121 protein-coding genes (2 of these 121 only partly in view) are annotated in these 115,343 nt (G+C 41.0%); 22 read left to right on the forward strand and 99 right to left on the reverse strand.

Going from position 1 to position 115,343, the window contains the following annotated elements:
- A protein-coding gene (locus tag NST57_RS12285; protein WP_008342368.1) for a metal ABC transporter ATP-binding protein crosses the window boundary here: on the reverse strand, positions 1-641 show its 5' portion. Its footprint begins 136 nt before the window's first position; only the first 641 of its 777 coding nucleotides appear in the window; its start codon is at positions 639-641; the stop codon falls past the left edge of the window.
- A gap of 136 nt (positions 642-777) precedes the next feature.
- Complete coding sequence (locus NST57_RS12290; protein WP_007501276.1) at positions 778-1,659, reverse strand: YitT family protein; 882 nt, start codon at positions 1,657-1,659, stop codon at positions 778-780.
- 140 nt (positions 1,660-1,799) lie between these two features.
- Here NST57_RS12290 and NST57_RS12295 point away from each other — a divergent pair, with 140 nt between their 5' ends.
- Complete coding sequence (locus tag NST57_RS12295; protein WP_008342377.1) at positions 1,800-2,054, forward strand: DUF2624 domain-containing protein; 255 nt, start codon at positions 1,800-1,802, stop codon at positions 2,052-2,054.
- Between the two features lie 49 nt (positions 2,055-2,103).
- Here the strand turns inward: NST57_RS12295 and NST57_RS12300 are convergent, their stop codons facing one another.
- Both NST57_RS12300 and NST57_RS12305 read right to left on the reverse strand, forming a co-directional pair.
- Positions 2,104-2,997, reverse strand: coding sequence for a deoxyribonuclease IV (locus NST57_RS12300; RefSeq protein ID WP_142155512.1), 894 nt, complete (start codon positions 2,995-2,997; stop codon positions 2,104-2,106).
- 9 nt (positions 2,998-3,006) lie between these two features.
- Complete coding sequence (locus tag NST57_RS12305) at positions 3,007-4,326, reverse strand: DEAD/DEAH box helicase (protein ID WP_048001533.1); 1,320 nt, start codon at positions 4,324-4,326, stop codon at positions 3,007-3,009.
- Between the two features lie 155 nt (positions 4,327-4,481).
- Between NST57_RS12305 and vrrA the strand changes: the two genes are divergently transcribed.
- The 3 genes from vrrA to NST57_RS12320 all read left to right on the forward strand — a co-directional run bounded on the left by vrrA (position 4,482) and on the right by NST57_RS12320 (position 7,557).
- Positions 4,482-5,192 carry a VrrA/YqfQ family protein gene (gene vrrA / locus NST57_RS12310; protein ID WP_341298619.1) on the forward strand — a complete coding sequence of 237 codons (711 nt, stop codon included), beginning with the start codon at positions 4,482-4,484 and terminating at the stop codon, positions 5,190-5,192.
- A gap of 154 nt (positions 5,193-5,346) precedes the next feature.
- Positions 5,347-6,291 (forward strand): 4-hydroxy-3-methylbut-2-enyl diphosphate reductase, encoded by a 945-nt coding sequence (locus NST57_RS12315; RefSeq protein WP_142155514.1) that lies wholly within the window; start codon positions 5,347-5,349, stop codon positions 6,289-6,291.
- A 115-nt stretch (positions 6,292-6,406) separates the two neighbouring features.
- Positions 6,407-7,557, forward strand: a protein-coding gene (locus tag NST57_RS12320; RefSeq protein WP_142152928.1) for an IS3 family transposase whose coding sequence is annotated in 2 segments (ribosomal slippage) — positions 6,407-6,680 and positions 6,680-7,557 — 1,152 coding nt in all. Because the reading frame shifts where the segments join, the coding sequence is not laid out codon by codon here.
- 59 nt (positions 7,558-7,616) lie between these two features.
- Here the strand turns inward: NST57_RS12320 and NST57_RS12325 are convergent.
- From NST57_RS12325 to rpsU, 25 genes are all read right to left on the reverse strand, one after another.
- A complete protein-coding gene (locus NST57_RS12325) occupies positions 7,617-8,738 on the reverse strand; it encodes a Nif3-like dinuclear metal center hexameric protein (protein WP_142155515.1) in 1,122 nt (373 codons plus the stop codon).
- A complete protein-coding gene (locus tag NST57_RS12330; RefSeq protein ID WP_341298620.1) occupies positions 8,731-9,447 on the reverse strand; it encodes a tRNA (adenine(22)-N(1))-methyltransferase in 717 nt (238 codons plus the stop codon). Before NST57_RS12330 ends, NST57_RS12325 begins: the two co-directional genes overlap by 8 nt.
- A 120-nt stretch (positions 9,448-9,567) precedes the next feature.
- Positions 9,568-9,927: a cytochrome c550 gene (gene cccA / locus NST57_RS12335; RefSeq protein WP_008342390.1), complete on the reverse strand. Its 360-nt coding sequence runs from the start codon at positions 9,925-9,927 to the stop codon at positions 9,568-9,570.
- Positions 9,928-10,228: 301 nt separating this feature from the next.
- Positions 10,229-11,350, reverse strand: coding sequence for an RNA polymerase sigma factor RpoD (rpoD, locus tag NST57_RS12340; RefSeq protein WP_008342392.1), 1,122 nt, complete (start codon positions 11,348-11,350; stop codon positions 10,229-10,231).
- 203 nt (positions 11,351-11,553) lie between these two features.
- Positions 11,554-13,383 (reverse strand): DNA primase, encoded by a 1,830-nt coding sequence (dnaG, locus tag NST57_RS12345; RefSeq protein WP_341298621.1) that lies wholly within the window; start codon positions 13,381-13,383, stop codon positions 11,554-11,556.
- A gap of 33 nt (positions 13,384-13,416) precedes the next feature.
- A complete protein-coding gene (locus tag NST57_RS12350) occupies positions 13,417-13,917 on the reverse strand; it encodes a YaiI/YqxD family protein (RefSeq protein WP_008342395.1) in 501 nt (166 codons plus the stop codon).
- A 261-nt stretch (positions 13,918-14,178) separates the two neighbouring features.
- Complete coding sequence (locus NST57_RS12355; RefSeq protein ID WP_008342399.1) at positions 14,179-15,000, reverse strand: pyruvate, water dikinase regulatory protein; 822 nt, start codon at positions 14,998-15,000, stop codon at positions 14,179-14,181.
- A 25-nt stretch (positions 15,001-15,025) separates the two neighbouring features.
- Positions 15,026-15,664 carry a helix-turn-helix transcriptional regulator gene (locus tag NST57_RS12360; RefSeq protein WP_024423017.1) on the reverse strand — a complete coding sequence of 213 codons (639 nt, stop codon included), beginning with the start codon at positions 15,662-15,664 and terminating at the stop codon, positions 15,026-15,028.
- Between the two features lie 166 nt (positions 15,665-15,830).
- Positions 15,831-17,876 (reverse strand): glycine--tRNA ligase subunit beta, encoded by a 2,046-nt coding sequence (gene glyS / locus NST57_RS12365; protein ID WP_341298622.1) that lies wholly within the window; start codon positions 17,874-17,876, stop codon positions 15,831-15,833.
- Complete coding sequence (gene glyQ, locus NST57_RS12370; RefSeq protein ID WP_003217487.1) at positions 17,869-18,756, reverse strand: glycine--tRNA ligase subunit alpha; 888 nt, start codon at positions 18,754-18,756, stop codon at positions 17,869-17,871. The genes glyS and glyQ overlap by 8 nt, the downstream gene beginning before the upstream one ends.
- Before the next feature lie 329 nt (positions 18,757-19,085).
- Complete coding sequence (recO, locus tag NST57_RS12375; protein WP_142155519.1) at positions 19,086-19,856, reverse strand: DNA repair protein RecO; 771 nt, start codon at positions 19,854-19,856, stop codon at positions 19,086-19,088.
- A gap of 35 nt (positions 19,857-19,891) precedes the next feature.
- Positions 19,892-20,035 (reverse strand): YqzL family protein, encoded by a 144-nt coding sequence (locus NST57_RS12380; RefSeq protein ID WP_008342408.1) that lies wholly within the window; start codon positions 20,033-20,035, stop codon positions 19,892-19,894.
- A gap of 147 nt (positions 20,036-20,182) precedes the next feature.
- Positions 20,183-21,088, reverse strand: coding sequence for a GTPase Era (gene era / locus NST57_RS12385; protein WP_007501305.1), 906 nt, complete (start codon positions 21,086-21,088; stop codon positions 20,183-20,185).
- Positions 21,081-21,479 (reverse strand): cytidine deaminase, encoded by a 399-nt coding sequence (locus NST57_RS12390; RefSeq protein ID WP_034661347.1) that lies wholly within the window; start codon positions 21,477-21,479, stop codon positions 21,081-21,083. The genes era and NST57_RS12390 overlap by 8 nt, the downstream gene beginning before the upstream one ends.
- Before the next feature lie 112 nt (positions 21,480-21,591).
- Positions 21,592-21,978 carry a diacylglycerol kinase gene (locus NST57_RS12395; protein ID WP_142156174.1) on the reverse strand — a complete coding sequence of 129 codons (387 nt, stop codon included), beginning with the start codon at positions 21,976-21,978 and terminating at the stop codon, positions 21,592-21,594.
- Positions 21,956-22,435 (reverse strand): rRNA maturation RNase YbeY, encoded by a 480-nt coding sequence (gene ybeY / locus NST57_RS12400; protein WP_341298623.1) that lies wholly within the window; start codon positions 22,433-22,435, stop codon positions 21,956-21,958. Before ybeY ends, NST57_RS12395 begins: the two co-directional genes overlap by 23 nt.
- Positions 22,436-24,550 carry an HD family phosphohydrolase gene (locus NST57_RS12405; RefSeq protein ID WP_370529233.1) on the reverse strand — a complete coding sequence of 705 codons (2,115 nt, stop codon included), beginning with the start codon at positions 24,548-24,550 and terminating at the stop codon, positions 22,436-22,438. It abuts the gene before it with no gap.
- Between the two features lie 114 nt (positions 24,551-24,664).
- Positions 24,665-25,624: a PhoH family protein gene (locus NST57_RS12410; protein ID WP_341298624.1), complete on the reverse strand. Its 960-nt coding sequence runs from the start codon at positions 25,622-25,624 to the stop codon at positions 24,665-24,667.
- A gap of 3 nt (positions 25,625-25,627) precedes the next feature.
- Entirely contained in the window at positions 25,628-26,818 is a 1,191-nt protein-coding gene (gene yqfD / locus NST57_RS12415) for a sporulation protein YqfD (protein ID WP_142155521.1), read from the reverse strand.
- Between the two features lie 18 nt (positions 26,819-26,836).
- Positions 26,837-27,118, reverse strand: coding sequence for a sporulation protein YqfC (gene yqfC / locus NST57_RS12420; protein ID WP_012010618.1), 282 nt, complete (start codon positions 27,116-27,118; stop codon positions 26,837-26,839).
- Positions 27,119-27,325: 207 nt separating this feature from the next.
- Positions 27,326-27,805, reverse strand: coding sequence for a hypothetical protein (locus NST57_RS12425; protein ID WP_142155522.1), 480 nt, complete (start codon positions 27,803-27,805; stop codon positions 27,326-27,328).
- A 31-nt stretch (positions 27,806-27,836) separates the two neighbouring features.
- Positions 27,837-28,829 (reverse strand): flotillin-like protein FloA, encoded by a 993-nt coding sequence (gene floA / locus NST57_RS12430; protein WP_007501317.1) that lies wholly within the window; start codon positions 28,827-28,829, stop codon positions 27,837-27,839.
- Positions 28,830-28,856: 27 nt separating this feature from the next.
- Positions 28,857-30,170, reverse strand: a complete 1,314-nt coding sequence (locus tag NST57_RS12435) for an NfeD family protein (protein ID WP_341298625.1) — start codon at positions 30,168-30,170, stop codon at positions 28,857-28,859.
- A 141-nt stretch (positions 30,171-30,311) separates the two neighbouring features.
- Entirely contained in the window at positions 30,312-30,761 is a 450-nt protein-coding gene (locus NST57_RS12440) for a GatB/YqeY domain-containing protein (RefSeq protein ID WP_007501319.1), read from the reverse strand.
- Positions 30,762-30,775: 14 nt separating this feature from the next.
- Entirely contained in the window at positions 30,776-30,949 is a 174-nt protein-coding gene (gene rpsU, locus NST57_RS12445) for a 30S ribosomal protein S21 (protein ID WP_003152957.1), read from the reverse strand.
- A gap of 182 nt (positions 30,950-31,131) precedes the next feature.
- Between rpsU and NST57_RS12450 the strand changes: the two genes are divergently transcribed.
- On the forward strand, positions 31,132-32,061 hold the full coding sequence (locus NST57_RS12450; protein WP_341298626.1) for a Na/Pi symporter: 930 nt from the start codon (positions 31,132-31,134) through the stop codon (positions 32,059-32,061).
- 39 nt (positions 32,062-32,100) lie between these two features.
- Here the strand turns inward: NST57_RS12450 and mtaB are convergent, their stop codons facing one another.
- From mtaB to gpr, 12 genes are all read right to left on the reverse strand, one after another.
- Positions 32,101-33,459 carry a tRNA (N(6)-L-threonylcarbamoyladenosine(37)-C(2))-methylthiotransferase MtaB gene (mtaB, locus tag NST57_RS12455; protein WP_017367626.1) on the reverse strand — a complete coding sequence of 453 codons (1,359 nt, stop codon included), beginning with the start codon at positions 33,457-33,459 and terminating at the stop codon, positions 32,101-32,103.
- Positions 33,459-34,229: a 16S rRNA (uracil(1498)-N(3))-methyltransferase gene (locus tag NST57_RS12460; RefSeq protein ID WP_142155525.1), complete on the reverse strand. Its 771-nt coding sequence runs from the start codon at positions 34,227-34,229 to the stop codon at positions 33,459-33,461. Before NST57_RS12460 ends, mtaB begins: the two co-directional genes overlap by 1 nt.
- Positions 34,230-34,252: 23 nt before the next feature.
- Complete coding sequence (gene prmA / locus NST57_RS12465) at positions 34,253-35,188, reverse strand: 50S ribosomal protein L11 methyltransferase (RefSeq protein ID WP_017358022.1); 936 nt, start codon at positions 35,186-35,188, stop codon at positions 34,253-34,255.
- A gap of 22 nt (positions 35,189-35,210) precedes the next feature.
- On the reverse strand, positions 35,211-36,344 hold the full coding sequence (dnaJ, locus tag NST57_RS12470; protein WP_017367628.1) for a molecular chaperone DnaJ: 1,134 nt from the start codon (positions 36,342-36,344) through the stop codon (positions 35,211-35,213).
- 165 nt (positions 36,345-36,509) lie between these two features.
- The gene (dnaK, locus tag NST57_RS12475; RefSeq protein ID WP_076822238.1) at positions 36,510-38,348 is read right to left on the reverse strand and encodes a molecular chaperone DnaK; all 1,839 of its coding nucleotides are present in this window, start codon (positions 38,346-38,348) and stop codon (positions 36,510-36,512) included.
- A gap of 24 nt (positions 38,349-38,372) precedes the next feature.
- Positions 38,373-38,930, reverse strand: a complete 558-nt coding sequence (gene grpE / locus NST57_RS12480) for a nucleotide exchange factor GrpE (protein WP_008342471.1) — start codon at positions 38,928-38,930, stop codon at positions 38,373-38,375.
- Between the two features lie 63 nt (positions 38,931-38,993).
- Positions 38,994-40,025, reverse strand: coding sequence for a heat-inducible transcriptional repressor HrcA (gene hrcA / locus NST57_RS12485; protein ID WP_142155527.1), 1,032 nt, complete (start codon positions 40,023-40,025; stop codon positions 38,994-38,996).
- An 81-nt stretch (positions 40,026-40,106) separates the two neighbouring features.
- Entirely contained in the window at positions 40,107-41,246 is a 1,140-nt protein-coding gene (hemW, locus tag NST57_RS12490) for a radical SAM family heme chaperone HemW (RefSeq protein WP_142155528.1), read from the reverse strand.
- A gap of 114 nt (positions 41,247-41,360) precedes the next feature.
- Positions 41,361-43,199 (reverse strand): translation elongation factor 4, encoded by a 1,839-nt coding sequence (gene lepA / locus NST57_RS12495; protein WP_008342476.1) that lies wholly within the window; start codon positions 43,197-43,199, stop codon positions 41,361-41,363.
- Between the two features lie 165 nt (positions 43,200-43,364).
- Complete coding sequence (locus tag NST57_RS12500) at positions 43,365-43,697, reverse strand: DUF3679 domain-containing protein (RefSeq protein WP_142155529.1); 333 nt, start codon at positions 43,695-43,697, stop codon at positions 43,365-43,367.
- 13 nt (positions 43,698-43,710) lie between these two features.
- Positions 43,711-44,919 carry a stage II sporulation protein P gene (locus NST57_RS12505; RefSeq protein WP_142155530.1) on the reverse strand — a complete coding sequence of 403 codons (1,209 nt, stop codon included), beginning with the start codon at positions 44,917-44,919 and terminating at the stop codon, positions 43,711-43,713.
- A 66-nt stretch (positions 44,920-44,985) separates the two neighbouring features.
- Entirely contained in the window at positions 44,986-46,101 is a 1,116-nt protein-coding gene (gene gpr, locus NST57_RS12510) for a GPR endopeptidase (protein ID WP_341298627.1), read from the reverse strand.
- Between the two features lie 197 nt (positions 46,102-46,298).
- Between gpr and rpsT the strand changes: the two genes are divergently transcribed.
- Complete coding sequence (gene rpsT / locus NST57_RS12515) at positions 46,299-46,565, forward strand: 30S ribosomal protein S20 (RefSeq protein WP_003217506.1); 267 nt, start codon at positions 46,299-46,301, stop codon at positions 46,563-46,565.
- Positions 46,566-46,700: 135 nt separating this feature from the next.
- Here rpsT and holA read toward each other — a convergent pair whose 3' ends face one another.
- The gene (holA, locus tag NST57_RS12520; RefSeq protein ID WP_142155532.1) at positions 46,701-47,720 is read right to left on the reverse strand and encodes a DNA polymerase III subunit delta; all 1,020 of its coding nucleotides are present in this window, start codon (positions 47,718-47,720) and stop codon (positions 46,701-46,703) included.
- Between the two features lie 238 nt (positions 47,721-47,958).
- Here holA and NST57_RS12525 point away from each other — a divergent pair, with 238 nt between their 5' ends.
- Positions 47,959-48,093, forward strand: a complete 135-nt coding sequence (locus tag NST57_RS12525) for a YqzM family protein (protein WP_008342491.1) — start codon at positions 47,959-47,961, stop codon at positions 48,091-48,093.
- Between the two features lie 39 nt (positions 48,094-48,132).
- Here the strand turns inward: NST57_RS12525 and NST57_RS12530 are convergent, their stop codons facing one another.
- From NST57_RS12530 to NST57_RS12540, 3 genes are all read right to left on the reverse strand, one after another.
- Entirely contained in the window at positions 48,133-50,460 is a 2,328-nt protein-coding gene (locus NST57_RS12530; RefSeq protein ID WP_341299224.1) for a DNA internalization-related competence protein ComEC/Rec2, read from the reverse strand.
- Positions 50,453-51,022, reverse strand: coding sequence for a ComE operon protein 2 (locus NST57_RS12535; protein ID WP_008342495.1), 570 nt, complete (start codon positions 51,020-51,022; stop codon positions 50,453-50,455). The genes NST57_RS12530 and NST57_RS12535 overlap by 8 nt, the downstream gene beginning before the upstream one ends.
- A gap of 65 nt (positions 51,023-51,087) precedes the next feature.
- A complete protein-coding gene (locus NST57_RS12540; RefSeq protein WP_142155533.1) occupies positions 51,088-51,717 on the reverse strand; it encodes a helix-hairpin-helix domain-containing protein in 630 nt (209 codons plus the stop codon).
- A gap of 90 nt (positions 51,718-51,807) precedes the next feature.
- Between NST57_RS12540 and comER the strand changes: the two genes are divergently transcribed.
- Positions 51,808-52,656 (forward strand): late competence protein ComER, encoded by an 849-nt coding sequence (gene comER / locus NST57_RS12545; RefSeq protein ID WP_142155534.1) that lies wholly within the window; start codon positions 51,808-51,810, stop codon positions 52,654-52,656.
- Between the two features lie 48 nt (positions 52,657-52,704).
- On the opposite strand, the gene NST57_RS12550 is transcribed toward comER, so the two are convergent.
- The 8 genes from NST57_RS12550 to NST57_RS12585 are packed head-to-tail and all read right to left on the reverse strand — an operon-like array spanning position 52,705 to position 57,722.
- On the reverse strand, positions 52,705-53,448 hold the full coding sequence (locus NST57_RS12550; protein WP_142155535.1) for a methyltransferase domain-containing protein: 744 nt from the start codon (positions 53,446-53,448) through the stop codon (positions 52,705-52,707).
- Positions 53,445-53,801, reverse strand: coding sequence for a ribosome silencing factor (gene rsfS, locus NST57_RS12555; protein ID WP_008342502.1), 357 nt, complete (start codon positions 53,799-53,801; stop codon positions 53,445-53,447). Before rsfS ends, NST57_RS12550 begins: the two co-directional genes overlap by 4 nt.
- A 12-nt stretch (positions 53,802-53,813) precedes the next feature.
- Positions 53,814-54,377, reverse strand: coding sequence for a bis(5'-nucleosyl)-tetraphosphatase (symmetrical) YqeK (gene yqeK / locus NST57_RS12560; protein ID WP_142155536.1), 564 nt, complete (start codon positions 54,375-54,377; stop codon positions 53,814-53,816).
- A complete protein-coding gene (locus tag NST57_RS12565; protein ID WP_142155537.1) occupies positions 54,367-54,936 on the reverse strand; it encodes a nicotinate-nucleotide adenylyltransferase in 570 nt (189 codons plus the stop codon). Before NST57_RS12565 ends, yqeK begins: the two co-directional genes overlap by 11 nt.
- Positions 54,937-54,949: 13 nt before the next feature.
- Positions 54,950-55,240: a ribosome assembly RNA-binding protein YhbY gene (gene yhbY, locus NST57_RS12570; protein WP_008342507.1), complete on the reverse strand. Its 291-nt coding sequence runs from the start codon at positions 55,238-55,240 to the stop codon at positions 54,950-54,952.
- Entirely contained in the window at positions 55,234-56,076 is an 843-nt protein-coding gene (gene aroE, locus NST57_RS12575) for a shikimate dehydrogenase (protein WP_341298628.1), read from the reverse strand. Before aroE ends, yhbY begins: the two co-directional genes overlap by 7 nt.
- A gap of 21 nt (positions 56,077-56,097) precedes the next feature.
- On the reverse strand, positions 56,098-57,198 hold the full coding sequence (yqeH, locus tag NST57_RS12580) for a ribosome biogenesis GTPase YqeH (RefSeq protein WP_007501357.1): 1,101 nt from the start codon (positions 57,196-57,198) through the stop codon (positions 56,098-56,100).
- 2 nt (positions 57,199-57,200) lie between these two features.
- Positions 57,201-57,722: a YqeG family HAD IIIA-type phosphatase gene (locus NST57_RS12585; protein WP_008356191.1), complete on the reverse strand. Its 522-nt coding sequence runs from the start codon at positions 57,720-57,722 to the stop codon at positions 57,201-57,203.
- 362 nt (positions 57,723-58,084) lie between these two features.
- On the opposite strand from NST57_RS12585, the gene NST57_RS12590 reads away from it, so the two are divergent.
- Entirely contained in the window at positions 58,085-58,225 is a 141-nt protein-coding gene (locus NST57_RS12590; RefSeq protein ID WP_003217327.1) for a sporulation histidine kinase inhibitor Sda, read from the forward strand.
- Positions 58,226-58,360: 135 nt separating this feature from the next.
- On the opposite strand, the gene NST57_RS12595 is transcribed toward NST57_RS12590, so the two are convergent.
- From NST57_RS12595 to NST57_RS12610, 4 genes are all read right to left on the reverse strand, one after another.
- Positions 58,361-58,510 carry a hypothetical protein gene (locus tag NST57_RS12595; RefSeq protein ID WP_003217499.1) on the reverse strand — a complete coding sequence of 50 codons (150 nt, stop codon included), beginning with the start codon at positions 58,508-58,510 and terminating at the stop codon, positions 58,361-58,363.
- A gap of 78 nt (positions 58,511-58,588) precedes the next feature.
- Positions 58,589-59,317 carry an SGNH/GDSL hydrolase family protein gene (locus tag NST57_RS12600; protein WP_235675467.1) on the reverse strand — a complete coding sequence of 243 codons (729 nt, stop codon included), beginning with the start codon at positions 59,315-59,317 and terminating at the stop codon, positions 58,589-58,591.
- A gap of 71 nt (positions 59,318-59,388) precedes the next feature.
- On the reverse strand, positions 59,389-60,129 hold the full coding sequence (locus tag NST57_RS12605; protein WP_142155541.1) for a polysaccharide deacetylase family protein: 741 nt from the start codon (positions 60,127-60,129) through the stop codon (positions 59,389-59,391).
- 166 nt (positions 60,130-60,295) lie between these two features.
- Positions 60,296-61,417: a Rap family tetratricopeptide repeat protein gene (locus NST57_RS12610; RefSeq protein ID WP_341298629.1), complete on the reverse strand. Its 1,122-nt coding sequence runs from the start codon at positions 61,415-61,417 to the stop codon at positions 60,296-60,298.
- Positions 61,418-61,648: 231 nt separating this feature from the next.
- Between NST57_RS12610 and sigK the strand changes: the two genes are divergently transcribed.
- On the forward strand, positions 61,649-62,377 hold the full coding sequence (sigK, locus tag NST57_RS12615) for an RNA polymerase sporulation sigma factor SigK (RefSeq protein ID WP_058014952.1): 729 nt from the start codon (positions 61,649-61,651) through the stop codon (positions 62,375-62,377).
- Between the two features lie 125 nt (positions 62,378-62,502).
- Here the strand turns inward: sigK and NST57_RS12620 are convergent, their stop codons facing one another.
- From NST57_RS12620 to NST57_RS12635, 4 genes are read right to left on the reverse strand one after another with little or no spacing between them, the layout of a single operon-like run.
- Entirely contained in the window at positions 62,503-63,021 is a 519-nt protein-coding gene (locus NST57_RS12620; protein ID WP_341298630.1) for an Imm6 family immunity protein, read from the reverse strand.
- Between the two features lie 15 nt (positions 63,022-63,036).
- Positions 63,037-63,348: a hypothetical protein gene (locus NST57_RS12625; RefSeq protein ID WP_341298631.1), complete on the reverse strand. Its 312-nt coding sequence runs from the start codon at positions 63,346-63,348 to the stop codon at positions 63,037-63,039.
- Positions 63,349-63,358: 10 nt separating this feature from the next.
- Positions 63,359-63,775 carry a hypothetical protein gene (locus NST57_RS12630; protein WP_341298632.1) on the reverse strand — a complete coding sequence of 139 codons (417 nt, stop codon included), beginning with the start codon at positions 63,773-63,775 and terminating at the stop codon, positions 63,359-63,361.
- Positions 63,776-63,807: 32 nt separating this feature from the next.
- Entirely contained in the window at positions 63,808-64,233 is a 426-nt protein-coding gene (locus NST57_RS12635; RefSeq protein WP_341298633.1) for an NUDIX hydrolase, read from the reverse strand.
- A gap of 134 nt (positions 64,234-64,367) precedes the next feature.
- Between NST57_RS12635 and NST57_RS12640 the strand changes: the two genes are divergently transcribed.
- Positions 64,368-64,499: a hypothetical protein gene (locus NST57_RS12640; protein ID WP_272953192.1), complete on the forward strand. Its 132-nt coding sequence runs from the start codon at positions 64,368-64,370 to the stop codon at positions 64,497-64,499.
- Between the two features lie 335 nt (positions 64,500-64,834).
- Here the strand turns inward: NST57_RS12640 and NST57_RS12645 are convergent, their stop codons facing one another.
- The 4 genes from NST57_RS12645 to NST57_RS12660 form a co-directional block, all read right to left on the reverse strand.
- Positions 64,835-66,247, reverse strand: a complete 1,413-nt coding sequence (locus NST57_RS12645) for a polysaccharide deacetylase family protein (protein WP_341298634.1) — start codon at positions 66,245-66,247, stop codon at positions 64,835-64,837.
- A 154-nt stretch (positions 66,248-66,401) separates the two neighbouring features.
- Positions 66,402-66,956, reverse strand: a complete 555-nt coding sequence (locus NST57_RS12650; protein ID WP_142155546.1) for a delta-aminolevulinic acid dehydratase — start codon at positions 66,954-66,956, stop codon at positions 66,402-66,404.
- Positions 66,910-67,512 (reverse strand): GNAT family N-acetyltransferase, encoded by a 603-nt coding sequence (locus NST57_RS12655; protein ID WP_445818793.1) that lies wholly within the window; start codon positions 67,510-67,512, stop codon positions 66,910-66,912. The genes NST57_RS12650 and NST57_RS12655 overlap by 47 nt, the downstream gene beginning before the upstream one ends.
- Before the next feature lie 92 nt (positions 67,513-67,604).
- Positions 67,605-67,898 carry a CotD family spore coat protein gene (locus tag NST57_RS12660; RefSeq protein ID WP_008342559.1) on the reverse strand — a complete coding sequence of 98 codons (294 nt, stop codon included), beginning with the start codon at positions 67,896-67,898 and terminating at the stop codon, positions 67,605-67,607.
- Between the two features lie 183 nt (positions 67,899-68,081).
- Between NST57_RS12660 and NST57_RS12665 the strand changes: the two genes are divergently transcribed.
- Both NST57_RS12665 and NST57_RS12670 read left to right on the forward strand, forming a co-directional pair.
- On the forward strand, positions 68,082-68,399 hold the full coding sequence (locus NST57_RS12665; RefSeq protein WP_048003119.1) for a hypothetical protein: 318 nt from the start codon (positions 68,082-68,084) through the stop codon (positions 68,397-68,399).
- Between the two features lie 35 nt (positions 68,400-68,434).
- A complete protein-coding gene (locus NST57_RS12670; RefSeq protein WP_146271072.1) occupies positions 68,435-68,647 on the forward strand; it encodes a hypothetical protein in 213 nt (70 codons plus the stop codon).
- 217 nt (positions 68,648-68,864) lie between these two features.
- Here NST57_RS12670 and NST57_RS12675 read toward each other — a convergent pair whose 3' ends face one another.
- The 4 genes from NST57_RS12675 to NST57_RS12690 form a co-directional block, all read right to left on the reverse strand.
- A complete protein-coding gene (locus NST57_RS12675) occupies positions 68,865-70,205 on the reverse strand; it encodes a sugar porter family MFS transporter (RefSeq protein WP_007501378.1) in 1,341 nt (446 codons plus the stop codon).
- A gap of 83 nt (positions 70,206-70,288) precedes the next feature.
- A complete protein-coding gene (gene araA / locus NST57_RS12680; protein WP_341298635.1) occupies positions 70,289-71,710 on the reverse strand; it encodes an L-arabinose isomerase in 1,422 nt (473 codons plus the stop codon).
- 17 nt (positions 71,711-71,727) lie between these two features.
- Complete coding sequence (locus tag NST57_RS12685; protein ID WP_007501382.1) at positions 71,728-72,432, reverse strand: L-ribulose-5-phosphate 4-epimerase; 705 nt, start codon at positions 72,430-72,432, stop codon at positions 71,728-71,730.
- Positions 72,426-74,051, reverse strand: coding sequence for an FGGY-family carbohydrate kinase (locus NST57_RS12690; protein ID WP_142155548.1), 1,626 nt, complete (start codon positions 74,049-74,051; stop codon positions 72,426-72,428). Before NST57_RS12690 ends, NST57_RS12685 begins: the two co-directional genes overlap by 7 nt.
- A 272-nt stretch (positions 74,052-74,323) precedes the next feature.
- Between NST57_RS12690 and NST57_RS12695 the strand changes: the two genes are divergently transcribed.
- On the forward strand, positions 74,324-75,424 hold the full coding sequence (locus NST57_RS12695; protein WP_341298636.1) for a GntR family transcriptional regulator: 1,101 nt from the start codon (positions 74,324-74,326) through the stop codon (positions 75,422-75,424).
- Between the two features lie 33 nt (positions 75,425-75,457).
- Here the strand turns inward: NST57_RS12695 and NST57_RS12700 are convergent, their stop codons facing one another.
- The 8 genes from NST57_RS12700 to NST57_RS12735 all read right to left on the reverse strand — a co-directional run bounded on the left by NST57_RS12700 (position 75,458) and on the right by NST57_RS12735 (position 81,147).
- Complete coding sequence (locus NST57_RS12700; RefSeq protein WP_341299225.1) at positions 75,458-76,459, reverse strand: serine hydrolase domain-containing protein; 1,002 nt, start codon at positions 76,457-76,459, stop codon at positions 75,458-75,460.
- Between the two features lie 10 nt (positions 76,460-76,469).
- Positions 76,470-76,925, reverse strand: coding sequence for a MarR family winged helix-turn-helix transcriptional regulator (locus NST57_RS12705; protein ID WP_341298637.1), 456 nt, complete (start codon positions 76,923-76,925; stop codon positions 76,470-76,472).
- Positions 76,926-77,019: 94 nt separating this feature from the next.
- Positions 77,020-77,745, reverse strand: a complete 726-nt coding sequence (locus NST57_RS12710) for a DsbA family protein (protein WP_142155552.1) — start codon at positions 77,743-77,745, stop codon at positions 77,020-77,022.
- Positions 77,746-77,893: 148 nt separating this feature from the next.
- Positions 77,894-78,451: a 6-phospho-3-hexuloisomerase gene (gene hxlB / locus NST57_RS12715; RefSeq protein ID WP_341298638.1), complete on the reverse strand. Its 558-nt coding sequence runs from the start codon at positions 78,449-78,451 to the stop codon at positions 77,894-77,896.
- Entirely contained in the window at positions 78,448-79,080 is a 633-nt protein-coding gene (gene hxlA / locus NST57_RS12720) for a 3-hexulose-6-phosphate synthase (RefSeq protein WP_341298639.1), read from the reverse strand. The genes hxlB and hxlA overlap by 4 nt, the downstream gene beginning before the upstream one ends.
- A 338-nt stretch (positions 79,081-79,418) precedes the next feature.
- Entirely contained in the window at positions 79,419-79,757 is a 339-nt protein-coding gene (locus NST57_RS12725) for a winged helix-turn-helix transcriptional regulator (protein WP_034646559.1), read from the reverse strand.
- A gap of 89 nt (positions 79,758-79,846) precedes the next feature.
- Positions 79,847-80,716 carry an alpha/beta hydrolase gene (locus NST57_RS12730; RefSeq protein ID WP_341298640.1) on the reverse strand — a complete coding sequence of 290 codons (870 nt, stop codon included), beginning with the start codon at positions 80,714-80,716 and terminating at the stop codon, positions 79,847-79,849.
- A gap of 53 nt (positions 80,717-80,769) precedes the next feature.
- On the reverse strand, positions 80,770-81,147 hold the full coding sequence (locus NST57_RS12735) for a hypothetical protein (RefSeq protein WP_142155555.1): 378 nt from the start codon (positions 81,145-81,147) through the stop codon (positions 80,770-80,772).
- A 201-nt stretch (positions 81,148-81,348) separates the two neighbouring features.
- Between NST57_RS12735 and NST57_RS12740 the strand changes: the two genes are divergently transcribed.
- Positions 81,349-82,701 carry an IS1182 family transposase gene (locus NST57_RS12740; protein WP_142154584.1) on the forward strand — a complete coding sequence of 451 codons (1,353 nt, stop codon included), beginning with the start codon at positions 81,349-81,351 and terminating at the stop codon, positions 82,699-82,701.
- A 367-nt stretch (positions 82,702-83,068) separates the two neighbouring features.
- Here NST57_RS12740 and NST57_RS12745 read toward each other — a convergent pair whose 3' ends face one another.
- The 5 genes from NST57_RS12745 to NST57_RS12765 all read right to left on the reverse strand — a co-directional run bounded on the left by NST57_RS12745 (position 83,069) and on the right by NST57_RS12765 (position 94,297).
- Positions 83,069-83,536 carry a hypothetical protein gene (locus NST57_RS12745; RefSeq protein WP_377837312.1) on the reverse strand — a complete coding sequence of 156 codons (468 nt, stop codon included), beginning with the start codon at positions 83,534-83,536 and terminating at the stop codon, positions 83,069-83,071.
- Entirely contained in the window at positions 83,533-90,525 is a 6,993-nt protein-coding gene (locus NST57_RS12750) for a DNRLRE domain-containing protein (RefSeq protein ID WP_341298641.1), read from the reverse strand. The genes NST57_RS12745 and NST57_RS12750 overlap by 4 nt, the downstream gene beginning before the upstream one ends.
- 169 nt (positions 90,526-90,694) lie before the next feature.
- Positions 90,695-91,480 (reverse strand): BPU family class D beta-lactamase, encoded by a 786-nt coding sequence (gene blaBPU, locus NST57_RS12755; protein WP_445818794.1) that lies wholly within the window; start codon positions 91,478-91,480, stop codon positions 90,695-90,697.
- Between the two features lie 194 nt (positions 91,481-91,674).
- The gene (locus NST57_RS12760; protein WP_142154945.1) at positions 91,675-93,030 is read right to left on the reverse strand and encodes an IS1182 family transposase; all 1,356 of its coding nucleotides are present in this window, start codon (positions 93,028-93,030) and stop codon (positions 91,675-91,677) included.
- Positions 93,031-93,127: 97 nt separating this feature from the next.
- A complete protein-coding gene (locus tag NST57_RS12765; RefSeq protein WP_142155559.1) occupies positions 93,128-94,297 on the reverse strand; it encodes an acyl-CoA dehydrogenase family protein in 1,170 nt (389 codons plus the stop codon).
- 144 nt (positions 94,298-94,441) lie between these two features.
- Between NST57_RS12765 and NST57_RS12770 the strand changes: the two genes are divergently transcribed.
- Genes NST57_RS12770 through NST57_RS12785 form a run of 4 tightly spaced genes read left to right on the forward strand, consistent with a single transcriptional unit; the run spans position 94,442 to position 97,484 of the window.
- The gene (locus NST57_RS12770) at positions 94,442-95,206 is read left to right on the forward strand and encodes an amino acid ABC transporter ATP-binding protein (protein ID WP_058214220.1); all 765 of its coding nucleotides are present in this window, start codon (positions 94,442-94,444) and stop codon (positions 95,204-95,206) included.
- Complete coding sequence (locus NST57_RS12775) at positions 95,203-96,063, forward strand: amino acid ABC transporter substrate-binding protein (RefSeq protein ID WP_341298642.1); 861 nt, start codon at positions 95,203-95,205, stop codon at positions 96,061-96,063. Before NST57_RS12770 ends, NST57_RS12775 begins: the two co-directional genes overlap by 4 nt.
- Positions 96,060-96,758 carry an amino acid ABC transporter permease gene (locus NST57_RS12780; protein WP_341298643.1) on the forward strand — a complete coding sequence of 233 codons (699 nt, stop codon included), beginning with the start codon at positions 96,060-96,062 and terminating at the stop codon, positions 96,756-96,758. Before NST57_RS12775 ends, NST57_RS12780 begins: the two co-directional genes overlap by 4 nt.
- A 12-nt stretch (positions 96,759-96,770) precedes the next feature.
- A complete protein-coding gene (locus NST57_RS12785; RefSeq protein WP_341298644.1) occupies positions 96,771-97,484 on the forward strand; it encodes an amino acid ABC transporter permease in 714 nt (237 codons plus the stop codon).
- 35 nt (positions 97,485-97,519) lie between these two features.
- Here NST57_RS12785 and NST57_RS12790 read toward each other — a convergent pair whose 3' ends face one another.
- The 6 genes from NST57_RS12790 to NST57_RS12815 form a co-directional block, all read right to left on the reverse strand.
- Positions 97,520-98,350, reverse strand: coding sequence for a manganese catalase family protein (locus NST57_RS12790; RefSeq protein ID WP_142155562.1), 831 nt, complete (start codon positions 98,348-98,350; stop codon positions 97,520-97,522).
- A gap of 126 nt (positions 98,351-98,476) precedes the next feature.
- Positions 98,477-99,517: a 2,3-butanediol dehydrogenase gene (locus tag NST57_RS12795; protein ID WP_025092841.1), complete on the reverse strand. Its 1,041-nt coding sequence runs from the start codon at positions 99,515-99,517 to the stop codon at positions 98,477-98,479.
- Positions 99,518-99,587: 70 nt separating this feature from the next.
- Positions 99,588-100,808: an MFS transporter gene (locus tag NST57_RS12800; RefSeq protein ID WP_341298645.1), complete on the reverse strand. Its 1,221-nt coding sequence runs from the start codon at positions 100,806-100,808 to the stop codon at positions 99,588-99,590.
- 374 nt (positions 100,809-101,182) lie between these two features.
- Entirely contained in the window at positions 101,183-101,932 is a 750-nt protein-coding gene (locus NST57_RS12805; RefSeq protein ID WP_017367675.1) for a glucose 1-dehydrogenase, read from the reverse strand.
- Positions 101,933-102,168: 236 nt separating this feature from the next.
- Entirely contained in the window at positions 102,169-103,326 is a 1,158-nt protein-coding gene (locus tag NST57_RS12810) for an iron-containing alcohol dehydrogenase (RefSeq protein WP_341298646.1), read from the reverse strand.
- Positions 103,323-104,765, reverse strand: coding sequence for an alanine/glycine:cation symporter family protein (locus NST57_RS12815; protein WP_341298647.1), 1,443 nt, complete (start codon positions 104,763-104,765; stop codon positions 103,323-103,325). Before NST57_RS12815 ends, NST57_RS12810 begins: the two co-directional genes overlap by 4 nt.
- 130 nt (positions 104,766-104,895) lie before the next feature.
- Between NST57_RS12815 and NST57_RS12820 the strand changes: the two genes are divergently transcribed.
- A complete protein-coding gene (locus tag NST57_RS12820) occupies positions 104,896-105,789 on the forward strand; it encodes a LysR family transcriptional regulator (protein WP_341298648.1) in 894 nt (297 codons plus the stop codon).
- A gap of 96 nt (positions 105,790-105,885) precedes the next feature.
- Here NST57_RS12820 and fdhA read toward each other — a convergent pair whose 3' ends face one another.
- Both fdhA and NST57_RS12830 read right to left on the reverse strand, forming a co-directional pair.
- On the reverse strand, positions 105,886-107,100 hold the full coding sequence (gene fdhA / locus NST57_RS12825; protein WP_017358089.1) for a formaldehyde dehydrogenase, glutathione-independent: 1,215 nt from the start codon (positions 107,098-107,100) through the stop codon (positions 105,886-105,888).
- Positions 107,101-107,525: 425 nt separating this feature from the next.
- Positions 107,526-108,128, reverse strand: coding sequence for a class I SAM-dependent methyltransferase (locus NST57_RS12830; protein WP_341298649.1), 603 nt, complete (start codon positions 108,126-108,128; stop codon positions 107,526-107,528).
- Positions 108,129-108,395: 267 nt separating this feature from the next.
- Between NST57_RS12830 and NST57_RS20365 the strand changes: the two genes are divergently transcribed.
- Entirely contained in the window at positions 108,396-108,521 is a 126-nt protein-coding gene (locus NST57_RS20365) for a YjcZ family sporulation protein (protein WP_008342643.1), read from the forward strand.
- A 43-nt stretch (positions 108,522-108,564) separates the two neighbouring features.
- Here the strand turns inward: NST57_RS20365 and NST57_RS12840 are convergent, their stop codons facing one another.
- From NST57_RS12840 to NST57_RS12870, 7 genes are all read right to left on the reverse strand, one after another.
- Positions 108,565-108,726, reverse strand: a complete 162-nt coding sequence (locus NST57_RS12840) for a hypothetical protein (protein WP_154666048.1) — start codon at positions 108,724-108,726, stop codon at positions 108,565-108,567.
- Positions 108,727-108,885: 159 nt separating this feature from the next.
- Positions 108,886-109,020, reverse strand: a complete 135-nt coding sequence (locus NST57_RS12845) for a YrzI family small protein (RefSeq protein WP_008342648.1) — start codon at positions 109,018-109,020, stop codon at positions 108,886-108,888.
- 444 nt (positions 109,021-109,464) lie between these two features.
- On the reverse strand, positions 109,465-109,695 hold the full coding sequence (locus NST57_RS12850; protein WP_035391005.1) for a YrhC family protein: 231 nt from the start codon (positions 109,693-109,695) through the stop codon (positions 109,465-109,467).
- Between the two features lie 73 nt (positions 109,696-109,768).
- Positions 109,769-110,917 (reverse strand): bifunctional cystathionine gamma-lyase/homocysteine desulfhydrase, encoded by a 1,149-nt coding sequence (locus NST57_RS12855; protein ID WP_341298650.1) that lies wholly within the window; start codon positions 110,915-110,917, stop codon positions 109,769-109,771.
- A gap of 1 nt (position 110,918) precedes the next feature.
- A complete protein-coding gene (locus NST57_RS12860; protein ID WP_024718360.1) occupies positions 110,919-111,842 on the reverse strand; it encodes a PLP-dependent cysteine synthase family protein in 924 nt (307 codons plus the stop codon).
- A 46-nt stretch (positions 111,843-111,888) separates the two neighbouring features.
- Positions 111,889-112,584 (reverse strand): 5'-methylthioadenosine/S-adenosylhomocysteine nucleosidase, encoded by a 696-nt coding sequence (gene mtnN / locus NST57_RS12865; protein WP_035701682.1) that lies wholly within the window; start codon positions 112,582-112,584, stop codon positions 111,889-111,891.
- Positions 112,585-112,599: 15 nt separating this feature from the next.
- Positions 112,600-113,241 carry a class I SAM-dependent DNA methyltransferase gene (locus NST57_RS12870; protein ID WP_341298651.1) on the reverse strand — a complete coding sequence of 214 codons (642 nt, stop codon included), beginning with the start codon at positions 113,239-113,241 and terminating at the stop codon, positions 112,600-112,602.
- A 187-nt stretch (positions 113,242-113,428) separates the two neighbouring features.
- Here NST57_RS12870 and NST57_RS12875 point away from each other — a divergent pair, with 187 nt between their 5' ends.
- Positions 113,429-113,635, forward strand: a complete 207-nt coding sequence (locus tag NST57_RS12875) for a YrzA family protein (RefSeq protein WP_024718362.1) — start codon at positions 113,429-113,431, stop codon at positions 113,633-113,635.
- Positions 113,636-113,768: 133 nt separating this feature from the next.
- On the opposite strand, the gene NST57_RS12880 is transcribed toward NST57_RS12875, so the two are convergent.
- Together NST57_RS12880 and NST57_RS12885 are read right to left on the reverse strand one after the other, a co-directional pair.
- Positions 113,769-114,431 carry a YrrS family protein gene (locus NST57_RS12880; protein ID WP_007501430.1) on the reverse strand — a complete coding sequence of 221 codons (663 nt, stop codon included), beginning with the start codon at positions 114,429-114,431 and terminating at the stop codon, positions 113,769-113,771.
- A gap of 67 nt (positions 114,432-114,498) precedes the next feature.
- Positions 114,499-115,343: the 3' portion of a peptidoglycan D,D-transpeptidase FtsI family protein gene (locus NST57_RS12885; RefSeq protein WP_341298652.1), read on the reverse strand. Its footprint extends 898 nt past the window's final position; 845 of the gene's 1,743 nt are visible here — the last part of the coding sequence; its start codon lies beyond the right edge, outside the window; it ends in the stop codon at positions 114,499-114,501.

Genomic DNA, 115,343 nt, shown 5'->3' on the forward strand with positions numbered 1-115,343 from the left:
CAAGCCACATGCGTGACTTTGTCAGAAACGGTTCCTACATCATGTGTAACGAGAATTAAAGACATTCCTTTTTCTTTGTTCAATGTTTCTAACAGCTGATAAAAGCCCTCTACTGTTCTTTGGTCTACACCCACAGTCGGCTCATCTAAAATAAGCAGCTTCGGCTGACTGACGAGTGCACGGGCAATAAATGTACGCTGCTGCTGACCGCCTGAAAGCTCACCAATGTTTTGGTGTTTTAAGTCTTGTATACCAACTGAGCGGATCGCCTCATCTACTTGAAGCTTATCCTGCTTACTCATGCGTTTGAATAAACCAATCTTCGCCGTTAAACCACTTGCCACGACCTCGTATACAGAAGCCGGAAACCCTGTATTAAAGCTATTCGCCTTTTGAGAAACAAATCCAATTTGATCCCAGTCTTTAAATTTTTGAGCAGGTGTGCCAAACAGCTTCAATTCTCCCTGCTGTGGTTTAATCAAGCCAAGCAGGCATTTTAATAAGGTTGTTTTACCAGATCCATTCGGTCCAACAAGTGCTAGAAAGTTTCCTTCCTCTACCGTTAAATGAATGTGATCGATGACATTTCGCTGTCCATATGAATACGAAATGTCCTTCATTTCAATAATTGGCTTTGCCATAAATCTTTCCACCTTTAATCCAATATAAAAAGAATGATTACGATTTATACAACAAAAAGAAAATGGCAAATGCCATTTTCTTTGTCCATACATACATTTCATTATATAAAAGAAAGATAAAAAAGTAAAATAAAAGCTAATGAATGGCTGTTTTGAATTTACCGCCTTTTGTTTCATGCGTATCCATAATCGTAATAAAGGCTTGACCATCAATTTCAAACACGATAGATTTTAGCTTCGTAATTTCAAGTCTTGTCACCACGGCATAAATGACATCTTTTTCTTCATCGGTATAACCGCCTTTTCCTCTAAGCTTGGTGGTTCCCCTGCCGAGACGATGAAGGATGGCATCTGAAATTTCATCATAATAATCCGAAACGATAATGACAGCTTTTGTTTCATCTAGTCCTTGAATGACAGCATCAATTGTTTTCATTGCCAAATAATATGTCATGACAGAATACATAGCTTGCTCCGGTCCGAAGACAAAGCCCGCCCAAATAAAAATGAACACATTGACGATCATGACAAACTCACCGACGGAGAAAGGAATTTTTTTCGTCAGAAGAATCCCTAAGATTTCCGTTCCGTCCATTGAGCCTCCATTCCGTATCACAAGCCCAACGCCAAACCCGAGTAACAGCCCCCCAAATACAGTAGCTAAAATCGGCTGCGTCGTAAATGCCTCTACATGATGGAGTGAAGATTCAATCACGGCCAGGCTGACAATCCCAATCACAGTGGAAATCAAAAAGGTTTTCCCAATATGTTTGTATCCTGATATCATAAATGGAATATTTAAAATGACAACAATCGTCGCGAAATTAATGAATGGGTTATCCGTAAAAAGATAATCCAAAATAAGCGAAATGCCGATGATGCCTCCATCAATAATATTGTTTGGCACTAAAAATAATTCAATGCTGACTGCTGCACATGCAGCTCCTACTAGAATCAGAAAAATTCTCAAAATAAAATGAGGCACTGATTCCTTTTTATGCTGTTTACTATTTGCCATACGTTCTCCCTTCTACACATGTTTAGTTTTCAATGAACATTTTATTCACTTTACTATTTTATCATTTCACAGAATAAAATAAAATTTTTTGCACATTTTCCGTTTTTGCCCATACATTGTTACAGAGGGGAGGAATGGAATTGATTTTAATTCAAAAAATTGTGTTGCAGCGTCTGAATCAGATCACAGCAAATGATTTGTTAAGGTATGCGAAACAGTACGGGGTCAGCTTAACATCCAATCAGGCTGCTGAGGTCGCCAAACTCATGAATGGGAAAAACGTCAATATTTTTAACGATGCAGAGCGCAACCGGCTGCTTAAGCAAGTGGAAGCGATTACGTCTAAACAAACTGCACAGACCGTCAACGATCTGTTTAATCAGTTCACAAATTAGGCAAAAAAGGGCCGCATTTAGCGGCACCTCATCACATTGCATGCACTTTTTATTGACCCGTAATCTTATCTAGTAAACCTTCATCAAATTGCTTAGCTTTCAGCATCGCAATTTCGAATTTATAAGGTGGTTTCTTGTTCTTTTTATCTTCACCTACATAAGGCGTTTCTAGAATCTTCGGCACATCTTGAAGCTGTGGATGATGAACGATATAGCTCAGGGCATCAAAACCAATTTCTCCAAAACCGATATTTTCATGTCGGTCTTTTCTTGCGCCTTGTACATTTTTACTATCATTAATATGAAGAACTTTGATTCGGTCGATTCCGACAATTCGATCAAATTCTTCTAATACTCCATCAAAATCACTCACAATGGGATAACCTGCATCGTGCGTGTGACACGTATCAAAGCAAACAGAAAGTGCTTCGTTATGTGTCACACCGTCAATAATTTGGGCAAGCTCTTCAAAGCTTCTTCCGCACTCTGATCCTTTTCCCGCCATTGTTTCCAGCGCAATTTGAACCTCCTGCCCCTTCACAATGACTTCATTGAGACCTTCAATGATTTTTTGAATTCCAGCATCTGCACCTGCTCCAACATGCGCACCTGGATGAAGAACAATTTGTCTTGCACCTAGCGCTTCTGTACGCTCTATCTCAGAGCGAAGGAAGTCCACTCCAAGCTCAAATGTCGCTGGATTCACTGTGTTCCCAATATTGATAATATACGGTGCATGAACGACGATATCTGTCATACCATGCTCTTTCATATGCGCTTGTCCAGCTTCAATATTGAGATCTCCAATTTTTTTACGGCGCGTATTTTGCGGTGCACCTGTATAAATCATAAAAGTATTTGAACCATAAGAGGCAGCTTCCTCACTCGCTGCAAGAAGCATATGTTTTCCGCTCATGGATACATGTGATCCAATCTTCAACAATGTGTCCCCCTACTTTCCGTTACGCTTTGACTTTCTACGTTCTTGTCTTTTGATCTTATCCATCTCACGTGTCATTTTCTTTTTATATCCAGGTTTGACGGCTTTCGGTTTTCTGACAAGACGTTTTGCTTTTTCTTCAATTTCATTTGGTGCTTTTTTACGTCTTTGACGCTTCAAACGATCATCTGCATCTCGCCATTCGCCATGAACAATCGTTTTGTTTTCAAACACAACACCCATTTTTTCAATTTGAACGAGTGCATCCTCATCAGCGAGATCATAAATGGTCATTGCGATGCCAGATGAACCAGCGCGAGCCGTTCTTCCCACACGGTGAACATAAAAATCAAGATCAGATGGAAGCTCATAGTTAATCACGTGGCTGACACCCTTAATATCAATCCCGCGGGCAGCAAGATCAGATGCCACAATATACGTGAACTCCAAATCTTCAATTTGTTTCATCACTTTTTTACGTTCACGAGGCGTTAAACCGCCATGAAGTACCCCAATTTTCATTCCTTTTTCCTGTAGGAATGAGGCAATTTCATCAACAGTTGATTTCGTATTGGCAAAGATGATCCCTAAATAAGGCTGTACATTCGTCACCATTTCATGAAGTAATTTTAATTTATCACGTTGTTTAGATGGAACTAAAATATGCTGAATGTTTTCAGCCGTAATTCGTTTCGGTTCAACATGTGCATATTTCGGATTATCCATATATTTTTTGAGGAAAGGTTTTAATTTTTCTGGAATAGTTGCTGAGAACACGAGCATTTGCAACTGTTCTGGCATTTGTGAACCAATACGATCCACATCTTCTAAAAAGCCCATATCCAGCATAAGGTCTGCTTCATCAATGACAAGAGATGTTGCTTTGTACACATTCAGCGCTTGCTCATGAATAAGATCAGCAATACGTCCAGGAGTGCCGACCACTAAGTGCGGCTGATTTTTTAGCTTTTGAATGGATTTCTGCTTGTCCGTTCCGCCAATGTAAAGCTTTGCCTTGATTTCTTCTTCAGGAGACGTATTTTTTAAGATCGTTTGTGCTTCTTTAAAAATTTGATTCGCTAATTCTCGTGTCGGTGCAGTAATGACCACTTGTACTTGCTCTTTGCTTGGATCAATTGAATGAATAAGCGGCAATAAATACGCATGGGTTTTCCCTGTCCCTGTTTGTGACTGCCCAATCACGCTTTCACCTTTTAAAACAGCAGGGATGATTCTTTTTTGAATATCAGTCGGCTCATAAAAACCCAGTTCATGAATAGCATCTATAATAAAAGACTTTAATTCATATGTCGTAAATTTCGTTTCTTTCATGTTTTCACTCCTTAAGGCAATGCCTTTTTGCTCATCTCCTCATTATAGCTGATTTTCAGCAAAAAAACCATGTCCGCTTTTCTCACAGGAAACCAAATGATACTTCCTTGCATAACCTATGAAGAGAAAGAGATTGCAGTAAGGGAGGTACAAGTATGTTAGGGCAAAGGCCTATGGGCGATTTTCAGCCGCATCGTCCCTCACGCCGGCACCTTGGAAATGGCGGACAGCCCGGGATTTTTCAGCGGAGACAGCAGGCTCCGATCGAACAGCCTTTTCAAGGGCAAGGCAACCAATTTCAACAAATGATGCCTCGCTCTCCGTCTGTACAAGGCGGCGGCCTACGCGGGATGGGCGGCATTCCTGGAGGCGAAAGCCGTGCACTAGGCGGTGGAGCCGGAATTAAGGGCATGCTGGCAAAATTTCTTCCTGGAGCTGGAGGAGCAGGGATCTCTGGAGCTGGAGGTGGTGCGGGTTTACAGGGAATCCAGAGCTTCGCAAACCCTGCGAACCTTTCAAGCATGTTAGGAAATGTTCAAAAAGTACTCGGAATGGCGCAGCAATTCACGCCTATGATCCAGCAATACGGTCCTTTAGTCAGAAATTTGCCTGCCATGATTAAACTCTATAGCCAGCTTGGCAGTGCGGATGATGATGAAACAAATACGAATGATGCAGACGAAGAATCAACAGAAATCACTGCAGAAACAGACGGACCGCACGAACAAGCAGCACCAGTTGATGATGAAGTAGAAGAAGAACCAGAGGACATCCTTGTCAAAAAAGCGACTGTAAACACATCAGCTGCCCCTGAAGCAAAACCGAAAAAAAGATCGGGCAGTTCCATTCCGAAACTATATGTCTAGTGATCTTTTAAAGGCGAAGCGTTTCCATGTATAACAATCTTTGATATATGCGCTTACTTTGGCTATAATGAAGGAAGAGAATGATCAAAAGCCGTTTTTCACGGCTTTTTATATTGTTCTTCTCTAGAGCACTTCCCTACAGGAGGACGAATAAATGAATGTAATTAAAATTTCGCCGCGTGGCTATTGCTATGGCGTTGTAGATGCAATGGTCATTGCTAAAAATGCCGCACTTGATAAAAACTTGCCACGCCCAATTTATATATTAGGTATGATTGTGCACAACAAACATGTCACAGATGCCTTCGAAGAAGATGGAATTTACACACTGGACGGACCAAACCGCCTGGATATTTTAAAGCAGGTTGAAAGTGGTACAGTCATTTTCACCGCTCACGGCGTATCTCCTGAAGTCCGTCAAATTGCAGAAGAAAAAGGCCTTGTCGCCATTGATGCGACCTGTCCAGATGTCACGAAAACACATGAACTCATTTCAGAAAAAACAGCTGATGGATATGACATTATTTATATCGGGAAAAAGGGTCACCCTGAGCCAGAAGGAGCCGTCGGTGTTGCACCTGACAAAGTACACCTTGTCGAAACAGAAGCTGATATTGAAGCGCTCGATTTAACGTCAGATAAACTGCTCATCACCAATCAGACGACAATGTCTCAATGGGATGTTCATGATCTGATGGAGCTCATTAAAGAAAAATATCCTCACGTCGAGTACCATCAAGAAATCTGCCTTGCGACACAGGTACGTCAGGAAGCTGTGTCACAGCAAGCAGGCCAGGCCGATCTTACCATTGTGGTCGGCGATCCAAAAAGTAATAACTCAAACCGTCTGGCGCAAGTGTCAATGGAGATTGCAGGAACGCAAGCTTACCGAATTGGTGATCTAAGCGAGCTAAAGCTTGAATGGCTCCAAGGGGTAAAAACAGTTGCCGTTACTGCAGGTGCTTCCACACCAACACCTATTACAAAAGAAGTCATTCGTTTCTTAGAAAACTATGAACCTGACGATGAATCGACCTGGAAAATTGAACGGACGGTTCCTCTTTCTAAGATATTACCTCGCGTGAAAACAAAGAAATAAAAAAACGTCAGAGCTGCTATGGGACTGACCCCATAAGATGAGACAAATAAAAAACACCTTCAAGTTTGAAAACGGATCGTTGTGATCCGAAATAAAACATGGAGGTGTTTTTTCTATGGGGACAAGAGTGAGTTATCCGGTTGAAGTCAAACAGAAGGCTGTAGAAATGAGATTGGCAGGCGTACCTATGAAAGAGATCATGCAGAAATTGAATATCAAGAATAAGACGCAGGTTCAGACATGGGTGAGGTGGCATAAGGCTGGGGATACACACCGGTTCGAACAGCCTGTTGGAAAACAATATACCTATGGAAAGGGTCCCGAGTACTCTTCCGAATTAGAGAGACTGCAGGCAGAAAATCGCTATTTGAGTCAACAGAATGAAGTTTTAAAAAAGTACAACGAATTGGAAAGGAAGTTGATAAGGAAACGTCAATCAAACTGGTAGAAGAATTGTGCAAAACGATGACAGTACAGGACATCTGTGTCCATTTAGGCATCTCACGCACTTCGTACTATAGATGGAAAAAGGATCTGACTCAGAATCATTCTAAAAGACAACTAGAGAAACAAATCGGCACGTTGTGCCGAAAGCACAAATATCGATATGGTTATCGAAAAATCACAGCCATACTAAAAAGGAGAATGCGTATTAACCATAAAACTGTTCAACGTATCATGCAGAAAAACCAGTGGCAATGCCGGGTTAAAATGAAAAAGCGTAAGAAGAATGGGCAGCCCTATGCCGTGGCCGGTAATATACTGGATCGGAACTTTCAGTCTGATCGCCCTCTTGAAAAACTAGTAACGGACATCACGTATTTGCCTTATGGACAGAAACAATTGTACCTTTCCAGTATATTGGATTTATATAATGGAGAAGTGATTGCTTTTACGATTGGTGATAAGCAGGACACAGACTTTATCTTAAACACACTTAATCAGCTCCCAGCACTGCCTGAGAATTGCGTGTTACATAGCGATCAAGGTTCTGTGTATACATCTTACGAGTATCAGAAAGCTGTTCATATAAAAGGCATTACCATGAGCATGTCCCGTAAAGGGACGCCCGCTGATAATGCCTCCATCGAATCGTTTCATTCCTCACTAAAGTCTGAAACGTTCTATCTTAACAGGATTGACCGCACTACGACCAACATCGTAGAACGCACTGTCAAAGAATACATTTATTATTATAACAACATTCGTATTCAAACGAAACTAAACAACCAATCACCGATAAACTATCGGCAATTGGCTGTATAAAGGTGTTTTGATCCCTGTCTCAAAAACGGGGGTCAGTCCCTATGCTCTGACGTTTTTGTTTACACAAATTGAAACGGGTTTGTGTTTGATTCTGATACAAAGAATTGCACATCATATTTTTTATCTGTACATAGCGATTCCAGCTTTGCCTTCACGCCCTCTTTCATGATCTCTTCTGCGTAATGACCTGGGTCCACTACATTCAGTCCGAGCATCATGGCATCGTGAGCGACATGGAAATAAAGGTCGCCAGTCACGTACACATCTGCACCCATTCTTTTCGCTTGATGGATATATTTATTTCCGTCTCCTCCAAGCACAGCTACTTTTTTCACGACCGCTTCCTGATCTCCTACAAAACGGGCTCCATTCACATCTAACTTCGCTTTCACAAATTGAGTGAAGTCTTTAAGTGTCATAGGTTCTTTTAATTCTCCAATACGACCGAGGCCTTTTTGAATAGGAGGAAGATCTGTCGTATGTACACTGTAAGCCACTTCTTCATAAGGATGTGCTTTGATCATTTCACGAATTACTTGTTTTTCAATACTTGCTGGGAAAATGGTTTCGATTCGTACTTCTTTCACAAATTCCAATTTACCCGTCTCACCAATGAATGGCACAGCTTCTTCTGATGGAAGAAAACTGCCTGTCCCTTCATTTGAAAAAGCGCAATGACTGTAGTTGCCAATATGACCAGCGCCCGCATTTCCTAAAGCCGTCCTAATGGCCTCTTCAAATTCCACTGGGACATACAAGGCTAGCTGCTTAATTGGATCTTCGTATGTTGGAACTAGCACTCTTGTTTCCCCGAGCTCTAAAGCCTCTGCAAGCAAGTCATTGACTCCTCCATCAGCCACATCCAGGTTTGTATGTGCCACATACACCGCAATATCATGTTTGATGCATTTCTCAATGATCCGTCCTGCCGGCTGATCTGTCGCCACATGTTTTAATGGACGGAAAATTGGCGGATGGTGGGCAATAATGAGATCCACCTTCCGCTCAATTGCCTCATCTACCACATTTTCTAATACATCTAAGGTGATCATGACATTGGTCACTTTTTTATTCAGCGTTCCAATCTGGAGCCCGATTTTATCACCTTCCATCGCATATACCTTTGGTGAAAACTGCTCAAATAATTGGATGATTTCATGCCCGTTCACTGTTTTAGCCAACAGTCAAAACCTCCTTTAGAATTTTTATTTTCGCATTCAGCTCTTTCAGACGTTCTTTGTTCTCTTTTGTCGGTGCTGCTTTTTGAATCTGGCCTTCTATATGCTCCATGTGCTGAAGCTCATTTATCCATTTGCGCCGGAAGACATCATTTTGCTCTTTGGCAAGAAACGGACCAACGAGCATGCCTGCTTCAATCGACATGCCTTCATAGGCTTTATCTTTGTCGCCTGTTTCGGCAATGATGATTTCGTATATCTTGCCATCCTCTTCTAAAATCACTTCATCCATCAGTTCATACCCCTCTTGATAGAGCCATAAACGAATATGGTGAGCATGAATATTAGGCTGAAGAATAAGCCGCTCCTGCCCTGTGAGCTTGTGTTTACCTTCATTTAGAATGCTTGCAATGAGTGCCCCGCCCATTCCTGCAATCGTGACAGCATTCACCTCGCCTTTTTCAATCACTTCAAGGCCATTTCCTTTTCTGACTGAAATCTGCTCATCTAATTCAAGCCTATGTACTTGCTGCTTCGCAGATTGAAGCGGTCCATCAGTAATTTCACCAGCAATGGCTTTCAATGCTTTATGATGTAATATCGCATAACATGGCAAATAGGCATGATCTGAGCCAATATCAGCAAAGACCGCCTCTTTTGGTAAAAAGTCTGCGACTCTTTTTAATCGTTTTGACAAATTCATTTCATTCATCCATATCACTACTTTTCTTTAATGTTCATACTTGTCTATCTTATATAAATTATGGACTTTTTAAAAGTCGTTTTCAAATGAAAAAAGCTCTTCTGATGAAAAAGAGCTTTTTGTGCTTTATTATTTAATTTTGGATACCCATTCTGACATTTCATCGAGCTTTTCATTCGGAATTAGCCCGCCTGGCATCCCATTTCCGCCCTCTTGAATTTTCTTCTTGATGTCTGCTACTTCAAGCTTGTCGCCAACACCTTTTAATGCAGGACCAGCGCCACCTTCGTAGTTTTCCCCATGACAGCTAATACAGTTCTGCTTATACAATTCTTCCGGCGTCGCATTTGCGGTCTCTTCTTGCTTTTGCTCTTTGCCCCCTGAGGCAATTTTGTCTTCATCTTTCAGCCCCTTCATTGATAAGAAAAAAGTGAGTCCAATACCTAAAATGGCAATCAATAAGAATGGTATAAGTGGATTCCGTTTCATTTCTTTCATCCTCCCCTTTGTGAAAAACCCCTTTGAGACTATGCAAACAATTCTAATTCTACTTTAATTTTACAAAAAGTAAACGAATTATGATACAAAACTTTGGTCAAGTTCACAGATTAGACAAAAATGATTCAAAATGAGAAATGAAGCCTTCAGCACATTTAGATGTATTTTTTATACATCTTTTCTCTAAGAACGTTGCAAATTCATTTGTTATTCAGTAAAATATAATCAGATCAAAAAAGCGTTTTCATTTTGATGAAGAAAGAACGGATCTCTCTCAAGATCCGTCCGGTTTCTATTCTAAGAAGTCTTTTAATCGTTTACTTCTGCTTGGGTGTCTTAATTTCCGAAGAGCTTTCGCTTCAATTTGGCGAATACGCTCTCTTGTTACGCCAAACACCTTTCCTACCTCTTCTAATGTGCGTGTTCTTCCGTCATCTAGTCCGAAACGCAGTCTCAGCACATTTTCTTCACGGTCCGTTAGCGTATCTAATACATCTTCAAGCTGCTCTTTTAAGAGTTCATAGGCAGCATGATCGGATGGAGAAGTCGCCTCTTGGTCTTCGATAAAATCACCAAGATGCGAGTCATCTTCCTCACCAATAGGTGTTTCTAAAGATACTGGCTCTTGCGCAATTTTAAGAATTTCTCTTACTTTCTCTGGTGTTAAATCCATGTCTTCCGCAATTTCTTCTGGCGTTGGTTCTCTACCTAGATCTTGCAGAAGCTGTCTTTGAACACGGATTAATTTATTAATGGTTTCCACCATATGAACTGGGATCCGGATTGTTCTCGCCTGATCGGCGATCGCACGTGTGATCGCCTGTCTAATCCACCAAGTCGCATATGTTGAGAATTTGTATCCTTTGCGGTAATCAAACTTCTCAACCGCCTTCATGAGCCCCATGTTTCCTTCTTGAATCAAGTCAAGGAACAGCATACCACGACCAACATAACGTTTCGCAATGCTGACAACGAGACGAAGGTTCGCTTCCGCTAATCTTCTTTTTGATTCCTCATCGCCTTCTTCAATCTTTTGAGCATACGTAATCTCTTCTTTAGCAGATAGTAAATTGACGCGCCCGATCTCTTTTAAGTACATACGAACAGGATCATTAATTTTGACACCTGGTGGTACGCTTAAATCATTCAGGTCAAATTCCTCTTCTGCCTTAGCCAGCTGCTGAACATTTGGGTCTTCAGTCTCTTCGTTTTCACTGATGAGTTCTACACCCTGTTCGCCTAAGTATTCATAGTATTCATCCATCTGGTCTGATTCAATTTCAAAGCTAGACATACGCTCTGCAATTTCTTCGTATGTTAAAACGCCCCGTTTTTTACCCGTTTCAGTGAGCTTATCTCTCACCTGTTCAAAGGTTAATTCAGTTTCAGTTTCGTGGGCTTGTTTATCAGCCATTATGGATCCCTCCTTCCAAAGCTTGCAACGAATTCTAAAGTAACTTGCGATTTGCTTCTGCTCTGCTTTTCTCTCTCTATCAAACAGAATGAGCAAATAGGAATAAAATAAATAATGATGAAGGCAAGATGCTTGCGGTCTTATGCTCCTCCCATTAAAGGATTCATTGCCAGCCGTAAGTCTTGTCATAAATAGTAGACGTATTACTTCAGCGAACGGTTCAACTGAATAATTTCTTTTGCAAGTGTTGCCGCTTTGAAGAAATCTTTTTGCCTCTCCGCCTCTGCACGTTCTAGTTCTTTTTCCTTTATCATTGACAAATTCCGATGATTCAACACTTTTTTTACATAATCACTTAATTCAGCTTCACTTAGTTCGTCTCCAACTTGAATCATGAATATATCCGTCAGGAGCTGATTGATCACATCATCTTCTATACGGTTCATCAGATGCTGCGGAGTTGGTTCTTTTCCTTCTTCATACAATGCATAAATGTATGTTGCCAGCGCTCTGTGCGAATCTATATTAAATTCAAACCCTATCCTATCAAGCACTTTTCGGATCACGTCGTCATTTTTCAACATATGTGCAAGGAGCATTCGCTCTGCGTTTTCATATGCCGGCCTTAGACGTTTTCGTCTTACCTGCGTTGACAGATGTGCACGCCGCTTTTCAAGCCCATTTTCTTCTTGCGAGCTCTTGGCCTCTTGCCGCTGCTGCTTTTCAAAAAGCTCCAATTGCTCCTTTAATGAGTCAAGCGAAATGGAGAACTCTCCGGCCAGCTGCTTCATGTAAATCTCTTGTTCCAAGGAGCCGTTTAATCGGCTGATTTCTCGAAGAACCTGCTTCATGTAAGTCAGGCGGTCTCCTTCGTCAGACAAATTCTTTCCTCTTCGGAAAAAATTCATCTTAAATGTCATTAATGTCACACTTGCATCTATGATGTCATTCCTAAATTTCTCGCCGCCATATTTACGAATGTAATCATCTGGATCAAGTCCATCTGGTATCATGGCAACGCGAACTTTACATCCTCTTTTTCCAAGCAAATCTGATGCTTTCATGGTCGCTTCATACCCGGCCATGTCAGAGTCATAACATAAAATGATCTCTTCTACGTTCCGCCTAAGAAGCTTTACGTGCTCTTCTGTTAAAGACGTACCCATTGTTGCAACACTTTCACCAACACCACTTGTGACAGCCGAGATGACGTCAGCAAATCCTTCAAAAAGGACTGCACGTTCGCGTTTTCTAATATGCATACGCGCGTCATGAAAGTGATAAAGTAGCTTACTTTTATGAAAAAGTGGCGTTTCAGGACTATTCATATACTTTGGCTGCTGATCACCAAGTGATCTTCCAGAAAAAGCGACGACCGTCCCATGATGATCATGAATCGGAAACATGACACGATCTCTAAAGCGGTCAAAAAAACCTGTGCCGTTTTCTCGTTGAATCAAAAGACCAGCCTTCTCCATCATCGCAGGATCAAACCCTCGTTTTTCTAAAAACTTGGTCACGAAATCCCACGAGTCGAGAGCATACCCGATCTCAAACTTGGCAATTGTTTCATCCGTAAAGCCCCTGGACCTTAAATAATCGAGTGCGTTTTGACCTTCCTTTGTATTTACCAGCAAATGGTGGTAAAATTTCTTAAGAAGCTCATGCGCCTCAATCATTTTATGATCTGCTGTATCCTCTTTCTGTGAGGAACTGATCTGCGCATTCGCTACATGATCCGGCAAATCAATATGGTACTTATCAGCAACATGTGAAACGGCTTCAATAAATGAGTAGCCTTCCATTTGTCTGAGGAACGAAAATACATTGCCTCCTGCACCACAGCCAAAACAATGGAAGATTTGCTTATCTGCTGAAACAGAGAATGAAGGAGTATTTTCACCATGGAATGGACAAAGACCGAAGTAATTCCGACCTTGTTTTCTAAGCTGTACGTATTCTCCAATCACTTCGACAATGTCTGCGTTTTTTTGGATTTGCTCCAAAAGTTCATCTGGTATACGTTTGCTCATCCTAATAACACTCCGTCGTACATTATTCGCCTTTTAATTCAAAAATCCTTCATGATTCGACAGGATTTTTTGTAGTTGGGCAATAAATCGCTTTTTATCCTCTTCTAAAAGCTTTTTGGGACCTTTTCCGTATACACCTTTTCTTCGCTGTTTACTGGAAACATGCCTGCGTTCCAAATCAAAATCAATTGTTTCGTTTGTGTACATTCGTCCTCTTTCAGACAGAACAATGACCTGTCTTGGAAGCAGTAAGGAGGCCAGACCAATATCCTGGGTGACAACAATATCGTGCTTGACAGCTAAGTTCGCAATGACTAAATCTGCTGCTTCCTTATGTGTATCAACAAACCGCCAATCTTCAAGTGGTGATCGTTTGGTTTGAAAATGCTCATATGAAGCAATGAAAGTCACAGGTACTTGAAATTGAGATGCGACAGAAAGGATTTCGTCTTTTACAGGACAAGCATCTGCATCGACATAAATCGTCCTTTCTTTTTTTCGTTCATTCAGGTGACTAATTCTCCATCCCTCCACCTTATTCCTGCTTTAGAGAAGCAAAAAGACCATACTTTTCCCCCATAAAGCAATCAACAGTAAAACTCATTTTGTCGAAAAGTTATGTTCAGAATCACTTGACTTCTGCCAATATTAGTTTATTCGTTCTTGACTTAACTTAAACCTAAAATCAATCATTTTATCACAATTTTTTATTATAATACAAATGCAGCAAATATGCTATTGTTTTTATTTACCCGTTTCCCACCATAGGAAAAACCCAGGAGGAGCATCCTGAGTTTATTCGGAACCTCTTTTGGTCAGCATTTGATGAATGACATTTGCTGTCTCCTCAACTGCTTTATTCGATACATCAACAACTTGACAGTTAATGCGGTCAACCACTTTTTCAAAATATTCTAGTTCCTCTTTAATCCGCTCGATATTCGCATAAATGGCACGGTCATTTAAACCGAGTGATTTTAAACGTTCTTTACGGATATGATTCAGTTTGTCTGGACTAATTTTTAGGCCAATGCATTTTTTTGGATCAACTGAGAATAACTCCTCTGGCGGATCGACTTCAGGAACAATCGGAACGTTAGCTACCTTCAAGCGTTTATGTGCTAAGTATTGAGAAAGTGGTGTCTTAGACGTACGTGATACACCAATCAGCACAATATCAGCCTTTAGAATACCTCTTGGGTCCCGGCCATCATCATATTTCACAGCGAACTCAATGGCTTCAACCTTTTTAAAATAGTCCTCATCTAATTGACGTACACGACCTGGCTCATGTTTCGCTTCATTTCCATATGCCGTCTCCATTTTATCAATAAGTGGACCGATAATGTCATAGTACACGACGCCATTCGCTTCTGCTTCTTCTATTAAGAATTGGCGCATTTCTGGCACAACAAGAGTAAAGCATACGATCCCATTATCTGCTTTCGCCAATGAAATCACTTCTTTAATCGTACCGACATCCTCTACATATGGGATTCTTCTAATGTTTGAATGGTCGGATGAGCCGCCATCAAATTGGCTAAGTGCCGCTTTGACCACGAGCTCTGCCGTTTCTCCTACTGAATCTGATACAACAAAAATTACGCGATTACTCATAACATCCCCTCGCAGTCTTCTGTAATTAGATAATTTCGTTCTCTGATAAGCTAACAAGTATTTTCGTCATGTTTGTTTTCGTAATTCTGCCGACCACTTCAAAGCCTTTATCCGTATCCTTTATAACAGGAAGTGCATCTATTTGCTTTTCAATCAAGTGCTTGGCCACATCCATAATAAAATCTTCTTTGCGGCAAACGGTGATGTTCGGCATTCTTGTCATAATAATATGGACAGGTATAGATGGAAGCTCTTGTTTCCCAATACTTGCCCGAAGGAGGTCTTTTCTTGATAACACGCCTGTTAAAATAGAGTGATCGTCCACAACGAATAATGTGCCCACATCCTCTAAAAACATCGTACAAATCGCATCATAAACCGAAACATTCTCGTGTATCACGACTGGAATGGATTGAAAATCCTTCACTTGAAGTTTTTTCAGCTTATCTGCCAGAAGCTGCGTGCCTGTTTTGCCTGTAAAAAAGTAGCCGACCCTTGGTCTTGCTTCTAAAAAGCCAGACATTGTTAAAATGGCTAAATCCGGTCTGAGGGTAGCCCTTGTTAAGTTCAGCCGATCGGCGATATGCTCTCCAGTGATCGGACCATTCTCTTTGACAATCTGTAAAATCTGCTCTTGCCGTTTATTTAACTCGATTGTACTCACCACCTTTAAATAGAGAGAGCGAATCCTTACTTTATGTATATCAATTTCATAACTCATCATATTATAGCGCATCTTCGTCCGAATGAAACAAAAATCCACTCAAAAACCGTGAATTAAATGAGTAAAAAACGATTGCCCTTCGAAAAAGGCAACCGTTCTTAGGTATTTATTTTACAATTAAATTGTTCATATTCGCAAATGATTGAATGACTTTTGCCAGTTTGACCATTTGTGCCAAACGATTTTGTTTCAATTTTTCATCATCCGCATGAACCATGGTATGGTCGAAATAATGAACGATTGGTGTTTTTAACGTATCTAACGCTTCAAGTGCTGAATGGTACTGTCCTCTTGCCATATACTCATTGACAGCTTTCTCCACTTGCTGATAAGCCTCAAATAGTTTTTGTTCGTGTTCATTTTCAAACAGTTCAGGCTGAATCTGTGCGTCTTCCCCTTTTTTACTGATTGAAATGACGCGGCCCAATGCCTCAGCAGTTTCTTTGAAGCTTTCCTGTTTCACGCTCTCTTCAAGAACAGCGGCTTTTTTCACAATCGCATATGGTTCAATATTTTCAACATCAAGGACTGCTTCCACCACGTCATGACGGATATGTTCTGCTTGAAGAACATATTTCAAACGGTGTGTTAAAAATTCAATAAGAGCCGCTTCATGTTCTGTCTTTACTTGCGCCAGTGCTAAAAGCTCTTTAAATGAAAGATTCCATTGGCGGTCAAGCAGGATTTGAACGATACCGCTCGCTTGTCTTCTTAATCCATAAGGATCTTGAGAGCCCGTTGGAATGACATCAATTGAGAAGAATGAACAAATAGAGTCTAGCTTATCAGCTACTGCGACAATCGCTCCAATCAGTGTTGACGGCGCATCGTCACCCGCAAAACGCGGCATATAGTGCTCGTTGATACTCTTTGCCACTTCTTCATGTTCGCCAAGTGCTCTAGCATATTTTTCACCCATGATTCCTTGCAGTTCTGGGAATTCATAAACCATCTGAGTCACAAGGTCAAATTTAGAAATACTGGCTGCTCTTGCAGCGCGTTTAGACGTTTCTTCATCTGCACCCACATGATCTGCTAGGCGGACGGCAATGTCTGTTACTCTTTTCAGCTTGTCGCCAATCGTGCCAAGTTTCTCATGGAATACGACTTTATCAAGCTTTTGAATATTGTCTTCAATGACGAGTTTTTCGTCTTCTTTATAGAAAAATGCCGCATCTGATAAACGCGCGCGAAGGACCTTTTCGTTCCCTCTTGCCACATTTTCAAGTGCCTCACTGTTTCCATTTCTGACCGTAATAAAGTGCGGCAGTAATTCCCCTTGTTCATTTTTCACAGGGAAATAACGCTGATGTTCTTTCATTGTCGTGACTAGTACTTCTTCCGGAAGTGCCAGAAATTCTTCTTCAAAAGAACCAAATAGAACGGTTGGATATTCAACGAGATCGTTTACTTCTTCTAGAAGCTCAGGATCAACTGGAATGACCCAGCCTTTTTCAGAAGAAAGGGCATTTAGCTGCTCCGTAATTAATTGTTTTCTTTTATCTGAATCTACAATGACAAATTGATCTCGTAATGTTTGCTCATAAGAAGCTGGTGTGTCAATGCTGGCTGTCAACCCTAGGAAGCGATGTCCTCTTGTCTCACGTCCGCTTTTCACTCCTGCAATTTCAACAGGAATGATCTCTTGCCCAAATAAACAAACAATCCATTTAATTGGACGGATATAGCGTAAATCTTCGCTTCCCCATCTCATGTTCTTTGGAAAACTCAATGAAGCGGCAATGTCACCCAATGCTGGAAGAAGGTCTTTGACTTGTTTTCCTTCTTGAAACTTTTGGACATGGACATAATCCACACCTTTGATGTCTTTGAAATAAAGGTCATCAGTTGAAGCGCCTTGTCCGCGGGCAAAGCCTTCGGCCGCTTTCGTCCAATTGCCGTCCGCGTCTTGCGCAATCTTTTTAGCCGGCCCTTTTGCTTCTTCTTTGATGTCCTCTTGTTTTTCTGCGACACCTTTGACGAGTACAGCTAGACGTCTTGGTGAATTAAATAAAGCAACATCTTCGAATGAAATATTTTGTGCTGTGAACCAAGCTTTTACTTTATCACCTAGCTGCTTTGTGCTTTCTGGCATGAAACGAGCCGGCATCTCTTCTAAGCCGATTTCAAGTAATACATCTTGTTTATTCATGAGAAGCCGCCTCCTCTTTTAGCATAGGGAATCCTAGTTTTTCTCGTTCTTCGTAATATGTTTTGGCTACTTTTCTCGCTAACTGACGTACTCTTCCGATATAGCCTGTTCGCTCAGTCACAGAAATCGCGCCTTTGGCATCAAGCAGGTTAAAGGTGTGAGAACATTTGAGTACATAATCATATGCCGGGTGAACAAGCCCTTTGTCCATTTGGCTATGTGCTTCTTTTTCATATGTTGTAAATAAATCGAACAGCATATCCGTATTAGATGTTTCAAACGTATACACAGAATGCTCGTATTCAGCCATTAAGAATAAATCTCTTACAGTAAAGCCATCTGTCCATTCAAGGTCAAACACATTTTCTTTGTCCTGAATGTAAGAAGCAAGGCGCTCAATTCCGTATGTGATTTCAACAGAAACTGGCTTACATTCTAGACCGCCAACTTGCTGGAAATACGTAAATTGCGTAATTTCCATTCCATCAAGCCAAACTTCCCAGCCAAGTCCTGCACAGCCAAGAGATGGGTTTTCCCAGTTGTCTTCAACAAAACGGATATCATGTTTCAGCGGGTCAATGCCAAGCGCCTTCAATGATTCTAGATACAGTTCTTGAATATTGTCAGGTGATGGCTTAATGATCACTTGAAATTGATGATGCTGATACAATCTGTTTGGGTTTTCTCCATATCTGCCATCAGCCGGGCGTCTTGAAGGTTCTACATAGGCTACCTTCCATGGCTCTGGCCCAATGCTTCTGAGGAACGTGTATGGACTCATCGTTCCAGCACCTTTTTCTGTGTCATATGCCTGCATTAATACGCAGCCTTCATTTGACCAATGCTTTTGCAGTGTCAAAATCATGTCTTGAATATTCAATGATCGCACCTCCATCTTTTTTACACCATCCGCTATGTATGGCGGTGGGGCCTAGAACCTCTTTGCAAAACACAAAAACTCCCGTCTCTATGCTCGCAAGGTTCCTTGCAAACATAGGGACGAGAGTTTTTCCCGCGGTTCCACCCTATTTGCTGGTGTCGTAGCACCCAGCCGCTTTGTTTTACGTTGCTCAAGAATGCCTTTCGTTACGTGTCCATCCTTAGCTCACACCGTCCTAAGGTCGCTTTTATGGCTGATACGTAAGTACTTCTTTCTGTCAATGCAACATATTTGATCTTAGATGATCTTACAAAAAGTCATGGAAGATGTCAACTTTTGTTTTCGCCTTCCATTAGCTTTTTCATGGATTCCATTTGATTCATGAATTTTTTTGATTTTAAATAAAGACCTGAATACTCTTCATAATAATGATCGAGCACTTGACGAATTTCTTGTTTCGTTTGTGGTTTCACGTCAACTTGACCAAGCCTTGATAAATCAAAATAATGAAACAAACGGAGCAGTCTTGCTGCTGCTGGAGATAAGGGCAGTTTATATGGATCTTTTGGAAAGCATTGCCTACAGATGAATCCGTTATCTCTAATTGAGAAATGGAACTGCCCTTCTTTTTGACCGCAGTGTACACATTGATCCAGTTCGGGCTTCATCCCCATCACTGACAGCATTTTGACTTCTACGATAAATAAAATAATATCAGCATCTGTGCCTTCATTGAGATGGCGTAAAGATTGAAGAAGAAGTTCAAACAAGTAAGGGTTTGGCTTCTTTTCTTCTGTTCCTTTATCAAGTAATTCTGTCATATATGCGGCATATGCGGTCAGAAATAAATCTTCCCGAATGGTCCGCATACTTTCCATCATTTCACCTTGCTGGAGCGTTCCAAGTCCTGTTGATGATTGGATCAGGAAGGTTCCGTATAAAAACGGCTGGCTTATGGCTGATAAGCGGCTGTTCGATTTCTTAGCGCCTCTTGCCATTACACCAATTTTCCCATGTTCTCTAGTGAGCAGCGTGACAATTTTGTTTGTTTCGCCATAATCTGTTGTTCTAAGGACGATTCCTTCACTTTTAATGAGCATTTGTCTACACTCCGAGCATTGGAGGGGGTCAAGAATTATAAGATTGGAAAATCAAGCCGTGCTATTTCTTCTTCAAGTACATCGGGTCTTTCCAGGTTCTCCTTTTCTAACTCTTTGAAAAGCAGATACGTGTCAACGCTTCCTGTTTGTGAAAATACGTTCCATGTAAAATTCAACATAAAAACCCCACCTTTCTTTATTAGAAGCAGCAACGCTACATCCAACATACTAATATTATCTTGACCAGGCTACCTCCATTTCATGATAAACAATTTTTACTAATCGAACCGCACCATTGTCAGATTTACTAACAACTGTATGGTTTTTTAATATTCGTCTTCTCTAAATCCGAAATCGCGAAGATGAGTGGACTTATTACGCCAGTCCTTCTGCACCTTTACCCAAAGCTCTAAATACACCTTTGAGCCTAAAAGTGCTTCAATGTCTCTGCGCGCTTTTTGTCCCACTTCTTTTAATAAGCTGCCGCGCTTACCAATCACAATCCCTTTTTGTGAATCTCGTTCTACGACGATGGTCGCTGCAACATGAATCTTGCCATTTTCATCTGGCTTGATCGATTCAATCGCAACCGCAATACTGTGAGGGATCTCTTCTCTCGTTAAATGCAGCACTTTTTCACGAATTAATTCAGAAATAATAAATCGCTCTGGGTGATCTGTTACTTGATCTGCCGGATAAAATTGAGGGCCCTCTGGAAGATAACCTTCAATTTGCTGAAGAAGCGTATCAATGTTGTTGCCTTCAAGTGCTGAAATTGGCACAATTTCCTTAAATGGGTAACGTGTGCGGTATTCATCAATTAAAAGGAACAGTTCATCTGGATGAATTTGGTCAATTTTATTGACGACAAGGAACACCGGTGTCGATGTTTGCTTTAGTCGTTCAATGATGAATTCATCACCTTTGCCATAGCCTTCCTGTGCGTTGATCATAAATAAGATCAGGTCGACTTCCTTCAGTGTATTTTGAGCCACCCTCATCATAAAATCGCCAAGTTTGTGCTTAGGTTTATGAATTCCTGGTGTATCGATAAAAATCGTTTGTGACGTGTTCGTTGTCAGAACACCTTGCACTTTGTTTCGAGTCGTTTGGGGCTTATCACTCATAATCGCAATCTTTTGTCCAATCACACGATTAAGAAAGGTCGATTTCCCTACATTTGGTCTTCCAATAATTGATACAAATCCTGATTTGAAGCTTTCGTTAGTCATTTAAATCCTCCGGTGAAAATGCGCCTGGCAATAGTTCGTTTACTGTCGTTTCGTATATATGTCCTTTTAAGTTCGTTAGAATCACTGGCATATCAGGTGCACATAGCTCTGAAATGACCTGTCTGCATGCGCCGCATGGTGAAACAGGCCGATCTGTATCAGCCACTACTGCAAGCATTTGAAAAGATGTGATGCCCTCTGAGTACGCTTTAAAAAGTGCTGTTCTTTCCGCACAATTACACATACCATATGCTGCATTTTCAATATTGCAGCCGCCATACACTTTTCCGTCATTCGATAATAATGCTGCACCGACTTTGAATTTAGAATAGGGTACATATGCAAAATCTCTTGCTTTGACTGCTTCTGAAATCAACTCTTGTTTGTTCATTCTAGTTCCCACTTTCAGAAGAAATGGTACCACTGTCACATTTATATTTTACATAATTCACGTGACATTTTCACGCCCATTTCTAAAAATGTTAATAAATAGTAATATTGTTCTATTGCATGATCTTCGGTAAGAAGATCATCAACCCAATCATAACCGAAATGGCGGCGTAAACGCAAACAGCGCCTGCTGCCGCGTCCTTCGCTCTCTCAGCAAGAGGATGCTTCTCTTCTGTGAAAAGATCTACTGTATGTTCAATCGCTGTATTCACAAGTTCTAACGCAAACATCCCGCCGCATAAAAGCAGAATGATCATCCATTCAACCGGATGAATCTGAAACCAAAAGCCGCAAATCACCACGATGGTGGCTGCGACTGTGTGAAACCGAAAATTCCGTTCATTCAAGAAAGTTCGCCATATTCCTCTAAATGCATAATAAAAACTCCGAAAAAAACGGACAAGCGGCGTTCGCTTCTTACGATGATCTCGAAAGGCCATAATCATCCAAGATTTTTGTCTGTTTGGCGAACATTTCTTTTTCATCCTCTTCTGTCATATGATCATAACCAAGCAAATGAAGAAAACCATGAATCGTTAAAAATCCTAGCTCTCTCATGAAGGAATGTCCATATTCCTCTGCTTGCTCTTTCGTTCGATCCACACTAATGATAATGTCACCTAGTACCGGCGGAATGTCATCAGCACCAATGATTTCAATTTCCCCTTCGCCTTCTTCCTCAAGTGCAAATGAAATCACATCTGTTGGCGCATCTTTTCCTCGGTATTCTTTATTAATTTGATGAATTTCTTCATTTGAAATGATCGATACTGATACTTCTGCTTGATCTTTTACCTCAAGGGCATCCGCAGCAAATTGAAGAAGCTTTTCCACTTCTTCAAGCTGCTCTTTTGTTACTTGTCCTGTTTCATCTATTAAATCGATTAACAATGTCATTTACTTCACCTTCTGCTTCGGGGCATCTGGATATTCAATCCGAGAATGGAAAATCCCCTTTAATGTTGTACAAATTGTTTGGCTAATAATATTTAATTCTTTAAATGTCAGATCACATTCACTAAATTGTCCATCCTGCATCTTATCTGAAATAATGCCTTTGACAAGCTTTTCAATCCGCTCAGGGTTTGGATTATGCATCGAACGAACCGCCGCTTCCACGCTGTCAGCTACAGAAATAATGGCCGCTTCTTTCGATTGCGGTTTTGGACCAGGATAGCGAAATTCTTCTTCTGTCACCTGATCATCCCGTTCTTTTGCCTTATAGTAAAAGAACTTCAGCAGGGACTTTCCGTGATGCTGTTCTGCAATGTCCACAAGTTCCTCTGGAAACTTCTTTTCTCTCAGCATTTCAGCACCATCTGTCGTATGGGCAATAATAATATTCTTGCTCAGCTGAGGAGAAAGCTTATCGTGCGGATTATCAATGTTCATTTGGTTTTCAATAAAGTATTGTGGTCTTTTCGTTTTTCCAATGTCATGATAATAAGCCCCGACCCTTGCCAACAATCCATTTGCACCGACTGCTTCACATGCAGCATCCGCTAAATTCGCCACCATGACACTATGATGATAAGTACCTGGTGTCTCTGTTAAGATCTTTTTCAGCAGCGGATGATTCGGGTTCGATAATTCAATAAGCTTCATGGTCGAAAGAATGCCAAACATGCTCTCAAAGACTGGCATTAACCCAATAACCAAAATAGCCGATGCAAACCCTGACACAATCGCCATGATGAGGTTCACACCTATTTCAAGCCCTGATGGAGAAGAATTTTGAATCAGCGTAATGGACAGCACGACAAGTACATTCACCAAAGCTACCCAAAGCCCCGCCTGCAAAATTTTCGATCTCGCATTATGTTTTCTCAAAAATAAAATTCCCGCCATCCCGCTTATTAGATAATAAGCACAGATGACATAGTTAAAGACGCCTGTTACTCCTTGATTAAACATCATACTGCCGCAAAGGGCAAATACAAGGCCGGAGAAGATTGCCAGCCGCTCATTGATCAGCAGCTTAATCAGCATCGTGCCAAGTGCCACAGGCACGACATAGCCTATGGTCGTATACTTCGTTTCCTGGAAGAGACTGAATACTTCCATGATGATTAAAATAATGGTGAAAATGAGCGAGTACAGCAGTAACGATTTATTCTTATGGACGAGCGACTTTTTCCTCGATTCAAGTGAGTGGACAATCGCCGCTAAGAAAAGACCGATTAAGATGATAAGACCGCTTACAGGCTTAAACAAATTGGAACTGTTTAAAAGACCGGTCAGTTCTAATTTACGATACACTTCACGGTCAATGAGCTCTCCTTCTTCCACTAAAATCTGCCCTTGTTTGATTTGAACCGGCTGAATATTATCAGCTGCTTCTTGTCTTTTCTTCTCTGTTGCCACCGGGTCAAATACATAGTTTGGAATAATCGCAAATTCACCAATTTCTTTCGCTGCATTTAAATATTTTGACGGAATCGAATTGTTTTCAAGCTCTGCTTTCACTTGTTTCTTCTCATCTTGCAGCTTAGAAGCTGTGATTTCTTTACCCATGAGGGAATTGACCACTGTGATGATGGAGTCCTTTGTAAAAGAAAGATTTTCGTCACTTGCTTGGAGCAGTGCTTTAATCGATTGATCCGAAACAGCTTCCTGCATATCGGTTGTGAGTTTCTCTTTTACGCGCTTCACCATCTCTTGATCTGTTGGCGGGTTCTCTTTGTCATCAGCTGCTGCTTTCTTCTCTTCCTTAATGGCTTCAAAGAGGGATGAAATGAGGTCAACACGATTATCAGAATACGCTTTTTTGAGTGTATATTGGTCTTCTACTTGATCCGTTGCTTCTTGCTTCTTTTCTTCTGTTGCTTCTTGGTCATCAACGGTAGACGGAGAATAGATAGTCTGTTCGCTCACTGAAAATAAATCTAGGTCGAGCGATTCAGGCTTTACATGGAAGAAGAGCACCACAAACAGGATAGCTGCTAAACCAGCGTATAGCAGTACGTTTAAATAGCGTGAGCGCTCCATTTTCTGAGGTTCTTTTTTAGACAGCAGTCTTTTGCGCTTACTGCCTTTCTGATTCTTTCTCAAGGAAAGTACCTCCTTTTTTACTTTAAACCACGATCGAAACAAAATGACCCGATTAAGGCGATCGGGTCACTCAGTTCATTTTTGCTTTTCGTATGCTCCAATGATCTTCGCCACAAGCGGGTGTCTGACCACATCTGTCTGGTCTAATTCAATGAATGAGATACCCTTGATCTCTGCAAGCATTTCCTTTGCAGCCGCAAGACCTGACTGCATACCTTTAGGCAGATCAATTTGTGTAATATCTCCTGTAATGACCATTTTAGAACCAAAGCCTAGTCTCGTCAAAAACATTTTCATTTGAGCTGGCGTTGTATTCTGCGCTTCATCTAAAATCACAAATGCATCATCAAGCGTCCGCCCTCTCATATAGGCAAGAGGGGCAATTTCAATCACTCCGCGCTCAATTAAACGCTCCGTATGATCACTGCCAAGCACATCGTGCAGAGCATCATATAGCGGTCTTAAATAAGGATCGACTTTTTCCTTTAAGTCTCCTGGCAAAAAGCCAAGACTTTCTCCTGCTTCAACGGCTGGCCTTGTCAGGATAATCCGTTTGACATGTCCATTTTTGAGGGCATGTACTGCGTTGACCACTGCCAAATACGTTTTACCTGTACCAGCAGGTCCAATCCCAAAGACCAAATCATCTTTTTTCATTGCCGCAGCATATTCACGCTGGCCGATCGTTTTGACTCTGATCGACTTTCCTTTGGCATTTTTCGTAATTTCATCTTCATACATATTTTCAAAATAATTGAGCTTGTCTTTTTGCGCCATTTTAATGGCATAGACGACATCCCGTTCAGAAATCTCAATTCCTTTACGAATGAGATGTAAGAGAGATGTAATCAAACGGCTCACAGTATCTCTTGATGCTTCCTGACCAGAAACATACACTTTCTCTCCACGTGTGATAATGGAGACATTCAGCTCGTTTTCCATCAGTTTCAGATAAGCATCTTGATTGCCAAATAAAGCAATGGCTTCGTTTGGGCTATCCAATTTTTGTTGAATCTCAAGTAAATGTTCTGTCATTCTCTAGTCTCCCTGAACAATAGGTGTTGGTTGAACAATATCTTCTATTACTTGGTAAAGGATGATTAACTTAACTTTACCATTCCCTGTTGTCTCGTGCAAAACTTTTTCACTTTTCACCTCACCTGTTTGACCTAGCTTTTCTTCTAATTCTTTTTTACCCATTTTAATCCCTGCTTGAACCGCTTCTTTATTTGTGTATTCTCGTTTTATTTTTTCACTTTCTCGTGTGATTTCCTTTTCATAGGAGAACGGCAATTGCATATTCAAGAAATGAAGCGGGTGAACTTCTTTTTCTGTTTTTGGTTGATGAAAATCATCTTTTTTAAAGGTAAATCCCCAAAATGGAATGGAGCCTCCAAATAAGGAGAGCTTGTGCTTTGTCTTCATTTTACCCGTAAAGACATCAAAAGATGTTCGGAGAGGAACAGAAACTTCAGACCGGTACCATGTTTCACCATATATTTTCGCTTTGGCTCCGACCGTTTTTTTCTGTTCCTCACTCCCAATCAAACCAGAGACGAGCATCTGCCCTTTTTTCACATGCTCATCGACCTGGGCAAGCGGTTCCCCCTTTTCTACATACATTCTCGTGATGACCGCCTTTTTCTTGGCGACGATGTGCTGAGGACTCGTATATTTCTCCTTTTCAGGCTCATTTTTTTCGACCACTTTCATTTGAAACGTCGTTCCGTTCAATTCAACCCCGACCCATGTAATACTCTGAATATTGGTCGTCAATGACTTTTGTATTTTTTCAGGTGTCCCCATAAGAAACTGAAAACGTCCTTTTTGCACCCCAATTTCATCTAAATGCTTTCTCATTTGATGTTCTGTTTCTGGATTCGCACCTTTGATCTCAATTTTCCACACCATATTTGAAAGAGCCAATATCGTCACTAGGAAAAAAGCCATCCCGAGGGTAAATCCAATATTTCTTCTCGACCATAGAAGAAGAAACGGGAACCCTTTCTTTTGATGAAATGAACATTTCACCTCATGATGTCTGCGCACTTTTCTAAAGGCATGTACATCTGAGAGGCGAATAAATAAGCGCACGCTGTCTTGACGGCGGCTCACTTGAAAAATTGTGATCCCATGTCTCGTGCACTCATTGATCAGCCGCTCAATACCGCTTCCTCTTATCTCCACTTCCACTCTGCCAATAAAATAGGCAAACCATTTGTTCTTCACGTTTCTCCCCTCCGTCAGTTAAGAATCAATATAACGGACCTCATCGATTTTCCCCTCTAATAAGATCTCTTCTGGCAAAATCGTTTTAATCACAAAGTCTTTTCCTGAAATAATGCACTGTCCTTGCTTGAGCATCAGCCTTACCTCTTGATCACTGAAAAGTAAAAGCCCTTTATGGTTCTCTATGTAAATATGGAGTCTGCCAACCATCGTAATACGGGGAAGATCCATCATCACGTCCGGAGGGATTTCAAGTGTTCTTGTCAGCCATGCTTTAAGTCGATTTTTTCTTTTTCCCATTCAATAAGAACCCCTTCCCACCTCATGTGTATGAGATCAAACTGAAAGATGGTGAGACTGATGAGAAAGCCTCTATATCATCCTATTCCACAGCGGTTCATATCATGCTAATGAATCCCGTAAAACAGCCGTTTCATCATTTTACTGATTAAAATAGCACCTTCTGATCACAAAAAAGCCCCCTTTATCAAAAGGGGACTTTCTTCTTTATCTTTTATATGGCCTTTTCATCGTTCGATGCGGCTTTTTCGCACGAGGCTCTCCAAATACTTCACCAAGAAGCATACCTTGAACAACAGTATTTTGGTTAAGCTTGTCAATGACGTGCGGCTTCATTTCCGCAGAAGAAGCTTTCGGCCTGGTCAGCTGCCTTTCAAGAGATTTGAACTCTTTATTCAGCTCGCTTTTTCTTTCTTCCATTTCGGCAAGTGTAGCGGTATAACGATCCTGTAAGGACTGTGAACCTTGTTTCTTCATCCCGCCATGATCATGTACATCGCCAAAATCGTCGAGCTGGTCTGTTTTGACCGGGACTGTTCGTGTTTGTTCTGCCTTCTTTTGAGGAGCCGACTTTTGCTGCCGGTTGTTTTGTTCCTTCTCCTCTTGTTTGCCGATTTTCCCAAAGACCGCAGAGATAATACCGATGATAATCGCTATTAGTAACGGATTTTCAAATAGAATGTCCAATGGGCTCCCTCCTTAAAGCGTGAGAGGATGCTTATTTGTTTTCATTATCAGATGGACCTTTTGTCATTTTGCCAAATGAATCTCTCATATCCGTATCAGCATCGATATTCTTAATGTTCATGTAGTCCATGACACCAATATTACCTTCACGTAATGCTTCGGCCATTGCAAGTGGTACTTCGGCCTCTGCTTCTACTACTTTCGCGCGCATTTCTTCAACTCTCGCACGCATTTCTTGTTCTTGTGCAACAGCCATCGCGCGGCGTTCTTCAGCTTTCGCCTGTGCAATGTTTTTGTCGGCTTCTGCTTGGTCTGTCTGCAGGATCGCCCCGATGTTCTTACCGATATCAACATCTGCGATATCAATCGAGAGAATTTCAAATGCTGTACCTGAATCTAATCCTTTACCAAGAACCGTTTGAGAAATCATATCAGGATTTTCAAGAACCTTTTTATGATTATCTGATGAACCGATTGTAGAGACAATCCCTTCACCTACACGAGCAATGATCGTTTCTTCTCCTGCACCACCGACAAGCCTGTCAATGTTTGCACGAACTGTAATACGTGCTTTTGCTTTTACTTCAATCCCGTCCATCGCAACACCTGAGATAAATGGTGTTTCAATGACTTTAGGGTTTACACTCATTTGGACTGCTTCAAGTACGTCACGGCCTGCTAGGTCGATTGCCGCACAGCGAGCAAAGTTCAATTCGATATTCGCACGTTGAGCTGCGATCAGTGCGTTGACAACGCGGTCAACGTTACCACCTGCAAGATAGTGGCTTTCTAATTGGTTAATCGTCGCATCAAGACCTGCTTTATGCGCTTTGATGAGCGGGTTGACCACTCGGTTTGGAATCACTCGGCGAAGTCTCATTCCTACAAGTGTAAAAATGCTCACTCTTACGCCAGCCGCTAGGGCAGAAATCCACAGCATCACCGGTACAAAGGTGAAGAAGATCGATAGAACGATCAAACCTGCTGCGATAATCACAAATAATAGTAAAGTAGATGGATCCATTTTATTCCTCCTATATAATCAGTATATCTATACTTTCCTCACGACAATGCGTGAGCCTTCCGCTTTCACAATTTTTACTTGTTCATCCTTATCGATAAAAGCACCTTCTGACACAACATCAATGCGCTCGTCTCCAAATACAATCGTACCAGATGGACGAAGTGCTGTTGCTGTCACTGCGATTTGTCCTACAAGATCATCTCTTGTTTCATTTGAGACATAACCACTTTCTTTATTGGTTGAATCGGTTAAAATGAACTTTTTAAAAAATTTCATACGTTTCCCCAACACCTTTGTCAATAAAATAACTGCTATGATTGAAACAGCAGTGGCAATCAAGATGGAAATCGCCATTTCTGTAAAGCTTCCAGCTGCTAAAAATAAGCTGACAACGACACAGATTAGTCCAATGATACCCACGATTCCCCCTGGCAATATCAATTCAAGGATAATGAGCGCAATTCCCGCTAAGAATAGGAACAATGTCTCATATCCTGCAAAACCTGCCACGAGATGACCATAAAAGAATAGAAGAAGCGCTGTGACTCCCATGGTGCCTGGGACCCCAAAGCCGGGAGAATATAATTCAACAATTAACCCTAAGCTTGCGATGGATAAAAGGATAGGAATGACGATCGGGTGCGTGAGAAAACGCGCAACCTTTTCAGCAAAGCTCACTTCATCGAATTGAACAGAAGCATCTGCTAAGTCCAGATTCTGAAGCAAGTCATCCATATTTTTCGCTTCTCCTTCTGCATAACCGAACTGAAGCGCCCGATCTGTGTTAAAGGTCAGCAATTCTCCTTTTGGTGCACCAGCTTCTTTTGCGTCTATATCTACATCTGCCATCGCAAGAGCATATTTTGGATCACGCCCCTGCTTTTCAGCAGCGTCACTCATTTCAGCAAGCCATAGAGATTCAGATTTTTGATCGGCAGCGTTGCCTTCACCGTCAATGATCGCAGCAGCCCCCATCTTCCCGTTTGGGGTCATGTAAATTTGATCGGCATTTAGGGCGAGGAACGCCCCGGCTGAAAGCGCTCTATGATTCACAAACGCAGTCACTGGGATGTCGGATGCACGAATGGTATCGGCTATTTCAAGCGCCGCATCGACTGCACCACCTGGTGTATTGATGTCGAGAATAATGTGCTTCGCCCGTTCCGACTTTGCCTGCTCAAATGATCGTTCAATGAATTTAGAAAGTCCTTTTTCTACTGTATCTTCAATTGGGATAACATGAACTTTCTGATCTGCTGATTTCGCGGTCAATTGAACCCCTAATAACAAGCATATTATAAAACAACTGAAGAGAGCAATAGAAATTTTCATTTTTTTCATCTATTTGGTGATCCCCCCTCTCTTTCTTTCATTTTACCGTTCCTTTACATACGTTACAAATGTATCATAGGTTTCATTTTTATATGACAGAATGATGGAGGCATAAAAAAAGTACCCTTCTAACATGAGAAGGATACTTTTTTATTGAGACAGTTGTTCGCTGACAAGTCTGTTAATCACAGCACCATCAGCTTTACCTTTTACCTTTGGCATAATAGCGCTCATGACTTTACCCATATCAGCTTTCGATGAAGCACCGGTTTCGGCGATTGTTTCTTTCACAACCGCCTGCAGTTCTTCTTCAGAAAGCTGTTCAGGTAAATAAACGTCTAAAATGTCAATCTCTTTTTGAACTTTATCTACTAAATCTAAGCGATTAGCTTTCGAAAATTCATGGAGGGAGTCTTTACGTTGCTTAATCTCGCGGGAAAGGACGGTTAGTTCCTCATCTCCGGTCAAACTGTCTTTCTTAAGCTTTATTGCTTCATTTTGCAGTGAAGCCTTTACCATACGAATGACAATAAGCTTGTCTTTCTCTCGGTTTTTCATAAAAAGCTTCATATCAGAATTTAATTGCTCAAGAAGACTCATAAAATCCACCCTCTTTAGAATTTACGTTTTCTAGCAGCTTCAGACTTTTTCTTACGCTTTACGCTAGGCTTTTCATAAAATTCACGCTTTCTTGCTTCTTGCAATGTTCCAGTTTTGGATACACTGCGTTTAAAGCGACGAAGAGCATCTTCAAGCGATTCGTTTTTTCTAACGACCGTTTTTGACATTCTCTTTCCCTCCCTCCGAATACACCAATCGACTGCATTAAAAAAAGATATACATGTAAAACATGTACCTAGACATTATAATATAAGCCTAGGTTGAGGTCAACTAAGTGATTTGGAAATATATTTTCGTCATGAGCAGGTAGACAAGTCCATATATTCATTGGTAAGAGGAGGACTTTTCTATGATGGCGATCATTTATTTTTGTGCACTTATTTTCATTTTTTTATGGGCCATGGGTTTGCTTAGGAAAGGATTAATGGCGCTCACGTCGTCTCGTATTGAGAAATCACTTCTTCTCTTTACAGATCATCCAGTCAAAGCATTCTTGGTCAGTATTGTGTTTACAGGAGTTCTTCAAAGCAGTTCGGCGTTTATGGTCATCGTTATCGGCTTTGTAAGTACAGGCATTCTCACGTTTAAAAAATCCATACCCATGATTCTTGGAACGAATATCGGCTCAACATTTACGACAGAATTTATTGCCATAAAGATGGACGTGTTTATGTGGGTTCTGATTGCAGCTGGTCTTTTATGTATCATTTTTGGCAGGAAGTCTTTTCGATATGCAGGAAAAAGTTTATTTGGGCTTGGCATGATCTTTTTTTGTATTCAAAGTTTTTCAAAAATTGCAGGTATGATGACCAGCCAGCCAGAGACACTGCGTTTCCTTGAAATGATGCAGCATTCCGATTGGACAGCTCTTCTTTCTGGTACAGTGCTCACGGCGATTGTTCATTCAAGCTCTGTATGTATCGGTATTTTGATGGGATTTATGAATGAAGGGACTGTCGCTCTAAAAGAAGGCATCAGCTTTGTTTTAGGGTCCAATATCGGGACATGTATTACTGCCGTGATGGCTGCTATCTCTGGCGGTTATGCAGCCCGCCAAACTGCGTATGCACATGTCGTGTTTAATGTTCTAGGTGTTCTTTTATGTCTTCCTTTTCTCGCCTTTATCACTGAGTTTGTTGCGCTTTTAGCAAGCTCTCCTGCCCAGCAGATTGCGCACTTTAGCCTGCTGTTTAATGTTGCAAGTTCTCTCCTCTTTTTTCCGTTCATACGTCCTTTTCACGCCTTGATTTTGTTCCTTCTTCCGAATCGGTCAACATAAAAAAACCGGCTTGCCTTATGGCTGCCGGTTTTTCATCTATTATGAGGTCATTCTCACTTGATCCGTCTGCACGTCATCACTTATACGAACGAATTGTCCTTCGTTATAAGGATAGCCTGCTTTCGTAATCTTCACTTTCACCAAACGGCCGATCATGTCCTCTGTTCCTTCAAATACGACCTTCATGTAGTTATCCGTATATCCTACATACAGATTGTGCGTTCCGTCTTGCTCTTTGAAGGATTCTTCTGGAATAATCTCTAATACGTCGCCTTCATATGCCGATGCATATTCTTTCGCAAGCTGATCAGAAAGAGCAATGAGGCGGTGAACGCGTTCATTTTTCACATTCTCATCTACTTGATCTTCCATTCTTGCAGCAGGCGTACCTGTCCGTTTGCTGTAAGGGAACACGTGGAGCTCAGAGAATTGATGGTCTTTGACAAAATTGTATGTTTCCATAAATTCTTCTTCTGTTTCTCCTGGGAATCCAACGATCACATCTGACGTTACAGCAAGACCTGGCAATGCTTTTTTGAGCTTCGTTAAACGCTCTGCAAAGAATTCCATTGTGTATTTACGGCGCATTCTTTTCAGTACAGTATTAGAGCCAGATTGAAGCGGAATGTGCAAGTGTCTCACAATTTTATCTGACTGATCGAGCACTTCAATCACTTCGTCTGTAATTTGACTTGCTTCAATGGATGAAATGCGGATTCGTTTTAATCCCGCCACACGTTCATCTAATTCTTTCAGAAGCTTAGCAAAGTTATAATCCTTTAAATCTTCACCGTATCCACCTGTATGAATACCTGTTAATACAATTTCTTTGTAGCCAGCATCGACAAGCTGCTGCGCTTGATTGATGACTTCTTCTGGATCGCGAGAACGCAGTAATCCGCGAGCCCAAGGGATAATGCAGAATGTACAGAAATTGTTACAGCCTTCTTGGATTTTTAAAGAAGCACGTGTTCTGTCAGTAAACGCAGGAACATCTAGTTCTTCAAAGACACGTGCTTTCATGATATTGCCAACTCCGTTGATCGGCTGTCTTTCTCTTCTGTATTCTTCAATATAACCAAGCAGTTTATGTCTATCTTGTGTGCCAACCACAATATCAACACCAGGAATCGCCATGATTTCTGCCGGAGACGTTTGTGCGTAACAGCCTGTTACACAAATGACACCATCCGGATTATGACGAATGGCTCTTCTAATGACTTGGCGGCTTTTTTTATCGCCTGTATTGGTGACGGTACATGTATTAATGACATATACGTCTGCTTTTGATTCATAATCTTTTCTTTCATAGCCAGCTTCTTTAAACAGCTGCCAGATGGCTTCTGTTTCGTAGTGATTGACCTTACAGCCAAGTGTATGGAACGCTACTGTTCCCATCATGATTCACCTCTTAATAACTCTGTTTGATAAGATATAGCAGAAAGCGCGTAAAGAGGAGCTGTTTCTGTTCTTAAAATGCGTGGTCCAAGCCCGCAAATGACTGCACCATGCGCTTCAAGTTCTTCAATCTCCTTTTCTGCTAAACCGCCTTCTGGACCAAAAACCACTAATAAGGTTTGTCCGCCCTTCATCTGTTGGAGCACCGTTTGAAACCGGCTTTGCTCGCCTTCTTTCGATGATTCTTCGTATGCAACGACACATTTATCGAATTCACCGGCCAGTTGAATCAGCTCTTTAAATGTTGATACGGGATGGACACGCGGAATGATATTCCGGTAAGACTGCTCGGCAGCTTCTTTCGCAATTTTTTCCCAGCGGTCTCGTTTTTTCAATGACTTTTTTTGGTCAAGTTTTGTAATCGAACGAGCCGCTTGAAACGGAATAAAAGCACTTGCGCCAAGCTCGGTGCCTTTTTGGATAATCCATTCAAGCTTATCCCCTTTAGGCAGACCGCTTGCAATCGTCACCTTGATCGGAAGTTCTCGATTCTGATTCGTCCAGCCTTCCAAGTGACAAATCACTTCTTCCTTTGTTATTGTATCAATTTTACTGAGCGCTTCAAAGCCGTCTGTCGTTAAGCAAAGGATGTCTTCTCCTGCTTTCATCCGCATGACGTTTGCAAGGTGATGAACATCTTCACCCTTTATCGCGATGTTTCCCTTTTCCGTCACTTCTTCTTTTGTGAGGTCGATAAAATATCGTTGCATACGTGTCCTGACACCTACTCGCTTTATTTTTTCGCTATTATGCTAACCCAATCTTCCATTGACAGCACTTCAACAATCTCAAAACCGGCTTCTTCTAAAGCAGTTTTGACTTGTAATTTCTTTTGTCCGATAATGCCTGATGTAATAAAGTAACCGTCTTTCTTCAATAGATCATACGCTTGATCTGTAAAGCGCATGATGACCTCTGCAAGGATGTTGGCCACAATCACATCGCGTTCACCTGAAATCCCATCAAGTAAATTGTTTTGTTTTACCGTTACTTGCTCGCTCACACCATTTAATTCGATGTTCTGCTTTGCACTTTCCACTGCAACGGTGTCGAGATCAAATGCATGAATGTCTTTTGCACCGAGCATTGCAGCGGCAACACTTAAAATGCCAGATCCTGTTCCAACGTCAATCACCGTGTCGTTTTCCTTCACATAGCGCTCAAGCGCCTGAATGCAAAGAACCGTTGTTGGATGTGTACCGGTTCCAAATGCCATTCCAGGGTCCATTTCGATGATCAATTCATCAGAATGAACGGGTGTGTACTCTTCCCATGTTGGGACGATGGTAAATTTCTCAGAGATTTTCACAGGATGATAATATTTCTTCCATGCAGTCGCCCATTCTTCTTCGTTTACTTCACAAATTGACAATGTATTTCGTCCAAGGTCAATATCGTATAGAAGAAGATTATTGATGGCTTCTTTGATCTCATCTACCGTTTCCATCAAAAAGCTATTCATCGGAAGGTAGGCTTTGACGATAACCCCTTCCTCAGGATAATCATTCGGATCGAGCTGGTAGATCTCACCGTATACATTTTCACGTTCCTTGACTAAATCAAGCGGGTCCTCAATCACGACACCACTTGCACCTGCTTCATGCAAAATATTGGTGATCGGTTCCACCGCTTCATTTGTTGTATGGACGCTAATTTCTGACCACTTCAATACTACCAACTCCTTATCCGTGTTACTCGCCTTTAAATGCGCGTTTCACCTTATCGAAAAAGCTCATTTCTTGTTCGTCCGGTTTATTTCCGCTCACTTCAGCAAATTTTCTAATGATATCTTTTTGATTTTCAGTTAAATTCGTCGGTGTTACGACGCGTACAACGATATGCTGATCGCCTTGACCATAGCCGCGTACATTTTTTACACCTTTACCTTTAAGTCTAAACTTCGTACCCGTTTGTGTGCCCGCAGGAACTTTTAATTTGACTTTCCCATGTAATGTCGGCACTTCAATTTCATCACCTAGTGCAGCCTGCGCAAAGGTAAGCGGCATTTCGCAGTAGATGTCATCTCCATCTCGTTCGAAGAATTCATGCGCCCTCACATGGAAAACAACAAATAGATCGCCTGGAGGTCCTCCATTTACACCTGGTTCACCTTGACCAGATACTCTAAGCTGCTGACCATCGTCCACACCAGCTGGGATCGTCACATTGATTTTCTTACGCTTACGCACTTTACCAGATCCACCACATGTTGAACACTTATGTTCAATTTGTTTACCAGTTCCGCTACAGTAGTTACATACTCTGCGGTTGACTACTTTACCAAATGGTGTGGATTGCTCGACATTTAGTTGACCTGATCCGCCGCAATGTGAGCATGTCTTCGCCTGTGTTCCAGGTTTTGCACCTGATCCATGACACGTTTCACATGATTCCTCGCGGGGAATCTCGATCGTTGCTTCTTTCCCAAATGCCGCTTCTTCAAATGAAAGGGTCATTGTATATTGAAGGTCCGCTCCTTGACGCGGTGCATTTGGATCTCTTCTTCTGGCTCCGCCGCCAAAAATACTAGAGAAGATGTCATCAAAGCCGCCGAAGCCGCCAAAGTCTCCTCCACCACCAAAGCCGCCGCCACCAAATCCTTGGTTTGGATCGGTGTGACCGAACTGGTCATAATGTGAACGTTTTTGATCGTCAGAAAGGGTTTCATAGGCTTCTTTTACTTCTTTGAATTTCTCATCTGAGCCAGCTTCTTTATTAATATCAGGGTGATACTTTTTTGAAAGCTTGCGGTATGCCTTTTTGATTTCGTCCTTTGAGGCGCTCTTACTCACGCCAAGCACTTCATAGTAATCACGCTTACTCATCTCTTCACACTCCCGATTTTCTCACATAAATACGATTGTATCATTTTAAATTGATCTTTTTCAATTCCTTTTCATCGTTGAAAAGAAAAAAGTCAAAGCCAAGAGATCCTGACTTTGACTTTCTGACGAGTACGTTTCAGCAGTCTTTTTCAAAAGTAAAGGTGATTATTTTTTCTCTTGATCGTCGTTTACTTCTTCGTATTCTGCATCCACTACATTGTCATCTGCTTTTTGAGCACCTTCAGCGCCTTCTTGCTGAGCTTGTGCTTGTTTTGCAGCTTCTTCATAGAGCTTTGTCGTTAATTCTTGAACGATTGTTTGCAGCTCATCTTTTTTCGCTTTGATGTCTTCAAGCTCGCCTTTTTCGATCGCAGCTTTTAGCGCATCTTTTGCATCATTCGCTTTTTTCACTTGCTCTTCATCTATTTTGCCTTCAAGATCTTTTAATGTTTTTTCTGTTGTAAACACTAATTGATCTGCTTCATTGCGCACTTCGATTTCTTCTTTTTTCTTTGCATCTGCTTCAGCATTTTCTTCTGCTTCTTTGACCATTTTTTCGATCTCATCATCAGAAAGACCTGAAGAAGATTTGATTGTGATGTTTTGCTCTTTTCCAGTACCCATATCTTTCGCACGTACGTTGACAATACCGTTTTTATCGATATCAAAAGATACTTCGATTTGTGGTACGCCGCGTGGTGCTGGTGGAATGTCAGTCAATTGGAAACGACCTAATGTTTTGTTGTCTGCTGCCATTGGACGCTCACCTTGCAGGACGTGAATGTCTACAGCAGTTTGGTTGTCAGCAGCCGTTGAGAATACTTGAGATTTACTTGTTGGAATTGTTGTATTACGTTCAATCAGCTTTGTGAATACGCCGCCCATTGTTTCAATTCCTAAAGAAAGTGGTGTGACGTCAAGAAGTACAACGTCTTTGACATCTCCTGTGATAACTCCACCTTGAATTGCTGCACCAAGTGCAACCACTTCATCAGGGTTTACGCCTTTATGAGGCTCTTTACCTGTTTCTTTTTTGATTGCTTCTTGTACTGCAGGAATACGAGTTGATCCACCAACAAGGATAACTTTATCAATCTCGCTAGCAGATAGACCAGCATCTTTCAGTGATTGACGTACAGGTGTCATTGTACGCTCTACAAGCTCAGAAGAAAGCTCTTCAAATTTAGCACGAGTTAATGTTAATTCTAGGTGAAGAGGTCCTGCTTCTCCAGCTGTGATAAATGGCAGTGAAATTTGTGTAGATGATACACCAGAAAGATCTTTTTTCGCTTTTTCAGCAGCATCTTTTAAACGCTGAAGCGCCATTTTATCTTTAGAAAGATCAATACCGTTTTCTTTTTTGAACTCAGCCACTAGATGATCGATGATGACTTGGTCAAAATCGTCTCCACCTAGACGGTTGTCCCCAGCAGTTGAGCGTACTTCAAAGACGCCGTCTCCAAGCTCAAGGACTGATACGTCAAATGTACCGCCACCAAGGTCATATACAAGGATCGTTTGATCTTCATCTGTTTTATCTAAACCATAAGCAAGTGCAGCTGCTGTTGGTTCGTTGATGATACGTTCTACTTCAAGACCAGCAATTTTACCAGCATCTTTTGTTGCTTGGCGCTCTGCATCGTTGAAGTAAGCAGGAACTGTAATAACCGCTTTTGTTACTTCTTCGCCAAGATAGGCTTCAGCGTAAGATTTAAGGTGTTGAAGGATGATTGCAGAGATTTCCTGCGGCGTGTAGTTCTTGCCTTCAACTTCTACTTTATAATCTGTACCCATATGTCTTTTAACAGACATGATGGTGTTCGGGTTTGTAATTGATTGACGTTTCGCTACTTCACCTACTTGGCGCTCTCCATTTTTAAAAGCGACAACAGATGGTGTTGTACGTGCTCCTTCAGCGTTTGCAATAACTTTTGGCTCGCCGCCTTCGAGTACTGCAACACATGAGTTTGTTGTTCCTAAGTCAATACCAATGATTTTACTCATATTCGATGACCTCCCATTATGTAGTTATTGATTTACTTTTACCATTGATGGACGAATAACTCGGTCTTTGAGTTTATAGCCCTTTTGCAATTCTTCTACAACGATGTTTGAATCGTAGTTTTCATCTTCAACTTGCATGACGGCTTGATGAAGGTTTGGATCGAACTCTTTGCCGACAGCTTCAATTGGTTCAACGCCTTCATTTTTCAACGCTTCTACCAGCTGGCGGTAAACCATTTGCATACCTTCTAACAAACTTTTCGTCTGCTCATTGTCTGGATCGATTCCAAGCGCTCTTTCAAAGTTGTCGAGAGCTGGGAGAAGGTCGCTGACAACATGTTGAGAACGATATTTTTGCACGGTCTCCACTTCAGTTCGAGCACGGCGTTTATAGTTTTCAAAATCCGCTTGAACACGCAGAATTTTGTTTTCTTTTTCATCTAAAAGCTGCTGCAATTCATCAATCTTCTCTTGGAAGGCAGACTGTTCATCATGCTTTACTTCCTCAGTTTCTGCTTGAACTGCTTCTTCTTGTGCTTCAACCTCTGCTGCTTGCTCAGGTGTCTGTTTTTCTTCTGACATTGTGTTCACCTCCCTCAAAAGATTCAATTATACGAAGGGGCTGTGCCCCCACCTTTTATCACCCTACTCATCATACAAATTGGAAAGTGCGTTTGACAAGTCTTTTGATACATGATGCAAAAGACTAACGACTCGCCCGTAATCCATACGGGTTGGACCAATGACAGCGATGGAGCCGAGTGGTTTTTGATCAATCGCATAAGTTGCTGTGATTAAACTGCAGTTCTCCATTGCTTCCAAATTGTTTTCTGAACCGATTTTAATAGTGATTCCTTGCTGATTTGGATGAAACAGCTGCATGACATCATTCTTTTGTTCAATCAGCATCATGAGTGAACGAATACGGTCAATGTCATGAAACTCTGGCTGGTTCAACATATTAATCTTCCCGCCAAAGAAAAGTTTTGATTCATTTTGTGTTGAAGTAAATGTGCTACCAAGCGCATCTAAAATATGGTCATAGTCTTTTAAATGCGTGCGAAGAAGCATCACTACTTCTTTATACATCCTGTCCTTCAGTTGATCCATCGGGACTCCGGCTAGGCGGCTGTTTAAAATATTCATCAGCTTCTCAATATCGGAGACATCAAGATGCTCAGAGAAGGTAATGGTTTTGTTTTCAACATGCCCGCTGTCTGTAATCATAATTGCTACCGCTTTATTAGGCTGAACGGGGACAAGCTGAATTTGCTTTAATCGATTTTCACTTAGCTTTGGACCAAGGACAATCGATGTGTAGTTTGTGAGATCTGATAAAATTTCCGCCGATTTTTGAACTGTTTTTTCCAGCTCAAAAATTTTCTCCTGAAAAGCCGACTGGATAAGCACAAGCTCTTTAGATGACAGTTTTCGTGGAGAGAGCAAATGATCTACATAATAACGATATCCTTTTTCGGAAGGAATTCTTCCTGATGAAGAATGGGTCTTTTCAATAAAACCGAGTTCCTCCAAATCAGCCATTTCGTTTCTAATCGTCGCAGAGCTGAATGTAATGTCTTCTTTTTTGGAAAGAGTCCTTGATCCAACTGGCTGCGCCGAACGAATAAAGTCATTAATAATGACTTGTAGAATCAAAAGCTGACGATTTGTTAACATCATCATCACCCCTGTTAGCACTCTCTTTCAACGAGTGCTAATTGTATAAACAAAATTACCAAACTCAAATTAAAATGTCAATTATAACTCACCGAGAAACGCTTGAAATACTTCATTCCCTAACAATTTTCCTTTTCTTGTTAAACGAATGCCAATCTCATCCTGTTCAATGAGACCTTTTTCTGCTAATTCTTCAAGAACGGCGGGAAAGAGTGCTTCTGGTGATGTTCCAAATTTCGCTTGAAAATGAGCACTTTTCACGCCTTCAATTTTCCGCAAACCTAAGAACATTTCTTCTTCGATCTGTTCTGCTTTTGTCACCTGATGCGTTTCCTTATATGGAAACCCTGTTTGTTCAATGAGCTCTAAGTAATGCTTCACTGGTCCAGCGTTCACATTACGGACGCCATCTACATACCCGTGCGCTCCAGCGCCAAAACCAAAGTAATCTTCGTTGCTCCAATAGGTGAGGTTATGCTGGCTTTCAAAACATGGTTTGGCGTAATTGCTAATCTCATATTGTTTGAGTCCGTGCCGCTCCATTTCATCCATGACGAGCTCATACATTTCAGCCTCACGTTCTTGCGGTGGTAAATGCAGTTTCCCTTTTTGCATCAAATTGTAAAAGACCGTCTTCGGCTCGACAATCAGCGAATAAACAGAATAATGTTCTGCACCTAATGAAAAAGCGGTCTCTAGTGAATGCATGACATGATGCTTCTCTTGATGAGGCAAACCAAACATAAGATCAAGACTAATGTTGTCAAACCCAACTGCTCTTGCTCGCTCGAAAGATGTGAGAACATCTTTCTTTTGATGAACCCGTCCGATTTTTTTGAGCAGGTCATCTTCAAATGTTTGAACACCAAAGCTCAGCCGATTAACGCCTGCTGATTTTAAGACATTCAATTTCTCAAGCGATAGTTCGTCTGGGTTTGCTTCTACTGCAAACTCGATTAAGTTTTTGGTTGGTTTTAATACGCGGTGAATGCTGTCCATAAGCTGATCTAGCTGGCTGACTGTCAGTGATGTCGGGGTTCCCCCGCCAATAAAGATCGTCTTTAGTTCTTGCTCCCCTTTTTGATCGATCGTGTGCTGCATTTCTTTTTCAAGAGCGGCTAAGTATTCATCGACCGGCTGGGTTTTAATGAAAAATTTATTAAAATCACAATAGTGACAAATGTGCTCACAAAATGGAATGTGAATGTATGCTGCTTTCATTTGTTGACACCTTCTTTACAGGTAAAGAGCCGCAGTTTATCGCTGCGGCATCTTCGTTTGTTTTCGACTATAAACGTCAAGGCGAGCATTGTAAAGCAGGTTGCCTTGAGGATGTTATTTTTTCGGTGTGCTGTCGTCCATTTTCAGCACGGCCATAAATGCTTCTTGCGGGACTTCTACAGACCCCACTTGCTTCATGCGCTTTTTCCCTTCTTTTTGCTTCTCAAGAAGCTTTCTTTTCCGGGAAATATCTCCACCATAACACTTCGCAAGTACGTTCTTGCGCATTGCTTTAATGGTAGACCGAGCAACAATTTTTTGACCGATCGCTGCCTGAACTGGTACTTCAAAGTGCTGGCGCGGAATCAGTTCTTTTAGCTTTTCTACAATGATCTTTCCGCGTTCATATGCATAATCGCGGTGAACAATAAAGGAAAGCGCATCGATTTTTTCGCCATTGAGCATGATATCCATTTTCACTAGAGTAGATGGGCGATAGCCGATCAGCTCGTAATCAAAGGATGCATACCCTTTTGTATTGGACTTTAATTGATCAAAGAATTCGTATACGATCTCTGCCAGAGGAATTTCGTACACAATGCTCACGCGGTTTGCATCAAGATATTGCATATCAATGAAATTGCCACGCTTTCCTTGGCAAAGCTCCATCACAGAACCAACATAATCATTTGGCACCATCATTGTTGCTTTCACGTATGGCTCTTCAATTCGCTCAATCTTTTGGGGATCAGGCAAATTGGATGGATTATCTACGACGATTTTTTCTCCGTCTGTCATATACACATCGTAAATAACACTTGGCGCTGTCGTAATGAGGTCAATTTTAAATTCACGTTCAATCCGTTCTTGGATGATTTCCATATGAAGCATTCCAAGGAAGCCGCAGCGGAAGCCGAAGCCAAGTGCTTGGGATGTCTCTGCCTCATATTGAAGTGAAGAATCATTTAATTCAAGCTTTTCTAACGCTTCACGCAAGTCGTTATATTTCGCTGTGTCAATTGGATAAAGGCCGCAGTACACCATTGGGTTCAGCTTTCTATATCCAGGCAGAGCTTCTTTCGCAGGGTTTACCGCACTTGTAATCGTATCCCCTACACGTGTATCGCCGACATTTTTAATAGCAGCTGTTAAATAACCAACATCTCCCACAGTGAGTTCGTCTGTTGGCATTGCTTTCGGTGTAAATACGCCGACTTCAAGTACTTCAAATTCTTTACCTGTCGCCATCATCTTAATTTTTTGCCCAGGTTTTACGGTTCCTTCGACGATTCGTATATAAGCAATGACGCCTCGATACGCATCGTAGAGAGAATCAAAAATGAGGGCTTGAAGTGGTGCTTCTGGGTCTCCCGCTGGAGCCGGCACCTTTTCGACGATTTGTTCTAAAATATCCTCGATCCCGATGCCCGCCTTAGCAGAGGTAAGAACAGCTTCAGATGCATCCAACCCGATGACATCTTCAATTTCTTGTCTTACACGTTCAGGCTCTGCACTCGGCAGATCAATTTTGTTAATGATCGGCAAGATTTCTAAGTTGTTATCAAGAGCTAAATAAACATTCGCAAGTGTCTGTGCTTCAATGCCTTGTGCTGCATCCACCACAAGAATTGCACCTTCACAGGCAGCTAGGCTTCGAGATACCTCATAGGTGAAGTCGACATGCCCTGGTGTATCAATCAGGTGCATAATATATTCTTCTCCATCCTTCGCCTGATATTTCAGCTGGACAGAGTTTAATTTGATCGTAATGCCGCGTTCACGCTCTAAGTCCATGGAATCAAGTAATTGTTCTTTCATTTCTCGTTGCGTAATCGCCGCTGTTTTTTCTAAAATACGGTCAGCCAATGTGGATTTTCCATGGTCAATATGGGCGATAATGGAGAAATTTCGAATTCTTGATTGCCGTTCTAATCGTTTTTCTTTATCTGTCACAATCTATCACTCCTACTATAAAACGCGGGTTGCGCTAGGTTAGATTATATCAATAGGGCTGTAAAGATTCAATCGAAATCAAGAAAAGCCGCTCATCGGTTAGCGGCTTTCATGAAAAGGTGTGATATCTTATGAAATAACATCCAACATGATGCTTACAACAGTTTATTTACCATTCACCCAATCATAAAGTGTACGGGCTGCATGCGTCATACCATCTGATAATGCTTTTCCGGCCTTAGAGAAGGCATTAAAGCTCTCCATTTCTTCTAGCTGCTTTTGTTTTTCTGCTAAGTCTTTTTGTGTGACAGCTGTTCCGAGGATAGAAGCTTCTTTTTCTTGATTATCATTCATTTGGACAGTGAAGGCCCCTTTTAATTGCGGATCATGATACCCTTTCATTTGCAGCATGCCATTATTGGCTTGCTGCATTCCTAAAAAGACACCGAATAGCAATACGAGCGATAAAATAATGGTTTTTCCGATAAATGAGCCCATGTCCTCCACCACCTTAAGACCGTTTTTTCTCATCCTTTGCTTTGCCGTCTACCTTTTCTGCGTCCCAGAAAATTTCACTGAACACATCAGCTGCTGCATTGGATGCGTTTTTCAGTTCTTCCATATTATTATCCACACCGCCAAATTCTAATAGGAGGGCTTTGTCAGATAAATCTTGATTATAGATTCCATTATCACCAATTTCTCCTTTGGCAAACACACCGACACTAAGTCCTTTATATTTTTTCTCCATCAAATGGTGAAACTCTGTCGCCAGCTTTAAGTTTTTCTCATAGCTTTGATTCTTCTTCCCTACAACAAACGCAATTCTCGCATATTTCTTGCCTTTGATTTCTACTGTCGTATCTTTCTTTCTTCTTGAATCCCGGTGAATATCGATTAAGTAATCTAAGTCATCATTTTTAGCGAGAGCTTCTTTTACAACCAATCTGGATTCATTATAAGATTGCGGATACTTCAACCCTTTTTTCAGCAGTCTTTTTTCGATTTCTGTTTTATCCACTGTGTTGCCGATTCCTTGCTGATCGAGCGCTTTACCAAACATCTCCCCGACAAGGGTGACGTTCACTTTTGAGTGGCGCGCGTTGTTTGGGTTTGTTTCTCCTTTTAAAAACGGTAAATATGATTCCGTATTATGTGTGTGATAAATGTACACAGCTTTTCGTTTTCCTGTCGACTTGTCCGGCTCTTTTGCAGGCGTTTTCGGTTCATCTTCATCAAGCTTGTCCAGCTCAGCTAGATTTGCTTCTTTTTCATCTTTGATGACTTCACTTGGAGGCGGCGATTCCATTGGCATATTCGTATAGTCTGTACCTTCACCTGCTAGGATGATTTTTGTATCAAAATGTTCAAAGCCTGGCAGCTCTCTTCCTAGAAAACTGCGGGGGTCTTCTAAATTGATACTTGTGGCAAGTTTGAGTGACAGCCCGGAGAAATGAAATCCTTTTTGATCTTCAGGGACTGCTGAGGCAAAATATTGATTTTCCATCCCCATTAGAGTCGCAAAGAACGCCCCTGACAACTCATCTGCCACACCATATAATGATGCTTGAGGCCTAAGCTCCGGTTTTAAAGACGTCAAAGCCCCTGACATGACAAACACAACCACCAGAGAGGCAATAAACAAAAAAATACTCTTCACTACTTTTGTTCCATTAATCGCAACGACCAACTGTCGAGGACGGCGAGGTCTTTTTTTCATGATTTACTCCCTCCAGCACGCTTTCTAGTAATTACACTATGAGCGAGCTAGAGAAAGTAGAACTGTTTAATGATTATAAGAACCCTTGTTGTGTTGAGAGATTTTTTGATGAAGTGCTGTATTTAACCCATTGGCAAGTACGTTCGCCATGTCATCAATGAATGTATCCACTTCCTTCGGTGTGACCATTAGATTTTGCCCAAGCGGCGCAAGTACTTCATGGATCAACTGTCTTTTTTCTTCTTCGGGAAGCGTTCCGACGATTCCTAAAAAGGATTGTCGCGTTTTATCATCTGGCAAATCCTCTTCATTCAGCACTTTTTTCTTCCCAAATGTCAGACCCGCTGGTACTAAAGATCGGGAAGGTCTATCATCTTTCAGTTCTCTACCAAAATGCTTTAACACGTAATCAATCGTGTCACTTGCGATCGTCACTGCATCAACCACTGTCGGTACGCCAATTGCAATGACTGGAATACCCAAGGTCTCTTTGCTTAATTCTTTTCGTTTATTTCCGACACCCGATCCTGGATGTATACCTGTATCAGAAATTTGAATCGTTGTATTCACCCGTTCTACTGCTCGTGCAGCTAGTGCATCAATGGCGATCACAAAATCTGGTTTAGATCGTTCAATGACACCTTGTATAATGTCACTTGTTTCTATACCAGTCAGTCCCATGACACCAGGCGATAATGAAGACACTGGGCGATAGCCTTCCTGCACATTCTCAGGCTGTAATTCAAATAAATGGCGCGTCACCAGCAAATTTTCAACTGTGAGCGGTCCTAAAGCATCAGGCGTGACATTCCAGTTTCCGAGTCCTACAACAAGACAGCTCGCATCTGCCTGAATACCGTGCTCTTTTAAAAACTGAGCAAAATGATGGGCAAAAACTTCGACCACTTTTTCTTGCATCTCAGAGTCTTTCTCCCGAATTCCTTGCGCCTCAAGCGTCAAGTATGTCCCTGCTTTTTTTCCGGTCAGCTCTTGTCCTTCTGTCGTAATCTCCACAGTGCGGATGCGGATGCCGTGCTCTTCCTTCTCCTTCTCAATGATTCCTTGAATACCGTCCTTTTTGACCACATTCGGATCGTTCTCTTGTTCTAGTATCTCTTTTGTTTCAACGGCCAAATCGGTCCGGATTTGATAAGCACTTAAATCGAGTTTCTGTTTCTTCATGAAAAGACTCCTTCCACCAATAGTTAACAGTAGTCTTTCCATCTCTTTCAAGAAACATTCGAGTGCTTCATCAATGAAAAATACTTTACATTTATATTGCATTCTAAAGGTGTGTTTGATAGAATACAATTTGTTCTATTGTGAAGATTTAACCTTAAGACAATTGTGTTTAGGTTGTATCTTAGGAGGTGAAACACATGCCAAATATTAAATCAGCGATCAAACGTACAAAAACGAATAACGAACGCCGTGCACACAACGTAACAATCAAGTCTGCGATGCGTACTGCGATTAAACAAGTTGAAGTTTCTGTAGCTAACAACGATGCTGAGCAAGCAAAAGCTGCTCTTTCTTCTGCTGCAAAACGCATTGACAAAGCCGTTAAAACTGGTCTTGTACACAAAAACGCAGCTGCGCGTTACAAATCAAGACTTGCGAAACAAGTAAACGGACTTTCTGCATAATGTTTGCAACGCCTCAGTGATGAGGCACCTGTTTAACTGTACGTCCGTCCTGAACGGCTCAGCCATAAGGACAGACTGGCAATTATACATCTAAACAAAAACGACCCTCTTTTGAGAAGGTCGTTTTTTTTATGTTCAAGCCCCTAATAACCGCAGCAGGAACAATTCTAATAATAGCTGCTTGTCCTTTTTGCCCGTTTTCATTTCATAATCAATCGTGGAGAGCTCTTTGACGATGTGCTTTAGCTCTTCTTCTGAAAACAGCCTTGCCTGATCCATCGCGAGTTTGACCCGGAATGGGTGGACTTTTAGGTTTGACGCAATTTGTTTTTGCCCGTATCCCTGCTGAGCAAAGTACTTTGTCTGCAATATCAACCGAAATTGATTTGAAATGAGTGCCGATATTTTAATGGGTTCCTCATTTTGCTTTAGGAGATCATAAAACATTTGCATCGCTTCAGACCGGCGCCTGTTCACGATTTGGTTAATCAGTTCAAAAATATTCTGCTCCAAACTTCGTGCAACGAGCTGATTGACATCCGCCAGCTCAATTTCCTCTCGCTGCCCAATATATGTACTTAGCTTCCGAACCTCTTGAAAAAGTGAGGACAGGCTCCCGCCACATAACATGACAAGCTGTTCTGCCGCTTCAGCCGAGATTGTTTTTCCTTCTGTTTTCACTAATGTGATGGTGAAATCCGTTGTTTCTTTCGGATTTAACTCTTTCGCCTCAACCACAGCCGCTTTCTTTTTTAACAATTTGGTGATTTTCTTACGTTCGTCCAGTTTTTCATATGGCGCTAATAACACGAGAATCGTATAGGGTGCTGGCTTTTCTAAATAAGCTTCTAACACAGAAAGCTGATGCTCGATCTTTTCTTTTTTCTTTTCTGCTGTGAGAAAATAAGGGTTTTTGATTACAACGAGACGCCGCTCTCCCATAAACGGAAATGTTTCTGCGTCCGTCACAGCCTGCTCAAGTGGCACCTCTTCCATATCGAAGACAGAGTAGTTAAAATCCTTTGTTTCTTCATCGACCACAGCTTGTCTCAATTTAGCAGCTGTCTCTTGAAGTAAATACGTTTCTTTTCCATATAAGCAATAAACGGGATGGATATCCCCTTTTTTTAAATTGTTCCATACCTCAAAGACCATTCGCTTAAATCCCTCTCTTTCACTTCCTCCTCTATCCTAAAGTGTGTAGAGACATTAGTAAAGAGGAAGCTGAAAGTGCCGCCTCCTCATTTATAGTAAACGTCTCACGTAAGCTCCCGGGTCAGCTTACAGTCAGACGATATTCACAAAATGATCATGAAAATGGAAAACGGTTACTTTACCTTCTAGCAATTCCAAATGAGTTCAAGTATACTAAAAATAGCCAGGAGGGATGAAAATGAATGAATTTGAAAAGAATGTTCAAAGCAAGCGGAATGATGTGACCGACTCAGCTGTTGGTTTTATCGTCACATTCGGATTTTTCGCCTCAATGTTTATTTTGGCAACAGTTATACACCTCGTTGGATCTTAACTACATGAATGCAAGATGACTGCCATTTTGGCAGTTTTTTTATTGATTTTGTAAGATATCATATGGAGGATGAGCGTAAAATGTTCCATCCTCTTCAAGAAATTCATAGGTCACACTTCCATCGAAATCTGTTCGATACACCTTTGTTTGATGATCATTTAATTTTTTCAAAACTTCTTGATGAGGATGCTGATACCGATTTCGTTCACCTACTGAAATCAGTGCATATGACGGCTTCAAATGCTGAAGCCATTCTTCACTTGTTGACCCTTTACTCCCATGATGCCCAACCTTCAAGACATCCGCCCTCAGCTTGGGGTAAGCTTGAATGATGTCTCGTTCCCCTTCTTGTTCAAGATCCCCAGTAAGCATAAAACGCTTGCCGCCAAGCGTAAAGGTGAGGACCAGTGAATCATTATTTTTACTCGTCACCTGGTCACGTACTGGATGCAGAACGTCAAATTTTTGCCCTCCAATTCTCAGCTGATCCCCTCTTTCTAACTCATCAACAGGAATCTGTTGATGAGCCGCTTCCTTTAAAAGCTGCGCATCCTCTGGATTTCGAGCAAAGCCTTTTGGTATTGCAAGGCGTTTGACTTTATTTCGCTTTATTAACCGCATCGCTTCTCCCATATGATCTTGATCCGCATGGGTTAGGATGAGGACATCAAGTTTTGCTATGCCTTTAGAATGCAGAAATGGAATAAGCGTTTGATCTCCAATTGTAGATACTTTACGTCTTTTTTTCCATGGCTCTTCTTCAAAAGAAAGTCTGCCTCCTGTATCGACTAATATATGCCCCGTTCGATAAGGCAGCTGAATAAACAAGCTATCTCCTTGTCCTACATCTAACATCGTGACCTCTCCTTTTTGAAGAAAATTCGGCGTGAAATAGTGTACAGCCAGCACACAAATAAGAATAAAAATCGGCACAAGATAAGATTTGATAGAAGTTTTACATTCCATCACAATGAATAGAAAAACAATGGAGGAAACCTCTAGGAGAACATGCCACCATGTCGATTTCATAAAAACGAGAGTAAGACCATCGTAAGCAGCCATATGTGCTGACAATTGATGACCAAACTGGATCACCCAATCAAGCAGCTGAAACAGTGTTTGCCCAAGCGGAAGATAAATGATAGATAAAACAAAAAAGAATAAGGATAGAGGCATGACAACCATTGTATAAAAAGGAACAAACATCATATTTAAAGGAATACTCAGCAAGGAAAATTGCTGAAAATAATATAAAAGAACAGGAAGCGAAGCAAGCTGTGCAATCAAGGAAATGAGGAATAACTGCATCACCGAACTTTTCGCTTTTGATAAAATACTAGTAGATAGCAAAATAAAAAATGTCACCACAAATGACAGCTGAAAACCGACATCAAATATATAAAGTGGTTGAATAGCTAATAAAAGCAAGAACGCTGCACTTAACACGACCGCAGAAGGCTGTTTCATTTCTTTTGGCAGGCTTGTGATGACTAAATAAATTCCAGCCATGAGACAGGCTCTTAACACAGACGGCGCAGCACCTGTTAAACAAGCATAAACCGGCAAAAGGGATAATAAAAGAATACGTGCTGCCTCTCTTGTCACGCCAGCGCGGAGTAGACACCAAAATAGGCAAGCGAGCAGTGTTTGAACATGGAGCCCTGAGATGGCTAATAAATGAATGATGCCAAGCATTTGATAATCTCTTAATATATCAGGGTCTATTAAATCACGTTCGCCAAAAATAAGTGCCTGTACAATCCCAACAGAACTCTTCGGAACGTGATCTTCTAGAAATTTCAGCCCCTTCAGCCTAATAGATGAAAGGTAATGTGAAGGGCTGTCATGTTTCGTACAGCTTTTCATAGACTGCGTTAAGAAAATAGCATCAATGCCTTTTGTTTTTAGAAATTGATCATATTGAAAGCCGTTCGGTATGGTTGCATGTTTAGGTAACCGAATTTCACCTGTCATATGACAGCTCATACCTGGCCCAACATCTTTTAACGCTACTTTTTCACGCTCCGTTTGAATCGTATAAAATGCCGCTAGTCGACCATTCTCTGATGTAACAGTCGCTGAAAAGCGATTGCCATCTATTTTCGGAATTGTTTCAATCACAACCGAATGAGAAAATACTTTTTCTTGGAGGACATGATCCGTTTCAAAAAACTGGTGCACCATAAAAATGAGCATATAGATCGTTCCACACAAACTGACCATTAGAAAGAGATGGGGTGTTTTTTTTAGCAGACTGAAAAGAAGAGATACAAGAAGAAAAAGGAGAAAATACAGATGAAGATGATATGCGGCCAGAGCAATTCCAGCAGCTGCTGAAATCGCCCCGAACGGCAAATACTTAAACATAGGAAGTAAATAATTGATTCGCCTTTTCATGCATTTGACGAATTTCTGTTTCGCTACGTCCTGATTCACTTAGTTTACCTATTAAATCCGCAACAAAGGCTAATTTTTCTTGGTTTTTTAAGTCAATGATCATCTCATCTAGTTCAACCTGTTCTGTTTGAACTCCCGCCTGTTCAAATAAATCAACAGCATATGGATGATTTTTATAATCCTTCGCATAATACACTGTTCGAATACCTGCTTGAATAATCGCTTTACAGCACTGCAAGCAAGGAAAATGCGTCACATATATTTCAGCATCAGCCGTTGGTGCACCAAATTTGGCACATTGTAAAATAGCGTTCATCTCCGCATGGATTGTACGAACGCAGTGATGATCTATCACATAGCATCCTACATCTGCACAATGCACGTCACCGGCAATGGATCCATTATATCCACCTGCGATGATGCGCTTGTCTCTTACGATCGTTGCCCCAACAGCTAGCCGCTCACAGGTGCTTCGCAAGGCAAGCAAATGGCTTTGAGCCATAAAATATTGATTCCATGAAATTCTCTCCACGAGCTGATCCCTCCAGAATGATGGTTGGTATTAAGTGTACATGCCTTTCTTCTATACCGTCAATTCTACTTGACCGTCAGTTGATTTTTCAGCCGTTCAATGGTCTTCTCTCCAAAACCCGAAATATTCCGCAAATCTTCAATTTGCTGAAATTCTCCATGTTCTTCTCTATACGCAATGATGGCTTCTGCTTTGGCTGGCCCTATTCCGTTAATGGTCTGCAATTCCGCTGCATCAGCTTGATTGACATTCACCCCTTGACTCTTTTCATTTCCCGGCAACATATCAGCCGCTGCTGTTTGTCCCTGCTTGTCAGTCTCCCCCTTCTTTCGTACATAAATCATCATACTGTCTTCTAATTTTGCTGCTTGATTGATGTCAACTGTATCTGCCTTACTCGTAAAACCACCTGCTCTTTTAATGGCTTCTTCAACTCTGTCCTCATCCATAAATGCATAAACGCCAGGCTTCCGTACAGCTCCTTTGACCTCTACTACGATGGATGTTGGCTCTTTTTCTGCACTCTCTTGTTTTTCTTCTAATATGACTTGCGTTTCATGTTGTTCTTTCAACACACTTGGCCCTGTGCCACCTTTCTCTTTTCCTGCTAAAAAGAAGAAACAGATGATGACGAGGATGATGATTCCAGCTATCAGATAAAGACTGTATTTTTTCAACGACATGAGCTGCTTCACTTGTTCACGCTTCTTTCAATCATATTTTCACGCTGCTTCACATACTGTTTAGAAGATAACAGATCCTATGCGTCTAAGGAGGGAGAACGTTTGAATATAGGGTTAATCGGTACAGGAAACATGGGTACCATACTTACTGAGGCATTTATTGAATCAAAAGCAGTCAATCCCTCAACCATCACCATTACAAATCGGACCATCGAAAAAGCGTTCAATATAAAAAAAAATCACCCAGAGGTCGAAGTGACAAAACAGCTTTCAGGAGCTGTAACAGATAAAGATTTCATCTTTGTTTGTGTCAAGCCACTTGATATTTATCCGCTTTTAAAAGAACTGAGCCCTCTGTTAACAGAGCAGCAAACCATTGTCATCATTACAAGTCCGGTTCATCCTGAACAGCTTCAGGATATTGTTCCTTGTCAAACAGCCAGACTAATCCCAAGCATCACCAACCGCGCGTTATCAGGCGCATCACTTTTAACATTTGGTTCATCATGCAATGTCACGACAAAAGCAGCGCTCAGACAACTCGCTTGCCGCATTTCAACACCAATAGAAATTCATCATTCAATCACACGGGCAGCCTCAGATATTGTCAGCTGCGGTCCCGCCTTTATTAGCTTTCTTGTTCAGAAAATGATTGAAGCCGCTGTTGAAGAAACGGATATTTCAAAAGAAGAAGCCACCACCTTATCAGAAGATATGCTTGTAGGACTTGGCCGTTTGATTGAAAAAAGGGTGTATACCCTGCCTACACTGCAAGAGAAGGTGTGTGTAAAAGGCGGCGTCACCGGCGAGGGCATTAAAGCACTTGAAGCAGGTGTTCAAGATATGTTTCATCAGCTTTTTCAGAACACTCATGACAAGTTCGATGAGGATGTAGAAGCGGTTGCGCATCAATACCCACCGAGTGTGTTTACTGATGATCTCAGAAATTAAACATCTTCGCAACAAGCGAAAAAAGGGTTTTAAAAAAACCATCGTCCATTAAACGATGGTTTTTGGTTTCTTCGCTGAAATAAAATATCTTTCAGCCAATTCCTGAGGTGCTTCATTTGTAAAATCAGCGGTCACTTCAATCTGTTCAAAGCCAGCGGACTCAAGGAACGCTGCATATGTCTCAAAAGGAAATGTACGCTGTTCGTGCGTTTCATCATAACGCTCATACACGTCTCCGTCTTTTACAAAAAAGCTTAAATCATGAATGACCGAATATGGATGATCTCCTTTATCACTCTGCCAAATATAGCTGATCTCTTCATCTTGATCGGCATAAGTAGAGCCAGGAAATACCTCTTCCATTTTATAAGGGGTATGAACATCAAACAATAAAACCCCACCTGCCTCTAAAAGCTGAAACATGTTTTTAAAGGTTTTTTTGACGTCATTTTCGTTTTTTAAGTAATTCAGGGAATCACAGCAAATAACCGCTGCTTGAAAGGTTTGTTCAAACCCCTCAAGCTCTCTCATATCTTGATGTAAAAATTGAATAGACTGCTTATGAGCCTGTGCTTTTTGCTGCGCAAATGCGAGCATCTCTTCACTTAGGTCAATTCCTGTGACCATGTGGCCTTTTGCAGCTAACCGCAGAGAGATCTCTCCAGTTCCACAACCTACATCGATAATCGCACTATTTGGCTTGATATACCGCTGTATCCACTGAACCCATTCATCATAAGGGGCATGTGTCATGAGCTCATCATACACACCTGCAAACCCTTGATAAATCATGAGTTAATGCCAAGTGAAAGCGTTTCTCTCGGCGCATCTCCCCAAAGCTTTTCTAAGTTATAGTATCCTCTTTCCTCTTTGTGGAACACATGAGCAATGACATCTCCTAAATCAATCAATACCCATCTTGCTTCGTCAAAGCCTTCCATCTTTTTAACTTCTATGCCGCCTTCTTCTGCAAGGTGTTTCACTTCTCTTGCAATGGCCTGTACTTGTTTGTCAGAATTCCCGTGACAAATGAGAAAATAATCTGCAACAAGTGAGATCCCTTGCATATTCAGGGCAATAATGTCCTCTGCCCGTTTATCATCGCACGCTCCTGCTGCGATGTTTAAAATTGATGATGCATCCATCAAAATTCCTCCTTAGTTGTTCTTTTGCACAAGTGAGTTATAAGTAGCAAGTGTATCTGGGAAAACTGGCTGATTCTTTTTCATTAAAAAGCTGACGGTGTTTTTTAAAGATTGAATCAAGGCAAGGTCCAAATCCTGCTCTGCTAACTCTCTTACTTCCTCTACACCAGGAAAATGGCGTCCTGGCTCTATATAGTCGGCGACATAAATAACTTTTTCAAGCAATGTCATGTTCGGTCTGCCGGATGTATGGAATTCAATGGCTGTTAAAATATCTTGGTCGTCAATTCCAACTTCTTTTTTGACCAAATAGGCACCAACTGGGGCATGCCAAAGCTCAGGTGAATATTTAAGCAATAGAGGGTTCATCTGTTCTTGCTGGATGATGCCCTTCATTTCTTCTTTCGGTCTAAATTTGGCATAATCGTGGAAAATAGCCGCAATCTCTGCTTTTTTCACATCTGCACCAAAACGTTCAGCTAATGAAATGGCCGTCTCCATTACCCCAAGTGTATGTGTATATCTATGCTCTGTTAACTGCTGTTTGACACAGTTTAAAGCTTCTTCACGATTCATATAAATGATGCTCCTTTATATAACACTCAACAGCTTTCGGAATCAAATAATCAACAGGTTTCCCCTGCTCTATTCGCTGCCTAATCAATGTCGATGATACATCAAAAGCCGGAACATCTGCAAACAAAAGAGGATACGCCGTACTTCCTTCATAACCTGGTCTTTTCATTCCAATAAAGGTGATCATCTGAAGCAGATCATCGATTCTGTGCCATTTCGGTAAATACTCGACCATGTCCGCTCCAATCATAAAAAAGAACTCATCTTCAGGATGGCGCTTCTTTAACAGCTCAACCGTATCTACTGTATAAGATGGGCCCTCCCGCTCCATTTCAATTAGCTCAACTCGAAAATGAGGATTTGTCTGAATCGCTTTTTCCACCATTTTTACACGGTGATGACTCTCTGCTCGTTTTCGACCCGTTTTATGGGGGGGCTTGTGATTTGGGATAAACCAAATTTCATCAAGCCCTACTTGGAAACGCACCTCACTTGCCATCAGCAAATGCCCATTATGCAGGGGATCAAACGTTCCGCCGAACAACCCTATTTTTTTCATATCATATCCACCTTTACGGCAGCTTAATTTGTTTGTTTTCCTTTGATTCCTTATAAAGGACAATCACATTTCCGATCGTTTGAACGAGTTCAGCTTTTGCACCTTTTACAAGTGCTTTTGCAACCTCTGTTTTGTCCTCGTCGCAGTTTTGCAATACGCTGACTTTCAAAAGTTCTCTTGCTTCAAGCGCCTCGGAAATTTGCTTGACCATATTGTCATTTACCCCGCCTTTTCCAACTTGAAAAATAGGTGATAAATGATGTGCTTGCGCACGTAAAAAACGTTTTTGCTTACCTTTTAACATGGTGTTCCTCCTAATTTCTCTATGACAATTGACTTCATTTTTCGAGCGTCAGGTGTAATGCCCGTCCACAGTTCAAAGGCCCTTACCGCCTGACCAACAAACATGCCGACACCATCGACTGTTTTCAAACCTAACCCGGCTGCTTCGCTTAGCAGCTTTGTTTCTATTGGATTATACACAATATCACAAACGACCGCTGTTTTTTTTGCGTTCGCTAAAGAAATTGGGGTTTCTTCAACATTCGGATACATACCAATTGAGGTCGTATGGATGATGACATCATATTCCCCAAGCTGCTCTTCTGCTGTATTTAATGCAATGGCACGAGATGTGATTTTCCCATCGGCACTTTCAATTAAAGCCTCAGCTTTTTCAATGGTACGATTCGTAATGTCAAAGCTTTTCGGTGCATACTCAGCAATTGTCATATAAATCGCTCTTGCCGCTCCACCAGCACCAATCATGAGAAATGACAGCTCTGATAACGGCTGGTCCAAGGCTTCAAGCAATGAATGAAGAAAACCCTCTCCATCTGTATTGTACCCAACGAGCTGACCATTTTCGAGGCGAACCGTATTGACGGCACGCAGACGTTCAGCTGTCACATCAATTTTGTCAAGGTACTGCATGATGTCTACCTTGTGCGGAACAGTGACGTTAAAGCCGCTGATTCCTAAGGCTTTCATACCGCTAATGGCATCTTCCAGATCGTTTTCTTCTACTTGAAAGCCATGATAATGTCCATCAATTCCAGCATCCTTTAATGCTGCATTATGAATATCTGGAGACATTGAATGGCCAACAGGGTTACCGATTACTCCGTATAAAGGTTTCAAGGTCTCTCCCCCTCTGAACATTTAAATTAACGAACGTCTCATAAACACGTGCACACCTTTTGGCGCATACACTTTGATTTGTTTCCCAGCATCATTTGCAGTCACCCAGCCTAATCCTGAAAAGACAATGTCCATTTTTGGCTGATCTATGGTGAAAGTGTGCGGAACGAGCGGCGGGAAATCTTCCATCCCCTCTTTTGATGGCGGTGAAAGCAGTTCACCTGCATGCTTTTCATATAAGTCATCTGCATTCTCCATCTTCGTCCTGTGAATGTTGAGTTCATTTGGCATGTAGCAGACAAAGGATGTTCTACCGCCTTTTACATAATCAAATCGAGCCAGTCCGCCAAAGTAAAGCGTTTGAGCTTCATTTAACTGGAACGTTCTCGGTTTCAATTCTTTTTTCGGCGTTAAAATCTTTAAGTCATTTTTGCCGACATAGTGCGCCATTTGATGGCGGTTGATGATACCCGGTGTATCGAATAAAGCAGACCCGTCATCAAGCGGGATTTCAATCGCATCAAGTGTTGTCCCTGGGTATTGGGATGTGGTGATCACATTCTCTTCTCCAGACACCTCTTTAATAATGCGGTTAATAAATGTTGATTTCCCAACATTTGTACAGCCGACAACATAGACATTTCTGCCCTCACGATAATGATCAATTGCCTCCATAACCTCAGGCACACCTTGTCCTCTGCTCGCACTGATTAAAAACACATCGATCGGATTGAGCCCATTTTCTTTTGCTTCCCGCTTCATCCATTGAACAAGACGGTCTTTTTTCACGGATTTCGGTAAAATATCTACCTTGTTGCCGACAAGTAAAATGGGATTACCACCAACAATACGGCTCAGTCCATTAATCCAGCTTCCGTTAAAGTCAAAAATATCAACGACCTTGACGATCAGAGAATCAGTCTCGCCAATGCTGTGTAAAATATTTAAAAAGTCGTCTTCTGTTAAAGACACATCCTGAATTTCATTGTAGTTCTTTAACCTAAAACAGCGCTGACAGATCACATCTTCTTTCAATAGAGATGCTGCCGGCGCATATCCTAATTGATCTTTATCTTCCGTCTGAATGGCTACACCGCAGCCAATACAAACAACCTTTTCCATTATTACTCTTCCTCCCACTGAATGTGGCCCTTACGCTTTAAGGCGCCTAAAATTCTGCGTTCAATCTGCCTGTTAAACTTCGTGAAAAATCCGTCCGATGCCGCAACAGGTACAACCAAAATAGTATGGAAGCCATGCCTGTTTCCGCCAAGCACATCTGTCATAAGCTGATCGCCAATGACAACCACATCTTCTTTCTTCAATTGCATATCAGCGACAGCCTTATTAAAGGCTCTTCCCATCGGTTTTCTCGCTTTATAAATAAACGGGATATGAACCGGCTCAGAAAAAAGCTTGACCCTTTTTTCATTATTGTTCGATACAATCGTCACCTGTATCCCGTGATCTTTCATCTCTTGAAACCATTCAATTAAACGTGGGGTCGCACTTGGACGATCCCATTCTACTAGTGTGTTATCTAAATCCGTAATAATTCCTTTTACATTTCGTTCTTTTAGTTTTTGCGGCGAAATGTGGAAAATACTTTTCACAAATTCATCCGGTAAGAAATACTTCTTTAGCACAATTTGCACCCTTTCTTCCAATGGTTTTTCAGCGCTTGTGTCGAATCAAATCACAATTTGTCTGTCTATCGAATACAATGAAAAAGTTTTCGACATATGATGAGGACCTTCAACAGGTGTGGATAATTTTACACACATTATCCACCTATATTCCATAACGCTTTCATTCAATTATAAACACTCTACCCACAAGTTATCCACTTAACCATGTGGATAACAGAACGATTGTTCTTGTTTCCCATTCATGGTAGATTAAAGGTACTTCAAAGACATTCGATCAACCTATGATGATATGTCTTTTCCTCAAGTTTTATGCCAACTTTTTCAGGGGAGGTGTTTTTCCCATCATATGGGTTTCTAGTATGAAAAAGCTGTCAGATGATTTACTTATAGAATCGTATTATAAAGCAAATGAAATGAACTTAAATCGCGACTTCATTGAATTAATTGAGACAGAAATGAAAAGACGTTCGCTCGGGCATATGCTCTCTGTTTCCTCTTAATTCCATATATCCTGGAACCATGCCTCCCGAGCACTCTCCTTTTTAAACTCAGATGACTGATATTATATCACTTGCGCTATGTGCTTACTACTATTTTCCGTAAAAAACACCCCTTCTGATCAAAGAAGAGGTGTCTTATTTGCAAGGCTGTTCATTCCAAAACCATAACCCTCCACCTACGACCAAAATGACGACAAGGAACACAACAAGAAAAGCGTAACCGATTCCTGCTCCTTGAGCTGGATAAGGCGAACACGCAGGGTAAGGATAAGGACATCCCCACATATCAGTTACCTCCTTCTAGGAAGATATACTGTTAGACTATGCAAGATGGATCGTCTTGTTTAGGCAGATGGCCTGCATTTAAAAATGTTTAATGACATCACGCTCTTTGATTTCGTTATATATGATTCTTGCCCCTTTTGGTGTCATATGATTGCCAGAAGGGTCAATGAGGCCAGACTGAATCAAGGCGTTGTCACTATCTTCACCCGCTTCTCGGATGAACGCTTTCCAATTGTCGACAAGCGGCACTTGCTGTTTTTCAGCTACTTCTCTTGTGATGTCATTATATGAGTTTTGCCAAGCTCTCGCCCCGCCTCTCTCAGCAAAATAAGATGACTTATATCTAGAATAATAATACAAGCCCTTTTTGCCTCCTTCCACCACAGGCACGCAAGTCATGAGGATAGGGGTAATTCCCTCTTTCCTACTTTCAGAAATGAAGTAGGATAAGTTTTCTTTAAATCGTTTTTTGGTCACACGGGGATGTTTCCCGTCTAGAATCGCCGCATCATTTGTACCGAACATGATGAGGACGTAAGTTGGTTTTTGGTTTAAAATATCCTGTTCAAAGCGCAGCTTTGCATCTTCTGTTGTCTGCCCGCCAATCCCGGCATTCTGTACCTTGATTTGGCCGCGCTCGACGTTTTTCATGAGATTCACCCATTTTTCAGATGTTGGATAATCTCGAAAATCCCAGTTCGACCCTCTTGTGTTACTGTCACCAAATGCAATGACACTTTCCTGCGCCTGCTTCGAGCACCCAGCAGCAACACATAACAGGATGAAAAGGAAAACAAATTTCTTCACAACATTCACCTCCAAAAGCCCTCTTCATATAGTAAACGACAAGACTTTTGGTTTCAATGAATGACTGTCTCTTATTGTAATTGAACCGGCAGATAATCTCTGTCATGGTGCAGCAGTTCGCTCACTTTCACAAACTCATAGCCCCTTTTCTTAAGTTCAGGTACGACTTGTTTCAGCGCTTCTACTGTCTGCTTCCGATTTCCTCCGCCATCATGTAAAAGGATGATATCGCCGCCCTGAATATTCTCAATAATACGGCTGGCAATTTTGTGTGCACCTGGCCTTGACCAGTCCTTCGGATCTTGCGTAAAGGACCACATCACGACATCATATCCTTGCTTTGAAAGAACGCGGAAGGACTTCATCGTTAAACGCCCGCCCGGAGGACGAAATAATAAGGGTCCACCAGGCTGGAGAGAAGCGATATGAGCCGCTGATTCTTTTAATTCTTGTTTGATTTCTTTCGATGACAAAAGGTCAAAATACGTATGATTCATTGTGTGATTGCCAAGCTCATTTCCTTCGCTCACAATCCGCTCTGCGATCAGAGGATATGCATGTATACGGCTCCCGATGACAAAAAAGCTGGCATTCACTTCATGCTCTCTCAGCACATCTAGTATTTGATTTGTGTAAACCGGATGTGGCCCATCATCAAAGGTTAACGCAATCTTTTTCCGTTCCTCCCTCATGTCCCAAAAGGCTCGTCCCGTTTTTTCCAGGTCGATTCTTTTTAATGTACGCGCCTCTATTTTATCAGGAACAAAAGCGCATAATACCCATATACATAACAAGATATACAACCCTCTCATCAGACCGCCTCCACAGAACATCATTACACATTAAATTGCCCGCTTTCTGATGAATTCATTCAAGTTTCGTGATCGTCTCCGCTTCTTTTTCACATAAAAAAAGCCGGCCCATCAGGCCCGCTTTTTGTCTCACGTTTGGTTTCTCTCTTCAACTGTCGAACGTTGCTTAGAATTCATACAGACACTCTCCTTCTTGGATTTGATTTTGAGCCCATAGCAATTTTTGATAATACTGGTTGGACTTCTGGTATTGTTGAGAGGCTTCTAAGGCTGTAGCAATTTCTAGTGAGATATCCTCTATATAAGAGTATAGGCTAAGTTTTTCCAAATAATCAATGGTTTTTTGCAGTTGTTCTTCATTGATTTCCTGAACATATAAAGCATCCAGATACTCAAACATATGACAGAACAGCTGGTCTTCATGCTTCTTTGCGGCCAATTTCCCATCCTCTAATATGCGCCTTGCTTCAGTCTGCTCATTTTGTCTAAAAAGCAGCTTGGCCAGTGTATAAAGTGTATGAGGCAGCGTGGGAAGCAGCTCTTTTTTGGCGAGTTCTGCCGATTCGGTTAAATATCGTTCTGCTTCTTCTCCATAACCTAGCTCCCCATAACATTTTCCTAAATTATAGAGCGCTGAGCTATAAATGCGCGGGTGGTCAATTTCGGATGCGAGTTGTTTTGCCTTTTTCAAGTGAGGCAGTGCTCGATCTTTACGTTTTAAATCTTGATAATTTCCTGAGATGACAAAGAGACACTGAATAATGCGAATGGAATATGCATCATGCTGATCGTATATTTCAAGCGCTTTTAAAATATGGTGCATGGAGACATGCGTTTGTTTCATAATATAGTAGGCTTCTGCTACTTTAAAATGAAACTCGGCCTGCTCAATATCATCAAATACCATAGACAGCTGTTTTTCTGCCATGCGATAATATTTGACGGCCTCCAAATATTCTTTTTGACTAAACTCATGCATGCCACGAAAAAATGCATGGTAATAATGCAGCATATCAGATAACTCATGATTGGAATTTTCGATTTTATCGACAAGGTTAGATACTGAGAAAGGTTGATATTTTGAAGGGTGTATATAGTCGAGCATAATTTGGTGCCGAAAACACATGAGCTGATAATAAATCAGTAAATGCTGGTCCTCTTCCATACGTTCAATTTCCGCTTCTACTTCCGCTTTCAAGATTTCCGCATCTGGAACACTGAACTGCCGTATCATTCGATACCATTCATTAATTTTCATACCGACATGTGAAGAAAGAACCTTCCCCATGTTCCGAAAAAACCCCTTCCTTTTCGGTCTAATATTACATATTTTAGCACGCTTCTAGACCGCCAAGCACCGCAAAGAAACCGCAAACATATGAGAGAGGAAGCAAAAACATACGAACAGAAGCACGTTTCTTTCAAATAAGATGATTTTTTCATCGTACAGACACAGACAATCCTTCCTTCACATACATTTGAGGATATAGGCTGCGGCCTAAACATGGTGGAGGTGAAAATCGTGGCAGGAGTATTTACAGCGATGGGATTGATGGTCAAAGAATTGGTGTTTTTAGTGTCCTATGTCAAAAACAATGCCTTTCCACAGCCCCTTTCGGGAGATGATGAAAAAAAATACTTAGCCCTCATGGCAGAGGGCGATGAACACGCAAGAAACATGCTGATTGAACATAACCTTCGGCTCGTCGCCCATATTGTCAAAAAATTTGAAAATACCGGGGAAGACGCTGAAGACCTCATCTCCATCGGGACGATCGGACTCATTAAAGCCATCGAAAGCTATTCCTCTGGAAAAGGAACAAAGCTGGCAACATATGCTGCGCGGTGTATCGAGAACGAAATCCTCATGCATTTACGCGCACTCAAAAAAACAAAAAAGGACGTCTCTCTGCATGACCCCATCGGTCAGGATAAAGAAGGAAATGAAATTTCATTAATTGACGTCTTAAAATCAGAAAATGAAGACGTGATTGATACCATTCAGCTCAACATGGAGCTTGAAAAAGTAAAAGAGTATATCGACATTCTCGACGGCCGAGAAAAAGAAGTGATCGTCGGCCGATTCGGTTTGGACTTAAAGAAAGAGAAAACGCAGCGGGAAATAGCCAAGGAGCTCGGGATATCGCGGAGCTATGTTTCACGGATAGAGAAACGCGCGCTGATGAAGATGTTTCATGAGTTTTACCGGGCGGAGAAGGAGAAACGGAAGCGGGAGAAGGGGAAGTGATTTGAATTTTGTAAAAGAACCCTTCATGTTAGTGGATAAAAAACAGACCATATGAGGTCTGTTTTTTATTTTATCTCTAAGCTAATGTCTTTCTGTATTACTTATTAAAAATAGCTGTATTCTATTTAATCTCCTAATGGGAGATCCTCTTTGTTGATTAAATATAACTTGTTATTATCTTGATATTTGCTAGGATAATGATCAATTAGATACTTCGTTAGGATTTTAAGTTCAGCTATATCAATCATTTTTGATTCTATAGCATTTTCCCAAAGTGTATTTAATGTTTCATCATCTATTATCTCTAGCACTTGCGGAACAAATTTTTTATTTTCTCGTTTATACGCTTGATAAGCTGTATAAGAAACCGCATCTAATACTGAATACCAGCCATATTGTTTTTGTTCCTCTTTTTCTTTATTTGCAAACTCCGCTACATCCATATAATCTTCACTATCTATGTAGTTACATAAATCATCTGCACTTAACTCTTTACCAGAAAGCCATTTCCAGCAATCTTCTAGAGCTTTTTCTCCTATGTGGTAACCATCATCTTCTTTATCTATGAATGCATACATTTTTTCGGCTATTGCTAAGCATAGTGCAACTTTAGCTTCTTCACTAATGTCATTTATAAAATCCATTCTATAGCCTCTTTTCTATTTTTTTATTTTAACGACATTTTCTGTAACACCATTTTTAACATCAAAAGATAAAGTATCTCTTGGGTACGGGACACTTGGATCTCGTTCTGATGTTACTTTTATTTTCAATTCAGGATAGTGATCTGTCAGTTGCTTGAATATTCCTCTTTCCTCACTAGGAACTCGATCAAACAAACCTTTTGTACATTTCCTATCTAAACTCTTAAAAAACACGCCTTCATAATCAAAACCATGTTCATCATACCCTACATGTAAATGCATAGTTTCATCTAAGTTATGTAACTTCTCATATGTACTCACTTTCATCTTGCTCCCTCTAACTTTTCTTATCATACTGAAAATCAATATCCCTCAACTCTCCCCATTCAACAAGGTCAGGAACTGTTTTTGTCGTCAAAAAATGGTGAACGATTTGATAAGCTTGATTCCGATCGATATAGCTACACGACGGCACATACAATGGGGCGCCTGCGACCAAATGCTCGATCGTTTCAATTTTTTCTCCCTTTTTAAAAGGAACCAAAAAATTTGGATATCTCATGATCAAGAACCCATACGGTTCCGTATAAAAGAAAACTAGACTTTCACTTTCCCAATCTTCTTCTATCTCAATGGAAGATTCACCGTTTCCTTGTTTCCAATACTCTTCACCCTCCTGAAAGAAAATTCTTTTCATGAATTCTTCTCCTGGATTTTCTACTGGAGCTCCTGTGGGGCCGTAGTATAAAAACATCCATATCTCTCCTTCATACCTATATCAACTTGTTAACCAACTGTTCTATTTCCTTCAAATTGATAAAAAGCTTGTGAGTCTTCGTTTAATTTTAATAAGTTATATAACTTTGGGTTTAACTTTTGAAAGTTTTGCTTGCTGACCCATTTTACTTCTTCAATATCATGATCTGGATCAAGAATATCTATTTGCCCTCCGGTGATTTCAGCAAAGAAGGTGATTATCAGAGCATGATGCTTTTTGTCTTGAAAGACTGCTTCTCGAACCGAATGAATTTCATTTACTTTGCAAACATACCCTGTCTCTTCATTCACCTCGCGTATCACGGCTTGATGCAGGTGTTCGCCTTTTTCTACAGCCCCACCAGGCAGTTCCCAATATCCCTTTACATTTTTAACTGCTAAAATATTTTCTTCCACATCGTAAATAATAGCTGATACTACATCTACTCGTTTCAAATATATCTACCTCCTTCGCTCTTTGTTTACATCAATTGTCGAATAAATAGCACGAACTGTTCATTTCAATACATTCATTATACGGTACCTTGATACATGCAAAAAGAAGCATTCAGCAGATTGGATGCCCCAGCATGTGGATCATCATCATTTTACTGATTGTCCTCATTTGGTTTACTGGGAATATCGTTTCGTTATTAAGACAAATGAAAGAATCAAATGAGAAAAATATACAACTGTTAGAACATCAAAAACCGCAAAAATAAAAACCTCACTCTTTTAGAGAGAGGTTTCTTAGCGTACGCAAGTATTCTTACCGTTTCTCATGAAACAACATATTTCTGATCCGCTGTAGATAATGCAGCGCAATATGAACGAGACAGAACATAAGCCCGATCATCGCAAGTATATAGATGGGCAGCATCAACCAGGTACATAGTTAACGATAAAACCCAAACAAAATGCTGTCAGCATATATAGGCTAATCAACCTCATCAATACCATCCGAAGCCCTCCCTTTCTACACTCACTTTAACATGATTTCCCTTTATTTTCATAATATGCTTTAAAAAATGCGAATCTACTAAGATTCGCATCATCATTACGTATTCAATTCACCTTTCTTCTCACGCGCTTCCTTCCACTGCTCAAGCTCAGATACCGTCAATAATTGATATCCCTGTTTTGTGAGTTCCTTGATAATCGTGACGGCTGCGTTTGCTGAGGTGTCATAGATGTCGTGCATTAAGACCGTTTCACCGCTAGATGCATGCGCTAGAATGTAGTCCGCGACGTATTGACTGTTTCGATATTTCCAGTCTTCAGGATCAACATCCCAAAGCGTGACTTTCATGTTGACAGCCTCGTTGATTTGCCCGTTTGTCCCGCCATATGGCGGTCTAAAATGAGTCGGTGTGAATCCGCTCGCTTTTTCAATGATTTGCTGCGTGTCTTCTACTTGTTTGACCGCTTGTTTTAAAGGAAGTCTTGTGAGCAAAGGGTGGTTATAGGAATGGTTTCCAATTTCATTTCCACCCTTTCTGATTTCACTTAACATATCGGGATAATACTGAACCCTACTGCCTAATACAAAAAATGTGGCATGTCCTTTGTTCTCTTTTAATGCTGCTAAAATTTTTGAGGTCGTTGATGGATTGGGCCCATCATCAAATGTGAGTGCAATGGCTTTTTGATTCGCATGAAATGTGGATGGTTTCGGCAGTTTCACAATCTTTCTGGTTGGAACGGGTTCTTTTTTCTCGTTTTTGTTCAATTCTTTCTTAATATATTCAGGTTTTAATATTCCTGTCAGTAGTGTTTTCTTAATCGCTAACACTTGAGGGCCTTGATGATTTGGGGCGATTTGTCCTCTTGGAAAGTAGAATTCTATATAGCGATCCTTGATGGCAAAATACTGATAATTCTTCGCTACAGGAGACGTTCCCTGTTTGAGCAGCGGTCGATTTTCAGCTAGCGTTCGATCTTTTTTTAATTCCTCAAAAGTCATATTGGATAGTTTTTGAAAATTGTCCTTCTTTGGTAGAAAGATATCGTTGATTGATAAAAGTGTCTGTTTCTTGAAATCAAAGTTGATCACTTTCGTTTGATTGACGCCTTGCTCTCCGCCCTTCACTTCATATGTATTGAATTTGATTGCGACTGTTTGCTTGGCATAATGAATGATCTCATAATCGATGTTTAATTCGTATCGTTTCTCTTCATTGACATCACTCGCTTGACTAAATGATGTTTTAAACTTTTCTAACGCTGCCTCTGCAAATCTTTTGATCTCCTGATCTAGTTTTTCTTGATGAAACAGCGGATAGTTGACAGCATATCTCATGAATTTCCCGTCATTCACAAGTGTGACTATTTCAACTTGTTTGTAGCTCGCATCTTGTTCTACTTTTTTTCTCTCTGTCCCGCTTGCTTGCTGGTTATGATAAAACGCAGCGATACCGATGACGATTGCAAGTACACATAGGACGAGACTGATCTTCCCTTTCATTGACACAATGATTCTCCTCTCGTGATGCCGTCATGTCTAGATGGCGTGTGTTTGTATTATAGACTTTCCGCAACCCCTTTTTAGTTTGCCAAAAACACACTTGTCACATTTTCGACATATTTTACGAGAGACATATAAAAAGGGCTTGATCGCTCAGCCCTTATTTTTGCATATACAGCTGGAATAACTTTGTTTCTTCATCAATAGAGCGTGCCTGGTCAAAAGCTGCTCTGACTGTCTTTGAGTTGTTCACCAGCTCATACAGCATGGTGAGAACAAAAATAAATGACGCATTTCCATCAATATAGTCATCGGGCGCTGTATAGGATATTGCCCCTGTTTCTAAAAAAGCTTCTCCCACCTTTTTCTCGCCTAGTGTACAGCCCGTACATATAATGTGTATCCCATTTAACGAAGCATACCGCTTTATATCATCCGCACCAAAAGCAGCACCTCTCGGCTCACCCTCTTCATATACATCTTCTCCTAACTCCGGCATGAGAAACGCTCCTTCTTCTCCGTGAAAGGATAAAAGAATGAAATCCGTCTCGCCTCTATTCCTCCCGGATAAAACATTAATCAGGTCATTCGGTCTGCCTATCCAATGCATATCGACTTTTGCGCCAAAGTTTTCAAGTGCTGCACGAAGCGCAAAGGATTCCAGCTCACTATTTGGTCCGGCTGCCAATGTGATGCGCATGACTGGCTGGCTCATTTATATCCCCTCCAAACGATGATAAACATAGCACCATTTTTTCCTCATCTACATATGCACCATTTATTTTTAGTGCTTTTTCCTCTACCGCATACGACTTAAATCCAACAGACCTGTAAAGATGTTTGGCTGGGTCGTTTGTTGTGACCACTGTTAAATATAGTTGTTCGATGTCTTTTTTTTCGCAGGCAAAAGAAAGAACTTTTGTCAGAAGCGCCTTCCCCATTCCTTTTCCACGGCCATTAGCCGTTACATACATCGCTGCCACATTGGCACGGTGCTTTAATTTCTGCAAGGTTTCTTGTATGAGTGTAACCGAGCCGACCAGCTGCCCTTGATGAAAGGCGCCGAATGTCCACATAGATTGTGTAGAAGCAAAACGAGCCTTGTATTTATTCTTCGCATCTAACTTCTCTTCCTCGTAACTCATAGCAAAACTCTCTGGATTTAATCGGAGTGCTTCTAATCTCAAGTTCGCATATTCTTGAGCATCTTCTGGTGTTAACAATCGAATATTCAGAAAATCGCCTCCATCGAAATGAATTGATACTTCCAATTTTATCTTGAAAGAAGCTTTTGATCAAAATTTTTATGCAAAAATAAAAAGGCATCCCATCACAGGATGCCTCCTTTCTTAAAACCTTTCCCCTACCACTTACAGCGTTTGACCGGGCGACAGCAAGGATTCTTAATATCACTGCCACAGTCATATTCTTCCACAATATACTCATTTCGAGTAGATTGCGTTACTGGGTAGTAGTTTTCAATTCTTTTGATGTTTTTATTGACGTTTGTGATATGAGTAGGATGAATCTTTCTGATCGTTTGTTCATTTGTTGTCGTGTTGACAATTTGACGTGTAGGGGATACAACCGTTTCAACTTCTCCATGATTCCCCCTGCGAGGCCCAAAGAAAAAATTGTCTAATCGATTCCGGCTCATCTCAACACCCCTTCAAGTTGTCTTTCACTTACACTCTATCGTATGTCAGAGGCACGATTAGTGATTAGATGCTTGTCTATTTTTGATAAAATCCGCTGGTGATCTAGTAGTCTCTTTCTTTACAATAGGACAATTTTAACATATTATACAAATGATCTCTTGTGAAGGAAAGGACATTCATTGATGAAAACAAGACATAAGCTTTTTTCATTTTTCATCCTGCTCGTCGTAGTTATCACCCTTCCCTTGCTGTCGCCTATGGTTTTTACAAATGCGACTGAAAGAGGAGCGATACGGCATGCCATTTATCAAGAAGGCTACCCTTACCAAAGCTATTTTGCTATTTTGCAAAAAAAGGACGATGTAGACCCTCAATATGGTCAGCTTTATGATGTGTATTGGCAGGCTTGGAAAAGTGAGACGGGAATGACGCCTTCCGTCTGTTATTCAAAAAAGGTAGAAGACCATGAATATAAGGTCAGCTGCGGAACTGCACCGTAAATTTTTCAATGACAATAAACTAAGAGGTGAACGATATGATCAACACAGCACAAACCATCGAACGAAACAAACTGGACATTGCACTTGAACTGACACAATTGCATTTGAATCGATATGAAGCAAATCACCCTGATCAGCTGAGTGAAATTTATGCGAAATATTATGCGCTTCTTGAAGTGCTGGACGTATCCTCATCTGATCAATTAATGGATTTACTGCCAGACGAACTGAAACAAATACTTGATTAAAAAAACCATCTATCCATACAGGATAGATGGTTCAGATTGTTGACAAAGGGCTAAAATGAACTTGATTTTAGCCCTTTGTCTTCTTTTCAGCGGAAGGACAAGTACCGGCGCGGAGCGAATTTGACATTCGTGAGCACTGGCACGCAGGACTGACACCGAATGCGAGGGTTTGTCTACACGCTGAAACCATCTATCCACACAGGATAGATGGTTTTCTTTAGACACGTGCAGCCATATCGGTTTCGATTTGTTCTAAGCTTCTTCCTTTTGTTTCGACTAATACAAAGCGGGTGAACAACAAGCCAATTAAACAGATGACCCCAAATGAAGAGAAAATGACGCCAAAGCTGAATTGGTCAGCCAAGATAGGGAACACAAGGCCAACTGCTAATGATCCCGTCCAGTTAAAGGCAGAGGAAATGCCCGCTCCAATACCCCTGACAGAAAGTGGGAAAATTTCACCAATGATAATCCATGTGATCGGTGCCCATGAGAAGGCATAGCACAAAATAAAGCAGCAAAGTGAAATCAATGTGACCCAGTTTAATATGCCTTCACTCACTCCGAGCGCACCTAATGCCGCTGGTGCAAAGAAAGAAAGGGCCATCCCTGTTCCCCCTACTGTGAGAATCGTTCGGCGGTCGAACCGGTCGACGAATTGTAAAAAGATCACGGTCGTCACAACAAATATGACACCGACAATGACGGTAAAACCTGCGGCAACTTGCGGAGCAAGACCTACATTTCTTGCGATACTCGTTGCATAATACACAATGGAGTTCGCCCCTTGTATTTGCTGGAGTGTCGCCATTCCGACCCCAATAAAGAGAGCCATTCGGAATTTCTTTTGAAATAATTCACGAATGCCTGAGCGTTCTTCTTTTGCCACTTCTAAAATTTCTTGCATTTCTGCTTCAATCTCTTCACGTGATGAACGAAGTGATCCTAATACTTCACGTGCCTTATGAGCCATTCCGTGTTTAATTAAATATCTTGGAGATTCAGGAAGCTTCAGCATGCCAATATAAAGCACGATCGCAAATAATGCAGCACTTCCCAGCATCCAGCGCCAGCTGTCTGGAATGGGTTCAAACACAAATGCGACGATGTAGCTAAGCAATAATCCGCTCACAATCATCAGCTGATTCAAGCCGGACAATTTCCCGCGAATTTTAGCTGGCGCGATTTCAGACATGTAAGCAGGCACGAGCGATGAGGCTGTCCCTACAGCTGTTCCTAAGAAAATCCGGGCAATGGTTAATGAGATTTCTTCTGGTGCAATAGCTGAGCCAAGCGCACCGACAAAAAAGATAATCGACGACACCAAAATGAGCTTTCTTCGGCCAAACTTATCCCCCATCAGACCGCTTAAAATGGAACCAATGATCGCCCCGCCCATTAATGAAGAAACGACGATGCCAAGCCATAACGGGCTGAGCTGAAATTCTTCCTGTATGTGCCCTTCCGCCCCTGCGATAATGCCAATATCATATCCAAATAAGATACCTGCAAAGGACCCGAAAAAGAAGATAAATTTACTTGATACTTTTTTCTCCAAGTGGATGACCCCCTCACTTAATAAACCGCTTTCATTTCACCCTGACATTCTACCGATCACAGTAGAATGCATTTCACCCTTCTTTATAAAACCACATATTCTGCATTCACAAGCTTTGCAAAATGAACAATTTGATCGACCGTTAAATTGAGAGATACGACTGTATGATGTCCTCCGCCGTGCTTAATCCATGCTTTGACGCCATCTTGAAAGTTCGGTTTGATTTTCCAGAGGACGCGCGCCACCGGTAAATGAGGTGCTGCTTCCTGCGGCTCAAAGGCTTCCACTTCTTGAATCAGCCATTTGAAATGTGTTCCAAAATCAGCAATGGAGACAACAACGCCCTCGCCTGCTTTTCCATCAAACACAAGACGTGCTGGGTCTTCCCGGTTTCCAATGCCTAGCGGAGATACAACAATGACGGGTTTTGTATGTGCAAGCGCTGGATCTACTTCTAGCATATGAGATTGCAGCACTGCTTCCTGACCAGCAGTCATTTCATATGTGTAATCTTCCATAAAACCAGTCGATTGATGATGGCTCATCACCTTTAATAAACGATCCAGTGCGGCGGTTTTCCAATCCCCTTCACCTGCAAAGCCATACCCCTTTGCCATGAGGCGCTGAACAGCTAGACCCGGAAGCTGCTTCATGCCATGTAAATCTTCAAAGTTTGTCGTAAAGGCATTGTAGCCGCCTTCATCTAAGAAACGTTTGATAGCCAATTCATATCGTGCTTGCACTTTTACACTTTGTTCCCATTTTTCTGCCGAATAGCTCCCATAATCCACGTCATATAACGTTAAGTACTCAGCAAACAGAGCATCAACTTCTGCTTCTTTCACAGCATTTACATAGTTCACAAGATCGCCAATTCCAAAGTAATCAACGGTCCAGCCCAGCTGGATCTGTGCTTCAATTTTATCTCCTTCTGTCACCGCAACGTGGCGCATATTGTCACCAAACCGGGCCACTTTGATCTGGAAGCTCTCATGATAGGCAGCCGCAACGTCCATCCAATCAGCGATTTGCTGCTTCACCTCCTGCTTCGACCAATGACCTGCAACGATTTGGTTTTGCTTATTTAAACGTGCATTGATATAGCCGTACTCTCTGTCTCCATGTGCCGATTGATGGAGGTTCATATAGTCCATATCAATCGTGTCCCACGGAATGTTTTCATAGTATTGCGTGACGAGATGCAAAAGAGGCTTTTGCAAAAGAGACGTACCACGTATCCACATTTTTGCTGGAGAAAACGTATGCATCCAAGTCATCACACCGATGACCTCATCACGATAGTTGACCTCTTTCATCAGCTGTGTGATTTGATCCGCACTAACCGCCAGTTCCTGCAGAATAATTGGATAAGGCAGCAAACCGCTCTCATTTAAGGCATCTGTTATCTTTTGCGCATCTGCCTTCACTTGCTTCAGTGCCTCGTCCCCATATAAGTGCTGTGAACCGACGACAAACCAACATTCTTTCTTCTGACTTGTTAACATAGAAATCCCTCTTTTCTTTATCTTGAAGGTTTTTGTCCGTAATACGCATGTGTTCCATGTTTTCTTAAATAATGTTTATCTAAAATCACCTGCGGAAGAGGCTCCGCATATTCGTTCAATTGCTTTGCAAACAGGTTCATTTTCGCTACTTCATCTAAAATGACACTGTTCGTTACCGCACTTTTTGCATCTTTCCCCCACGTAAAGGGACCATGACCTTGCAGCAAAATACCAGGAACCGCCATGACATCTATCTGTCTTTTCTCAAACGTTTCAATGATCAGGTGTCCTGTTTCCACCTCATACCCGCGATTCACCTCTTCTTCTGTGAGAAATCGAGCGCACGGAACAGGTCCGTAAAATGTATCGGCATGTGTTGTGCCCATTGCTGGTAAATCAAGTCCAGCTTGCGCCCATACCGTTGCCCACATCGAATGGCTATGTGAAATGCCGCCAATTTCCTCAAAATGCTTGTAAAGAACAGCATGTGTGGCAGTATCGGAAGAAGGATTGAATTCTCCCTCGACCACTTGACCGTCAAAATCGACCACGACCATGTCTTTTGCTGATAATTTGTCATACGCTATGCCGCTTGGCTTAATGACAAACAGTCCACTGTCACGATCGCACGCACTGACATTGCCCCATGTAAATTTCACAAGTCCGTACTTTGGCAGATCTAGATTCGCTTGAAACACTTCTTCTTTTAACCGCTCTAACATACAGGTGCCGCTCCTTTCTGTGGCGTCAAATGTTCTACTGCCGCTTTTTCTATCGGGAGTCCTTCTTGATAGCGCTTTATAAATTCCTCAAAACCTTTAACATCCAGTGGATCAGGATCAATAAGCTCTTCTAATGTATGGGCAAACACTTGATGCTTGAGAAAATGGCTCAGTGTTTGCTGCTGGTGATTGAGCATATATGAAGCAAGGACCGCCATCCCAAACGCACCGCCTTCTCCCGCCGTTGATACGACGGATACAGGTGTCCCGAGTGCAGCAGCGACCATTTTTTGCCCAACTATCGGTGTTTTAAATAAACCGCCATGTCCTAGTAAGCGATCAATCTTGACTTGTTCATGTGCTTTTAAACGATCCATCCCAATTTTCATTGCGCCAAATGCAGAGAAGAGGTGCGTCCGAATGAAATTAGCAAGGGTAAACCGGCTTTGAGGAGATCTAACAAAAAGAGGTCTTCCTTCTTTTAGTCTCGTAATATTTTCACCAGAATAATAGCCATAGCTTAAAAGCCCGCCCCCATCATGATCTGCTTCTAAAGCTTGATTTAATAGGGTTTCGTACAATCTTTCTGTTTCAACTGGCTGACCCATTGCTTCAAACGCTTCTCTGAATAGATTCATCCAAGCGTTGAGGTCACTTGTACAATTGTTGGCATGAACCATCGCGACTGGCAGGCCATCTGGTGTCGTGACAAGGTCCACTTCTGGGTACACACCTTTTAGATGATGCTCTAACACAATCATGGCAAATACAGATGTCCCAACTGAAATATTCCCAGTTCTCTTTTCCACACTGTTTGTTGCGACCATTCCTGTTCCTGCATCACCCTCTGGCGGGCAAAAAGGGATACCTGGCTGCAACTGTTTGCCTTGGTCTAAAATCGCTGCTCCAGCTGCTGTTAACACACCAGCTTCTTCGCCTGCTAAATAGATGCGCGGCAAAAGATGACGAAGCTTCCACGGATAGCCTTTTTCTGCAATCAATGCTTCAAATTGATGAAGCATCACTTCATTGTAATCCTTCGTTTTTTCATCAATGGGGAACATTCCCGACGCATCGCCAATTCCGATGGCCTGCTTCCCTGTTAAGAGCCAGTGAATGTAGCCGGACAAAGTGGTCACATACTCTAACCGGGACAGATGTTTTTCCTCTCCTAATATCGCTTGATATAAGTGAGCGATGCTCCATCTTTCTGGAATATGAAATTGGAATACATCTGTTAGCTTTTGACTCGCCTCGGTCGTTGTTCCATTCCGCCACGTTCGAAATGGGACGAGGACTTCTCCTGTATGATGACAGGCGACATAGCCATGCATCATCGCAGATATCCCGATGGAGCCAATCGTTTGAATCGTCACCCCATACAATTGTGCAGCCTGTTCTTTCATCTGACGGTACGCCACTTGAAGACCTGTAATGATTTCAATTAAATTGTACGTCCATATTCCTTCTTGAAGAGAACTTTCCCATTCAAATGCACCTTGCGCAATTGGCTGAAACTCTTCATCTATTAAAATTGCTTTAATTCGCGTGGAACCAAATTCAATGCCCAAAGATGTCCGTCCTTCTCTAATGGCTTTGGCCGTCTTTTCACGATTCATTTTGTTCACCTCCAAGATGATAGCGGTTTCAAATATCTTTTTCGTTTGATTCACCTTTACCTGTGCACAAAAATAATATAATATTTGTCCGTACATATGTCAACAATAAATATATTTGTACATACACAATTAGACAAAAACTTTCATATTCTCTAAGGATTAGACGGTAGACACTGCAAGCGCCTGTTTTTGATTGAGCAACCATGTTAAAATATGTCCATACAAGTTCTTCTCAACCCGAGTAGAGGATCAACTGTGAAAGAAGTGAAACGATGAAAAAGAAGTACCAGATCATTATAGATGATATAAAAAGCAAAATACTGACAGGAGATTACCGGATCGGGGAGCGTATTCCAACCGAATCAAGCTTACAAGAGATGTATCAAGTAAGCAGACATACGGTGCGAAAAGCCATCTTGGAATTATCGAGTGAAGGTTTTTTAAGAAGTGAAAAAGGCTCAGGCACATTTGTCACCAATCAATATCAAACAAAACCTGCTGGACATGCTCATATGAAAACGATTGGCGTCATCACCACATACATATCCGATTACATTTTCCCGTCGATCATTCGGGGCATCGAAAGCCGATTAAATGAAGAGAACTATTCTTTGTTACTGGCGAGTACGAATAACGATGTGGAGCAGGAGAAAAAAGCACTTGAAATGATGCTGTCCTTTGGTGTGGACGGATTAATTGTCGAACCGACAAAAAGCAACTTATATAATCCAAACATTTCGTACTACCTATCCTTTAAAGAACAGGATGTACCGCTTATTATGATCAATGCCTACTATGAGCAGTTAGAGGTCCCCTTCCTTTGTTTGGATGATGTAAAGTCCAGCTATTTAGCGACAAAGGAGCTGATCACCTCTGGGCATCAGCACATTGGACTGATTTCAAAAACAGATGATTTACAAGGAAAATATCGAATGAAAGGCTATATTCAGGCACTCGGTGAAGCGAAGCTCAATTTCCTACCAGAGCATGTTCTTTTTTTCGATACAGAATCGAAGCAGTATTTAGGGGATCATATCAAAACCTTTTTACAAGCGCACCAGCATGAGCTGACAGCCCTTGTTTGCTATAACGATGAGGTAGGATTAGAAGTAGCAAATGTATGTAGTGAAATGGGTTTATCTATTCCAGATGATCTTTCCATTATTGGACAGGATAACTCGTATATTGCCCAAAAAAATGCCCATGTGAAACTGACAACGCTGACACATCCTCAAGAGCAAATGGGACGAGATGCGGCAGACTGGATGATTAAAAAAGTACAAGGGAAAAAGAATCTCCCTGATCAAACATTTTATGAGCCTGCACTCGTTCCTGGTGAAACGATTAAAGAGCTGAACACAAGAAAAAAATGAGCCCTGTTCATAGAAGGCTCATTTGGCTTTAGGCTATTGTTCAAGCATATTCATCACATCATAGGCAATTCGATCGGGAGAGTCTTGCGTGATACGATTGCGATAGTTAGACAAGACGACCACTCCTGTTTTTGAATGCGGGCGGAAGCCCATGAAGCTGGAGAAACCAGAAGTTGCACCATTATGGCAAATCAATCCCGTATCATCTATGACCCACCCGAGTCCCATTGACATGTTTTTACCTATCTTCACCTTTGGTTCGTGGGTCATTTTCCATGGAGAAGCGGCGTCTGCACTCATATGTGCAGAGAGAAATGAAAGCAAATCAGTGATCGTCGAACGAATCGCACCAGCCCCTTGATAGTCATGCATCTGAAGCGGAGGAACCTCTTTTCCATTCTCTTTATGACCTAGGATCATCTTCTCTTTGACGTCCTCCTTGATCGTAATAAAGGTGTTCGATAGTTTCAGCTCATACGCGATATATTCAGTCAGCAGATCTTCATATGTTTTGTGAAGAGACCATCCCATGATCAACCCGAGGAGTCCCATCCCTACATTGGAGTAACGAGATGGGTATTCCTTTCGCTCATTCCATTTTTTCGAGTGTAACAGTTTCATTAATTCATCAAGGGAGTATTGACAGTACATATCTCTTCTCACTTTTGGAAGGAACCTTAGTTGTAAATCTCTGAGAAAACGATATGAAGGAATTCCAGACGTATGGGTTGCCAGCTGTTCCAATTGGATGGGGTGATTCTTTTTTATTTCAGGACAATATAGTGAAATGGAATCGTCTAGCTTCATATGCCCTCTTTGAATCATGCTTGCCAATATACTTGTCGTAAAGACTTTTGAAATAGAGCCGATTTCAAAAATGACCCCCTCAGGCTGCACGCGCTGCTGTATGGGGTCATCTCCGAAATGAAAAACGTGTCTTTCTCCTTGATGAATCAGTCCGATCACAAGCAGTGCCTGTTTCTTTTTCTCCGTATAAGAAGAGGCAATTCGCTGTACTTCTTGTTTGAGCATCATCAATGGATCATCATCCTTCCCCTTCATTTTGATCTACAATCAATTGATCAAGCTTTACATAAATGGATGTCAATGTGTTGATCTCTTCGAGGCTTAATTTTGAATAGTATTTTTCAATGATCGCAAGTTCTATCTTTCTCATATTCTCCAAGTACGTCTTTGCCTTTTCAGAAAGTTCAACGTGCAATTCCCGACGATTTTGCGGGTTGATGCTGCGGCGAATCCATTCTTTTTTTTCAAGCGTGTTTAACAACTGGCTCACAGCACTTTGGGTAATGCCTAGTTGCTGAGCAATTTGAATAGGCGAACTTCCCCCTTTTCGCTCTACGAAATCAAGGACAATATGCTGCTTATCAGTTAACTCATCTACAAATAACTCTTCAAACTCTAATCGAAGCTTTTGATGGATGCGTGCTTCAATTTGGTTTAATTCTTGGATCATCGTTGTTTTGGATGTCACTGTCATCACCTTCATAATTAAGATAACTTAAGTATAAAGGTATATTAATTATTAATCAACAAAAATCCCTATCTTTTATCAAAGATAGGGAAAATGCCGATTATAATTCTTCTTTAGCTGAAGGTACTGCACATACGCCATCTGCACATGCTTCTTCAAATGAAGCATCAGCCGCTTTCTCCGTTTGCGCTGCCTCTTCTGTCCAAGCCGTTTCAAGTGCACGAAGGAACGTATCTGCTGGCTGTGCACCAGCAACCGAATATTGATCATTGATCAAGAAAAAAGGCACAGCAGAAATCCCGAGCTGTCTTGCTTCTTTTTCGTCTTCTCGCACATCGTCTGCAAATTCTTGCCCGTCTAGAACCTTTTGCACTTCGTTCTGATCAAGGCCTGCTTTTTCTGCGATATCTAAAAGGGTTTGACGATCACCAACATGCTTTCCATCTGTAAAATACGCTTGAAACAGCTCTCCCATGACGAGATCGCCTTTTCCCATTTTTCCAGCATATTGTGCGAGCTGGTGGGCATCAAAGGTGTTTGTCAAAACGAGTGGATCGAATTGAAAATCGATTCCTTTCTCCTTGCCCGCCTGTTTCACCTGTTCATTCATCGCGATTGCCCGGCTGCGGCTCATGCCATATTTTTTGACAAGCATATCATGCACATCATAATCCACTGCAACAGGTGCATTCGGATCAAGCTCAAAGCTTTTAAACTCTACTTCTACCTGTTCTTTATGAGGGAATTGCTCAAGCGCTGTTTCCAGCTGTTTTTTTCCTATATAACAAAAAGGACAGGCGATATCTGACCAAATTTGCACTTTCATCTTCATCTTCCTTCCGTTGCTTACGTTTTTTCTTTTTAGATGTAACTATTATAGTTACATCTCATCCTTTATGTCAAGTGATCCTTCTTTTTAAGATTCATGTATTTAAAAAACCTTTCCTTCAAAAAAGGAAAGGTTTTCATCACGGCTATTCTAAGTTCGCATGGTGACCGTACATTTTATGGGTGTCGAGCTTTTTCATTTCCATCAATCTCAAGATGACCGCATCGTACATAAGAAGCAAAGTTTGCTCAAATAATGAGCCCATCGGCTGAATCGTATGATGGTTTCCTTCATGTTGATCCTTTGGCGCACCTGACAGTAAGATGACTTCATCCGATAGATCAGCTATAGGTGACTCAGCTGAAAGCGTGAACGACGCCACGCTTCCGCCAATCGCCCTTGCCTTTTTCGCAAGCACAAGTAGCGTCTCTGTTCGTCCAGAACCGCTCCCTACAATCAATAAATCCTCAGATGTAAAAGCAGGCGTATTCGTTTCACCAATCACATAAGCTTCGACACCAATATGCGTGAGTCTCATCGCAAACGATTTCCCCATCAAACCAGACCTGCCAGCCCCTGCGACGAAGACCTTTCGAGCCGCTAAAATGCTTTTGACAAGCTGCTCTGCTTGTTCGTCTTGAATAGCGGGCGAGTGCTCAGAAAGCTCGCTTAGAATCGCTCTCACATAATCACTTATTTTCATGATTGTGCAATCAACTGCTTCATTTGCGCAGCCACTTCTGCTTTATTGTCTTGACCCGCAATGCCGCCGCCGACAATAATCAAATCTGGATTTAATTTGACGACTTCAGGTAACGTATCAAGCTTAATACCACCGGCAATCGCTGTTTTTGCCTGTTTGACGACTTGTTTAATAGTCATAAGGTCAGCAAATGAGTTTTGACCAACCGCTTGCAGGTCATAGCCTGTATGCACGCAAATATAATCTACCCCAAGCTCATCCAGCTCTTTCGCACGGCGGGCGATATCTTTGATACCAATCATATCGACTAAAATTTGTTTCCCTCTTGCTTTTGCTTCTTTCACCGCTCCTTGAATGGACATATCTTCTGCCGCCGCAAGAATGGTGACGATATCTGCTCCAGCTTCAGATGCCTGCTGCACTTCATAACCGGCAGCATCCATAATTTTGAGATCCGCCAGCACACGTAAATTTGGAAACGCCTGTTTGACTTCTTTTACAGCACGAAGTCCTTCGTTGATCACAACAGGTGTCCCAATTTCCACTACATCAATAGACGCTTCTACTTCTTTGATCAGCTCGATCGCTTCTGGTATATTTACTAAATCTAATGCTAATTGTAATTTCATGAACGTTCACTCCCGTTTTTTCATCTCATCTTCAAGAGCTCCGTGAATAGGGCTTCTTGAACGATGAAATGAGTATAACAACAGGATGGAAGCAATCCAAGTACGCACTTTTTTTTTACATACTATACTTTTTCGCATATGGTTACAAAAAAGACACTGTCTTTTCGACCAGTATCTAAACGTACTGACAAATCCTCGCATTCGGTGTCAAGTCTGTGTTGTGATGCCGCTCCAGTACTCGTCCTTCCTAGACTGCAAAGGTTTTCAAGTCACGCTGAAAAGAAAACAAAGAGCTAAAATAAAATGATTTTAGCTCTTTGTCTACATCTATCGTCTTTCTATTTATCATCCTTTAAAAAATTGCTATCGAGATATTGTTTTCCCCAATCATACATCGCCTCTAAAATCGGCATTAAGCTTTCTCCTAGTTCTGTGAGAGAATACTCAACCTTTGGCGGAACGACGGGATAAACCTCCCGATGCACAATGTGATCTTCCTCTAATTCTCTTAGCTGATTGACAAGCATTCTTTGCGTAATCCCAGGCATTAACGACTTTAACTCACCAAACCGTTTTGTCCCTTCTCTGCCAAGGTGCCATAAGATCAGCATTTTCCACTTCCCGCCGATAATATTCAGCGTCAGCTCTTTTTCACAATTGAACACTTTATTTTCCATTCTTGATGACAACAATATACACTCCTTTAATCTCAAACCACTTTATCATATACTGAGGCAAAATGGATTGCCCTAGCATACAGTCTTTGTTATTGATTTTGTTTTTTGACGAAAGCCATAACAGCCTTTGTCATCTCTTGCGCTTCTTTTGGCGCCCTGTCTGATCCAAACCATTTATTTAAATCACTGTGGCTAAGCGAATGAACCCGAAACACAAACTTAGAGCCTTTCTTATGATTGAGTTTTTCTGCAAATCGGTACACTTCAGGATTTTCCCAGCCTGTGACCAAATAAACAGGCGGTACATTCGTTTGATTCATATAAGTGACCGGTGATGCCTTTGTCCAGTTTTCCTCTTGTTTGCCAAAGACTTTTTTGTACGATGGAATGGCTTGTATAAATTGATTGATGTTTAACGGTCCATCTAAAATCACGATAGAATTGATCGTTTTTGGCGACAGCCCCACACGCTTTAAGTAAGTCGAATCTGTTGCAACCAATGCCGTCAAATGACCGCCCGCTGAGTGACCCATGACATTGATTTTTGACGAATCGATTTGATATTCATCTGCATGATCCTTCACCCACTTAATAGCATTCGCCGTATCATCTGCCATCTGCTCATAGTTGGCATCAGGGTGAAGCCTGTAATTCATTGAAACAAACACATACCCTTGACCCGTAAAATAATCAGCCTTTGAAGCGACTCTATTCTTATCGCCGCCCGACCAGCCGCCGCCATGGAGATAGATCATGACTGGATGCTTCTTCTTTTTGTCTTCTTCTTTTCCCTTTGGCATATACATATCGAGTGTTTGCTGTTTGTTTTGTGTGTCTGCATAATGGATGTTTGTCGTCGGCTTAGGCTGGTTGAAACGGAACACAAAGAATGCGCATACCAATAAGCCAGCGATGACTGCCGCAAATAAAAGCCACTTCATCATTCGATTCAATGTCATTGCACCTTTCTATGTTGGGATGGAGAAGCATGATTCGCACATATGTAGAGCGACTAGCCCGATTCATTTGAAACGACTTGTATGACTTGAATCGTTTCACAATAAAAAGAAAAATACTGTTCTTCATAATCTTCGATAAAGTAATTCAAATATTCCCAGCCTCTATCCAAAAGTTGAATGTTCAAAAAAAGAGAGGAATCGTTTGTTAACTCCAAATCTTTGATTTGAACAGAAGAGACGTTGGTAAATTTCAGATGAATGTCTGCTTTATGGGTTGCAGATTCGTATGGGATGTGTAGATGAATACAGTTGATCAAGTCGTAATGTTCATTATACTCTTTAAAGTAGTGAAATTCATTGATTTGCTTTAGATGGTTGATATTGAAATCAGGGATTTGTTTCTGGACTTTTTCATCTAAAAACCATGTCATCGTTTGTCCTCCAAAGTGTAAAGGCTCAGAACCTTTTTATAAAAGTCATTTCATTATTTTCTTAAATTATTAAAATCCCTTTCTATAAGAAAGGGATTTTCAGGCTGTCGAGAAAATCTCGACAGCTTTATTTTTCCCTTAAATTTTCCACCATCCCATTTTATAATAGAGAAAAGCATACTAAAGGAAGGTGTTTTTCTCATGTTCCACACTAGAAATTCTTCTCAGCACGAAGCCGAATTTGTATTGCTAGATCAACTGGTCGAAGAGGATCACCTGCTTCGTAAAATTGATCAATACATTGATTTTTCATTTATCATAGACAAAGTAAAACCATATTATAGTGAGAATAAAGGTCGTCCCTCACTTGATCCACTTATTCTGTTTAAAATGATGTTTATTGGATACCTGTATGGTATCCGTTCTGAAAGGCAACTTGAAAAAGAAATCTACTATAACATGGCGTATAGATGGTTCTTAGGATTAAACATCAATGACCCCGTTCCCCATCACTCGACCATTAGCTGGAATCGTCGTACTCGATTTAAAGATACAACCATTTTTCAAGATATTTTCGATGAAATTGTTCTTCAAGCCATCAATCACGATATGGTTGGAGGGCGCGTTCTTTTTACTGACTCCACTCATCTTAAAGCCAATGCCAATAAACATAAATATACGAGAAAAACGATTGAACAAGATACCCAGAACTATATAAATGAATTAGAAGAAGCGATCCAAGAAGATCGGGTGGCACACGGAAAAAAGCCCTTAAAGGTAAAAGAGGAGGTGAAAACGGAAAAAGACATTCGTCAAAGTACGACTGATCCTGAAAGTGGATATCTTTATCGTGAAAACAAACCGGAAGGCTTTTTCTACCTAGACCACCGTACAACGGATATGAAGTACAATATCATCACAGATGCCCATGTCACGCCTGGTAATGTCCATGATTCCGTTCCGTATCTTGAACGATTGGATCACCAAATCGCACGATTTGGTTTTCAAGTAGACGCAGTTGCCCTTGATTCTGGTTATTTGACCACCCCAATCTGTAAAGGTTTATCTGATCGCCATATTTTTGGTGTCATCGCACATAGACGTTTTCATCCAACAAGAGGATTATTCGAGAAGTGGAAATTCCAGTATGATTCTGAACACGATCAATACATATGCCCGAATGGTGAAAAGCTTTTATATACCACCACTGATCGAAAAGGTTATAGGTTCTACAAATCAGATCCTAAAAAATGTACATCGTGTCCTTTCCTTGAAAACTGCACAAGATCTAAAAATCATCAAAAGGTCATCTCAAGACATGTGTGGGAGGAACATAAAGAAAAGATCAGGCAAAATCGTCTGTCTGCCGCTGGAAAAGAGCTATATAAAAAAAGAAAAGAAAAAATAGAGCGAAGCTTTGCAGATTCAAAACAACTGCATGGGCTTCGCTACTGCCGGTTGAGGGGAAAACAAAATGTGAGTGAGCAAGTGCTTCTCACAGCTGCCTGCCAGAACATGAAGAAGATTGCCACACACCTAGCGAAGCTAGGCTAGGTGTGTGGGAGACCTTTTTCATTAAATCTCTTCCATCATCATGACGATGAAAATAAAAAAGATTGTAGAAAAACATGAGTTTCTCTACAATCTGAAAATCCCTTTCTATAAGAAAGGGATTCAGATCGTTGACAAAAGGCTAAAATGAACTTCATTTTAGCCCTTTGTCTTCGTTTCAGCGTGATAGAAAACCTTTGCAGTCTAGGAAGGACGAGTACTGGCGCGGAACGAATGTCACATTCGTGAGCACCAGCACGAAGGACTGCGGGCGAATGCGAGGGTTTGTCTACACGCTGAATCCCTTTCTATAAGAAAGGGATTTTAATAGATGTTATTCATTCATTAAAAAGTTTGAATCTTAGACTCTTCAATTTTCTTGAAATTGAAGAATTTCTCTTGCTTCTTTATACAATTGATCAATTAATTGTATAATAATTCTTTGTAAGTCTACTTCATTTTCAAATTCTATTAAATATCCTTTTTTACTCATGGGATTATTCGATACACAATCCCAAATATCGAGATGGTCTATACAATAACCTTCATCACCTTCATCACCATCATGAAACTCTTCGCCATTTAAATAATCTACTGAAAAATATATTGATGAATTATAACCTGCTGTAAAACAATCTGATATTTGGATTTCTCTCCCGCTAAATTTTTTGCCATTTCCAAATCTTCCAAATTCAGCATTGATTTTTAAGCCTAAATCGTTAAATTTTTTTTGTTTTTCTTCCACTATATTCAGAGCAATATTTGTAATTTTTTTTTCGATATCAGCTATAAATTCTTTAGTAATAGTGTTTAATTTAACTTTCTTCAAGTTCTTCACCTACTTCTGGCCTTTATTTTTTTCCCATATAATTTCCACCTTTTAGTTCCCTTACTACTCCTTCTCCAACTACTTGTTTTTTTATTATGGCTCCACTTATTTAACTGCCAATGATATCCATGGTCATTATGTGGAGTATGAAACTCAAATGATCTATGCGTATAGCCCGAACCTTTTCTTGTTTTCCATCTAACACCATAATACCCCTTAATTTTACCTACTTTTGTTATTCTACCACCTTTTTTAGACCATTTAGCTAATTTATATCCGGCCTTTAGTACTTTTCCAGCACCACCTAGAGCGGCTCCAGTAACAGCACCTCGTAGCGCTGCTTTTCCAGCACCTTTCCATGAATAACCCTTTTTTCTATTCTTCCACATATAATCGGCAACATCCCAAGCTGCTCCACCAACCGCACCTGCTGCAATCCAGACCCAATGTCCATCCGGATCAATAAATTTCACCGGGTTGTTGTTTCCATAGGTATATCCGTTTTGATCTAGTGCATCTCCATCGCTTCCTGGGTCTGGGTCAAGTGATAGGAATACGCCATTTTTTGGTTCATAGTAGCGGGCGATTAAATAGTAAAGTCCTGTTTCTTCGTCGAAGCGGTAACCAGCATAGCGATATGGGTTTCCTTTTACTTCTTCATCTTCTTTTACCTTTGTTGGAACGCCCCATGTATCGTATTCGTACTCAGCAACGATTTTTCCTGCACTATTTGTGATGGCCATGACATCACCGTGTGCATTGTAGTGATAGAAATATTTGTTACCATTTTGTGTGAATGCAAGGAGTTGTCCACTCTCACCGTATGTGTATGCTTTTGTGACTTCGTTGTCTTCATCTGTTTCGTATAAAACATTCAGGCTGTCGCCGTCATAAAAGTAATTGGTGACCTTTCCATTCACTGTTTTTTGAATTCTATATCCACGCTCATCATATTTGTAAGTGACAAATGGCTTGTCTTCGCCTTTTTTCGTGATGGCCGTTATGTTATCTTCTGCATCCCATTCATAAAGGAATTGTCCGTCAGACGTTCGGTTGCCATTTTTGTCATATGTCAATGTCTCATCATTTACCTTTGTCAGTTGGTTCATGATGTTGAATGATGCATTGAATGTTTTCTTAGTGCCATTTTTTTCAGTCGTGACTGTTTTTCTATTTCCAAACCCATCATATGTGTACTCAATGACCGTGCCATCTGGATGAGTTTCTTTGATCAATTGATCTAATTTTCCATATTCATAACGAATCTTCCCGCTACTTCCTTGATCAACCGTTATTCTGTTTCCATTTTGATCATATTCGTAAACTTCGTTTAAGATTGTCGTGCCTTGGCTTGTTCCAATGTGCAAATCATTAATTAAATTGCGCTCATCATAAGCAAAACTAGCACCACTACCGTTACCTGTAATAAAGGATTGAACATTTCCATTTTCATCATAATCAAACGAATACGTAGAACTCGAATCCTTCATCTGTGTCATTTGATCAAGCTTATTGTAACTGAATTGGTTCGTTCCTTTTTGATTTCCGTGTGTCCACTCAAAGGATTTCAGTTTATCTGAATTGGTTGGATACGTCCAAGTTTGGCTGCTGCCTCGCTCCGTTAATTTTGTAATACGGTTTTGTTGGTCAAACGTTCGATTTTTGGTTGTATTTTGTTCTTTGTTGACAACCGTTGTTTCGTTTCCGTTTTTATCATAGCTAAAGTTATATTTTTCTGTTCCATTGTATGATTTTGATTTCACTCGGTCTGTTCCATCATACGTGAGAGACACTTCATGTCCATTAGCAGAAATCGTTTTGATTAAGTTGCTATTCGCATCATATTCACTTTTTAACACATTTCCTAAAGGATCAATGGTTTTCGTCAATTTGCCCATTAGGTCGTATTCAAATTGATACGTCTGATCTGAATCAGCACGAATGGTTTTCGACCGTTCATTGCCCTCTTTATCGTAGGTTCTCACAATGGATGTCCCGTTAGATAAAGTGATTTTCTTCAGCTGGTCTGCCTGGTCGTATTCGAATGTTGTTTTTTCGCCTTTCGCATCTGTTTCTGAAAGCTTTTTGCCCGTTTCGTCGTAGGCAGATTGAGATGAGTAACCAAGCTCATCCTCTTCTTTAAGAGCATAGTTCCCTTTCTCGTCGTAAGTAGTTTTCGTTAAAAGACTACCTTCTACTAGACGGATATCATCAAACCAAACCGTTCCAGTCGCGCTTTTATGGAAAACAATTTGAACATCGACTTTTTTCAATGGTTTTGTTTTTGGTATGACAACCGCCGCTCGGTTCCACTCCTGTGTACCGGTTGGGAATTTCGCATTAAACGTTCCTGTTGTGCCGTCTGTATACGTGACGGACGCTTGAAGTGAGTAATCATTTTCATTTGAGGCTTTTACATCTTCAGACTTAGACATCCCAGTCAAGGTGACATACACAGATTGATCATTCGCACTTTGTTCAATCGGGACAGATTGTTTATAGATGACATTCGCTTGAGATGAAGATGTTCTGGTCATTTTTAACGAAACGTCATCGTTAAAGCCTTCTTCATTATCTAATGAACCACCTGACCCACTCCAGCTTGTTGTTTTATCCGTAAAGGAATTATTTTTGACTGGATTATAACTTGATGAAACTTCGCCTTTTTCTAACTGAATTTCATCGAACCAGGCTTTTCCTTTTCCAGCCTTATCTCGATGATCCACTTCCATATAGATCACAGCTTTACCTGCATGAGATGGCGTCGTAAACGTGACTTGGCGTTTAGTCCAATCGTTTTTGCCTGATAATGTGCTGTAGCCGTTGCTGATCCATTGAATTCGTTTGTTGTTTGTATCTCTTAAATCAATGTTAAAAAATGCTCTTGCTTTCGTTAGCTCTGTCTTGATTTTTCCACTCAGTGTATACGTCGTATTTGGCTCTAGTGTCACTTCTTGAGTAGCAGAAGAATAGCCAAGTTCAGTTCCTTCAGTTGTCGATTGTGAACTGATCTCTAACACTCGACTGCCAGACAAAGCACCACTTTTTCCAGCTGTTTGCGCTAATTTCCCATCATCCTTAGATGCTGTAAGCTTCCAGCCAGTTAGCGTATCTTCAAAACTGCCATTTTTTAATATACTCGCACCTGCAGCAAGTTCTTTACTCGTTTGTACCAAATTCCCGTACGAATCATAAATACTTGCTGAAGACATATTTCCACTTTGATCCGTTTCAGATACAGCATCTAATCCATCATAGGCGATATCTGTAATATCTCCTTCTGTATCTTTTACTTTAGTGACATCGTTGTTTTTGTTATACTCGTAGGTTTCTGTTCCGTAAGCATCTTTCGCTTGAATGACGTTGCCATTTTTGTCATACGAATAGCTTTCTGTAGCTTTTCCTTTTTCTACATCATTGGGATCAGTTTCTTCTACGATTTGGTTGCCTTCATATTTCGTTTTAGTAGTAATTTTAAGCCCTTCCGCATCATCTACAACTTGAATCGGGTTGGCTGCTTCGTTATACGTATACTTTATTTTCCGGCCGTTTGGCTGCGTCAGCATGAGTGTCTTTTTAGACATATCATATGCATACTCAAAGGTTTCTTTTTTTGCATTGATCGCTTTGACTAAACGGTGATTTTCATATTGGTATTCTGTAAAAACAGGCTGATCTTCTGTGCTGTTTTGAGAGAATTGTTTAATCAATTTTCCTTCTTTGTCATATTCATATGAGATACTCGTTCCATCAGAATCAATGACTTTTATTAGGAAGCCTGCATCATACTCATATGAAAGCTTTTTTCCTTTTGGTCCTTGGACCGAGATGATATGACCATCTTCATCATATTCCATTGTTATTTTTCGGCCAGATGCATCTTCCATTGATGTGAGCTGATTGTTTTCGTTATATTTGTATGTCGTTGTATTTTTATGTCCATCTACAACCTTGGTGATTTTCCCACCGTTTTTACTAAAGTGCGCAAAGGTTTGATCCTTCGTTTTTAACATGTATTCATCTTTTGATTCCGTTAATTCAAGGAAAATACCTGTTGGTGGTTGATACGTACCATCTGCTTTTTTTGTAAAAACATGAGTTGTGGCATCCTCATCAAGATAGATGGCACCTTCTTTTGTTGGCGTGATACTAGTTTCTACATCTGCGTACCACCCTTGACCAAACAGATGGTCAGCTACATCTAAACTGTTGTACGTGCGACCAATTCCAAGCCCCGGTCCTCTTCCATCAATCGACATTTCTTCTTCACTGACAATCACATTACCAGTTGCACCATTCAGCTGGCCGTCTGGTATATCAATAATCGACCAGTAATCCTCTATTCCAAGGAATTCGGCACCTTCATGGAATGTCGGGTTAAAGGCTGATGTCGGAATGGTTTCTCCATTTGCATCGTAGGCGGAAAGGGTAAAGGAGTAGTTCTTGCGTCCTTTATAATTTCCATTCGCATTTTCATAAACTGGTGATGGGTCTAGCGCTAATTCCCCGCCTTTACCATCTGTATGAAGCACATATTTCCCACTTTTAACTTCAGTAGGAGTCGGCCAAATATTCTTATTTTGTGTTGTCCAATGATCGGCATCACCCACATCAAATGATTGATATGCCTTACCATTATAGATGTTAATTTTATATCCTTTTGCATTTTTTACTTTGTCCCAATGTAAATTGATATAACCTGTTTGGCTCTCTTTCGTATTCGTATAAGCATATCCAGATAAAGCTTTCGGTCTAGATAGATCAGGTAAAGTTGGTCCAGATGGCGGTGAAGCAATAGCTTCTCCATCTTTATTGTAGGCGATCACTCTGAAGGAATAATGTTTTTGAGCCGCATCTCCTCCAGCATTTTTGTAAGTCGCACCAGGATGAATTGGAAGCTCTGCCCCTTTTCCATCTTGGAGGTGCAATGCATATTTACCTGCTTTGATCTCAGCAGCTGTTGGCCATACTTTTTTTCCTTTTGTTGACCATGATGTTTGATTACCGAGATCCAATGTCTCATAGCTTTTCCCATTAAACATTTGTATTTTATAACCGGTCGCACCGGAAACTGAATTCCAAGAAAGATCAAAGTAACCTGTTGCGTTATTATTATTGAATCCTTTTGTACTAGGTGCTTTCGCTCTAGCCACATTCGGCACGACAGGTTTTACTTTTGCTGACATTGCGCCTTCACCTTGGTCAAAAATCGCACTTACAGCTACCCAATAATTTTTGCTTGTCGCATAATTACCACCTGAGTTTTTGTAAACCGGGGAAGGATCAACTGCTAATTCTGTCCCCCCTTTTCCATCTAAATGAAGTTTATATTTCTTAGCTGCAATCTCGCTTGCTGTCGGCCAAATATTCTTTCCTTTTGTACTCCATGATGCCACATTCCCAACTGAAATGGCTTCATATTCTTTTCCGTTGTATAGCCACACTTTGTAACCTTTTGCGCCAGACACCTTTTTCCAACTTAAGTTTAAGTAACCTGTCCCATTTCCATTACTAAAACCTTTTACAGTTGGTGCATTTGCTTGTGGAATGGTATACGTGACTTCAATGACTGGTTTTTTGGTTGAGTTTGTTGATGAGATTATTTTTTTCCAATGGTCTTGTCCATTTCCATTAGCATGTAATTTAAAGCCGTAGTTAGCTGTTCCGCTATTCCAAGCTTTGATGGTCGATGTCACATCATAACTCGCCCATTGTCCTTTATATACGTTGGCCTTACCGATGTTTTTAGAACTTGGTTTATTGTTCCATGTTAGCTTTGTATGATCATAGTTGGCATTCACTGTATCAAGCCAAAGACCAGTTGCTTTCGTCCCGTAATATGAATGAGCAACATACATTTTGAGCGTCGCTTTTGTTACATTCATATTTTGAATCGGTTTGAATGAATTAAACTTCATGAACGCGTAGTTTGTACCAGTTGTTTTATCATAATAGCCGGTTTTCAGGACATAACTTTTCAGATTAGCATCCCATTTTTGCGTAGATGTTGAATAGTTTGTTGTTGGGTATGCACTCATAATGAATGTGTCTGATGAAACAGATAAAGAAGTCGATGGATCGATAGACACAGGATAAACTCGTTCAGGATCCTTGAGCCATTTCTCATCAGCAGTTACACGAAGTAAATAGCCATCATCTTCTTTTTGCAATTCAAAGCTCACATCTTCTGATCGAGCCACTTCGCCTGACTTTTCATCTAGATTTGAATCGGTCATAAACGGTTTTGGAACTTGAAAAATGGTCTGTTTTTTCTGATCAAAAAATCTAATAGAACCATCTTCCTCAATTTCTCCAGTTAGATCTGTCTTTATTTTAAATGTAAAAGAATTGTAGCCATCATATCGTTTGAGTACAATATCTTCTTTGATATTTTCATTAAAAGTAAATGATCGCAAATCAATATGTGGAAATACCTCTTCGTATGTAAGTTCGTTGGTGTTCTCTTTAAATTGTGCAGAGGTATCTTTGGAACGAATTTCTGATTTGTTTGTTCCTGAAGCTTTTAAAATTGAAAATTCAATTTGATGCTTCTTGTGTTCGAATGTAGCATAGAGCCCTTGCTTCATTTGTTTTTGAAAGGTTGAATCTAACCTTGCATTTTCCGTTTCTATTTCTTTTTTCGAAGTTGTTTTTAACTCTGGAGAGATGTCCTCCCACTCAGCATCTGGTGACTCTTTTATATGAATGGGATCAGGATATACTTCTTGCGTAAATACTCCCTCTCCTTCATAGAAAAGTTTGCTGTTTGCTGTTCTTTCCGAAAGAACTTCTCCGTCTTTTCCAATTTCAGCTTCATCAATCCCTGCTATTTCAAGGGTTTTTGAATCGTCTGTTTCTGGCATGCTGTTATGACTTGATTTTGTATTTTCTACATGTTCTTCTGCAAAAATGTCAGAAGGTAACATTGATATAAGCATCACAAAGGCTAGAAGCGCTGCAATATTTCTTTTCCAATTTACTTTTCTTTTTAGATTCATATTAATCTCCTTATCATATATTTGTAATATTTGTAACAATACGTCATATATCATAATATATTTAAGATAACGTTTCAATATTTTTCTAAAAATATATCATTCTTTCAAACTAACCCAAGTATCATCTTTTTATCAATATATCCCCAAATTCACTCATAAAAAAAGCATCCTAAACGGATGCTTCTACCAAATGATATTTTTTCAAAATACGATAAGTGATTTCTTTTGCTTCTAGTCCGGTGCCTTCTATATTTGTGGCGAAGATGTAGGTTTTGTTTTCATGTTTGATGAAGCCTACGTACCAGCCGATTCCTGATCCGGAGCCTGTTTTCCCGTATAGCGTGGCGTGTTTCTCTTCTTCTTGTATCATCATTCGCTTGACGGTTCTCATAACAGATAGGTCAAATGGGAGACTTTCTTCATATAGCTGTTTAAGGAAATGGACTTGTTCTATTGGAGAAATGCGCAGCGTACTGCTTAGCCAAAATTGATCGATTCCACCAGATATGTCTTGATTCCCATAATGAATGGCTTTCATCCAATGGCTCATGCGTTCTTCCCCGATATCACGCGCCATGGCTTGATAATACCAGACGACTGAATCTCTCATGCCAGAGCCCAGTGTATGGTCCTTATTCCAGTTATCAATCTCTCTTTTTACTCCGTCCCAATATTTGATGTCGTATTCATCTTTAACTGCGCCAGTTTGAAGTCCGATTAAGGCATTTGCTATTTTAAACGTTGATTGTGGTGCAAAGCGCTTGTTCGCTCTTTTTTTGTTATACACCCATGGTGATTTTTCTTTTACTTCTTGAATCACAAATGTGCCTTCCCGATCTTTCATGAATTCATCGACGGACCATTTTGGAGATGTTCCTTCGCTTGATGAAGGTTGGCCGATAAAAAGTGCCATCAGCATAATAGTGGAAAATAGCCATTTTATATGCTTCTTCAAAAAAACCGCTCCTTTTCCCATGATTTGTATCGATTTTAGCATGTTGAGCGATAAGACATAAGGTACGCTTGTCCTCTTTTCTGCCAAATAAAAAAAAGCCGGTTTTATCCGGCTTTCAGACCGTAGACAAACCCCACTTTTACTTAAAGTAAAAGTGGGGTTTTCACTGATTTTGATAAAATTTATCTGTTGTCTTAGGCTGGACATGGTCCTTTCCATGTCCAGTTTGCTAGCTTTTTGAGATTCATGGCAGCGAAAGTAAGCATCGCCTGCATTGAAACTTTTTTGAGTCCACGAAGTTTCGTCCAACGCATACCATGCTTTTCTTTTGCATCCGCAAAAACGCGTTCTATTGTTTCTTTCCGTTTTGCATAAATGTCTTTATTCATTTGTGTCAGTCTCAGATGGTCTGCTTCATCTAGATAGTCCTGCCAAATATGCCGATGAATTTGTTTGGTGTGATTTTGACTTTGTGTACAGTTATTTAAAAACGAGCAGGATTTACATACCTCTGAATCAGACGCATATTGCTTATAGCCTTCTCTAGTCGTTGTACGATAAGAGAGAATTTGCCCGTTGGGGCAAATGTAACAATCAAAATATGCATCATACACGTATTCATTCTTTTTCAAATAACCAGCTTTTGTTCTTGGACGAGTGTAAGGCATGACAGGTCTTATCTCTTGATCCATTAAAAACTTAGCGATGTAAGGTGTTTTATAACCTGCATCTACTGCGACTACAAATGGTTTTCCGACTTTTTCTGTCACCTTTAATACGAGTGAATCCAACATACGACTATCATGAACATTTCCACCAGTGACCAGTGATCCTAAAATAAATCCTTTAGAATCACAAGCCGTATGAAATGAATAGGCAAATGATTTTTCTCGCTCATCCTTCACATAGTAGCCACTCTCTGGATCAGTCGTACTTACCTTGATTTCTTTTGTCTCTTCTTTATTCTGTAGGGGTAAAGGCTTTTTTCCATGTTCTTCACGGTCAATATTGATCTCCTCATGAAGCTGATTTTGATAACTTCTCGTCTCTACTCGAACAATTTTCTTTTCAAGTTTTTTCTTATTGGCATTCGCTTTTACATGAGTGGAGTCAATGAAGGCAATAGAAGGGTCAACGAGTCCTTTTTTCATCGCTTCTCTTAAGATTCGGTAAAAAATTTGTTCGAATAAATCTGTATCATGGAAGCGTCTCACGTAGTTTTTACCGAAGGTAGAAAAGTGCGGGATTTTCTCAGAAAATCCATATCCAATAAACCAACGATAAGCCACGTTGGTTTCAATTTCTTTAATGGTTTGCCGCATAGAGCGAATGCCAAATAGATATTGAATTAAGACCATCTTAATGAGAACAACGGGATCAACACTTGGTCTACCATTGTCAGAACTATAATGATCTTTGACAAGATCATAAACGAAATCAAAGTCGATCGCTTGATCAATTTTTCGTACAAGATGATCTTGAGGCACTAATTCATCTAAAGCCACTACTTCTAATTGATTTCGTCTTTCTTCTTCACGTTTCGATAACATATTTATCCCCCACAGATTAGTGTTATTACCCTTATTATACAAAAAAGCCTGTAGACTTTGTCTACAAGCTGAAAGCCGGTTTTATCCGGCTTTCTGTTTATTGTACGTTCCATTTTTTCTCTTCAATCGCTTGCTTTGCAATTTTTGAAATTGTCATATCGTCCATTGGTGGGTTATGAAGGCCAGCACGAATGTCTCGATAGTAACGTTGAAGCGGGCAGCTAAGGCTTAAGCTTTTTGCACCGACTAAACGCATGGCTTTATCGACCACTTGCAGACTATGATTGACGACTGTATGCTTCACAGCACCGAATTCATTGATTAACAGCTCTCTTTTCTCTGGCTGCTCATACAATGTTGTCGTTGAATAGATGACATGGCGTGCTTGCTTTAGTAGTAAATCAATTTCGCCAATCAGTGTTTGGACATTTGGCAGTTCGCTAATCGTTCCGCTAATACTGTTCGGTGAATGGGTGATGGCATACTGAACAGCATAGTCTCTTGCCGCTTGCGCAATCCCTAAATAACAGGAAGGGATATGTGCGATCCAAGGATTCAGTGTACCGCCCCGAGGTCCTTTTTGCACTTCAACCAACATGTCATCTGGGACTTCCACTTGATCTAGAATTAAATCATGGCTCTCTGTTCCTCTCATGCCAACAACATCCCACGTTTCTTCTATAGAAACACCTTTTGTATCACGGTGAATTAAGAAGAAGCCCATCGCTTCTTTTTCTTCGATCCATACACCGACGAGAAAGTATGTGAGTGCTGGTGACATCGTTGTGAATGTTTTCCGGCCATTGATCACCCAATGATCTCCTGATTTCGTTGCAGTTGTTCCAGGTTTGCCTCCTCTTGTTGGACTCCCTGTCTGCGCTTCACTGACGGCCCGGTTCACAAGAGCCCCATTTTTGATTTCTTCAGCAAAAAATTGCAGCTGCTTCTCATTCCATAGTTTCTTTTCATAAATTTCACCAACAACTCCTTGGTGCCAGCCGATCGATAAGGCAGTTGCTCCATCCATACTTCCTAGCGTTTCTTGAAAAAGGACCATATCCTTTACAGATTGACCCCCGCCCCCGTACTCAACAGGCAGAGACAACGTTGTATAGCCCAGTTCTACTAATGATTCGATATTCTGTTTAGGAAAATAGGCACCCTCATCATGTTCTTTTGCAGAATGTTCGATCGTTTCACGAAGGGATTCTAGTTGATTTAGCCAATTTTTTTGAAAATCTGTATCGACAAATAATGCTTTAGACAAAACGTATCCAACTCCTCTGTTTCTCGCAATCTATCATATCCGATTTATCCAATAGGTATTATTAAAACACACTTTACTTATAGGATTTAATGTGTTAAATTTTATCAATATTAAGTACATATGTCAAAGGAACGTGATGCTTTTATGATTTCTGCTACTAATCTACATAAATCCTATGGGTCAACTCATGTGTTAAAAGGAATTGATTTCACCGTACAAGAAGGTGAAGTGGTCGCCATTATTGGACCGAGCGGATCAGGAAAAACAACACTTCTCCGCAGTTTAAACAGCCTTGATATCCCAGACAAAGGAACGCTGACAGTTGGAGAAGCCACGATTCAATTTGAACAATATCGAAAAAAAGATCTTCTAAAACTCAGACAGCAATCGTCTATGGTGTTTCAGCATTATCACTTGTTTCAAAATAAACGAGCACTTGAAAACATCACAGAAGGATTGATTGTGTCTCAAAACATGTCTAAAAAAGAGGCGGAAAAAATCGGAGAGCAATTGTTAACACGAATTGGACTGCTTCATAAAAAAGATGCGTTTCCAAGTGAATTATCCGGCGGTCAACAGCAGCGGATTGGGATTGCCCGTGCGCTTGCCATGAATCCTGCGGTACTTTTGTTTGATGAACCAACGTCTGCACTAGATCCAGAAATGGTTGGAGAAATCCTTGAAATGATGAAAGATATTGCGAGCCAAGGCATGACGATGGTCATTGTGACGCATGAAATTTCGTTTGCAAAGGATGTGGCGGATACAGTGATCTTTATGGCAGATGGGGAAATCGTTGAAAAAGGCTCACCAGAAGACGTCCTGATGAAGCCTCAGCATGAACGGACGAAACAATTTTTATCAAGAATTCATCGCGGGATGTGGAAAGGATTGGAGGAAGACAGATGAAGCGCAAGACTTTATTCACCGCCGCTAGTATCCTTCTGTTTCTCCTCTCTCTCATTGGCTGCAGCAGTGTGAAAACGACAACAGATGATGGCAGACAAATTGTCAAAGTCGCACTAAGCGCAGAAGTCAATCCGCCTTTTTTAGCCACAAATGACCGCAACGAGCCGATTGGCTATAACATCGATTATTTAAATGAAGTCGAGAAACGTTTGCCACACATTCATTTTGATTATATCTTTGGCGAGGAAGAATCCAATTTAATTGGGATCGGCGCTGGGAAATTTGAAATGGCGGCTAATTGGTTTTTTAGTAATCCTGAACGTGAAAAACGTTTTCTTTATCCTAAGGTGCCATACGGCTATTCGATGACAGGTTTAATTGTGAATGAATCAGAGCAAGATATTCAATCTCTAGACGATATGACATCAAAAAAGCTCGCTCCCGTCAGTCCTAGCGGCGGCCTTCGTTCCATATTAAATCAATATAATGAAGAAAATGATCGGAAAATTCCGCTCACGACCATTGAAAGTCCTTCAAACGAACTCAATTTAAAACGAGTCGAAAGTGGACGGTCCGATGCGGCTTTTATGAATATTTCGACCTTTGATACGATTCAAAAACATCTTCACCTGAAAGTCAAAGTGGGCGGCATTGTCTCAAAGGAACCTATTTATCTTGTCTTACAGCCTAGTCAAAAGAAACTAGCATCAGAATTGGACCAAGTGACACAAGAGATGATAGAAGACGGAACATTACCTGACCTTGCGAAGAAATGGTTTGGCGTTGATTTCTTTCAAGATATTGACTATATATCAGAGCAAGGCTATCAATATGAGGAAAGGAAGGAAGCGCCATGACGTTTACAGCTGGAGATTGGCTGAGAATCTTTTTACAGGTGGTTGATCGTCTGCCACTTACATTTCTAATGATTGTGGTGTCATTGTTTTTTGCCATCATCATCGGATTGCTGTTTGCTTGCATTCGAATCAAACAAATTCCAGTGCTGAAACAATTGGCGGTCATTTATTTGTCATTTACACGAAGTACGCCGCTCATTGTTCAGTTATTCCTCATTTATTTTGGCCTGCCTCAGCTTTTACTCTTGGCCGGAATTCAAATCAATCATTGGGATCGTGTGTTATTTGTGATGATCACATTCTCGTTACATACGGGCGCTTATTTATCTGAAGTCTTTCGCAGTGCATATTCCTCTGTTGGGAAAGATCAGCTTGAAGCAGCTTACATTGTTGGGATGACAGATACGCAGGCATTAATGAGGATCATTATTCCGCAAGCCTTTCTCATTGCACTTCCGAACCTTGGAAATTACACCATTGATCTCGTGAAAGATACCGCCATTGCATTTACAATCGGACTCATTGATATGATGGGACAGGTCAAAATCATCCTAGGCAATAACTACGGGATAGGGATGTTTGAAGTGTACGTCATCATTGCAATTGTGTATTGGCTGATTTGCATCAGTATTGAACTGATCACGATGCTACTGGAAAGAAAATTTGTGAAAGGCCGTACCAGCCTGTCACGCTAAGGAGGCGATTTGATGCAAACCATTGATATATCATTTGCGATTGACCAAATACCACATATTCTAAAAGGCGTTCCCTTTACCTTATTGATTGCACTTGTTTCTATGGCTGTGAGCCTTTTGATTGGATCTGTTTTTGCTTTCATTCGCCTCTTTCGTATCCCTGTGCTCCGCCAGCTGGTCACGCTCTATGTCTCATTTTTTAGAGGAACACCTCTCATTGTTCAGTTGTTTGCTTTCTTTTATGGCATTCCATTTGTTCTGACCAAAATGAATAGCACTTTTGGGTTGATCTTTCACCCGGATATGGTCTCCCCGCTTACCGTTGCCCTTATCACCTTCAGCCTGCATTCAGCCGCACATTTAACAGAAGTGGTCCGCAGCGCACTCCTTGCGGTAGATAGAGGGCAGCTTGAAGCGGCGAAAATCGTTGGCATGACCACCAGACAGGCGATGATTCGCATTATTTTACCGCAAGCGTTTGTGGTTGCCCTGCCAAACCTAGGGAATCAGCTCATTCAGCTGTTAAAAGCCACATCCCTTTCGTTTACAATTGGTGTACTGGAAATCATGGGAATCTCTCGCATCATTGCAAATGACGGCTACAAATTTTTAGAAACGTATCTTGTCTCTGCTTTGATCTATTGGATGCTTAGTATTTTCTTTGAACTTGCTTTTGCTTTGTTAGAGAAACGAGTCAGCGTGTACGGAAAATCTCTTGGACGTTAAAAAAGTCGATCAGGTACAAACCCTGATCGACTTTTTTATTCTCCTTTTTTCGGTGTGTTATATAGTTCTTTCGGTGCTGGTTTGAGTTTAGGCACAGAGCCGAACACGACAGGAGCAGAAATATATCTGAATTCTCCCTTTCCATCCATACTTCGGCCATGTGCCCATCTGCCTTCTTTGCTTTCTTCTCCTCTTGAGAAGTTAAACAAATCATAGGATACTTGCTGTTTTTCCAGTGAGCGCGGGAAGGTGGTTGGAACAACGACATCCCCTTCTCGTTCTTCCAATTCCTTAATTGCAGCCAGCCACATATTTTGATGATATGTATCACGAGCAATGAGAAAGGAGAGCATATCCTTCACTCCGCGGTCATCGGTCATTTCATAAAGCCGTGTAACCTGAAGTCTGCCTTGTGACTCCGCATTCAAATTTGCCCGGAAGTCAGCCATTAAATTTCCACTTGCAATGATATATTTTGCATTCCACGGATACCCTTGACTATCTGCTGCCATTGCCCCTAAGCCTGCAACAATTGCATGTTGAGGATTCATTCCGCCCATGACGGCTGCAAGTGCTGGATCACTTTGATACGCTTCTTCTTGTTCTTTAACTGGGGCATTATCAAGTAATCGAGCAATCATCGTTGCCAGCATTTCGACATGACCGATTTCCTCCGTTCCAATGTCATGGAGCAAGTCTTTATATTTTTGATCTGCTCGGCAGTTAAACCCTTGAAATAAATATTGCATCATCACGCTGATTTCTCCATATTGACCGCCTAACACCTCTTGTAATTTTTTCGCATATAGAGGGTCCGGCTTAGAGGGCTTTGCTTCATATTGCAGTTCTTTAATGTGATAAAACATGATGTCATCTCCTTTATTTATAAACACCTTTGCACTTATCACTATTCAGCCGATCCCCTCTTTATGAAAATCGCATGCCCTTATAAAAAAAGAGAACGGCATCTGCCATTCTCTTTATCGTCCTACTTATTCAGCACTGACTAAAATTTTCACTTGATCTTTTTCATTGATTAATGCATGGAAGCCATCTTCGATCACATCGTCCAGCTTGATTTTTTTCGTGACGAGTGTATCTGCAGAGAAATAGCCTTTTCTCATTAAGTTTAATACAGATGGGAAAACATCTCTGTAACCGATGATTCCTTTGACTGTACGTTCTTTAATGACAATGTCATTCGGCATAATTTCTGCGCCTTTTTCCCAAATGCTTACAATGACTGTTTCACCTGAAATTCTAGTTGATTGGATTGCTTGCTTCAATACAACAGGTACACCTGTCACTTCAAAAGAAACATCGACTCCACCATTTGTACGGCTAGCAATTTCTTGAACAACATCTTCATACTGAGAAGGATCAACAATGATCGCTCCAAGTTCTTTTGCTTTTTCTTGGCGCTCTTTTGATAATTCCACTGCATAAATATCAGTAGCACCAGCTGCTTTTAATGCTTCAATGACAAGTAAACCGATGGGTCCACAGCCAAACACAGCTGCTGTATCCCCAGCTTGTACTTTACTAGAACGAACGGCATATAAAGCAACTGCAGAAGGTTCAACAAGTGCACCTTGCTCGTATGAAATTTCGTCTGGTAATAAATGAAGTAATTCTTCATCAACAGATACATATTCAGAGAATCCTCCGCCGCCACCAGCAAGTCCTAAAAAGCCCATGTTTTCATCTAAGTTGTAAGCACCTTGGTGCCCGTGAGTTGCAAAAATAGGTTCAACAACCACTCGATCGCCTACTTTGTAATTGCTCACGCCTTCTCCCACTTCTACAACTTCACCAGAGAACTCGTGTCCCAGTGTAATGGGTGCTTTTTCTTTTGTAAGTGGATGAGGTTCATTCACAGGAATGAAGATCGGTCCGCCTAAATATTCATGTAAATCACTACCACAAATGCCGCACCATTTTACTTTCAGTTTCACTTTTCCTGGAGCAACTGTTGGTTCGTCAATTTCCTCTAGTCGAATGTCCTTTTGGTCGTGCCAGCGTAGTGCTTTCATTTGTAAGACTCCTTTTCTCATCAATTTAATTAACTTACTTAAATAATGATAACATAACTTTTTTAATTTTCTAAGTAAGATGCACTATTTTTTTGGCAGTCAATGGACGAAAAATGACAAAACATAGCAATAGACAAATAAGAAGCATACATAGGCATCCAATCATGACAGAAGTACGTATCGATAAAACATGCGCCAATACGCCGCATATTCCTGTCATCATCATCGTCAGAACAGCTTCACATAACGCATAAAAACTTGCCACTCTCCCCATGACCTCTACCGGTATATTCGTTTGATAAAAAGTCATAAAACCGGTGTTTGCAAATGCTAAAAAGAAAGCGAGAACAAAAAAGCCAGCTGCTGCGATAGTCAACGTGTTTGAAAAAGCATAGATCAAGTATCCAAAAGCCACAAACAAACTCCCCGCACCAAGCATCACTGAAACAGGCAGCCTTTCGACAATGACCGTATTGAGACATGCCCCTGCAATAATCCCTGCTCCAGCTACACTGACAAGAAACCCATATTCTGTATTGGTCAGCATCAGCACTTCCTTTGCAAAAGCTGCTTCAAGTGAGTCAATTGCAGTCGGCAGCACCGTGATGGCGGCACTAAATAATAAATACACAGCCATCACTTGACGGGATGTGAGACTGAAACGAAAAACAAGTTTTGCATCCTCCTTTAATACCGAGAGGGAAAACCCCTTTTGTGCCCCGGCTGCTTTTGACAAAGTCGGTAAACACATGGTCAAAATAGCAGATATCAAAAGACAGATTGCATTTACATAAATTGAAAGGACTGGTGTACCAATGAGAAAAAGCAACCCTGCTACGGCGGGTCCGAGTAAAAATCCACCAGACTGAAGCAAAGATCGAATGGCATTAAACCGTTTTCGTTTACCCGCCGGGATCAGTCCTGTCATATACACCATCGAAGCTGGATGAAACATGGCTTGTGCCATTTGAATGAGAAATAGCATCGCATATACGATCAATAAGTGGCCTGAAAATAAGGCAAAGGGTAAACAAGCAATCAGAACGGCCCGGCATAGATCTAGACTGATCATGACATTCCGCTGATTCAGTCTATCTACTAAACTACCAGACCAGCTATTTGTTAAAAGAGCCGAGACAGGTCTTAACATATAGACGGCTGTTACAGCAAGAACGGAGCCCGTTTCCTGAAAAATCAGCAGGTGGAGAGCAATCATATAAATCCATTCTCCTATGTTCGCAATACCAATCGCTCCAAGTAACATGCTCATATCCCGCCAATGTTTTTTCATCGTAGTACCCTCCTTTTTGTCATCAAAAAAAATCCCGCCCCCAAGACATTTCTGTCTTGAGGACGGGATTGACTCCGCGTTGCCACCTCAGTTCATTCACCTGTTACCAGATGAACCTCAGCAGGTTATCGCTAACCCTTCTCTATAACGGGAGAATGCCGCTGCACCACCATCACAATGAATCCGGTGCAGAGCTAAGAGGCTTGGTTCTGTAACGCTTCCCAGCTCCTTCTCAGCTTCACAGAGTTCTCTGTGTGAGGCAGCCATTACATACTCTTCTCTATTTATGCTTTATCTTTTTTTCATCACGATCTTCAGCTGAATTGTTACATATTGTACTGCGCCTCCGTCAAGGCGTCAATGTTTTTTTCATGTTAATCCGCATAAATCATTTTTCTAGTCATGCCGCCATCAACAACCAAATCTGTTCCTGTCACAAATTGATTGTCTTCATCTGTTAAATAAAAACAAGCTTTGACAATATCCTTTGGCGTTCCTACTCGATTGGAAAGATGCTGCTGATGGTCAATTTCTCGCAAATTTTTCTCATCCTTCGTTTCAATCCACCCAGGGGAAATGCTGTTTACTGTTATATGATCCTGACTAAAGGAAACAGCCAGCGCATGAGTAAGTGCTGATATCCCGCCTTTTGATGCAGCATACGCTTCTGTATCTGGTTCTGACATGGTCGCGCGAGTGGATGAGATATTAACGATAGAACCGCCTGATTGATTCTCTTTTATATAACGTGCCGCTTCCCTTGCACATAAAAAAGCACCTCGTAGGTTTGTATGCAGCACATGATCAAACTCATCAACCGTTAGCTCATAAGGCGATTTTGTACACATAACCCCTGCATTATTGATGAGAATATCGATCGTTTGATAACGAGCCACGGCAGCCGACATGATGTCTTGAATATCCTTCTCTTGTTTCACATCCGTTTTTTTAAAAAAAGCCTCAAAGGACTCCTTTTTCAGCTGATCTTCCAAGCGCTTGCCCTTCTCTTCGTCAATATCCGCAAGCACGACACGCGCCCCTTCTTTCGCATAGCCATACGCGATCGATTCACCAATTCCATTGGCTGCGCCAGTGATAACGACTGTTTTATTGTGAAAATTCATCGTTTATCCTATCCTTTCTCTCATGAGATGTTGTCGTCTATCATACCACTCATGTATACATGATACCTAGTCAAATGGGACATAGAAAAACCACCACCTAAATCATACATTAGGAGGGTGGTATATTTGTAATTCTCCATATTAACGACATAGTCGTTTGCTTCTTGTGTAAAGTCTGGGAAAGTTCGTGTTTATATTTCAGTCATTCTATTCGTCTCTTTTTCTGTATGATTATTTTAAAAAGCAGCCTTTAGCATGTCTAAGTAGTCCGCTTTCGTAACGGCACGAACATTGCTTTTTGTAGAGTTGTTTTGTTCTGCTAGTTCAGCCATTTTTTCAAAATCTTCTACTTTTACATAAGATAATTCTTTTAGTGATGGAATACCTAAATTCTTTGTGAATGTATACATACCATCAATTAATTTTTGAATCGCCACATCATCTGCATCCGTTTTATCTGCAAAGCCCATGATGTTTGCAAGCTCTATGTGCAATGATTTGTTTTCAGCTGCATTAAATTGTATGACATAAGGTAAAAATACAGCATTTGCGATACCATGAGGCGTATCATAAAGACTGCCGAGCGCTTCGGCTAAACAATGCACGGCTGCTACATCAGCGGAACCGAAGCATAAGCCAGCGAGTAAACTGCCTTCCTGCATTTTGTATCTTGCTTCTAAATCAGATCCGTCTTCATACGCCTTCGGTAAATAGGTCACAATGGTTTTCATTGCGCTTGCCCCCATCGCCTTAGAAATAGGGTTTGTTTCTTTACATGTATAGCCTTCAATCGCATGGACCAGTGCATCAACACCTGTTGCCGCTGTTATACTTTTTGGCACCGTAGAAGTAAGAGCAGGATCCAAAATCGCAATAGTTGGTCGAAGCAAGGCATGTTTTAAGGTGATTTTTTTATGTGAAGCAGCTAACGTAATCACAGATGAACGGGTCACCTCAGAGCCAGTTCCAGCCGTGGTTGGAATACAAATTAAGGGTGATACATTTGTGTACGCCTTCTTCCCTGCTATATACTCTTCAGGATTACCGCCATTTGGACCTAATAAAGCAATGGCTTTTGCCGTATCCATTGGGCTGCCTCCACCAATCGCAATAACCGCTGATGCTTGTACTTTTCTAAAGAGCTCTGCACCCGTTAGACATTCATGATCTCTTGGGTTTGGAGATACTTGATCAAAGACGACAACGGAATAACCAGCTTCTTGCAAATATGCTTCAATAGGCGTCACCAATCCTGCGCTTTTTACACCAGGGTCAGTCACAATCATAATTGTAGCACTAGGCAATACAATGTCCTCTACAATAGAGGCAATTTCTTTAGATTTCCCCGCCCCCATGATCATTTTCGTATGACAATCATATTCAAAATTTATCATTGATTTTCTACCCCTTCATTTGTTGATTTAATCGCTTGTTTTTCTGCTCCCCACCATTCTATTCCTTTTAAACCAGGAATGGTAGAAGCGTAAAAAACAGGGTTCTTTCCTACCTTTCTTTGTCCCATGTAATCATTTAGAGCCGCAAAAGCAAATTTGCCTAAAATCGCAATGGCAACCAAGTTAACAATAGCCATAATCGCCATCGACAAGTCCGCTAACGTCCAAACGATTTGTAAGTTGGCGAGAGCACCAAACATAATCATCATTAAAACAGTGATTCGATACACGAATAGCGCGGTTACACTGTTATGAATAAAACCGATATTGGCTTCACCGTAATAGTAGCCACCTACAATGGAGCTAAATGCAAAAGTAAAGATCGCAAATGCTAAGAAAATACTAGCCCAAGAACCGAAATGCTGTGCCATTACAGCTTGAGTAATTTCAATACCTGACAAATCACCTGCTGTTTCTACTGTTGATAGCATAATAATAAATGCTGTACAACTACAAACAACTAATGTATCAAAAAATACGCCTAATAATTGAACAAACCCTTGTTTTACTGGGTGTGAAACATGAGCAGCAGCAGCTGCATTTGGCGCACTTCCCATTCCTGCTTCATTGGAAAATAAACCGCGTTTGACACCGTTCATTATTGCAGCGCCGATTCCGCCTCCAACCATTTGCTCTAATCCAAACGCACTTTTCATAATACTTGCTAATGCTGCGGGTACATCAGCGATATTTGTCACAATCACATAAAGTGCTAAGATAATATAAAACGAGGACATGATTGGCACAATGATTTGGGTAAAGCGGGCAATTCTCTTTACACCACCAAAAATGATGAGAGCCGTAAGAATGGTTACGAATCCCCCCATACCAATTGGACTGATACCAAATGAATATCGAAAGGCATTTGTGATGGTGTTCGTTTGTACTGCATTAAAAATTAAGCCAAAACTAAGAATAACAGAAAAGGCAAAGATCCTACTTGGCCATTTCAGTCCAAATTGCTTTTGTATATAATAGCCTGGCCCACCTTTAAAACCATCACTTGTTCTCACTTTATATATTTGAGCGAGTGTGCTTTCGACAAATGCAGAAGCTCCCCCTAAAACTGCTGCAAACCACATCCAGAAAATAGCTCCAGGACCACCAACTGTGATGGCAATAGCAACACCTGCCATATTTCCAGTTCCAATCCTCGTCGCTGCTCCGATAAAGAAAGCTTGCATTGAAGAAATATCTTGACTCCCTTTTATTTTTGGAGCTTTTTCAAAAATAGAACGGAAGATCTCTTTTAGTAAGACAATTTGCATAAACTTCATTCTCACCGTAAAGTAGATTCCAATCCCTATTAACATAACGACTAAAATATATGTCCATAAAAAGTCATTTATTGAATTAACAATCGTTTCAAACAAAGCCATCCCCCCTATAAAATCTGAACATTCTAAATTATGAAAGCGCCTACTTTTATCATAGTAAAAATGTTATGATCTATCTATAGAAGTTTTCTGATTGCATCAATCGGCTCATCCGATTTAGGAGGGATTGACGTTGGAAATAAAGCAACTGATGATGTTCCAAACAGCATCAAAAGTATTAAACTTTACAAAAACAGCACAAATACTTGGCTATGCACAATCTAGTATCACAGCAAATATCGCTGCATTAGAAGAAGAGCTAGGAACCCCTCTTTTTGAAAGGCTTGGAAAAAGGGTGGTTTTAACAGAAGCTGGCATAAAGTTTCAAGATTATACGGATAAGATTTTAGGTTTAACAGAAGAAGCATTAGAGGCTGTTGGCGGGATGAGTGAGCCAAGCGGCATTTTGAGAATATGTGCATCTGAAACACAATGTACCTATCGACTTCCTCATATTTTAACGGACTTTCAAACAACGTATCCTAAAGTAGAACTGATTTTTCGGCCCGGAATAGCTGAAAAGGATGTTTTAAATCTATTACTGGAAGGACAAATTGATGTCGCCCTATTATCGATGAATCCTGTCGTATCCTCACATTTAATTGTAAAAGAATTAAAAGATGAACCGATGGCCATTGTATGCTGTCCAACAAATCCATTGAGCAAAAAACAAAAAGTATATCCTATCGATTTAGACGAGCAAAGATTGTTGTTAACTGAAGACTGCGATTATCGTTATGCCTTCGAACACTCTTTGACACAGGCAGGAGCAAAACCGAGAAGTAAACTAGAACTAGCAGATGTAGAAGCCATAAAAAAATGTGTAATGGCTGGTCTAGGAATTGCTGTACTTCCCGAAATTTCCATAAAAAGAGAAATAACAGAAGGCCATATGATTAAAATCAATTGGATGGGACCCTGTCTCACAACGAAAATCCAACTATTCTGGCATAAAAATAAATGGATGTCTCCTGCTTTGAAGGCGTTTGTTGATTTAACAGAGGATTATATACTCAGGCACGGCTAACAATTGACATCGAATGTAGCAGAACAGCTTCATCTTTTTATATGTAACAAACAAAAAACTTACAGGAAAAATCCTGTAAGTTTTTTCGATGGATCATTATTTAGAAATCATCCCATGCGGGTCAATCACAAATTTCTTCGCCACACCCGAATCAAAATCGCTATATCCTTTAGGGGCTTGATCAAGGGAAATCACGGTGGCATTAACGGCTTTGGCGATTTGTGCCCTTCCGCTTAAAATAGATTTCATCAAGCTGCGGTGATATTGCATGACAGGGGTTTGGCCTGTCACAAAGGTATGGGCTTTGGCCCAGCCAAGTCCAATTCGCACTTTCAGAGATCCAACTTTTGCATCTTCATCCACAGCACCTGGATCTTCTGTGACGTAAAGTCCTGGAATTCCAAGCTTACCGCCAACTTTGGTAATATCCATAATTGTATTTAAAACGGTGGCTGGTGCTTCTCCTTGATCTCCATGACCTGAAGCTTCAAAGCCGACACAATCGACCGCACAGTCGACTTCTGGCTCTCCAAGGATGTTTGTCATTTGTTCACCGATTCGATCATGTTTTCGTAAGTTAATCGTTTCGCAGCCAAAGCTTCTCGCCTGCTCGAGCCTTTGTTCATTGAGATCGCCGACGATGACAGCAGAAGCGCCAAGGAGCTGAGCGGAATGCGCTGCTGCTAGACCTACTGGCCCTGCACCAGCAATATAGACGGTAGAGCCCGGTTTTACGCCAGCCGTATAAGCACCATGAAAACCTGTCGGGAATATATCAGAAAGCATCGTCAAATCAAGTATTTTTTCCATCGCCTGATCTTTGTCCGGAAATTTGAGTAGCTGGAAATCAGCATATGGCACCATGACGTACTCCGATTGGCCGCCAACCCATCCGCCCATATCTACATATCCATAAGCTGAGCCAGGTCGATCGGGGTTTACATTTAAACACACATGGGTTTTTTGTTCCTTACACATGACGCAGCGACCACAGGCAATATTAAATGGAACTGATACGAGATCACCCTTTTGGATAAACTCTACATCTCGTCCAACTTCAACGACTTCACCAGTAATCTCATGACCAAGGACAAGTCCTTCAGGCGCAGTTGTGCGCCCTCTTACCATGTGCTGGTCGCTCCCGCAAATGTTTGTTGTCACCACTTTTAAAATGACGCCATGCTCACACTTACGTCCAACATTGGCTTTAGGTACACCAGGGCCATCCCTTAAAACCAAATCAGGGTATCCAATATCTTCAACTGCTACATTTCCTGCTCCTTTATAAACGACACCTTTGTTTCCCGACATGTTTTCATTCCTCCCTTTTTGTTTAAAAATGAAGTCTCTCCAAAGTTCTCTCTTTCTCGGGCTTTTTCCTTCTTTCAACCACACATTGACTCAAATAGTAAATAAAAAATGTCTATCCAGGAGAGAAAAATGTATTTTCCAGTCAAATAAAAAAGAAAATATTGAAAAAAAAGCTAAACATTTGAAGAACATTGTCGATATAAGGAATAAGCCAGACAGGTATCCTTAATCGACAAACAAATTCCTTATATATACTATCATTCCTTACACACCTGGCTGGCCCCTACATATGAAATGAATGCAAAAGACTCTTCTTGTGAAGAGTCTTTTTTATTGATGAATGATCAATTCCCACATGCAAAAAAGGCCCTTCTGTCGAAGAGCCTTTTTTTGAGTGCTTGTTCATTACCTGGGAAATATTTTCATCATTTTAAGGCTTTGATACAGATGTATGTATCATAATGGTAAACAGAGACGTCTCTAAAGTGATACGCTGAAAAAAGACAGCTGATGTCTTCTTCACTGTACGTTGAAAGAGACTGTGAGCGTTTTTGTTCCTTCATCAGTTCCTGCTTTTGAAAAGATAAGAATACTTCTCCATCCACTTGAAGAACGCGATATACCTCTTTCATGACTTTTTCTATATCTGGCAAGTAATAGATGGTCTGCACTGTGAACAATTTATTGAATGATCTGTCTTCAAAAGGTAATTGCTCAGCTTTTCCAAGTGCAATAACGGCTTTTTCCTGCTCGACAAGCCTCTTATGTTTTCTTTTCGCGTATTTTACCATATGACGCGAAGCATCGATTCCATATACTTTTCCTCGATCAAGTTTTTCTGCTACTTTAGATAATGTCATACCTCTTCCAGTACCAATTTCTAAAATCCGGTCGTTTTCTTGTATATTTAAGAGTTGAATCGTCCATTGATTGATATTATGATGATTTTTTTCCATATAGCGGGCTACCCATTTTGAGAACAAGCCCTTTGGTTCCCTCATTTGTTTTCCAATCCAGCTTTGAATCAATGTCAACACCTGCTTTGCACCAGTAAATAAAACTATTTACGAATTTTCTTACTTTTCATATCGGCTCTCGCCTAACAAAAGTTAAGACCTAGTCCTAATTCCTTTGTCTTTTATTAGACGGCACCTTTTCTGAAAATGTTTCGCACGTAATGAAAAATATTTAAACAAATAGGCATTTTCATTAATTGTGTTCAGATTGATTTCGTTTTCCGCATGAGCTGCATATTTTATGAATGTATCTTGATTAGATAAAGGTGGTGCTAGATTATGGGCTTTGGCGGTTATTCTGGAGGCTACTGCGGTGGCTACGGTGGCGGTTTTGCAGGCGGATTCGCATTGCTTGTTGTACTGTTCATTTTGTTAATCATCATCGGTGCAAGCTGGATTTGCTAATGTAAAAGGAGCAGGAAACGATGACGTTTCCTGCTCCTTTTCTTTAATACCAATAGGTTGGATAATTGTACATATAGCGTCTGAGCATTTCTTCTTGCTCTCTTTGCATTCTGTATGGATTGCCGTACCCGTGCTTTAAAGAATGCGGAATAGACGCATACCCGTGCCCCACTGACGGAAACCTCATATATGGTGACATCGACATTCATTGATCACCTCACAATCTCCTTTTACGGTTATCATATGTGCAGGTGATCAATGTGGAGCGTGTCTAAACCTGGTCCTTCTCCCTTGTATAACAATCAAGCATTGCAAGCATCATAAACATGTCAATCTCCTCCTTTTCATCTTTTTATTGTCCTTTTTAGTTCATGTACTTTAGTTGTTTCTGCTTCATTTCTTCATAAAATGTTTCGACTTGTTGTTCATAAAGAACCGTTTCAATGTCTTTGTATTTACGTTGGATCGTCAAAGTAATAAAAAATAAATGGATTGTCATATACGCTCACCTCCCTTCAGTTCGCAGCACGCGAAATAGCCCGCAGATCTTCTTTATCAGTTGACCTGCGGGCACACAAAAATGCAGATCAAAAGACAGTGTCTTCTAACCTGCGATGGATGATACGTGAAATCCTCGTTTACTTAAACAGTTTTGTAGCGTGAACCGTAAAAGGTAAAGGAAGGACACGAGCTCTTCCACAGGCTGATGACATGATGAAATTGGTTGTTGAATTGATCACAAGTAGATACGAATAACATATTCTTCAGCCTCCTTTACGTTTTTAATTACTTTGTAAGTATATCCAGCAAGCACCATTTTGTAAACCTGTTTTTAGTAAATTAGATGATTTTTGTGTGTTTGACTAAATTTCTACAGAAATTCTTGTCCGATTATCCAGTGTAATCAAAAAAGTCTCCTCATCACATGAGGAGACTTTTCGACTTAATCTTCATCTAGTTCTTGCAATTTTTTTTGAAAAAAGATCGCACGTTTCACGCAAAGAAAAGCGGCTAATAAGAAAACACAATCAACTGCCATCATCAGCATTTTTGGTGATGCTTCTAGGTGCTGATTCGGTAAAATCGTACCAATATATAAAAAGGTGCTAACAGCAAGCAAAATAAAAGCGTATTGCTTGTAATCTGTCACTAAACCATCCCACTTTTTCTTCACTTGTTTCACCTTCCCGTTTATCAATATCTATTGATAGCTTACCATAGTGAGAGAAAGTGAGGGGCATGTAAATCTATCCATTCACTAGTGCATCAAGACCTTGTTCAATATCATGTAATAAGTCATCAATATCCTCAATACCGACAGAAATACGGATTAAACCATCTGTGATACCAAGCTCTTCCCTGCGCTCTTTTGGAATGGATGCATGGGTCATGCGAGCAGGAACAGAGATTAAACTTTCAACCGCACCAAGGCTTTCTGCGATTGTAAACAATTTCAGTTGGCTTAAAAACACGTCGACATTTTCTTCTTTTCCAATATCAAAAGAAATCATACCGCCAAAGCCTGTTGCTTGAGTTTTTGCAAGCTCATGACCTGGGTGAGCGCTTAAACCTGGGTAATAGACACGTGTAATCGCAGGATGCTGCTCTAAAAACTCAGCGATTTTCTGCGCGTTTTGTTGATGTGCTTCCATTCTTAGTCCGAGCGTTTTCATCCCTCGCATTAGAAGCCACGCATCTTGCGGTCCAAGAATACCGCCTGTAGAGTTTTGAACAAAGTGCAGTTCTTCACCAAGCTCTTCAGTAGCTGTCACGACAAGTCCGCCCACCACATCACTATGGCCGCCTAAATATTTTGTGGCACTGTGCAAGACAATGTCAGCCCCATATGAAATCGGCTTTTGAAAATATGGGGTAAAAAACGTATTATCGACAATCATCAAGATGCCAGCTTCTTTCGTGATCCGGCTTATGGCTTGTAGATCGGTCATTTTCAGCAATGGATTGGTTGGTGATTCAATATAGACGGCTTTTGTTTCTGGTAAAATTGCTTTTTTCACCGCTTCAGGATCACTTGTGTCTACAAATGTGGCTTTAATGCCAATCCGGTTGAGCACCTTTGTCATCACACGATAGGTTCCGCCGTACACGTCGTCAGTCAGTACGATATGATCTCCGCTGTTAAACAGCATCATCACGGCTGTAATTGCAGCCATTCCTGAACCGAATGCATAGCCGTTTGCCCCGCCTTCAAGATCACGAACGACTGTTTCCAGTGCTGTTCTTGTTGGATTCGCAGTTCTGGAATATTCATATCCAGTGTGCTCGCCTGCTTTAGGCTGCTTATAGGTGCTGACTTGGTAAATGGGAACAGACACGGCTCCTGTTTTTTCATCACCAGTGATTCCACTATGAATCATCATTGTTTTTGGCTTCATTTTATTTTCCTCCCTCATAAATACCTTTACTTAGATAACGCTCACTGCTATCTGGAAAAATGGTGACGATCACTGTCCCAGGTGATGCCTTTTTCGCTTCCTCTAAAGCGGCAAATAGAGCGGCTCCAGACGAGCTTCCGAGCAGAACACCTTCCTTTTCAGCTGCTTCTTTCACCATTCGAAACGCATCATCGTCACTGACGGTATAAATCTCGTCAAATAAAGTCGATTCCATATAATCTGGAATAAATTCAAGGCCAATTCCTTCCGTTCTATGCGGTCCCGGCTTTCCGCCATTTAAAATAGATCCTTCTGGTTCCACGATCACTGTTTTTAGCGCTTCTTTTTGCTCTTTTAAATAGGCAGCACATCCTTGAAACGTTCCGCCAGAACCCGCTCCTGCTACAAACACGTCTATGTTCCCCTGGAGGTCAGACCATATTTCTGGCCCGAGCGTTTTGTAGTAAGTCAATGGATTTACTTGGTTTTTAAATTGTAAGACACAATAAGCATTGTCAAGGCTTGCCTCTAGTTCAAGGGCTCGATCGATCGCACCCTTCATCCCATCTTTTCTTGGTGTATGAATAATCTCTGCACCAAGCGCCTTCATGAGCTGTTGTTTCTCTTGACTAAAATGTTCTGGTACACAGAAGATCGGATGCAATTGATGTTTTCTTGCACTTAGCGCAAGCCCGATGCCTGTGTTTCCTGCAGTTGCTTCAATAATGGTTCCGCCTGGGCGCAGTTTGCCTGATGCCAGCGCTTCTTTAATCAGCATATCACCTAAGCGATCCTTAATACTTCCGCCTGGGTTCATCATTTCAAGTTTTGCATAAACATCAACACCTGCCGGCACACCCATCCCTGACAGTTTTAAAAGCGGTGTGTGGCCAATTAATTCCGTAATATCATGTATGACAGCCATATAAATCCCTTCCTTTGTATGGAAAAGAAGGGGGAAACCCCTTCTTTTATTGTGTTTGCTTTATCATACGCAGGACAAGGTCTGTTGAGTGAATCGCTGCTTGCTCTAGAAATTGATCAAAAGAGATATTGGATTCTTTACCAGCAATATCTGACAACGCTCGAACGACCACAAATGGCGTTTCAAATAGATGGCAAACTTGCGCAACTGCTGCTGCCTCCATTTCCACTGCATACAGCTCTGGGAATTTCTCTCTCACAAACGCGACACGACCAGGATCATCCATAAATGAATCTCCTGTTGCAATCGTTCCTTTTGCCACTTGAATATGATCGATTTCTGAAGCAGATTCCTCTGCCAGCTTCACAAGCTTTTCATCTGCGAGAAAAGCAGCTGGTAATCCTGGCACTTGTCCATATTCGTAATCAAAGATCGTCACGTCCACATCATGATGTCTAACATCTGTAGAGATGACAATATCACCTACATTTAATGAGTGATGGAAACCGCCAGCTGATCCTGTATTGATCACATAATCTGGCTGAAAGCGGTCAAGCAGAAGTGTTGTACTGACCGCTGCATTCACTTTTCCAATCCCTGATTTTAATAAAATCACTTCTTTATCTTCATAAACACCTGTTGTAAATTCACACCCAGCGATGTTTTCTTGTGTGGCATTCTTTAGTTGGTCTCTTAAAATCGTCACTTCTTCTTCCATTGCACCTATCACTGCGATTTTCAAATCAAAAACATCCTTTCATTCCCTTTTCTTCGCTTCTACGATCCACACAAAATCATTCATTTGATGAAAAGATGTGCTAAAACCTTCTTCTTCAAAGATTTGCTTTAACACACCTATGGATGGATAGTATTCCGTTTCTAAATCCTCTGCAAGCTGATCGAATCCAGCGGCTTTCGCTTTGTTCGTTGCAGCTTGATGTGCTGCTTGATTTTGAAACATTGTATCAGCAAAGACTATTTTACCACCTGAGGGAAGGATGTTGCCATAGGTGTGGATGGCTTGTTTTTTTTCTTCGTCCGTTAAATGATGGAAAGCATATGAACTGACGATCGTATCTGGCACAAAAGGTGGAGATGGAAACGATAAAAAATCCCCGTCATGAAATACATCTGGTATTCCTTTTTGAAGAGCCGCTTTCTTCATGGCCTCTGAAGGTTCAACGCCAAACACTTTCTTATCTGCTTGAAGCAGTGCCGCCGTTAGGTTTCCTGTGCCGCTTCCAAACTCAATGACATGTTGACCTGCACGGCGAGTAATCTCTTTTAGAATGGCCGGATACCGGCGAAACACTTCTTTATACTGCTCGTCATGACCACTTACAGTGTCATCATAAGATTCAGCCCAATGATCAAATAAAGAAAGAAACTCACGTCCCATTTTTCTTTCCCTCCACTTTATCTATTTATTCCTATCCGTATAGTATGTTTTATTCCGTCGAACAGTTCCTATCCTACCACATCTTCTGATTCTTTCCTACTAAAAAATACTGAGTGGGGTAGAAAAATATTTGCCCTTTTGAATGGGAGAGATTATGATGAATCTAGAGCATGGAGGGATGAATGAAATGGATTTTCAACTGGATTTTTTAAAGGACAAAATTGAATTTTTTGAAGCAACGTCTTTAAAAGAACTTGAACAAAAGATCCAAAAACAAATTGAACATAATCAGGCGATCTTGCTGACTGTTCATTCTGTGAGTCATCAAACGACTGTCATTGATGATAAGATTTTGTATACAGCAGTTGTTCATTTTAAAGCGAATGTCTCATAAAAAAAAGATCAGCGTGTAGGCAGTCAGGTCTGTGCGCCGGTGCTAGTCCTTCCTAGACTGCAAAGGTTTTCTATCTGAAAAGAAGAAAAAGGCTAAAATGAAGTTCATTTTAGCCTTTTTGCATGCATCTTTTTTATTTTAATTTTTCAACCTTCACAGGTTTCCAGCCTTTTTCGTCCACCCACGTAATTTCTACACGGTAGCGTTCACCTGTTGATTTATCACGGATGGTTCCTTTTGCATCTTGAGGTCCTCCGTTATTTCCTAACCAAATAACAGTCATTTGATCTTCTGAGATTCCTGTCGCATAGGACATGGCTTTGATCATTTCTTTCCAGTCTTTTGAGTTAGCATCATAGGTTGCTGTATGTGATCCCGATTGCTCTGTTCCTACAGGCTCCCAGTTATCGTTTTCATATGTTTTGTCTACGTCACTTGTTTTACCGCCATCTGTTTCTGTGGCATCTTTTAACGCATCTTTGTTTGGCTCTTCTTCATCATCTGTTTTCTTTGTATCGTCTTTTTTGTCAGATGAATCGTCTTTTTTTGCATCCGCATCATCGGATGTATCTTTCTTTTGATCTTTCACATCTTCTTCTGAGTTTTGTTTATTTTCACTCGATGCAGGTGCTGTTTTGGATGGTTCGTTGGCTACATCTTTCGGTGGTCTATTAAAAATTAACAAACTCGATGCGACAACCAAAATAAGCACCACAACGATACCAATTAATATGTTAAGCACCATATTCGCCTTTCTGCGCTTATCACGATGTTCAAATCGAGAATTTCTACTCAAAATCTCTGCACTCCTTTGCCTCTGTTCCCTAAGTCGTTACTATTCTAACATGACATGAAGGGATGTTCTATGTCTGTTTCTTTTCAATTTCATTGACCTTTTTTACAATATCATAAAACGCTTCATTTGTCTTAGCCCGGCCACTTGCCTCATCAAGGTGAACAACGACGAGAGCGTATTTTGGTTTTTCTGCCGGAAAGTATCCGGCAAACCACTTGTGATAAAGTGGATTCCCCTGTTTATCTTTGCTGCCGGTTTGGGCAGTGCCTGATTTCCCTGCTATATGGAACGGCAGGTCTTGAAATCTTCTTCCTGTTCCTTTGTCAGACGTCACCACCTGCCTTAAGTACTTTTGCAAGGTTTGAGCTGTATAGCGGTCAATACTGTCACCATCAGGTCGTTTGTTTTGAAAGGATAGCATCGTTGTTCCGTTTTGATACAGCACTTTATCTGCAATTCTCACTTCTTTTCGTTCTCCGCCCCTTGCAATCGTTGCCATCATATTGGCAATTTGTAAGGGGGTTGTTTTGACATTTTTTTGACCAATCGCCGTTTGCGCAATGGCTTTTTTGACATGCTTGTCTCTTTTATCTCCCCACACACTGCCTGTTTCTTCACGATCAAACTGTTTGAATTGTTGCTTATGGTATACATCCCCTTCCCAGCCTGCTCGATCCAAAAGCCCCAGCTTTGAAGCTGTCTTTTCAAGGATTTGATCATCTGTTTGGATGAGCTGCTCAGCGAGTGTCGCAAATGTATAATTACAGCTTTGCGCAAAGCTTTCAGACAGATTCAGTACTTCCTGCTTTCCTTCTGGCTCTCCATATAAATTCTTTCGACAATCATACATCGTTTGTGGCTGGTTCAAGTTTTTTTCAATCGCTGCGGCAAGTACGACCGTTTTAAATACAG

Source organism: Bacillus sp. FSL M8-0077 (assembly GCF_038050255.1).
Classification (GTDB): domain Bacteria; phylum Bacillota; class Bacilli; order Bacillales; family Bacillaceae; genus Bacillus; species Bacillus altitudinis.

Coding starts and splice junctions, on each gene's coding strand:
- NST57_RS12390 (WP_034661347.1), bottom strand. CDS start 21,479: ATGAACAAACAAGAGTTGATTTCAGAAGCAGTCAAAGCAAGAGATTTT.
- NST57_RS12625 (WP_341298631.1), bottom strand. CDS start 63,348: ATGAAAGTGAGTACATATGAGAAGTTACATAACTTAGATGAAACTATG.
- NST57_RS12775 (WP_341298642.1), top strand. CDS start 95,203: ATGAAGCGCAAGACTTTATTCACCGCCGCTAGTATCCTTCTGTTTCTC.
- NST57_RS12800 (WP_341298645.1), bottom strand. CDS start 100,808: ATGAAAAAACATTGGCGGGATATGAGCATGTTACTTGGAGCGATTGGT.
- NST57_RS12750 (WP_341298641.1), bottom strand. CDS start 90,525: ATGAATCTAAAAAGAAAAGTAAATTGGAAAAGAAATATTGCAGCGCTT.
- NST57_RS12665 (WP_048003119.1), top strand. CDS start 68,082: ATGAAAACAAGACATAAGCTTTTTTCATTTTTCATCCTGCTCGTCGTA.
- NST57_RS12440 (WP_007501319.1), bottom strand. CDS start 30,761: ATGAGTCTTCTTGAGCAATTAAATTCTGATATGAAGCTTTTTATGAAA.
- glyS (WP_341298622.1), bottom strand. CDS start 17,876: ATGAATAAACAAGATGTATTACTTGAAATCGGCTTAGAAGAGATGCCG.
- NST57_RS12525 (WP_008342491.1), top strand. CDS start 47,959: ATGAATGAATTTGAAAAGAATGTTCAAAGCAAGCGGAATGATGTGACC.
- dnaJ (WP_017367628.1), bottom strand. CDS start 36,344: ATGAGTAAGCGTGATTACTATGAAGTGCTTGGCGTGAGTAAGAGCGCC.
- NST57_RS12630 (WP_341298632.1), bottom strand. CDS start 63,775: ATGTTTTTATACTACGGCCCCACAGGAGCTCCAGTAGAAAATCCAGGA.
- NST57_RS12740 (WP_142154584.1), top strand. CDS start 81,349: ATGTTCCACACTAGAAATTCTTCTCAGCACGAAGCCGAATTTGTATTG.
- NST57_RS12435 (WP_341298625.1), bottom strand. CDS start 30,170: ATGAAAAAAATGAAAATTTCTATTGCTCTCTTCAGTTGTTTTATAATA.
- NST57_RS12450 (WP_341298626.1), top strand. CDS start 31,132: ATGATGGCGATCATTTATTTTTGTGCACTTATTTTCATTTTTTTATGG.
- dnaG (WP_341298621.1), bottom strand. CDS start 13,383: ATGAGCAAACGTATACCAGATGAACTTTTGGAGCAAATCCAAAAAAAC.
- NST57_RS12845 (WP_008342648.1), bottom strand. CDS start 109,020: ATGACAATCCATTTATTTTTTATTACTTTGACGATCCAACGTAAATAC.
- NST57_RS12305 (WP_048001533.1), bottom strand. CDS start 4,326: ATGAAAGAAACGAAATTTACGACATATGAATTAAAGTCTTTTATTATA.
- NST57_RS12760 (WP_142154945.1), bottom strand. CDS start 93,030: ATGTTATCGAAACGTGAAGAAGAAAGACGAAATCAATTAGAAGTAGTG.
- rpsU (WP_003152957.1), bottom strand. CDS start 30,949: ATGTCAAAAACGGTCGTTAGAAAAAACGAATCGCTTGAAGATGCTCTT.
- NST57_RS12290 (WP_007501276.1), bottom strand. CDS start 1,659: ATGGCAAATAGTAAACAGCATAAAAAGGAATCAGTGCCTCATTTTATT.
- yqeH (WP_007501357.1), bottom strand. CDS start 57,198: ATGGAAAAGGTTGTTTGTATTGGCTGCGGTGTAGCCATTCAGACGGAA.
- NST57_RS12785 (WP_341298644.1), top strand. CDS start 96,771: ATGCAAACCATTGATATATCATTTGCGATTGACCAAATACCACATATT.
- rsfS (WP_008342502.1), bottom strand. CDS start 53,801: ATGGATGCATCATCAATTTTAAACATCGCAGCAGGAGCGTGCGATGAT.
- NST57_RS12700 (WP_341299225.1), bottom strand. CDS start 76,459: ATGATGCTCAAACAAGAAGTACAGCGAATTGCCTCTTCTTATACGGAG.
- NST57_RS12695 (WP_341298636.1), top strand. CDS start 74,324: ATGAAAAAGAAGTACCAGATCATTATAGATGATATAAAAAGCAAAATA.
- cccA (WP_008342390.1), bottom strand. CDS start 9,927: ATGAAACGGAATCCACTTATACCATTCTTATTGATTGCCATTTTAGGT.
- NST57_RS12710 (WP_142155552.1), bottom strand. CDS start 77,745: ATGAAAGTGCAAATTTGGTCAGATATCGCCTGTCCTTTTTGTTATATA.
- NST57_RS12730 (WP_341298640.1), bottom strand. CDS start 80,716: ATGACATTGAATCGAATGATGAAGTGGCTTTTATTTGCGGCAGTCATC.
- NST57_RS12620 (WP_341298630.1), bottom strand. CDS start 63,021: ATGGATTTTATAAATGACATTAGTGAAGAAGCTAAAGTTGCACTATGC.
- yqeK (WP_142155536.1), bottom strand. CDS start 54,377: ATGAATCGTGAAGAAGCTTTAAACTGTGTCAAACAGCAGTTAACAGAG.
- yhbY (WP_008342507.1), bottom strand. CDS start 55,240: ATGTTAAAAGGTAAGCAAAAACGTTTTTTACGTGCGCAAGCACATCAT.
- vrrA (WP_341298619.1), top strand. CDS start 4,482: ATGTTAGGGCAAAGGCCTATGGGCGATTTTCAGCCGCATCGTCCCTCA.
- holA (WP_142155532.1), bottom strand. CDS start 47,720: ATGGTCTTTGAGGTATGGAACAATTTAAAAAAAGGGGATATCCATCCC.
- floA (WP_007501317.1), bottom strand. CDS start 28,829: ATGGATCCATCTACTTTACTATTATTTGTGATTATCGCAGCAGGTTTG.
- NST57_RS12860 (WP_024718360.1), bottom strand. CDS start 111,842: ATGGCTGTCATACATGATATTACGGAATTAATTGGCCACACACCGCTT.
- NST57_RS20365 (WP_008342643.1), top strand. CDS start 108,396: ATGGGCTTTGGCGGTTATTCTGGAGGCTACTGCGGTGGCTACGGTGGC.
- NST57_RS12595 (WP_003217499.1), bottom strand. CDS start 58,510: ATGTGGGGATGTCCTTATCCTTACCCTGCGTGTTCGCCTTATCCAGCT.
- mtaB (WP_017367626.1), bottom strand. CDS start 33,459: ATGGGAACAGTAGCGTTCCATACACTTGGCTGTAAGGTCAATCACTAC.
- hemW (WP_142155528.1), bottom strand. CDS start 41,246: ATGAAAGCAGCATACATTCACATTCCATTTTGTGAGCACATTTGTCAC.
- NST57_RS12870 (WP_341298651.1), bottom strand. CDS start 113,241: ATGGGACGTGAGTTTCTTTCTTTATTTGATCATTGGGCTGAATCTTAT.
- NST57_RS12795 (WP_025092841.1), bottom strand. CDS start 99,517: ATGAAAGCACTACGCTGGCACGACCAAAAGGACATTCGACTAGAGGAA.
- NST57_RS12315 (WP_142155514.1), top strand. CDS start 5,347: ATGAATGTAATTAAAATTTCGCCGCGTGGCTATTGCTATGGCGTTGTA.
- NST57_RS12725 (WP_034646559.1), bottom strand. CDS start 79,757: ATGGAAAATAAAGTGTTCAATTGTGAAAAAGAGCTGACGCTGAATATT.
- NST57_RS12590 (WP_003217327.1), top strand. CDS start 58,085: ATGAAAAAGCTGTCAGATGATTTACTTATAGAATCGTATTATAAAGCA.
- NST57_RS12815 (WP_341298647.1), bottom strand. CDS start 104,765: ATGGCTTTGTTTGAAACGATTGTTAATTCAATAAATGACTTTTTATGG.
- ybeY (WP_341298623.1), bottom strand. CDS start 22,435: ATGACATTGTTAATCGATTTAATAGATGAAACAGGACAAGTAACAAAA.
- NST57_RS12650 (WP_142155546.1), bottom strand. CDS start 66,956: ATGAGCCAGCCAGTCATGCGCATCACATTGGCAGCCGGACCAAATAGT.
- NST57_RS12670 (WP_146271072.1), top strand. CDS start 68,435: ATGATCAACACAGCACAAACCATCGAACGAAACAAACTGGACATTGCA.
- NST57_RS12610 (WP_341298629.1), bottom strand. CDS start 61,417: ATGGGGAAGGTTCTTTCTTCACATGTCGGTATGAAAATTAATGAATGG.
- fdhA (WP_017358089.1), bottom strand. CDS start 107,100: ATGTCGGGAAACAAAGGTGTCGTTTATAAAGGAGCAGGAAATGTAGCA.
- dnaK (WP_076822238.1), bottom strand. CDS start 38,348: ATGAGTAAAATCATTGGTATTGACTTAGGAACAACAAACTCATGTGTT.
- NST57_RS12380 (WP_008342408.1), bottom strand. CDS start 20,035: ATGTTGAATTTTACATGGAACGTATTTTCACAAACAGGAAGCGTTGAC.
- NST57_RS12355 (WP_008342399.1), bottom strand. CDS start 15,000: ATGAGTAATCGCGTAATTTTTGTTGTATCAGATTCAGTAGGAGAAACG.
- NST57_RS12690 (WP_142155548.1), bottom strand. CDS start 74,051: ATGAATCGTGAAAAGACGGCCAAAGCCATTAGAGAAGGACGGACATCT.
- NST57_RS12640 (WP_272953192.1), top strand. CDS start 64,368: ATGTGGATCATCATCATTTTACTGATTGTCCTCATTTGGTTTACTGGG.
- NST57_RS12705 (WP_341298637.1), bottom strand. CDS start 76,925: ATGACAGTGACATCCAAAACAACGATGATCCAAGAATTAAACCAAATT.
- NST57_RS12780 (WP_341298643.1), top strand. CDS start 96,060: ATGACGTTTACAGCTGGAGATTGGCTGAGAATCTTTTTACAGGTGGTT.
- NST57_RS12685 (WP_007501382.1), bottom strand. CDS start 72,432: ATGTTAGAGCGGTTAAAAGAAGAAGTGTTTCAAGCGAATCTAGATCTG.
- rpoD (WP_008342392.1), bottom strand. CDS start 11,350: ATGGCTGATAAACAAGCCCACGAAACTGAAACTGAATTAACCTTTGAA.
- NST57_RS12395 (WP_142156174.1), bottom strand. CDS start 21,978: ATGGCCTTTCGAGATCATCGTAAGAAGCGAACGCCGCTTGTCCGTTTT.
- NST57_RS12410 (WP_341298624.1), bottom strand. CDS start 25,624: ATGACAGAACATTTACTTGAGATTCAACAAAAATTGGATAGCCCAAAC.
- NST57_RS12565 (WP_142155537.1), bottom strand. CDS start 54,936: ATGAAAAAAATAGGGTTGTTCGGCGGAACGTTTGATCCCCTGCATAAT.
- NST57_RS12810 (WP_341298646.1), bottom strand. CDS start 103,326: ATGATAAATTTTGAATATGATTGTCATACGAAAATGATCATGGGGGCG.
- gpr (WP_341298627.1), bottom strand. CDS start 46,101: ATGAAGAAACAGAAACTCGATTTAAGTGCTTATCAAATCCGGACCGAT.
- hxlA (WP_341298639.1), bottom strand. CDS start 79,080: ATGAAATTACAATTAGCATTAGATTTAGTAAATATACCAGAAGCGATC.
- NST57_RS12735 (WP_142155555.1), bottom strand. CDS start 81,147: ATGACATGGTTTTTAGATGAAAAAGTCCAGAAACAAATCCCTGATTTC.
- rpsT (WP_003217506.1), top strand. CDS start 46,299: ATGCCAAATATTAAATCAGCGATCAAACGTACAAAAACGAATAACGAA.
- NST57_RS12805 (WP_017367675.1), bottom strand. CDS start 101,932: ATGAATTTTCACAATAAAACAGTCGTTATCACTGGCGCAGCCAATGGA.
- NST57_RS12505 (WP_142155530.1), bottom strand. CDS start 44,919: ATGAAAAAAAGACCTCGCCGTCCTCGACAGTTGGTCGTTGCGATTAAT.
- hrcA (WP_142155527.1), bottom strand. CDS start 40,025: ATGTTAACAAATCGTCAGCTTTTGATTCTACAAGTCATTATTAATGAC.
- NST57_RS12605 (WP_142155541.1), bottom strand. CDS start 60,129: ATGAGAGGGTTGTATATCTTGTTATGTATATGGGTATTATGCGCTTTT.
- NST57_RS12875 (WP_024718362.1), top strand. CDS start 113,429: ATGGATTTTCAACTGGATTTTTTAAAGGACAAAATTGAATTTTTTGAA.
- NST57_RS12500 (WP_142155529.1), bottom strand. CDS start 43,697: ATGGGCTCATTTATCGGAAAAACCATTATTTTATCGCTCGTATTGCTA.
- NST57_RS12770 (WP_058214220.1), top strand. CDS start 94,442: ATGATTTCTGCTACTAATCTACATAAATCCTATGGGTCAACTCATGTG.
- hxlB (WP_341298638.1), bottom strand. CDS start 78,451: ATGAAAATAAGTGATTATGTGAGAGCGATTCTAAGCGAGCTTTCTGAG.
- araA (WP_341298635.1), bottom strand. CDS start 71,710: ATGTTAACAAGTCAGAAGAAAGAATGTTGGTTTGTCGTCGGTTCACAG.
- yqfC (WP_012010618.1), bottom strand. CDS start 27,118: ATGGGAAAAAGAAAAAATCGACTTAAAGCATGGCTGACAAGAACACTT.
- NST57_RS12660 (WP_008342559.1), bottom strand. CDS start 67,898: ATGAGCCGGAATCGATTAGACAATTTTTTCTTTGGGCCTCGCAGGGGG.
- NST57_RS12855 (WP_341298650.1), bottom strand. CDS start 110,917: ATGAAGCCAAAAACAATGATGATTCATAGTGGAATCACTGGTGATGAA.
- grpE (WP_008342471.1), bottom strand. CDS start 38,930: ATGTCAGAAGAAAAACAGACACCTGAGCAAGCAGCAGAGGTTGAAGCA.
- era (WP_007501305.1), bottom strand. CDS start 21,088: ATGACTAACGAAAGCTTCAAATCAGGATTTGTATCAATTATTGGAAGA.
- NST57_RS12790 (WP_142155562.1), bottom strand. CDS start 98,350: ATGTTTTATCACATTAAAGAACTGCAATATGAAGCAAAGCCCTCTAAG.
- NST57_RS12460 (WP_142155525.1), bottom strand. CDS start 34,229: ATGCAACGATATTTTATCGACCTCACAAAAGAAGAAGTGACGGAAAAG.
- NST57_RS12530 (WP_341299224.1), bottom strand. CDS start 50,460: ATGTTTAAGTATTTGCCGTTCGGGGCGATTTCAGCAGCTGCTGGAATT.
- recO (WP_142155519.1), bottom strand. CDS start 19,856: ATGCTCATTAAAAGTGAAGGAATCGTCCTTAGAACAACAGATTATGGC.
- NST57_RS12840 (WP_154666048.1), bottom strand. CDS start 108,726: ATGTCGATGTCACCATATATGAGGTTTCCGTCAGTGGGGCACGGGTAT.
- NST57_RS12330 (WP_341298620.1), bottom strand. CDS start 9,447: ATGAATGAAATGAATTTGTCAAAACGATTAAAAAGAGTCGCAGACTTT.
- NST57_RS12550 (WP_142155535.1), bottom strand. CDS start 53,448: ATGATTTATCAAGGGTTTGCAGGTGTGTATGATGAGCTCATGACACAT.